Source organism: Rhodococcus sp. NBC_00294 (assembly GCF_036163995.1).
In the GTDB taxonomy this organism is placed as follows: domain Bacteria; phylum Actinomycetota; class Actinomycetes; order Mycobacteriales; family Mycobacteriaceae; genus Rhodococcoides.
In genome coordinates, this window is sequence record NZ_CP108043.1 from 3538015 (window position 1) to 3653357 (window position 115343).

The 115343-nt window shown below is 69.1% G+C and carries 103 protein-coding genes (1 of these 103 running past the window's edge); 46 read left to right on the forward strand and 57 right to left on the reverse strand.

Annotated elements, in window-relative coordinates:
• Positions 1–83 precede the first annotated feature (83 nt).
• Positions 84–635 (forward strand): Rv3235 family protein, encoded by a 552-nt coding sequence (locus OHB23_RS16515; protein WP_051613604.1) that lies wholly within the window; start codon positions 84–86, stop codon positions 633–635.
• 30 nt (positions 636–665) lie between these two features.
• On the opposite strand, the gene secA is transcribed toward OHB23_RS16515, so the two are convergent.
• From secA to OHB23_RS16585, 14 genes are all read right to left on the reverse strand, one after another.
• Positions 666–3578: a preprotein translocase subunit SecA gene (gene secA / locus OHB23_RS16520; protein ID WP_328809919.1), complete on the reverse strand. Its 2913-nt coding sequence runs from the start codon at positions 3576–3578 to the stop codon at positions 666–668.
• A gap of 218 nt (positions 3579–3796) precedes the next feature.
• Entirely contained in the window at positions 3797–4384 is a 588-nt protein-coding gene (gene hpf / locus OHB23_RS16525) for a ribosome hibernation-promoting factor, HPF/YfiA family (protein WP_027506865.1), read from the reverse strand.
• 446 nt (positions 4385–4830) lie between these two features.
• Entirely contained in the window at positions 4831–5499 is a 669-nt protein-coding gene (locus tag OHB23_RS16530; RefSeq protein ID WP_056447788.1) for a ComF family protein, read from the reverse strand.
• Positions 5500–5541: 42 nt separating this feature from the next.
• Complete coding sequence (lpqB, locus tag OHB23_RS16535) at positions 5542–7326, reverse strand: MtrAB system accessory lipoprotein LpqB (RefSeq protein ID WP_374197706.1); 1785 nt, start codon at positions 7324–7326, stop codon at positions 5542–5544.
• Complete coding sequence (gene mtrB / locus OHB23_RS16540) at positions 7323–9008, reverse strand: MtrAB system histidine kinase MtrB (protein ID WP_027506868.1); 1686 nt, start codon at positions 9006–9008, stop codon at positions 7323–7325. Before mtrB ends, lpqB begins: the two co-directional genes overlap by 4 nt.
• A 28-nt stretch (positions 9009–9036) precedes the next feature.
• On the reverse strand, positions 9037–9714 hold the full coding sequence (gene mtrA / locus OHB23_RS16545) for an MtrAB system response regulator MtrA (protein ID WP_027506869.1): 678 nt from the start codon (positions 9712–9714) through the stop codon (positions 9037–9039).
• 5 nt (positions 9715–9719) lie between these two features.
• Positions 9720–10403 (reverse strand): dTMP kinase, encoded by a 684-nt coding sequence (locus OHB23_RS16550; RefSeq protein WP_222638677.1) that lies wholly within the window; start codon positions 10401–10403, stop codon positions 9720–9722.
• 40 nt (positions 10404–10443) lie between these two features.
• On the reverse strand, positions 10444–11955 hold the full coding sequence (gene ahcY, locus OHB23_RS16555) for an adenosylhomocysteinase (RefSeq protein ID WP_037186733.1): 1512 nt from the start codon (positions 11953–11955) through the stop codon (positions 10444–10446).
• Between the two features lie 114 nt (positions 11956–12069).
• On the reverse strand, positions 12070–13230 hold the full coding sequence (locus OHB23_RS16560) for an alkane 1-monooxygenase (protein ID WP_222650418.1): 1161 nt from the start codon (positions 13228–13230) through the stop codon (positions 12070–12072).
• 155 nt (positions 13231–13385) lie between these two features.
• A complete protein-coding gene (locus OHB23_RS16565; protein WP_328811666.1) occupies positions 13386–14813 on the reverse strand; it encodes an amino acid permease in 1428 nt (475 codons plus the stop codon).
• 178 nt (positions 14814–14991) lie between these two features.
• The gene (gene manA / locus OHB23_RS16570; protein WP_285188831.1) at positions 14992–16239 is read right to left on the reverse strand and encodes a mannose-6-phosphate isomerase, class I; all 1248 of its coding nucleotides are present in this window, start codon (positions 16237–16239) and stop codon (positions 14992–14994) included.
• A gap of 49 nt (positions 16240–16288) precedes the next feature.
• Positions 16289–17443: a hypothetical protein gene (locus tag OHB23_RS16575; protein ID WP_027506874.1), complete on the reverse strand. Its 1155-nt coding sequence runs from the start codon at positions 17441–17443 to the stop codon at positions 16289–16291.
• A 56-nt stretch (positions 17444–17499) separates the two neighbouring features.
• On the reverse strand, positions 17500–18870 hold the full coding sequence (locus OHB23_RS16580; RefSeq protein WP_056448043.1) for a phosphomannomutase/phosphoglucomutase: 1371 nt from the start codon (positions 18868–18870) through the stop codon (positions 17500–17502).
• Positions 18871–19006: 136 nt separating this feature from the next.
• Positions 19007–19414 (reverse strand): DUF3499 domain-containing protein, encoded by a 408-nt coding sequence (locus tag OHB23_RS16585; RefSeq protein WP_200933827.1) that lies wholly within the window; start codon positions 19412–19414, stop codon positions 19007–19009.
• A gap of 167 nt (positions 19415–19581) precedes the next feature.
• On the opposite strand from OHB23_RS16585, the gene OHB23_RS16590 reads away from it, so the two are divergent.
• Positions 19582–20004, forward strand: a complete 423-nt coding sequence (locus tag OHB23_RS16590) for a metallopeptidase family protein (protein ID WP_051613606.1) — start codon at positions 19582–19584, stop codon at positions 20002–20004.
• Positions 20005–20054: 50 nt separating this feature from the next.
• Here OHB23_RS16590 and OHB23_RS16595 read toward each other — a convergent pair whose 3' ends face one another.
• A complete protein-coding gene (locus OHB23_RS16595) occupies positions 20055–20285 on the reverse strand; it encodes a WhiB family transcriptional regulator (RefSeq protein WP_197027846.1) in 231 nt (76 codons plus the stop codon).
• A 603-nt stretch (positions 20286–20888) separates the two neighbouring features.
• On the opposite strand from OHB23_RS16595, the gene cofD reads away from it, so the two are divergent.
• Genes cofD through OHB23_RS16610 form a run of 3 tightly spaced genes read left to right on the forward strand, consistent with a single transcriptional unit; the run spans position 20889 to position 23768 of the window.
• Complete coding sequence (gene cofD, locus OHB23_RS16600; RefSeq protein WP_027506879.1) at positions 20889–21845, forward strand: 2-phospho-L-lactate transferase; 957 nt, start codon at positions 20889–20891, stop codon at positions 21843–21845.
• Positions 21842–23200 (forward strand): coenzyme F420-0:L-glutamate ligase, encoded by a 1359-nt coding sequence (locus tag OHB23_RS16605; protein WP_328809920.1) that lies wholly within the window; start codon positions 21842–21844, stop codon positions 23198–23200. Before cofD ends, OHB23_RS16605 begins: the two co-directional genes overlap by 4 nt.
• A 10-nt stretch (positions 23201–23210) precedes the next feature.
• Positions 23211–23768 carry an NUDIX hydrolase gene (locus OHB23_RS16610; protein WP_328809921.1) on the forward strand — a complete coding sequence of 186 codons (558 nt, stop codon included), beginning with the start codon at positions 23211–23213 and terminating at the stop codon, positions 23766–23768.
• Positions 23769–23822: 54 nt separating this feature from the next.
• Here OHB23_RS16610 and OHB23_RS16615 read toward each other — a convergent pair whose 3' ends face one another.
• Genes OHB23_RS16615 through rfbD form a run of 3 tightly spaced genes read right to left on the reverse strand, consistent with a single transcriptional unit; the run spans position 23823 to position 26735 of the window.
• The gene (locus tag OHB23_RS16615; protein WP_027506882.1) at positions 23823–24899 is read right to left on the reverse strand and encodes a sugar phosphate nucleotidyltransferase; all 1077 of its coding nucleotides are present in this window, start codon (positions 24897–24899) and stop codon (positions 23823–23825) included.
• A 26-nt stretch (positions 24900–24925) separates the two neighbouring features.
• A complete protein-coding gene (locus OHB23_RS16620) occupies positions 24926–25816 on the reverse strand; it encodes a glycosyltransferase family 2 protein (RefSeq protein ID WP_222647020.1) in 891 nt (296 codons plus the stop codon).
• Between the two features lie 10 nt (positions 25817–25826).
• A complete protein-coding gene (gene rfbD, locus OHB23_RS16625; RefSeq protein WP_285188816.1) occupies positions 25827–26735 on the reverse strand; it encodes a dTDP-4-dehydrorhamnose reductase in 909 nt (302 codons plus the stop codon).
• Between the two features lie 267 nt (positions 26736–27002).
• Here rfbD and OHB23_RS16630 point away from each other — a divergent pair, with 267 nt between their 5' ends.
• Positions 27003–28439 (forward strand): LCP family protein, encoded by a 1437-nt coding sequence (locus tag OHB23_RS16630; RefSeq protein ID WP_328811667.1) that lies wholly within the window; start codon positions 27003–27005, stop codon positions 28437–28439.
• Positions 28440–28466: 27 nt separating this feature from the next.
• Positions 28467–29180, forward strand: a complete 714-nt coding sequence (locus OHB23_RS16635) for a TIGR03089 family protein (RefSeq protein WP_328809922.1) — start codon at positions 28467–28469, stop codon at positions 29178–29180.
• Here the strand turns inward: OHB23_RS16635 and OHB23_RS16640 are convergent.
• Genes OHB23_RS16640 through OHB23_RS16660 form a run of 5 tightly spaced genes read right to left on the reverse strand, consistent with a single transcriptional unit; the run spans position 29161 to position 32194 of the window.
• Positions 29161–29574: a hypothetical protein gene (locus OHB23_RS16640; RefSeq protein ID WP_231476447.1), complete on the reverse strand. Its 414-nt coding sequence runs from the start codon at positions 29572–29574 to the stop codon at positions 29161–29163. The genes OHB23_RS16635 and OHB23_RS16640 overlap by 20 nt on opposite strands.
• Complete coding sequence (crcB, locus tag OHB23_RS16645) at positions 29571–29957, reverse strand: fluoride efflux transporter CrcB (RefSeq protein ID WP_328809923.1); 387 nt, start codon at positions 29955–29957, stop codon at positions 29571–29573. The genes OHB23_RS16640 and crcB (OHB23_RS16645) overlap by 4 nt, the downstream gene beginning before the upstream one ends.
• Positions 29954–30394 carry a fluoride efflux transporter CrcB gene (gene crcB, locus OHB23_RS16650; protein ID WP_222650409.1) on the reverse strand — a complete coding sequence of 147 codons (441 nt, stop codon included), beginning with the start codon at positions 30392–30394 and terminating at the stop codon, positions 29954–29956. The genes crcB (OHB23_RS16645) and crcB (OHB23_RS16650) overlap by 4 nt, the downstream gene beginning before the upstream one ends.
• Entirely contained in the window at positions 30391–30909 is a 519-nt protein-coding gene (purE, locus tag OHB23_RS16655; protein WP_027506889.1) for a 5-(carboxyamino)imidazole ribonucleotide mutase, read from the reverse strand. The genes crcB (OHB23_RS16650) and purE overlap by 4 nt, the downstream gene beginning before the upstream one ends.
• Entirely contained in the window at positions 30902–32194 is a 1293-nt protein-coding gene (locus OHB23_RS16660) for a 5-(carboxyamino)imidazole ribonucleotide synthase (RefSeq protein ID WP_442972991.1), read from the reverse strand. The genes purE and OHB23_RS16660 overlap by 8 nt, the downstream gene beginning before the upstream one ends.
• Positions 32195–32248: 54 nt before the next feature.
• Here OHB23_RS16660 and OHB23_RS16665 point away from each other — a divergent pair, with 54 nt between their 5' ends.
• Together OHB23_RS16665 and OHB23_RS16670 are read left to right on the forward strand one after the other, a co-directional pair.
• The gene (locus OHB23_RS16665; protein ID WP_328809924.1) at positions 32249–32839 is read left to right on the forward strand and encodes a GtrA family protein; all 591 of its coding nucleotides are present in this window, start codon (positions 32249–32251) and stop codon (positions 32837–32839) included.
• A gap of 212 nt (positions 32840–33051) precedes the next feature.
• A complete protein-coding gene (locus OHB23_RS16670) occupies positions 33052–35445 on the forward strand; it encodes a cytochrome P450/oxidoreductase (protein ID WP_328809925.1) in 2394 nt (797 codons plus the stop codon).
• Between the two features lie 33 nt (positions 35446–35478).
• Here the strand turns inward: OHB23_RS16670 and OHB23_RS16675 are convergent, their stop codons facing one another.
• The 5 genes from OHB23_RS16675 to OHB23_RS16695 are packed head-to-tail and all read right to left on the reverse strand — an operon-like array spanning position 35479 to position 39518.
• The gene (locus OHB23_RS16675) at positions 35479–36036 is read right to left on the reverse strand and encodes a TetR family transcriptional regulator (protein ID WP_027506893.1); all 558 of its coding nucleotides are present in this window, start codon (positions 36034–36036) and stop codon (positions 35479–35481) included.
• A 27-nt stretch (positions 36037–36063) separates the two neighbouring features.
• A complete protein-coding gene (locus tag OHB23_RS16680; protein WP_222647012.1) occupies positions 36064–37389 on the reverse strand; it encodes an ATP-binding protein in 1326 nt (441 codons plus the stop codon).
• A 12-nt stretch (positions 37390–37401) separates the two neighbouring features.
• Positions 37402–38085, reverse strand: a complete 684-nt coding sequence (locus OHB23_RS16685; RefSeq protein ID WP_222638688.1) for a response regulator transcription factor — start codon at positions 38083–38085, stop codon at positions 37402–37404.
• 9 nt (positions 38086–38094) lie between these two features.
• Complete coding sequence (locus tag OHB23_RS16690; protein ID WP_027506896.1) at positions 38095–38637, reverse strand: PH domain-containing protein; 543 nt, start codon at positions 38635–38637, stop codon at positions 38095–38097.
• Positions 38638–38663: 26 nt separating this feature from the next.
• Positions 38664–39518: a biotin--[acetyl-CoA-carboxylase] ligase gene (locus tag OHB23_RS16695; protein ID WP_328809926.1), complete on the reverse strand. Its 855-nt coding sequence runs from the start codon at positions 39516–39518 to the stop codon at positions 38664–38666.
• 77 nt (positions 39519–39595) lie between these two features.
• Between OHB23_RS16695 and OHB23_RS16700 the strand changes: the two genes are divergently transcribed.
• Positions 39596–41257 carry an acyl-CoA carboxylase subunit beta gene (locus tag OHB23_RS16700; RefSeq protein WP_261769639.1) on the forward strand — a complete coding sequence of 554 codons (1662 nt, stop codon included), beginning with the start codon at positions 39596–39598 and terminating at the stop codon, positions 41255–41257.
• A 3-nt stretch (positions 41258–41260) separates the two neighbouring features.
• Here OHB23_RS16700 and OHB23_RS16705 read toward each other — a convergent pair whose 3' ends face one another.
• Genes OHB23_RS16705 through OHB23_RS16715 form a run of 3 tightly spaced genes read right to left on the reverse strand, consistent with a single transcriptional unit; the run spans position 41261 to position 45283 of the window.
• Complete coding sequence (locus tag OHB23_RS16705; RefSeq protein ID WP_328809927.1) at positions 41261–42658, reverse strand: hypothetical protein; 1398 nt, start codon at positions 42656–42658, stop codon at positions 41261–41263.
• On the reverse strand, positions 42645–43991 hold the full coding sequence (locus tag OHB23_RS16710) for a hypothetical protein (protein WP_328809928.1): 1347 nt from the start codon (positions 43989–43991) through the stop codon (positions 42645–42647). The genes OHB23_RS16705 and OHB23_RS16710 overlap by 14 nt, the downstream gene beginning before the upstream one ends.
• Positions 43988–45283 (reverse strand): glycosyltransferase, encoded by a 1296-nt coding sequence (locus OHB23_RS16715; protein WP_328809929.1) that lies wholly within the window; start codon positions 45281–45283, stop codon positions 43988–43990. The genes OHB23_RS16710 and OHB23_RS16715 overlap by 4 nt, the downstream gene beginning before the upstream one ends.
• A 441-nt stretch (positions 45284–45724) precedes the next feature.
• On the opposite strand from OHB23_RS16715, the gene OHB23_RS16720 reads away from it, so the two are divergent.
• From OHB23_RS16720 to OHB23_RS16775, 12 genes are all read left to right on the forward strand, one after another.
• Complete coding sequence (locus tag OHB23_RS16720) at positions 45725–47062, forward strand: glycosyltransferase (protein WP_328809930.1); 1338 nt, start codon at positions 45725–45727, stop codon at positions 47060–47062.
• A complete protein-coding gene (locus tag OHB23_RS16725) occupies positions 47059–47934 on the forward strand; it encodes a glycosyltransferase family 2 protein (protein ID WP_328809931.1) in 876 nt (291 codons plus the stop codon). Before OHB23_RS16720 ends, OHB23_RS16725 begins: the two co-directional genes overlap by 4 nt.
• 58 nt (positions 47935–47992) lie before the next feature.
• The gene (locus tag OHB23_RS16730) at positions 47993–49453 is read left to right on the forward strand and encodes a condensation domain-containing protein (RefSeq protein WP_328809932.1); all 1461 of its coding nucleotides are present in this window, start codon (positions 47993–47995) and stop codon (positions 49451–49453) included.
• Positions 49450–50880 carry a condensation domain-containing protein gene (locus OHB23_RS16735; protein WP_328809933.1) on the forward strand — a complete coding sequence of 477 codons (1431 nt, stop codon included), beginning with the start codon at positions 49450–49452 and terminating at the stop codon, positions 50878–50880. Before OHB23_RS16730 ends, OHB23_RS16735 begins: the two co-directional genes overlap by 4 nt.
• Positions 50871–52259, forward strand: a complete 1389-nt coding sequence (locus OHB23_RS16740; protein WP_328809934.1) for a condensation domain-containing protein — start codon at positions 50871–50873, stop codon at positions 52257–52259. Before OHB23_RS16735 ends, OHB23_RS16740 begins: the two co-directional genes overlap by 10 nt.
• 36 nt (positions 52260–52295) lie before the next feature.
• A complete protein-coding gene (locus tag OHB23_RS16745; protein WP_328809935.1) occupies positions 52296–52553 on the forward strand; it encodes an acyl-CoA carboxylase subunit epsilon in 258 nt (85 codons plus the stop codon).
• Positions 52550–53230: a Maf family protein gene (locus OHB23_RS16750; RefSeq protein ID WP_328809936.1), complete on the forward strand. Its 681-nt coding sequence runs from the start codon at positions 52550–52552 to the stop codon at positions 53228–53230. Before OHB23_RS16745 ends, OHB23_RS16750 begins: the two co-directional genes overlap by 4 nt.
• Positions 53231–53312: 82 nt before the next feature.
• Positions 53313–54200, forward strand: coding sequence for a sulfurtransferase (locus OHB23_RS16755; protein ID WP_222627152.1), 888 nt, complete (start codon positions 53313–53315; stop codon positions 54198–54200).
• Positions 54197–54616: a SufE family protein gene (locus tag OHB23_RS16760; RefSeq protein WP_037186768.1), complete on the forward strand. Its 420-nt coding sequence runs from the start codon at positions 54197–54199 to the stop codon at positions 54614–54616. The genes OHB23_RS16755 and OHB23_RS16760 overlap by 4 nt, the downstream gene beginning before the upstream one ends.
• 102 nt (positions 54617–54718) lie before the next feature.
• Entirely contained in the window at positions 54719–56176 is a 1458-nt protein-coding gene (locus tag OHB23_RS16765; protein ID WP_328809937.1) for a condensation domain-containing protein, read from the forward strand.
• A gap of 89 nt (positions 56177–56265) precedes the next feature.
• Positions 56266–58059: an acetyl/propionyl/methylcrotonyl-CoA carboxylase subunit alpha gene (locus OHB23_RS16770; protein ID WP_328809938.1), complete on the forward strand. Its 1794-nt coding sequence runs from the start codon at positions 56266–56268 to the stop codon at positions 58057–58059.
• A 115-nt stretch (positions 58060–58174) separates the two neighbouring features.
• Positions 58175–58900, forward strand: a complete 726-nt coding sequence (locus OHB23_RS16775; RefSeq protein ID WP_222627156.1) for a haloacid dehalogenase type II — start codon at positions 58175–58177, stop codon at positions 58898–58900.
• Here OHB23_RS16775 and OHB23_RS16780 read toward each other — a convergent pair.
• The 3 genes from OHB23_RS16780 to OHB23_RS16790 all read right to left on the reverse strand — a co-directional run bounded on the left by OHB23_RS16780 (position 58879) and on the right by OHB23_RS16790 (position 60902).
• The gene (locus OHB23_RS16780; protein WP_222646985.1) at positions 58879–59391 is read right to left on the reverse strand and encodes a class I SAM-dependent methyltransferase; all 513 of its coding nucleotides are present in this window, start codon (positions 59389–59391) and stop codon (positions 58879–58881) included. The two genes, OHB23_RS16775 and OHB23_RS16780, sit on opposite strands and share 22 nt — an antisense overlap.
• Before the next feature lie 42 nt (positions 59392–59433).
• A complete protein-coding gene (locus OHB23_RS16785) occupies positions 59434–59973 on the reverse strand; it encodes a nucleotidyltransferase family protein (RefSeq protein ID WP_328809940.1) in 540 nt (179 codons plus the stop codon).
• A 287-nt stretch (positions 59974–60260) separates the two neighbouring features.
• Entirely contained in the window at positions 60261–60902 is a 642-nt protein-coding gene (locus OHB23_RS16790; RefSeq protein WP_328809941.1) for a pyridoxamine 5'-phosphate oxidase family protein, read from the reverse strand.
• Positions 60903–61104: 202 nt separating this feature from the next.
• On the opposite strand from OHB23_RS16790, the gene OHB23_RS16795 reads away from it, so the two are divergent.
• Genes OHB23_RS16795 through pucL form a run of 4 tightly spaced genes read left to right on the forward strand, consistent with a single transcriptional unit; the run spans position 61105 to position 64794 of the window.
• Positions 61105–63009, forward strand: coding sequence for a solute carrier family 23 protein (locus OHB23_RS16795; RefSeq protein WP_328809942.1), 1905 nt, complete (start codon positions 61105–61107; stop codon positions 63007–63009).
• A gap of 30 nt (positions 63010–63039) precedes the next feature.
• On the forward strand, positions 63040–63549 hold the full coding sequence (uraD, locus tag OHB23_RS16800) for a 2-oxo-4-hydroxy-4-carboxy-5-ureidoimidazoline decarboxylase (protein ID WP_328811668.1): 510 nt from the start codon (positions 63040–63042) through the stop codon (positions 63547–63549).
• Positions 63546–63869, forward strand: coding sequence for a hydroxyisourate hydrolase (uraH, locus tag OHB23_RS16805; RefSeq protein WP_027503685.1), 324 nt, complete (start codon positions 63546–63548; stop codon positions 63867–63869). Before uraD ends, uraH begins: the two co-directional genes overlap by 4 nt.
• Positions 63870–63873: 4 nt before the next feature.
• Positions 63874–64794 carry a factor-independent urate hydroxylase gene (gene pucL, locus OHB23_RS16810; RefSeq protein WP_328809943.1) on the forward strand — a complete coding sequence of 307 codons (921 nt, stop codon included), beginning with the start codon at positions 63874–63876 and terminating at the stop codon, positions 64792–64794.
• Here pucL and OHB23_RS16815 read toward each other — a convergent pair.
• The gene (locus tag OHB23_RS16815; protein ID WP_328809944.1) at positions 64776–66329 is read right to left on the reverse strand and encodes a PucR family transcriptional regulator; all 1554 of its coding nucleotides are present in this window, start codon (positions 66327–66329) and stop codon (positions 64776–64778) included. The two genes, pucL and OHB23_RS16815, sit on opposite strands and share 19 nt — an antisense overlap.
• A 113-nt stretch (positions 66330–66442) precedes the next feature.
• Between OHB23_RS16815 and OHB23_RS16820 the strand changes: the two genes are divergently transcribed.
• From OHB23_RS16820 to OHB23_RS16830, 3 genes are read left to right on the forward strand one after another with little or no spacing between them, the layout of a single operon-like run.
• Positions 66443–67840 (forward strand): 8-oxoguanine deaminase, encoded by a 1398-nt coding sequence (locus OHB23_RS16820; RefSeq protein ID WP_231476080.1) that lies wholly within the window; start codon positions 66443–66445, stop codon positions 67838–67840.
• A gap of 4 nt (positions 67841–67844) precedes the next feature.
• Positions 67845–68657: an FAD binding domain-containing protein gene (locus OHB23_RS16825; RefSeq protein ID WP_328809945.1), complete on the forward strand. Its 813-nt coding sequence runs from the start codon at positions 67845–67847 to the stop codon at positions 68655–68657.
• Positions 68654–71356 carry a molybdopterin-dependent oxidoreductase gene (locus tag OHB23_RS16830; protein ID WP_328809946.1) on the forward strand — a complete coding sequence of 901 codons (2703 nt, stop codon included), beginning with the start codon at positions 68654–68656 and terminating at the stop codon, positions 71354–71356. The genes OHB23_RS16825 and OHB23_RS16830 overlap by 4 nt, the downstream gene beginning before the upstream one ends.
• Here OHB23_RS16830 and OHB23_RS16835 read toward each other — a convergent pair.
• From OHB23_RS16835 to OHB23_RS16845, 3 genes are all read right to left on the reverse strand, one after another.
• Complete coding sequence (locus tag OHB23_RS16835; protein ID WP_027503691.1) at positions 71344–71808, reverse strand: Lrp/AsnC family transcriptional regulator; 465 nt, start codon at positions 71806–71808, stop codon at positions 71344–71346. The two genes, OHB23_RS16830 and OHB23_RS16835, sit on opposite strands and share 13 nt — an antisense overlap.
• 34 nt (positions 71809–71842) lie before the next feature.
• Complete coding sequence (locus tag OHB23_RS16840; protein WP_056447710.1) at positions 71843–72553, reverse strand: CPBP family intramembrane glutamic endopeptidase; 711 nt, start codon at positions 72551–72553, stop codon at positions 71843–71845.
• Between the two features lie 69 nt (positions 72554–72622).
• Positions 72623–73777 carry an NAD(P)H-binding protein gene (locus OHB23_RS16845; RefSeq protein WP_056447708.1) on the reverse strand — a complete coding sequence of 385 codons (1155 nt, stop codon included), beginning with the start codon at positions 73775–73777 and terminating at the stop codon, positions 72623–72625.
• 71 nt (positions 73778–73848) lie between these two features.
• Here OHB23_RS16845 and OHB23_RS16850 point away from each other — a divergent pair, with 71 nt between their 5' ends.
• The 3 genes from OHB23_RS16850 (at position 73849) to OHB23_RS16860 (ending at position 79930) form a co-directional block, all read left to right on the forward strand.
• A complete protein-coding gene (locus tag OHB23_RS16850; RefSeq protein ID WP_082042889.1) occupies positions 73849–74451 on the forward strand; it encodes a hypothetical protein in 603 nt (200 codons plus the stop codon).
• 136 nt (positions 74452–74587) lie between these two features.
• Positions 74588–79147, forward strand: coding sequence for an ATP-dependent helicase (locus tag OHB23_RS16855; protein WP_328809947.1), 4560 nt, complete (start codon positions 74588–74590; stop codon positions 79145–79147).
• Between the two features lie 3 nt (positions 79148–79150).
• Positions 79151–79930 carry a DNA-formamidopyrimidine glycosylase family protein gene (locus OHB23_RS16860; RefSeq protein WP_328809948.1) on the forward strand — a complete coding sequence of 260 codons (780 nt, stop codon included), beginning with the start codon at positions 79151–79153 and terminating at the stop codon, positions 79928–79930.
• Positions 79931–79943: 13 nt separating this feature from the next.
• Here OHB23_RS16860 and OHB23_RS16865 read toward each other — a convergent pair whose 3' ends face one another.
• Genes OHB23_RS16865 through OHB23_RS16875 form a run of 3 tightly spaced genes read right to left on the reverse strand, consistent with a single transcriptional unit; the run spans position 79944 to position 83515 of the window.
• Positions 79944–80597 carry a PadR family transcriptional regulator gene (locus tag OHB23_RS16865; RefSeq protein ID WP_328809949.1) on the reverse strand — a complete coding sequence of 218 codons (654 nt, stop codon included), beginning with the start codon at positions 80595–80597 and terminating at the stop codon, positions 79944–79946.
• 36 nt (positions 80598–80633) lie between these two features.
• On the reverse strand, positions 80634–81941 hold the full coding sequence (locus OHB23_RS16870; protein ID WP_328809950.1) for a serine hydrolase domain-containing protein: 1308 nt from the start codon (positions 81939–81941) through the stop codon (positions 80634–80636).
• The gene (locus OHB23_RS16875) at positions 81938–83515 is read right to left on the reverse strand and encodes a serine hydrolase (RefSeq protein ID WP_328809951.1); all 1578 of its coding nucleotides are present in this window, start codon (positions 83513–83515) and stop codon (positions 81938–81940) included. Before OHB23_RS16875 ends, OHB23_RS16870 begins: the two co-directional genes overlap by 4 nt.
• A gap of 211 nt (positions 83516–83726) precedes the next feature.
• Between OHB23_RS16875 and OHB23_RS16880 the strand changes: the two genes are divergently transcribed.
• Positions 83727–83942 carry a DUF2945 domain-containing protein gene (locus OHB23_RS16880; RefSeq protein ID WP_027503699.1) on the forward strand — a complete coding sequence of 72 codons (216 nt, stop codon included), beginning with the start codon at positions 83727–83729 and terminating at the stop codon, positions 83940–83942.
• Positions 83943–84113: 171 nt separating this feature from the next.
• Here OHB23_RS16880 and OHB23_RS16885 read toward each other — a convergent pair whose 3' ends face one another.
• Together OHB23_RS16885 and OHB23_RS16890 are read right to left on the reverse strand one after the other, a co-directional pair.
• Positions 84114–85301 carry an aminotransferase-like domain-containing protein gene (locus OHB23_RS16885; RefSeq protein ID WP_328809952.1) on the reverse strand — a complete coding sequence of 396 codons (1188 nt, stop codon included), beginning with the start codon at positions 85299–85301 and terminating at the stop codon, positions 84114–84116.
• 176 nt (positions 85302–85477) lie between these two features.
• Positions 85478–86881, reverse strand: coding sequence for an NAD(P)H-quinone dehydrogenase (locus tag OHB23_RS16890; RefSeq protein ID WP_328809953.1), 1404 nt, complete (start codon positions 86879–86881; stop codon positions 85478–85480).
• A gap of 161 nt (positions 86882–87042) precedes the next feature.
• Between OHB23_RS16890 and OHB23_RS16895 the strand changes: the two genes are divergently transcribed.
• Positions 87043–87510 carry a gamma-glutamylcyclotransferase gene (locus tag OHB23_RS16895; RefSeq protein WP_027503702.1) on the forward strand — a complete coding sequence of 156 codons (468 nt, stop codon included), beginning with the start codon at positions 87043–87045 and terminating at the stop codon, positions 87508–87510.
• 20 nt (positions 87511–87530) lie between these two features.
• On the opposite strand, the gene OHB23_RS16900 is transcribed toward OHB23_RS16895, so the two are convergent.
• The 3 genes from OHB23_RS16900 to OHB23_RS16910 are packed head-to-tail and all read right to left on the reverse strand — an operon-like array spanning position 87531 to position 90581.
• Positions 87531–88697, reverse strand: a complete 1167-nt coding sequence (locus OHB23_RS16900; RefSeq protein ID WP_222647911.1) for a M20 family metallopeptidase — start codon at positions 88695–88697, stop codon at positions 87531–87533.
• Positions 88694–89866: a M20 family metallopeptidase gene (locus tag OHB23_RS16905; RefSeq protein WP_328809954.1), complete on the reverse strand. Its 1173-nt coding sequence runs from the start codon at positions 89864–89866 to the stop codon at positions 88694–88696. Before OHB23_RS16905 ends, OHB23_RS16900 begins: the two co-directional genes overlap by 4 nt.
• 13 nt (positions 89867–89879) lie before the next feature.
• Complete coding sequence (locus tag OHB23_RS16910) at positions 89880–90581, reverse strand: enoyl-CoA hydratase/isomerase family protein (RefSeq protein ID WP_027503705.1); 702 nt, start codon at positions 90579–90581, stop codon at positions 89880–89882.
• Positions 90582–90670: 89 nt separating this feature from the next.
• On the opposite strand from OHB23_RS16910, the gene OHB23_RS16915 reads away from it, so the two are divergent.
• From OHB23_RS16915 to OHB23_RS16925, 3 genes are read left to right on the forward strand one after another with little or no spacing between them, the layout of a single operon-like run.
• A complete protein-coding gene (locus OHB23_RS16915) occupies positions 90671–90823 on the forward strand; it encodes a hypothetical protein (RefSeq protein WP_197027699.1) in 153 nt (50 codons plus the stop codon).
• A gap of 16 nt (positions 90824–90839) precedes the next feature.
• Positions 90840–91727 carry a purine-nucleoside phosphorylase gene (locus OHB23_RS16920; protein ID WP_442973045.1) on the forward strand — a complete coding sequence of 296 codons (888 nt, stop codon included), beginning with the start codon at positions 90840–90842 and terminating at the stop codon, positions 91725–91727.
• Positions 91724–93328 (forward strand): phospho-sugar mutase, encoded by a 1605-nt coding sequence (locus tag OHB23_RS16925; RefSeq protein ID WP_328809956.1) that lies wholly within the window; start codon positions 91724–91726, stop codon positions 93326–93328. Before OHB23_RS16920 ends, OHB23_RS16925 begins: the two co-directional genes overlap by 4 nt.
• Here the strand turns inward: OHB23_RS16925 and upp are convergent.
• The gene (gene upp / locus OHB23_RS16930; protein WP_027503708.1) at positions 93325–93948 is read right to left on the reverse strand and encodes a uracil phosphoribosyltransferase; all 624 of its coding nucleotides are present in this window, start codon (positions 93946–93948) and stop codon (positions 93325–93327) included. The two genes, OHB23_RS16925 and upp, sit on opposite strands and share 4 nt — an antisense overlap.
• Before the next feature lie 148 nt (positions 93949–94096).
• On the opposite strand from upp, the gene OHB23_RS16935 reads away from it, so the two are divergent.
• The 4 genes from OHB23_RS16935 to OHB23_RS16950 are packed head-to-tail and all read left to right on the forward strand — an operon-like array spanning position 94097 to position 97215.
• Positions 94097–94420, forward strand: a complete 324-nt coding sequence (locus tag OHB23_RS16935; RefSeq protein ID WP_328809957.1) for a hypothetical protein — start codon at positions 94097–94099, stop codon at positions 94418–94420.
• Complete coding sequence (locus OHB23_RS16940; protein ID WP_328809958.1) at positions 94417–95412, forward strand: C40 family peptidase; 996 nt, start codon at positions 94417–94419, stop codon at positions 95410–95412. The genes OHB23_RS16935 and OHB23_RS16940 overlap by 4 nt, the downstream gene beginning before the upstream one ends.
• Complete coding sequence (locus OHB23_RS16945; RefSeq protein ID WP_328809959.1) at positions 95409–95924, forward strand: hypothetical protein; 516 nt, start codon at positions 95409–95411, stop codon at positions 95922–95924. The genes OHB23_RS16940 and OHB23_RS16945 overlap by 4 nt, the downstream gene beginning before the upstream one ends.
• A 10-nt stretch (positions 95925–95934) precedes the next feature.
• Positions 95935–97215, forward strand: a complete 1281-nt coding sequence (locus tag OHB23_RS16950) for a primosomal protein (protein ID WP_328809960.1) — start codon at positions 95935–95937, stop codon at positions 97213–97215.
• 15 nt (positions 97216–97230) lie between these two features.
• On the opposite strand, the gene OHB23_RS16955 is transcribed toward OHB23_RS16950, so the two are convergent.
• Positions 97231–97572 (reverse strand): DUF2200 domain-containing protein, encoded by a 342-nt coding sequence (locus tag OHB23_RS16955; RefSeq protein WP_027503713.1) that lies wholly within the window; start codon positions 97570–97572, stop codon positions 97231–97233.
• Positions 97573–97900: 328 nt separating this feature from the next.
• Here OHB23_RS16955 and OHB23_RS16960 point away from each other — a divergent pair, with 328 nt between their 5' ends.
• Positions 97901–99850: a DUF6924 domain-containing protein gene (locus OHB23_RS16960; RefSeq protein ID WP_328809961.1), complete on the forward strand. Its 1950-nt coding sequence runs from the start codon at positions 97901–97903 to the stop codon at positions 99848–99850.
• 367 nt (positions 99851–100217) lie between these two features.
• On the opposite strand, the gene OHB23_RS16965 is transcribed toward OHB23_RS16960, so the two are convergent.
• The 5 genes from OHB23_RS16965 to OHB23_RS16985 form a co-directional block, all read right to left on the reverse strand.
• Entirely contained in the window at positions 100218–100547 is a 330-nt protein-coding gene (locus OHB23_RS16965; RefSeq protein WP_328809962.1) for a hypothetical protein, read from the reverse strand.
• A gap of 453 nt (positions 100548–101000) precedes the next feature.
• Complete coding sequence (locus tag OHB23_RS16970; protein ID WP_328809963.1) at positions 101001–102188, reverse strand: TetR/AcrR family transcriptional regulator; 1188 nt, start codon at positions 102186–102188, stop codon at positions 101001–101003.
• Positions 102189–102283: 95 nt separating this feature from the next.
• On the reverse strand, positions 102284–103936 hold the full coding sequence (locus OHB23_RS16975) for an AMP-binding protein (protein WP_328809964.1): 1653 nt from the start codon (positions 103934–103936) through the stop codon (positions 102284–102286).
• A gap of 16 nt (positions 103937–103952) precedes the next feature.
• Positions 103953–105110 carry a CaiB/BaiF CoA transferase family protein gene (locus tag OHB23_RS16980; RefSeq protein WP_328809965.1) on the reverse strand — a complete coding sequence of 386 codons (1158 nt, stop codon included), beginning with the start codon at positions 105108–105110 and terminating at the stop codon, positions 103953–103955.
• Between the two features lie 47 nt (positions 105111–105157).
• Positions 105158–106417 carry an MFS transporter gene (locus tag OHB23_RS16985; protein ID WP_328809966.1) on the reverse strand — a complete coding sequence of 420 codons (1260 nt, stop codon included), beginning with the start codon at positions 106415–106417 and terminating at the stop codon, positions 105158–105160.
• Positions 106418–106704: 287 nt separating this feature from the next.
• Between OHB23_RS16985 and OHB23_RS16990 the strand changes: the two genes are divergently transcribed.
• From OHB23_RS16990 to OHB23_RS17005, 4 genes are all read left to right on the forward strand, one after another.
• Positions 106705–107850, forward strand: coding sequence for an acyl-CoA dehydrogenase family protein (locus tag OHB23_RS16990; protein ID WP_328809967.1), 1146 nt, complete (start codon positions 106705–106707; stop codon positions 107848–107850).
• On the forward strand, positions 107850–109370 hold the full coding sequence (locus tag OHB23_RS16995) for a class I adenylate-forming enzyme family protein (protein ID WP_328809968.1): 1521 nt from the start codon (positions 107850–107852) through the stop codon (positions 109368–109370). The genes OHB23_RS16990 and OHB23_RS16995 overlap by 1 nt, the downstream gene beginning before the upstream one ends.
• A gap of 1 nt (position 109371) precedes the next feature.
• A complete protein-coding gene (locus OHB23_RS17000) occupies positions 109372–110142 on the forward strand; it encodes an enoyl-CoA hydratase/isomerase family protein (protein ID WP_328809969.1) in 771 nt (256 codons plus the stop codon).
• A gap of 373 nt (positions 110143–110515) precedes the next feature.
• Positions 110516–110749, forward strand: coding sequence for a hypothetical protein (locus OHB23_RS17005; protein ID WP_328809970.1), 234 nt, complete (start codon positions 110516–110518; stop codon positions 110747–110749).
• A gap of 543 nt (positions 110750–111292) precedes the next feature.
• Here OHB23_RS17005 and OHB23_RS17010 read toward each other — a convergent pair.
• The 4 genes from OHB23_RS17010 to OHB23_RS17025 all read right to left on the reverse strand — a co-directional run.
• Positions 111293–112363, reverse strand: a complete 1071-nt coding sequence (locus tag OHB23_RS17010; protein WP_037184105.1) for an adenosine deaminase — start codon at positions 112361–112363, stop codon at positions 111293–111295.
• 108 nt (positions 112364–112471) lie between these two features.
• On the reverse strand, positions 112472–113248 hold the full coding sequence (locus OHB23_RS17015; RefSeq protein ID WP_056447689.1) for an amino acid ABC transporter ATP-binding protein: 777 nt from the start codon (positions 113246–113248) through the stop codon (positions 112472–112474).
• The gene (locus OHB23_RS17020) at positions 113245–114702 is read right to left on the reverse strand and encodes an ABC transporter permease subunit (RefSeq protein WP_328811670.1); all 1458 of its coding nucleotides are present in this window, start codon (positions 114700–114702) and stop codon (positions 113245–113247) included. Before OHB23_RS17020 ends, OHB23_RS17015 begins: the two co-directional genes overlap by 4 nt.
• A gap of 43 nt (positions 114703–114745) precedes the next feature.
• A protein-coding gene (locus tag OHB23_RS17025; RefSeq protein WP_328809971.1) for a thymidine phosphorylase crosses the window boundary here: on the reverse strand, positions 114746–115343 show its final stretch. It continues 686 nt past the right edge of the window; 598 of the gene's 1284 nt are visible here — the last part of the coding sequence; its start codon lies off the right edge, out of view; it ends in the stop codon at positions 114746–114748.

Below are 115343 nucleotides of genomic sequence, written 5' to 3' on the forward strand. Positions count from 1 at the left end.
GACGGGCCGGAACCGCGTCCGTGCGTGCGACACTCGCCGCACACCGGCCGTGGCCGCACAGGTACGAGCATGGAGGGGAACGCATGACATCGGAGGTCGTTCACGTGGCGCGGTTGCCGAGATCCGAGCCACCCGAGGTCGGCGCGACTCCCACGCGTGCACGCCCGACGACCCGGTCCGCGGGCCGAGCGCTCTCGTCGCCGCGCCCCGGCCCGCACTCGGGACGATCGACCTCGCGACCGACCCGGCCCGTCGTCGGACCGTCGGAGGCCGACGCGCGCACCGCCGCCGCGGCGCGGCACGTCGCCGATCGCGTCCTGCGTCTGACACTCGAGGTGGTGGACCGTCGCCGACCCGCGGCGTCCCTGCGCGCGGTGCTGTCACCGGCCATGGTCGGAATGGCGACGGCCCTGTCGACGGCGGCCGTGCCGGGCCGAACACTCGGTGTCGCCGTCGTCCGGACCGTGCACGTGCGCGCCGCCGGTCCGGTGCCAGACGGCGCCGGGCACGGCGACGTCGAGGTCTTCGGCACCTACTCGCGTGGTGACCGCGTGTTCGCCGTCGCGGCACGACTGACGGCACGGCGCAACACCACCGGTCCGGCCTGGGTGCTCACGAGCCTGCGCCTGTCCTGAGGCGGCGGTCGCCGCCCCCGGACGAGCAGATCACTTGCGCCGCTTGGCCTTCGGTGCGCGCTTGACCGGCTTGACCCCGGCCCGAGCCGCCTCGCGGCGCTCGCGTCGAGTGCCGGAGCTCGACTCGCCCGTCGGCGACCCCGACCCGGCGCGGCGGACCGAGGTGCCGCCCGTCTCGTCGGGACCGGAATAGGTCAGGCGACCGGTCGACTCGTCGTCCAACCCCTTGGCGCGCAGCGCGGCAGGTGCGGCGGGCCGCGGTTCGGGCGCCGATTCCGGCGTGGGTGCGGGTCGACGCTGCGCCGGCGCCGCGGGGGCGGCCTGCGCTGCGGGGGCGGCCTGCGCTGCCGGCGCCGGTCGGGCTGCGACGGGCGACTGCAGTCCCGCGCCCACCTGCAGGCCCGCGGAGGCCGCGGGGCTCGGCGCCGCCGCCTCGACCTGCAGGTTGAAGAGGAACCCGACGGACTCCTCCTTCAACCCGTCGAGCATGCCGGTGAACATGTCGTAGCCCTCGCGCTGGTACTCGACGAGGGGATCGCGCTGCGCCATCGCGCGCAGACCGATGCCCTCCTTGAGGTAGTCCATCTCGTAGAGGTGCTCACGCCACTTGCGGTCGAGCACGGACAGCAGCACCCGTCGTTCGAGCTCGCGCATACCGCCCTCGCCCGCGATCTCGTTGATCTCCGCCTCACGCGTGGCGTAGGCCGCGCGGGCGTCCTCGAGCAGCGCCTCGCGCAGGTCGTCCCGCGACAGGTCGCCCTTCTCGCCGAACTCGTTCTCCGCCGCGAGGTCGGTGTGCTGCACGCCCACCGGGTAGAGCGTCTTCAGCGCGGTCCACAGCTGTTCGAGGTCCCAGTCCTCGACGTAGCCCTCCGAGGTGGCGCCGTCGACGTACGCGGTGACCACGTCGGTGATCATCTGCTCGACCTGGCCCTCCATGTCCTCTCCGCGGAGGATGCGGCGACGCTCCTCGTAGATGACGGTGCGCTGCTGGTTCATCACCTCGTCGTACTTGAGGACGTTCTTGCGGATCTCGAAGTTCTGCTGCTCGACCTGCGTCTGCGCGCTCTTGATGGCCTTGGATACCATCTTGGCCTCGATCGGGACGTCGTCCGGGAGGTTGAGTCGCGTCATGATCGACTCGAGAGCGGCACCGTTGAATCGGCGCATCAGCTCGTCGCCGAGCGACAGGTAGAACCGGCTCTCCCCCGGGTCGCCCTGACGACCCGAGCGTCCTCGCAACTGGTTGTCGATACGGCGCGAGTCGTGCCGCTCGGTACCGAGGACGTAGAGACCGCCCGCGTCGCGGACCTTGTCCGCGTCCTCGCGGACCTGGTCCTTGACCTTCTCCAGCGTGGGCTCCCACGCCGCCTCGTACTCCTCCGGCGACTCGACGGGATCGAGCCCCTGCCCGCGCAGCGCGAGGTCCGCGATGATGTCCGGGTTGCCGCCGAGCACCACGTCGGTTCCTCGACCCGCCATGTTGGTGGCCACCGTCACCGCGCCGGACCGGCCGGCCTCGGCGATGATGGTCGCCTCCTGCTCGTGGAACTTGGCGTTGAGCACGTTGTGCGCGACACCGCGCTTGGTGAACTGCTTGGACAGGTACTCCGAGCGCTCGACACTGGTGGTACCGATCAGAACCGGCTGACCCTTCTCGTGCCGCTCGACGACGTCGTCGACGACGGCACTGAACTTGGCTTCCTCGCTCTTGTAGATGAGGTCGCCGTTGTCCACACGCACCATCGGGCGGTTGGTGGGAATGGGGATGACACCGAGCGAGTACGTCTGGTGCAGCTCGGCCGCCTCGGTCTCGGCGGTACCGGTCATGCCGGAGAGCTTGTCGTACAGACGGAAGTAGTTCTGCAGCGTGATCGTGGCGAGGGTCTGGTTCTCGGCCTTGATCTCCACCTTCTCCTTGGCCTCGATGGCCTGGTGCATGCCCTCGTTGTAGCGGCGCCCCACCAGGATGCGGCCGGTGAACTCGTCGACGATGATGACGTCGCCGTCTCGGACGATGTAGTCCTTGTCGCGCTGGTAGAGCTCCTTCGCCTTGATGGCGTTGTTCAGGTAGCTCACCAGCGGCGAGTTGGCGGCCTCGTACAGGTTGTCGATGCCCAGCTGGTCCTCGACGAACTCGACGCCCGCCTCGTGCACACCCACCGTGCGCTTCTTGATGTCCACCTCGTAGTGGACGTCCTTCTTCATCATGGGGGCGATGCGGGCGAACTCCGGGTACCACTTCGACGACGCGTCCGCGGGGCCCGAGATGATCAGCGGGGTACGGGCCTCGTCGATGAGGATCGAGTCCACCTCGTCCACCACGGCGAAGTTGTGTCCGCGCTGGACCAGGTCGTCCAGCGAGTGCGTCATGTTGTCGCGGAGGTAGTCGAAACCGAACTCGTTGTTGGTGCCGTACGTGATGTCGGCCGCGTAGGCGGCACGCCGCTCGGCGGGCGTCATGCCCGAGAGGATCACGTCCACGCTCAGTCCGAGGAAGCGGTGAACGCGGCCCATCCACTCCGAGTCACGCTTGGCCAGGTAGTCGTTGACCGTGACGACGTGGACGCCGTCACCGGACAGCGCGTTCAGGTACGCCGGGAGGACGCAGGTGAGGGTCTTGCCCTCACCGGTCTTCATCTCGGCGACGTTGCCGAAGTGCAGCGCGGCGCCGCCCATGACCTGGACGTCGAAGTGGCGCTGGGACAGCACCCGCTTGGACGCCTCGCGGGCGACCGCGAACGCCTCGGGCAGCAGTTCGTCGAGGCTCTCGCCGTCCTGGTGCCGCTTCGTGAACTCGTCGGTCTTCGCACGCAGTTCGGCGTCCGACAGGGACTCGACGTCCGGCGACAGGGACGACACGTGGTCGGCGATGTGCTTCAGCCGCTTGACCATGCGACCTTCACCGACACGGAGCAACTTGGACAACGACAACGTCGGCACGGGCTATTCGTCCTCAATATCGGGTACGTGGGGCGTGAACCGAGCCCGTCCACACGGGGGGCGCAGTTCGATGCGAAGAGACCTCGTCGGTCTCCCGGCGGAACCATCGTAGGCGTCGAGCCTGACAGCGCGCTGTGAGGCACACCGGATGTTCCGTGCACGACACCGGGCGCCCGCCGGAGCGGACGCCCGATGTGGTCGGCGCGGCGGTGCGAGCGTCAGGACAGACGCAGCAGTCCGTAGTCGAACGCGTGGCGGCGATAGACGACCGACGGCCGGTCGGACTCCTTGTCGTGGAACAGGAAGAAGTCGTGGCCCACGAGTTCCATCTCGTACAGGGCGTCGTCGACGGTCATCGGCACGGCCGGGTGTTCCTTGACGCGCACCACGGTGCCCGGGCCCTCGGTGGCGTGGTCGTCGACGGCGGGCGCCTCCTCGACGGGGGCAGTGACGGCCTCCTCGACGAGTGCGGCGGTCGCCTCGGCCACCGACACGGGCCGCTTCTCCCCGTAGTGGACCTTGCGGCGGTCCTTCGTCCGTCGGAGACGGCTCTCGAGCTTGGTGGTCGCCGACTCGAGGGCGGCGTAGAAACTGTCCGCGCAGGCCTCGGCACGCGCGACGGGCCCCTTGCCCCGCACGGTGATCTCGACTCGCTGGCAACTCTTGGACTGACGACGGTTGCGTTCGTGGAACAGCTCGACGTCGAACAGGTGGATGGTGGGATCGAAGCGCTCGAGGCGAGCGAGCTTCTCGGAGACGTACAGGCGGAAGTGGTCGGGTATCTCGACGTTGCGACCCTTGACCACGACCTCGGCGGCGGGTTCGGCGCTCGAGCTGTCGTCGGCCGGGACGGCACTGGGTGCATCGTCGAAGTAGACGGAATCCGCAGTGGTGTCGGTCGAGTCGAGGGCCGTGGAGTCGTTCTGCTCCGGACCATGGGCGTGAGCTTCGCGGGGATGCGCGTGCACCCGGTGGGTGCTCGTGTGTGCAGTCGTCACTGGTGACGTTGTCGTCATACGTACCTCCCGATAGAGGCCGCGCCGAGATCGCTTCTGGCGCAGCGGAAGAACGGTGACACCGGAGCGCGGACCGCCCGGCGCCTTCGGTGGTGAGGCATCACCTCCAGACCCGGTAGCGAGGATCGATCGTGGCCCTGACCGTAGTCGCTCCCCGGGTGGTCTGCCACTGTTCACGGGATATTCACGGGACCTTTTCAGGCTCCCTTTCCGGCACCGGGACAGGTACTGCGACGTCAGCGCACGGCGGCGAGAACGAGCACCGCGTCGACACCGACACCGGACCGTCGCAGTGCCGCCACCGACTCCGCGGCGGTGGTTCCGGTGGTCACCACGTCGTCGACGAGCAGCACCGGTCCGCGACCGATCGCGGCGATGCCCCCGCTCCGGACACGGACCCGCCCCCGCAGGTTGTCCGCACGCTCGTCGGCGGTGAGACCGACGGAGTCACGCACCTGCGCGTCCACCCGCAGCACCGACACGACGCGCACGTCCTCCGGTGCGAGCACCCGCGCGACACGGCGGCAGGTACGCAGGATCGGATCACCACCGCGCGCCCGTGCCGCGCGGCGTCGGGACGGGGCCGGGACCAGCACGAGGGGCGACAGCTCGGGTGGATCGATCTCCCCGGCGTCGCGCAGGCGCGTCACGGCGGCGGCGAGGGCGACCCCGAGCGGTGCCGCGAGATCCCGTCGACCGCGTTCCTTCATCGCCAGGATCGACGCACGGTGCGGGCCGGCGTACGGGCCGAGCGCCCAGCACGGCACCCCGGGATCGACACGCGGCCGCACCGACCCCGGCGCCGCGTCGAGCGCGCAGGCGCAGGCGGGGCACCACGAGGCGTCGACACGGGCGCAGCCGCCGCACTCGCGGGGCAGGATGAGGTCCAGCAGGGTCGTCGGCACCGGGACACTGTGTCGCGGGGCTCCGACAGAGTTCGCCGCTCGTCAGCCCGGTAGGACGGGCACGGACTTCGTGCCGGTCAGGCCGGGCACCTCGCGCCAGTAGCGGTCACTCGCCGGGTCGCTGTCGTCGATCTGGAACACGGCGCGCGAATCGGCCACGTAGGTGCTCGACGCGGAGGCGTCGACGGACACGACGGGAGCGGTGAGGTTGCGGCTGGGCAGCCCGTCGAGACGTGAGCCGTCGACCGCCACCTGCACGATCGGGATGTCGGTCGCCGCTCGGGCCACGACCACCGTGTCACCGGTGCTCCAGTCCAGGGACAGCGCCGCGCTCGCCAGACCGTTGGCCACCGCCTCGGGCTCGCGGAGTGCGTAGGTGCCGTCGGCGCGCCGCACCACCACCGCCACGTAGACGGCGCCGTCCACGATGAGAGCCGCTCGCACCCCGTCGCGGGAGAGCCGCAGTTCGGTGATCTGGCCGCCGAGCTCGGCGATGTCGGCGGAATCGACGTCCACCACCGACACCTGTCCGGTGGCCGGGTCGCGGACGGCGCGCTTGACCACGGTGCCGTCCACGACGGCCCACACGGCGTCGCGGTCGGGACCCCAGGTTGGCCGGGTGATCGAGCCACCCTCCGCGACCGGGAAGGCGTTGCCGCCGTAGGAGCCGATGAGCAGCGCGTCGGGCGGCTGCGGCGCCGCACGACCGGTGTCCGACACGGCCGCCACGAGCGTTCCGTCGCTGGACAACGAGATGGACCGCATGTTGTTGACGGTGCCGAAGTAGCCGGGAACCGGTGTCACGCCGTCGGTTCCGATGCGGACGAGCCCGCCGTTGCGCAGTGCGTGCAGGCCCACGTCGGCACCCGTCACCGCCAACGGATCGAATTCTGCGACCTCGGCGGTGGTCCAGCCGTCCGGATAGTTCGGGTCCAACGGCGCGCCGTCCGAGAGCAGGACGTAGGGACCCGACACCTCGGCCTCGGCCAGTGTCCAGATGATCTGCGCAGCAAGTAGTTCGCGGGTCGCGCGGTCCAGCGCACCGGCGCCCCGGAAGTCGATGCGGACACCGCCGAGACCGATGCCGACGGCCGAGGTACGCCCGTCGGCTTTCGTGATGGGACCGGCCGTGGTGACACCGTTGAACACGTTGCGCACCGCCGGCTCCAGCGACAGTCGCGGACCCGCCTGCAGCAGTGCTGTCAGGGTCTCTGTCATCCGGTCCTGCGTGGTGTTCACCCAACGCTGATCGGGCACCAGTTCGGTGCCGGTGGGATCGACGAAGTACAGCGACTTGCGCTGGTACGAGGTGAGGAACTGGGTGCGGTCCATGACGACTCCGGACGGCAGCTCGTCGATCCGCCACTCGCCGTCCTCGCGGGCCAGCGTCACCTGGGTCTCGAACGATCCCTGCTCGGCGCGGTACTGCCCACCCTGATCGAGCTGCCCCACCCGGTTGGCTCGGATCGTGTACTGCGCGGCGTCACTCGACCGGGAGTCCTCGAGGACGTCCACCTTGTCCACGACGATCGCGCTGGCGCCGTCGTTCCACTCCGAGGCGGCGTTCGCCGTCAGGAACTGACGTGCACCCGCGTGGTCGTCCGCCGGATCGGTGCTGGCCTTCACGAAGTCGCGGACCAGAAGATTGGGTTCACGACCGGCGGCGGGAACGGGGAGTTCCTGCTCGACGGGCCCGCGCGCGACGGTGCCGATGGCCTGCGGCGCTGACGACGCGGGCAACGACGCGCATCCGGACGCGACGAGCGCGAGCGCGGCCACGCACGCCACGAGGGCGGCTCGTCGCCGCGGCACGGTGCGGTCTCTCACGGTCGCTGCTCCCCCGCCGTGGCGCCGACACTCGTCGGGCGCGCCGCCGGAAGCGGCTGTCCCTGTGCGTACCTGCGGCCCGCGGGTCGCAGCGGCAGGGGACTGGACACGACCTTGCGACCACGCACGCGCGGCAGCGTGAAGCGGAACCAGGCGCCCTGGCCCGGTTCGCCCCAGGCCTCGAGCTTGCCGTCGTGCAGGCGGGCGTCCTCGAGACTGATGGCGAGCCCCAGGCCTGTACCGCCCGAACGTCGCACGCGGGACGGATCCGACCGCCAGAAGCGGTTGAACACGAGCTTCTCCTCACCGGGGCGCAGTCCCACACCCTGGTCCCGCACGACGAAGGCGGCGGCGTCGTCGTCCGCGCGCAGGCGCAGCAGGACGGGCTTGCCCTCCCCGTGGTCGAGAGCGTTCGCCAACAGGTTGCGCAGCACGCGTTCGACACGGCGCGGGTCCACCTCGGCGTTGACCGGCTCGTCGGGCATGTCGACGATCAGCTCGGTGCCCGTCTCGCGGGCGAGGTGCCGCACGGTGGACACCGCGGCGCGGGCGCACATACGGAGATCGAGTTGCTCCGACGCCAGTTCGGCGACGCCCGCGTCGTGGCGGGAGATCTCGAGCAGATCGTTGAGCAGTGTCTCGAAACGGTCCAGCTCGGCGACCAGCAACTCGGACGAGCGCTTGAGCAGCGGATCGAGACTCTCACTGGCGTCGTGGATGAGCTCGGCGGCCATGCGGACGGTGGTGAGCGGCGTTCGCAGCTCGTGCGAGACGTCGGACGTGAACTGGCGCTGCAGGTTTCCGAACTCCTCGAGCTGGGTGATCTGCTTCGACAGGCTCTCGGCCATCTCGTTGAACGACATGGCGAGCCGGGCGATGTCGTCCTCGCCGCGCACCGGCATCCGTTCCTTGAGCCGGCCGTCCGCGAAGCGCACCGCGATGCGCGACGCCGATCTGATGGGGACCACCACCTGCCGGGCGACCAGCATCGAGATGGCCGCGAGCAGCACCAGCAGGACCGCACCGCCGATGAGCAGGGTTCCGCGCACGAGGGCGAGGCTGCGATCCTCTCCCGCGAGGGGGAACACCAGGTACAGCTCGAGGGTGGAGAGGTCCGACGCGGTGGGACTGCCGACGATGAGGGCCGGACCCGAGTAGCCGTCCGGTTCCGACACGGTCGCGTACTGGTAGCTCACCTGGCCGGCCTGGACGAACGAGCGCAACGTCTGCGGGATCTGGTCGGCGGGACCGGTGAACAGCTCGTCGCGGGCTCCGTCGCCGGGGACGATGAGCACGGGGTCGAACGTGCCGGCGGACGTGCTGTCCGCGCCGCTCTCGGTGTCCCGGCTCGTCAGACCGGACCGAGCGAGCTCCAGACGGTTCGAGATCGACGTCGAGTCGTCGCCCGCCAATTGGCTCTCGACGGACGCACGCGCGCGATCGAGCTCCTTCGTGGCGGCGTCGATCTTGGTGTCGAGAAGTCGATCCGTGATCTGACTCGTGAGCACGACGCCGAGGATCGTGATGACGATGAGGGAGAGCGTCAGCGTCGACACGACGACGCGCAACTGCAGCGACCGACGCCATGCGTGACCGGCGGCAGCCCACATGGACCGGGACCATCGCACCAGAGGCGAGAAGGTTCCGTTGATGCGTCGACGGGAGCGGGACGTGAAGATCACCGACCGTCCCGCAGTCGATCGGCTCCGATCACGGCGGGCCGGCCTTGTACCCGACACCGCGCACGGTGAGAACCACCTCGGGGTTCTCCGGATCCGTCTCCACCTTGGCGCGCAGTCGCTGGACGTGCACGTTCACGAGGCGGGTGTCGGCGGCGTGCCGGTATCCCCACACCTGTTCGAGCAGCACCTCGCGGGTGAAGACCTGACGAGGCTTGCGGGCCAGCGCCACCAACAGGTCGAACTCGAGCGGCGTCAGCGAGATGAGCGAGCCGTCGCGGGTGACCTTGTGCGCCGGAACATCGATGACGACGTCGCCGATCGACAGGAGCTCGGCCGGCTCCTCCTCGGTGCGTCGCAGGCGCGCACGGACGCGCGCCACGAGCTCCTTCGGCTTGAAGGGCTTCATGATGTAGTCGTCGGCGCCGGACTCGAGTCCCAGCACGACGTCGACCGTGTCGGTCTTGGCGGTGAGCATCACGATCGGCACACCGGAGTCCGCCCGCAGCACGCGGCAGACGTCGATGCCGTTCATACCGGGGAGCATCAGGTCGAGCAGCACCAGATCCGGTCGGTTCTCCCGGACGGCGGACAGCGCCTGGGTGCCGTCTCCCACCACGAACGGCTCGAATCCCTCACCGCGCAACACGATGGTGAGCATCTCGGCAAGAGCCGTATCGTCGTCGACGACCAGAATTCGTGGCTTCATGACGACTATCGTGTCATCCCGTCGTACTCCGCAGTCTGATTGAGAAGTTCGGCGGCGAGTCTCGTCACGTCGACCTGCTCACCGTCCGCCTGCGCGCCGTTCACGACGAACCACGGCGACATCCACGACGAGGCCGCGAGTCCCGCGTAGACCGCCGCGGTACGGGCCTGGAGACCACCGTCGCGCTCGTACGCGTCGCGGGCCCGCGACGGATCCTCCTGCTCCCGACCACGCGCGCGATGCTCCGCGACCTCGACCGGAACGTCGAGGAGGATCTGGGCGGAGGGACGCGGCAGGACGAGGCGATCGAACTCGAGCGCGCGCACCCACTCGACCATCGCACCGTCCGCGTCCTGGTGGACCCGCGCGGCGGAGTACGCCGCGTTGGACGCGACGTAGCGATCGAGCAGAACGACGTCGTGCCGGTGCAGCATCCGACGGAGGTCGGACACCGCACCGGCACGATCGAGGGCGAACAGCACTGCCATCGAGTTCACCCCGGCGGCGAGATCGCCGTGCTCACCGGCCAGCGCCTCGGCGGCCAGGTCGGCGTGGATCGACTCCCCGTAGCGGGGGAAGCCGACGCGGACGGCGTCCACCCCGGCGGCCTCCCACGCGTGCGTGAGGCGGGACGAGAGCGTGAACTTGCCTGCTCCGTCGACGCCCTCGATCGCGATGAGAGTGCCCATCGACTCCACTCCTGCCTGTCGAGGCCTACGGGACCGAGTGTCAGTACCGGTAGTGCTCGGGCTTGTACGGGCCCTCGACGTCGACACCGATGTACTCGGCCTGCTCCTTGCTGAGCTTGGTCAGCGTGCCACCGAGAGCCTCGACGTGGATCTTGGCGACCTTCTCGTCGAGGTGCTTCGGCAGGCGGTAGACCTCGTTGTCGTACTCGTCGGGCTTCGTCCACAGCTCGATCTGCGCGATGACCTGGTTCGAGAAGCTGTTGCTCATGACGAACGACGGGTGACCGGTGGCGTTGCCGAGGTTCAGCAGACGACCCTCCGAGAGGACGACGATCGACTTGCCGCTGGAGAAGATCCACTGATCGACCTGCGGCTTGATGTTGATGCGTGTCGAACCGGACCGCTCGAGACCGGCCATGTCGATCTCGTTGTCGAAGTGGCCGATGTTGCCGAGGATGGCCTTGTCCTTCATCGACCGCATGTGGTCGAGCGTGATGATGTCCTTGTTGCCCGTCGCGGTGATGACGATGTCGGCCTTGCCGATCGCCTCGTCCACCGTGACGACGTCGAACCCGTCCATGAGCGCCTGGAGCGCGTTGATCGGGTCGACCTCGGTGACCTGGACGCGCGCGCCCTGGCCGGCCAACGACTCGGCACTGCCCTTGCCCACGTCGCCGTAGCCGCAGATCAGGACCTTCTTGCCACCGATCAGCACGTCGGTGCCGCGGTTGATGCCGTCGATCAGCGAGTGACGGGTGCCGTAGGTGTTGTCGAACTTGCTCTTGGTGACCGAGTCGTTGACGTTGATCGCCGGGAAGGTCAGCTCGCCGGCCGCGGCGAACTGGTACAGGCGCAGCACGCCGGTGGTGGTCTCCTCGGTGACACCCTTGACCGACTCGGCGATGCTCGTCCACTTGGTGGCGTCCTGCGCGAGCGACTCGCGGAGCAGTCCGAGGAAGACCTTGTACTCGTCGGAGTCGCGGTCCTCGTCGACGGGCGGCACGACGCCGGCCTTCTCGAACTGCGCACCGCGCAGCACCAGCATCGTGGCGTCTCCGCCGTCGTCGAGGATCATGTTGGCGTGGCGGGGAGTGCCGTCCTCGGCGACCGGCCAGGTCAGCATCTTCTCGGCGGCCCACCAGTACTCGGCCAGCGATTCGCCCTTCCAGGCGAACACCGGGATTCCCTGCGGATCCTCGGGCGTGCCGTGGGGTCCGACGACGATCGCGGCGGCGGCGTGATCCTGGGTGGAGAAGATGTTGCACGATGCCCACCGCACCTCGGCTCCGAGCGAGACCAGCGTCTCGATCAGGACGGCGGTCTGGACCGTCATGTGCAGCGACCCGGAGATCCGTGCACCCTTCAGCGGCTGCACGTCGGCGTACTCGCGACGCAGGGACATGAGGCCGGGCATCTCGTGCTCCGCGAGGCCGATCTCCTTGCGGCCGTACTCAGCCAGCGAGAGATCCGCGACCTTGAACTCGATGCCACCGCGGATGTCCGCCTGCAGCGCCTCGGTGCTCGAAATGTCGGGGGATGTCGATGTCGTCATTGTGTGATGCCACTCCTGTCGGCTGATGATCGGCTTCCAGGCTATCGGCTCACGGCTGCCCGCGGGTGGGTCGGGGCCACGACGTGTCCGGTTCCGTCGTCTCGCGCCGACGGGTCAGGCGGCGGCGGCGCGTTCGGGAACGGTCGCCCAGCGCCGTTCCAGTCGAGCGCGGGCGCTCGGCTGCAGGTTCGCGCGGGTGACGTCGCCGTCGTAGTGCGCGACGACCCTGGGGTCCATCACGCGACGCCACAGGGGCGGGACGGCCGCGAGGACGACCATCGTCGCGTAGCCGGCCGGCAGTTGCGGCGCCTCGTCGAAGGTGCGCAACGTCTGGAACCGGCGGCCCGGGTTCGCATGATGGTCGCTGTGCCGCTGCAGGTGGTACAGGAAGATGTTGGTGACGATCCGATCGCTGTTCCAGCTGTGCCGCGGCGCGCACCGCTCGTACCGGCCCGTGGGTGTCCGTCCCCGGAGCAGCCCGTAGTGCTCGATGTAGTTGACGGACTCGAGGGTCATCACGCCGACCACCGCCTGGAGCACGAGGAACGGCAGGATGCCGACGCCGAAGACGGCGACCAGGACACCGAAGAGTGCAGCGGACATCGCCCACGCGTTGAGCACGTTGTTGCGGATCGTCCACACGCCGCTGCCCTTGCGCTCGAGACGCTGCTTCTCCAGCTCCCAGGAGGACACGAGGCCGCCGCTGACACTGCGGGACAGGAACCGGTAGAGGGACTCGCCCATGCGCGCGCTGGCCGGGTCGGCGGGCGTCGCGACACGCGCATGGTGTCCGCGGTTGTGTTCGACGTGAAAATGGCCGTACAGGCTCTGCGCCAGAGCGATCTTGGCCAGCCAGCGCTCGGTGCTCTCCACCCGATGACCGAGCTCGTGCGCCGCGTTGATCCCGATGCCGGCGACGAGACCGACACTGACCGCGTACCCGATCTTGTCGACGGCGGACAGGGTGCCGAAGGTGACGAGGTAGCACGCGACACCGAGCCCCGCGTACTGCACCGGAAGGAACAGGAACGTGCACCACCGGTAGAAACGGTCGTGCTGCAGGTCCTGCACCTGCGCGTCGGACGGATTGTTGCCGTCCTCCCCCGCCAGCGCGTCGACCACGGGGATGACCAGGAAGAACAGCATCGCGCCGCTCCACCAGAAGGCCGACACCCCCGTGTGCAGAACCAGTTGGGACGGCAGCAGTGCCGAGGCGGGCGCCAAGATCCCCAGTAGCCAGAGCAGCTTCTTCGGGTCGTGCCACCGCCGCGCCATACGTCAACTCCTCGACATCGAGTGGACTCCGTGGCGGACTCGTGCCCACCGCAGAAACAAACTTCCGGTCTCGAATCCGAGTGTAGAGCAAGTAGCGCGACGGTCCGACGATCCGAATGGTGAGATCGGTCCGTTATCGGCGCGAAATATGGTGACTAGTGGGTGTCGTCCGCATGCTGCCGGGCTCCGAGCACCGAGTGGCGGCGGCTGTAGCCGAAGTACACCACGACTCCGAGCGCCATCCAGACGACGAACCGCAGCCACGTCTCCACCGACAGGTTCAGCATCAGCCACACGCAGGCCAGCACGGCGAGGATCGGCACCAGCGGAACCAGGGGGACGCGGAAGCCGCGCTTCAGGTCGGGACGGGTTCGACGCAGGACGACGACACCGATGGAGACCAGGACGAAGGCGAACAGGGTGCCGATGTTGACCATCTCCTCGAGCGTCCCGATGGGGAAGAACGCCGCGAGAAGGCCGACCACGATGCCGACGAGCACGGTGATGCGCACCGGGGTGCCACGGCTCCCCGTCTTCGCGAGACGACGCGGCATCAGACCGTCGCGCGACATCGCGAAGAGCACGCGCGACTGTCCCAGCATGAGCACCATGACCACGGTCGTGAGTCCGGCCAGCGCACCGAAGGAGATCACCTTCGACGCCCAGGTGATGCCGTTAAGTTCGAACGCCGTGGCCAGGGTCGCGCCCTCGCCACCGAGTTCGGTGTACTTCACCATTCCGGTCAGCACCAGGGTGACCGCGACGTACAGGATCGTGACGATCAGGAGCGAGCCCAGGATTCCGCGCGGCAGGGCCTTCTGCGGATCGGACGCCTCCTCGGCCGTGGTGGCCACCACGTCGAAGCCGATGAACGCGAAGAACACGAGACTCGCGGCGGCCAGGAGTCCGTACCAGCCGAAGTTGCTGCCCTCGGCGCCGGTGACGAAGGAGAACAGCGACTGGGTGAGGCCCGACTCCTTCTCGGCGGGGACGGCGGGCGGGATGTAGGGCGAGTAGTTCGCCGCTTTGATGTAGAACGCTCCGACCACGACGATGAGCAGCACGACGCCCACCTTGATCGCGGTGATGACGAGGGAGACGCGCGAGGAGATCTTCACACCCGTCGCGAGCAGGACGGTGAGCACCGCGACGATGACCAGGGCACCCCAGTCGACGTCGAGTCCGCCGATGGACACCACGGGCGACGACGTCCCGAGTACCTCACCGAGGTACAGGGACCAGCCCTTCGCCACGACGGCCGACGCGAGGGCGAACTCCAGGATCAGGTCCCAGCCGATGATCCACGCGACGAACTCTCCGAAAGTGGCGTACGAGAACGTGTACGCGCTGCCCGCGACCGGCACCGTCGAGGCGAACTCGGCGTAGCAGAGCGCGGCGAGTCCGCACGCGACCGCGGCGAACACGAAAGCGAGCGAGACGGACGGGCCCGCGACGTTCCCGGCGGTGCGCGCCGTCAGGGTGAAGATGCCCGCACCCACGGCGACCGCGACACCGAAGACGGTGAGATCCCACGATGACAGGCTCTTGCGAAGTTTCGTGTCCGGCTCGTCCGTGTCGCGCATCGACTGCTCGATGGACTTCGTTCTGCGCAGACCGGTGTTGCGCGAACCGGGTGCGTCCTTGCCGTCGATGGTCACCGTCGAAACTCCTCACGTCCTCCGGGCGGCCGTCGACCGCCCGAGGTCATCGTCACACGAACAGTGAACTAGGCGGGACGTATCCGCCAGCGTGTCGGGGCCGTCAGATCCCGCCGACGCCCGCCACGAACACGCGAGCCGAGTCGGTGAGAGCACACAGCTGCGGGTCCGGATCGGACGCGGCGATCCAGACGGCACTTCCCCGCTCCACGACCAGGGTGGACTCACCCGAGGAGACCTGTACCCGACCGTCGACACACAGGACGATGCGCGGCGCGGCGTCACCGTCGTGCGCGAGCGTCCACGGCTCACCGTCGCCGGACGCCGCGGACAATTCGACACCGACGAGTGCGAACTCCGGTGCCGGCGTGGGATAGCGCACCACGTGCGGACGGCTGGTGTCGGCGACGAGGACCGGTGAGTCGAGCGGCTCGAAGTCGAGCACCCGCAACAGTTCCGGGACGTCGACGTGCTTGGGTGTGAGTCCCCCACGCAACACGTTGTCCGAGTTGGCCATGATCTCCACCGCGGTTCCGCGCAGGTACGCGTGGAGGTTTCCGGCGTCCAGGTACAGAGCTTCGCCCGGCTGCAGCGTGACCCGGTTGAGCAGCAACGCCGCGAGCACGCCCGCATCGCCGGGGTAGTACTCCCCCAATTCCAGTGCGGTGCGCAGTTCCGGCACGAAGGTGCGGTCCCCGGTCTTCTCGGCACGTTCGAGAGCGCGGACGCACGCGTCCAGAACGGCCGGCAGCACGGAGTCCAACGCCCGCTGCGGCAGAGTGATCCACGAGGTGAAGAGGGTGCGCAGGCCGCTCGAATCCGGTTGCGCGGCAAGCATCTCGGTGTAGGGACGCAGCTCGTCCGCATCGAGCCGACCGAACAGCTCCACCGTCTCGGCGGGACTGCGGAACCCGGCGAGCGCGTCGAACTCCGTCAGGGCGACCACGAGCTCGGGCTTGTGGCTGGCGTCCTTGTAGTTCCGGACGGAGGCGTCGAGGGGCACGCCCGCGGCGTTCTCCCGTCGGAAACCCTCGCGCGCCTGGTCCGAGGAGGGGTGAGCCTGCAGCGACAGCGGCTCCTCGGCCGCCAGGAACTTCACGAGGAACGGCAGGCGCGGACCGTGCCGCTCCACCACACCGGTTCCGAGCAGTCCGGTCGGATCGGAGTCGATGGCCTCGAGCAGCGAGACCCGACCGCGCGGCGTGACGAGATGCGCCGGGTCGCCCGGATGAGCACCGAACCACAACTCCGCCTCGGGATGCCGGGTGGGTGCGGGCACGCCGCGCAGTTCGGCGAGAGCCGTGCGCGAACCCCACGCGTAGGACCGTGCTGTTCCGTCGAGGAGATTCACCGACCACCACCTGCCGTCGTCATCGCTGCGAACCCGGACACGGCTGGGGTCACTCCCTGCCTCCCGAGGCCTGAGAATTCGAGAGTTGGAGATAGGCCGCCGCGGCCTCGATCCGCACCGCCAGGACGAGCGCCCTGCGCAGCGACGCCCCGACCGGCGTCGTGGGACCGGGCACCGCGGCGGGCGCGGGCGCCTCCAGATCCGTGCGGGGACCACCGTCGTCGTCGGCGCGCACCACGTCGACCTCACCCAGGACGGCCACCCGCCGGCGGACCAGACTGTCGTCGGGGTCGGTCGACACGGTGAACACCCGAACGGGATCGGCCGGGGGCGGACCGTCGAGTTGGTCGTCGTGGAACAGCGGGTCGTAGTCGACACTGCCGCTCTCGGCGGAGTCCCCACCGATCGCGCCGAGGTCGTGGATCACACCGACGGCATCGGAGAGTTCGGTGGCCGCCGCCACGACGCCCGCGGCCCGCAGAAGGGACGCGGCTCCGTGCCGGGCCACCTCGGTCGCCACCACGCCGTCACCGGTCATGAGGACCCGACGACCCGCCATCCGGGACGCCAGACCTTTCGCGGGATTCTGGAACACCTCGACGGACGCGTGGTGCCGCATGGCCTCCGCGTCCACCGCGTCGGCCACCGCGTCGAGGTCACCGACCGACGACGCCGGGTCCACCGCAGCGAGTACCGCGGCCATCACCGCGACGTGCCGGGCGTAGGAGTTGCGATCGAGGACACGGACTCGCGGCGGGAAGGACACCACCCGGCCGGCACCGGCGTCCGCGACAGGACCCTCGTCCGGTACGGCCACCACGACCTCGGCGCGCCGACGTACCCCGGCGGCGACGGACTCCGCGATGGCCGGATCGCCGGCGTCGTCGCCGGCCACGACCACGACGTCCAGGGGTCCGACCCACGGCGGGGTCGCGGGGAGCGAGACGACCGGCACGCCGGCGGTCGGAGCGAGGACCGCGGCGACCAGCGCCGACGCCCTCCGGGCGGGACCGGACGCGGCGACGAGCACGACACTGCGGGGACGCAGACCGTCCAGCGGCGCCAGCAGGCCCTCGCGGACGGCGGACGCGGTGGCGCGGATCTGTGCGCCGGCCAGCGCGGCGGAGTGCAGTGCGCCCAACGAGTCCGCAGCCAGTATCGCGCTCGCGTCGTCGAGATCGACGTACGCCGAAGGAGCAGTCATGGGCACCTCACCCGCCTCTCTCGTTCCGTATCCCCCACTATGTCAGTCCGCAACCGTCACGCGCGGACGATGCTCAGGATCTCCGTCGTCAGGCGGTCCACGTCCTCGGGGGTGCGTGCCTCGACATTGAGTCGGAGCAGGGGCTCGGTGTTGGAGGCGCGGAGGTTGAACCACGCGCTGTCACCGAGATCGACCGTCACACCGTCCAGTTCGTCGGTGGAGACGGTGCGATCGGCGAACGCCGCGACCACCGCGGCGGTGCGCTCACGAGCGTCGGCCACCGTCGAGTTGATCTCGCCCGATGCCGCGTACACCTCGTACTTGCGCATCAGGGCGGACAACGGCTCGTCCTGTGTCCCGAGCGCGGCGAGCACGTGCAGCGCTGCGAGCATGCCCGAATCGGCGCCCCAGAAGTCGCGGAAGTAGTAGTGCGCCGAGTGCTCGCCGCCGAACACCGCGCCGGTCTCGGCCATCAGTGCCTTGATGAACGAGTGGCCGACCCGGGTGCGCACGGCGGTACCGCCGAGCAGCTCCACCAACTCGGGCACCGACCGTGAGGTGATGAGGTTGTGGATGATGGTCGAGGAGGGGTGCTTGCCCAGCTCCCGCTCGGCCACCAGCGCGGTGATCGCGGACGGTGAGACGGGCTCGCCGCGCTCGTCCACCACGAAGCAGCGGTCCGCGTCGCCGTCGAACGCGAGGCCGATGTCCGCGCCCGTCTCGGTGACGAACTTCTGCAGATCGACGAGGTTCGCCGGCTCCAGCGGGTTCGCCTCGTGGTTGGGGAACGTGCCGTCGAGTTCGAAGTACAGGGGGTGCACGGTCACCGACGTCGGGTCCAGGACCGCGGGCACCGTGTGCCCGCCCATGCCGTTGCCGGCGTCCACCGCGACCGACAGCGGACGGATGTCGCTGATGTCCACGAGGTCGCGCACGAACGTGGCGTAGTCCGCGAGCACGTCCTGCTCGCTGATCGTGCCCGGCGCACCGTCGAACGTCGGGACGCCGTCGATGATCTCGGCAGAGATGGTGGCGAGTCCCGAGTCCTGGCCGACGGGCTTCGCGCCGGCCCGGCACAGCTTGATCCCGTTGTACTTCGCCGGGTTGTGGCTGGCCGTGAACATCGCACCGGGGCAGTCGAGCCGACCGGAGGCGAAGTAGAGCTGGTCGGTCGACGCGAGGCCGATGAGAACGACGTCGAGACCCTGTGAGGTCACCCCTCGCGCGAAGGCGGCCGACAGTGCGGGAGACGAGTCGCGCATGTCGTGCCCGACCACGACGCGCTGCGAGACGCCCTCGCCGCGTACGAGTCTCGCGAAGGCGGCCCCCACGTCGGCGACGAAGTCCTCGTCGATCTGCTCTCCGACGACACCGCGCACGTCGTACGCCTTGATGACGCTGTGAACCAGGTCAGCTGGTCGGGCCACTGCACACTCCTGCATCTGGGACGAACCGGACGGATCACGCACGACGACGAGTCGGCGAGACCATGCTGGGAGCCTAGTGCCCGGGGGCGACGCGCGAGCAGTCCTGCAGCCCGACGCCGCGCGCAGGAACAGTCGTTCAGCTGGTGGGGTCGGGAAGAACGCGCAGATGTCCGCGTCGACCCGTGCGTGTCGGCGCGGCGGCCGGTACGTCGGCGGAGGTGCGCGTGTCGAACGACGAACCACGTCGACCGAGGGACGGAGCGGGACGCTCACGCGCACCGGCCTCGCGGACGGCCTCGGCGAGTGCGGTCAGATCGTCGTCGTCGGGGCTGGACGTGGAGAACCCACCCTCGTAGCGCACCATCTCCCACCCCTTGGGGGCGGTGATCGACGAACCGTGCACCTCGCACAGATCCCAGGAATGGGGCTCGTCCACGGTGGCGAGAGGTCCGACGACGGCGGTCGAGTCGGAGTACACGTACGTCAACGTCGCGACGGCCGGTCTCTTGCATCCCGGTCGGCAGCATCCCCGCACAGCTCTCACAGGTCGAACCCTAGCGCGTGTCCTCCGGCGTGCCTCGCAGGACACGGTCGTAGCATGGGCGCGTGTCGTTCACCGGATCCTCTCAACCCCGCGGCCGCGCCGGCGGCCGTCCCGGACGGGAACATCGGGCGTCCAGCTCCCGGTCCGCGGCGCGGCGGGGTCGCGGAATGCGCGGCACCCTGTTCCCCGACACGGTGCCCGCACGCAGGTCTCGCGCCGAGAAGTTCGATGCGGCGGTGCTGGACGCGTTCGCCGAGATCGACCGCAAGTGGCACGACCGGCTGACGAAACTGGACATCGCCGTCGACGACGTGCCGAAGATCCGTGCGGTGGACCCTGAATCGGTGAACTGGCCACCCGAGGTCGTGGCCGAGGGCCCGGTGCCGCTGTCGAGACTCGTTCCGGCGGGAGTGGACACGCGCGGAGCGACGACGCGGGCTCGGATCGTGCTGTTCCGTCGGCCCCTCGAGCGGAGAGCACACGACTCGCTGGAGCTGACGGACCTGGTGCACGACGTGTTGGTGGAGCAGGTGGCGACCTACCTGGGGGTCACGCCCGAGGTGGTCGACCCCGACACCGAGGACGACTGACACCCCGGCGCCTGCAGCGCGTCGTTCGGCGGCTGCGGTGACGCGACGCGTCAGATGATGCCGCGCTTGAGGCGGCGACGTTCGCGCTCGGACAGCCCACCCCAGATGCCGAACCGCTCGTCGTGCGCCAAGGCGTACTCGAGGCAGTCGTCCTTCACCTCGCACCCGAGGCAGATGCGCTTGGCCTCGCGCGTCGAGCCGCCCTTCTCCGGGAAGAACGCCTCGGGATCGGTCTGAGCGCACAGAGCGCGCTCCTGCCACTGATCCTCGAGCGGATCCATGTCGCCCGGCACCAGACTCAGATGCAGTGCGGGCGCAGGCATTCCGAGGCTCGTGAGCGGCGGGTCGACGTCGTCGACCGAGACGTCCTCCGGGTCGATCCCGTCCACGGGGTCCGCCGGGGCGTCCTCCGTCACGGCATCCACGTGCAGTACGTCGTCGAGTTCCCCGACGGGGGACTCCTGTCGACCGAGGTCGTGGTGTTGTTCCGGCATCACGTCCGCCTCCTCACCTGTTCGAGCGCAGTTGTTGTCGGTCACTTGTGTCGATGATCGACCGCGAAGCCGGATCGAAGAGCGAAGCCTCGTGTCACCATGGGACGTGACGCTGCGGAACGCAGCGCGCGAACTCGTGTCGACTCATGGGAACACGTGTTCGAACGGTGGTTCGCTACAAGCGATTCCGCTGTTCGAACCGTTAATGACATGACTGTGATTAGACACGCCGCGGTGTGTCGCGGTCAAGCGGACCGCTCGATTTGCAATACCATCCGATCTCCGGTTTTCCCGGAAGGCGAGACTTCCCCGGTGTTTCGCGTCGGACACGCCGTGGTTCGCGCCCACCGGCCCGATCGCGCCGACGGCGACCGCCTAGGGTCGAGGGTCATGAAGGTGACTGTGGTGGTGGGCGGCGTCGGTGGCGCGCGGTTCCTCCAGGGGGTTCGAGAACTGCTGGGGCCGGACGGCGACGTCACGGCCGTGGTGAACGTCGGTGACGACGTCTGGATGCACGGCCTGCGCATCACACCCGACCTCGACACCTGCATGTACACGCTCGGCGACGGCATCGACACCGAGCGCGGCTGGGGTCGACGCGACGAGACGTGGAGCGTCAAGGAGGAACTCGCGGCGTACGGAGCCCACCCGGACTGGTTCGGGCTCGGGGACCGCGACATCGCGACGCATCTGATCCGGACGCGCATGCTCCGCACCGGGTACCCGCTGTCCGCAGTCGTGGAGGCCCTGTGCGACAGGTGGTCTCCGGGTGTCCGCCTGCTGCCCGTCACGGACGACCGCAGCGAGACCCACGTGGTGATCACCGATCCCGACGACGGCACCGACAAGGCCGTTCATTTCCAGGAGTGGTGGGTGCGCTACCGCGCTGCTGTGACGACTCACAGTTTCGCGTACGTCGGAGCGGACAAGGCGACCCCGGCGGACGGCGTCGTCGAGGCGATCGAGACCGCGGACGCGGTACTGCTCGCACCGTCCAACCCGGTGGTCAGCATCGGCGCCGTCCTGGCGGTGCCCGGCATCCGCTCCGCACTGCGCACCACACCCGCGAAGGTCGTCGGGCTCTCCCCCGTCATCGACGGCAAGCCGTTGCGCGGCATGGCCGACGAGTGCCTGTCCGTCATCGGTGTGGAGACGACGGCCGAGGCCATCGGCCGCCACTACGGCGCCCGCTCGGCGGCGGGCATCCTCGACGCCTGGCTGATCCACGAGACCGACACCGCCGACGTTCCCGGCGTGGACGTGCGCGCGGTACCTCTGCTCATGACCGAGCCCGCGGTGACCGCACGGATGGCGCGCGCCGCGCTCGAGGCAGCGGGCGTCCTGTGACCCGATCCGACGGTCCCGGCGATCATGCACCGGGCGGTTCGATCGAGGTGATTCCCGTCGCGGGACTCCCCGAGTTCCGGCCGGGCGACGACCTGGTGGCAGCAGTCGCCACGGCAGCACCGTGGCTCGCCGACGGCGATGTCCTGGTGGTCACGAGCAAGATCGTCTCCAAGGTCGAGGGACGCCTGGTGCCCGCGCCGACCGACCCGGAGGCGCGGGACGCACTGCGCCGCATCCTCGTCGAGCAGGAGGCCGTGCGCGTCCTCGCCCAGCGCGGTCGCACGCTCATCACCGAGAACCGCCTCGGCATCGTGCAGGCCGCGTCCGGCATCGACGGATCCAACGTGTCGACGGACGAGTTGGCCCTGCTCCCCGAGGATCCCGACGCGTCCGCCCGGGCATTGCGCGACGGTGTACGCCGTTCGCTGGGCGTGGCCGTCGCCGTCGTCGTCACCGACACGATGGGCCGCGCGTGGCGGAACGGCCAGACGGACAACGCGATCGGATCGGCCGGGTTGCCCGTCCTGCACGCGTACGCCGGTGGTCGCGACGCGCAGGGCAACGAACTGATGGTCACCGAGGTCGCGCTCGCGGACGAGCTGGCGTCCGCTGGGGATCTGGTGAAGGGCAAGCTCGGCTCGGTTCCCGTCGCCGTGGTCCGGGGTCTGCACTACGCCGACGACGGCTCCTCCGCCCGCGATCTGGTGCGTCCGGGCGAGGACGACCTCTTCTGGTTGGGAACGCAGGAGGCGCTGCGACGAGGTGCACTCGGCGCGGTACCCGCCCGTCGCTCGGTACGCGAGTTCGACTCGGCCCCGGTCGATCCCGCCGTCGTCGAGGCCGCCGTGGCGGACGCCGTCACCGCGCCGGCTCCCCATCACTCTCACCCGGTGCGCTATGTCGCCGTCCGGACGCCGGCGGTGCGCACCGCACTGCTCGATGCGATGGCAACGCGGTGGCGCGCCGATCTCGAACGAGACGGACGGACCGCGGACTCGATCGAGGCCCGTCTGGCACGCGGTGATCTGCTGCGCACCGCGCCGGAACTGATTCTGGCGTTCGCGGTGCTCGACGAGGCGCACGACTATCCGGACGCGGAACGGCAGTCCGCGGAGACCGTCATGTTCACGGTGGCGGCGGGCGCGTCGGTACAGGCGTTCCTGGTGTCCCTCGCGGCGCGCGGCCTCGGCAGTTGCTGGGTCGGGTCGACCATCTTCGCCGCCGACACCGTGCGCGAGACGCTCGATCTACCCGCCGACTGGCATCCCGTCGGGGCCGTCGCCGTCGGGCACCCGCTCGCTCCCCCGTCGCCCCGCGCGCCGACGCCGCCCGGCTCCGCGTTCCGAGAACTGTGAGGAACCGTCCGTGAGCGCCGAGAGCCTCCACGAATCCGCGAGAGAACTGCTCCGTTCCTGGTCGACCACCGAGCCGCACGACGACTCGATGCGCCACACGATGCTGGCGTTCCTCGACAGTGCGCCGCGTGGCTGTCTCCGCGAGAACGTGGCCGGTCACGTCACCGCGTCGGCGCTGGTGCTCGATCGGAGTGGGTGCCACGTACTCCTGACGCTGCACCCGCGGGTCGGACGATGGCTCCAACTGGGCGGACACTGCGAGGTCGACGACGAGACCGTCCGGGACGCGGCACTCCGCGAGGCGCGTGAGGAGAGCGGCATCGACGACCTGGTTCTCGAGCCGGAGCTGCTCTCCATTCACACGCACCCGATCACGTGTTCGCTCGGCGAGCCGACGCGCCATCTCGACCTGCGCTTCGTCGTACGCGCTGCGGACGGTGCACACATCGTCCGCAGCGCGGAGTCGAACGACCTGCGGTGGTGGCCCGTCGACGACCTCCCCGACGGGGAGGCGGGCGCCGAACGAGACGCGTTGCAGGACATGATCTCCCGCGCGGCGGCTCGCTGAGCCTCGGGCGCCCTGGATTCTCGGAAGCCCTGGATTCTCGGACGCCCTGGATCCTCAGACGTCGGTCGAGAAGCGCACTCCACCGTCGGGCAGCGTCACTCCGGGCCACACCCGGGCGCCGCGGAGCAGCTCGCACCGCGCGCCGATGTTGGCTCCGTCGCCGATGACGGCGTCGCGCACGAGTGCCCGCGGTCCGATGCGCGCACCGAATCCGAGGATCGATCGTTCGACCACCGCGCCGGCCTCGACCACAGCACCGTCGAAGAGGACGGCACCGTCGAGACGGGCGCCCGCTCCCACCTCGGCGCCGCGTCCGACGACCGTGCCGCCGATCAGCAGCGCACCGGGAGCGACGCCCGCGCCGGGATGGACCAGCGACTCGCCCCGCGTCCCCGTCAGCGCAGGCGACGGTGCGATTCCGCGCACGAGGTCGGCGGAGCCCTTCACGAAGTCCTCCGGCGTACCCATGTCGCGCCAGTAGGCGGCGTCGACGTGTCCGAAGACTCGCTTGTCCTCGGCCAGCAGTGCGGGGAACACCTCACGCTCGACGGACACCGGACGATCGGACGGGATCTTCTCGATGATCTCCCGCTTGAACACGTAGCAGCCGGCGTTGATCTGGTCCGTCGGCGGATCCTGGGTCTTCTCGAGAAACGCGGTGACGCGGCCGGACTCGTCGGTGGGCACGCAGCCGAACGCACGCGGGTCACCGACGCGGACGAGGTGCAGGGTGACGTCCGCCTCGGTGGTGCGGTGGGTGTCGAGCACGCCGCGCAGATCGGTACCGCCCAGCACGTCACCGTTGAAGACCATGACGTTGTCGGCGCGGAGCCGGGGCAGGACGTTGCGGATGCCGCCGCCGGTGCCCATCGGCTCCTCCTCGAACACGTACTCGAGCTCGAGGCCGAGTGCGCTGCCGTCACCGAAGTGCTGCTCGAACACCTCCGACTTGAAGGACGTGCCGAGCACCACGTGGTCGATCCCGGCGTCCTTGATGCGCGCCAGGAGATGGGTGAGGAACGGCAGACCTGCCGTGGGCAGCATCGGCTTGGGGGCGGAGAGCGTGAGCGGACGCAGTCGCGTGCCCTTTCCTCCGACCAGAACTACGGCATCGGTCGCCGGAGCAGTCATCGCGTATCGCCTTTCTCAGAAACTTCTCACGAGCTCGAACCTGACCCGACCGTGTCGTCGCGTTGCCGCAGTGCAGCAGTCACGACCACCCTGGACCGCAACGCCAGTCCGGCGCGCAACGTCCACCGGAGAGGAGCTTGCCATCTCCGCGGGTGTCTATCAGCTTGGAAGCGGTAGGCGCTGCGGTGGTGCGCCGGCAGCATCGACTCCGGATGACGCCCCGCGGCATGACCTTTGGCGTGCGTCACGACGGCCGTGGGCACGTAGATGTTGGTCCAGCCCGCTCGTCCGAGGCGATCTCCGAGATCGACGTCCTCCATGTACATGAAATACCGGGAATCGAACCCGTCCACCGAGTCGAACGCGGCACGGCGCAGCAACAGACACGAGCCGGACAGCCACCCGACCGACCGCTCGCTGACCTCGTCGTTGTCCTGCCGGTAGCGCTGCGTCCACGGATTCGACGGCCACACCGAACCGAGCAGTGCGTGCAGCGACCCGGACGTGAGATCGGGAACGCGGCGGGCTGACGGGTAGCGCGAACCGTCCGGCTCGAGGATGAGGGGCCCGAGCGACCCGGCCCGCGGATGCCGTTCGGCGGCCGCCAGCAGCTCGTCGATCGACCCGGGGCCGAACTGGACGTCGGGATTGACGACCATGACGAACTCGGTGGCCGGATCCACCTCGGCGACAGCGCGATTGGCGGCGCCGCCGTAGCCGATGTTCGCTCCGGTGCGCAGCAATCGGACGTTGTCGTACGCGGCCTCGGCCGCCTCGGGCGCGCCGTCGGTGGACCCGTTGTCCGCGAGAATCACCGACACCGGCCGCGTCGTCGCATCCCGCAGGGACTCGAGGAATGCGTCGAGGTGCTCGCCGGGCGAATAGGTCACCGTCACGACGGCCAGGGGGGCACTCACGCCGGTCACCCTACTGGGCGGCTCCGGGCGGGTCCGCGACCGCCCGAGCCGCCAGCGCGGCCGTCAGGGCGTCGCGCCAGGGCCGCAGCGGGGTCAGCCCGGCACCCTTCCAGGCCGCGGGCGAGAGCACCGAGTAGGCGGGACGCGGCGCCGGCCGCACGTAGCGATCACTGCCGCACGGGTGAACACGGTCGGGATCGGCGCCCACGGTCTCGAAGGTCGCCCGAGCGAGGTCGAACCAGGACGCCGTCCCGGCGTTGGTGGCGTGCAGGATCTGCGGCAGCGCTCGCGGCGACGTCGCCGCCTCGAGGAGCGCGTCCGCGAGATCACCCGAGTACGTCGGCGAACCCACCTGGTCGTTCACGACGTCGAGGGTCTCCCGCTCGGCCTCGAGCCGGAGCATCGTGGCGACGAAGTCGGAGCCGGTGCCGGTGTAGACCCACGCGGTCCGCACGATCGTCGCGGACGGCAACGCCTCCAGGACGGCCCGTTCCCCCGCCAGCTTGGTGCGCCCGTAGGCGGTCGCCGGCGCGGTGGGATCGTCGGGTTCGTACGGGGTCCGCGCGTCTCCGGCGAACACGTAGTCGGTCGAGACGTGCACGAGACCTGCACCGACCTCGGCGCACCGCTCGGCGAGCAGGCGCGGTCCCACCTCGTTCAGCAGTGCGGCGCGGTCCTCCTCGGTCTCCGCCGCGTCGACCGCCGTGTGCGCTGCGCAGTTGATCACCACGGTGCCCGGCACCACGGCGGCGGCGATCGACTCCGGATCCGTGATGTCGAGGTCGGCCGATCCGAAGCCGAGCACGCGGGCCCCGCGGTACCCGTCCCGCGCGCGGTCGACGAGTCGGCGACCGAGCTGACCTCCGGCTCCGGTCACCACGATCGTCCTGTCCGAACTCTGCTCTGCGTCGGTGGTCACAGCGACAGAGTGTGGCACGCCGTGGCGGGTTGCGCGGAGCACGGCGACCCTGCCGTTAGCCTGGGGATCGTGACGGATTCTGTGACGGGCCCCGGGACACCGCGCGATCCGTACAGACCTCGGACACAGCGCGGTGCGCAGCGGCGACCCGATTCTCGCGAGTCGGAACCGGGTGCGCGGCGCTCCTCCACCCGCTCCGACCGGGGGCGTCGACCTCCGACCAGCCACCGCCCCTCGCGGACACCGGGGCACTCCAACGCCGGCCGGATCGCCGTCGCACTGTTCTCCGCCGGCGCGTTTCTGGTGACGGGTGTGGCATGGCAGAGCATCGACTCGCTGCGCAGCAACCTCGCGACGGTGTCGAACCTCGATCTCGGCGACGGGGCCGACGGTGCGGTCGACATCCTGCTCGTGGGCACCGACAGCAGGACCGACGCGCACGGCAACGCGCTCTCGCAGAACGAGCTCGACTCGCTCCGCGCCGGCGACGAGGTGGCCAACAACACCGACACCATCATTCTGATCCGCGTTCCCAACGACGGATCGTCCGCGTCGGCGATCTCCATCCCGCGCGACGCGTACGTGAACGTGCCCGGCATCGGCGACAGCAAGATCAACGCCGCGTACGGAGCCACCAAGGAGGAGAAGCGCCTCGAACTCGTCGAGAGCGGGGTGCCCGACGCCGAAGCCGACAGCGAATCGACGCTCGCGGGCCGCAAGGCGCTCATCGACTCCGTCGCGGGCCTCACCGGCGTGACGGTCGATCACTACGCCGAGGTCGGGCTGCTCGGCTTCGTCCTGCTCACCGATGCCGTCGGCGGCGTCGACGTGTGTCTGAACGCGCCGGTCGACGAGCCCCTCTCCGGCGCGCGCTTCGCGGCCGGGCAGCAGACGCTCTCGGGTGCCGACGCCCTCAGCTTCGTGCGCCAGCGCCACGATCTCCCCCGTGGCGATCTCGACCGCATCGTCCGTCAGCAGGTGTTCATGGCGTCGCTGGTCCGCAAGGTGCTCAGCGCCCGCACGCTCAGCAACCCCGGCACGTTGGGGCAGCTCGGGTCGGCCGTGCAGCGCTCCGTCACCATCGACGACGACTGGGACGTCCTCGATTTCGCCACGAAGTTGCAGGACGTCGCCGGCGGCGCGGTCACCTTCGACACCATTCCCGTCGCGGACATCAACGGCGTCACCGACTACGGCGAGTCGATCGTCGCGGTCGACCCCGTCGAGGTGCAGACGTGGGTGCGAGGCCTCATCGGCGACGCGGCGCCGTCCGAGAGCGTGACGCCGACGCCCACCGTTCCCGACATCGACGCCTCGAGTGTCACGGTGGACGTCGCGAACGACAGCGGCGTCGACGGTCTGGCGTCCTCGGTCTCCGACACTCTGTCGGGCGAGGGCTTCGTTCCGGGCGAGGTCGGCAACAACGAGGGTGCGAGCGTCGACCGGACCACCGTGTACGCCGCGTCGTCGGACGGTGATGCCGCGGCGGCCGTCGCCGCGCGGGTCGGCACCGACCGGACCGAGACCGACGACTCGCTGCCGTCCGGGACCGTGCGCGTCGTGCTGGCCTCCGACTACTCCGCTCCCGCAGCGGCGGGATCGCTTCCGGCCGGTGTCTCGCCCGCAGGCGACACCGCCACCCCGGCTCCTGCGGCCGCGGACCCGATCGACGCCGGGTCCACGGGCCCCCAGTGCGTCAACTGATCGGGCCCGTTCGGAAGAATGTCGTCGATGACCTCAGGTGGCACGACGCTCACGGACGCGCTTCTCGGACCCATCCTCGCGGCGGACGCGGCGGGACCGCGCATCACCTACTACGACGACTCGACCGGTGAGCGCATCGAGTTGTCCGCGCTGACTCTGGCCAACTGGGCCGCGAAGACGGCCAACTTCCTCAGAGACGAGCTCGGTGTGTCGCCCGGCGACGTCGTCAGCGTCGTGCTCCCCGCGCACTGGCAGACCGCCTCGGTGCTGCTCGGCGCGTGGTGGGCCGGCGCCGAGGTGACTCTCCGGCCCGATCCGGACGCGGCGGTCGCCCTGGTGACCGCCGCGGGTGTGGAGACCGCCGACGCCGGTGAGGTGGCCGCACTGTCGCTCGACCCGTTCGGTCGGCCCGTCGACGACCTCCCCCTCGGAGTCACCGACTACGCGACGTCGGTTCGCGTGCACGGCGATCAGTTCGTTCCCGTCGGCGCCGGTCCGGCCCTGGAGGGTCGCTCCGTCCAGGACGTCCTGACCGATGCACAGGGCCGCGCCGCAGCGCGCGGACTGTCGGCGACGGACCGGGTTCTCGCGACCGGGTCTTGGGACGACGCCGACGGAATGCTCGACGGTCTCGTCGCGGTGCTCGCGGCCGGCGCGTCACTGGTTCAGGTGACCGCGCTGGACCCGGCGGCACTCGATCGCCGCGTCGCCACGGAGAAGGTCACGACGGTCCTCGAGTGAGATAGCCCCCGTCGCCGAGTCCGGCCTCCACCTCGAAGCGGTTGGCGGCGCCCGGCCGGCGCATCTCCTCCACCAGGTACCGGATCGCGAACGAGAACCCGTGGCGGGCCCACTGGTCGGCGTGCACGGACTCGTGGCGCAGCATCGCCCGCCGTCGACGGGGATCGACGAGCGCGTGTCCGGTGAGGAACGCTCCGCCGAAACACGTTCCGCCGCGGGCGTATCCGCCTCGCATCGCCTCGCACACGATCAGGTTCGACGACGCGTCGTACGAGATCCGCGAGCGCCACAGACGAGCCCAGGTGAGCGCCGTGGCCGTGACGACGAGCGACTGGATGCTGCCGCGCGACACCCGTCGCAGCGGGCTCGACCCCCGCGGACCGGAGGACGTCACACCGAGCTCCCACCCGACGCCGCCCACACGAGAGCCAGTCCACCGGCGCAGGCCAGGACGGAGGCGATCACGGTGGTCCCCGCGTTCGCCGCGGCCGCCCGGTGCCGACCCTCCTGCACGAGTCGGACCGTCTGCACGCTCGCGTTGCTGAACGTGGTGTACCCGCCGCAGAACCCGGTGCCGGCGACGGCCTGCCACTCGGCGGGCCGGCCGGCGAACAGCACGAGCCCGGCCAGGATGCCGAGAAGGAACGACCCACTGACGTTGACGATCAGAGTCCCCAGGGGGAACGGCCGACCGAAACGAGCCGTCACCTCGCCGTCGACGACGAAGCGGACCACCGCCCCGAGCGCACCCGCGAGCAGCACCGCGGCGACCGTCATGTGCGTGGCCTCCGATGGAGGGTGCCACCGGTCACGATGCCCGCCCAGGCACAGATCAGTCCCGCCACGACTCCGACGGCGGCGTAGGTCAGTGCAGTCGTCGGTGCGCCGTCCCGGACGAGCTCGACCGTCTCGAGGGCGAACGTGCTGTAGGTCGTGAACGCGCCACAGAAGCCGGTGCCCGCCACCAGGCGCACCCACCGACGCCGCCCGACGTCCGGTCCCGAGCGCGCCAACGCTTCCAGCAGCAGACCGAGGACGAACGCACCGCTCAGGTTGATCAGGAACGTGGCCCACGGCCATCCCGTTCCGGAGTGCGGCACCCAGGACTCCCCCGCGTAGCGGGCACCCGTCCCCGCGGCACCGCCGACGACGACCGCGGCCAGGGCAGCGGGCGTGCGGTGCAGAGGACGGACCGAGTCCGCGGACGCGGTCATTCCAGCAGACTGCGACGCAGCGCCTCGTCCTTGTCCAGCACCATCTGCTCGAGTCCGCGCTGGAACTCGGCCATCCGTCCACGCAGCTGCGGATCGGCGGCACCGAGAATACGCACGGCGAGCAGACCGGCGTTGCGTGCGCCGCCGATGGAGACCGTCGCGACGGGCACCCCCGCCGGCATCTGGACGATCGACAGGAGCGAGTCCATCCCGTCGAGGTACTTCAGGGGAACCGGGACACCGATGACGGGGAGCGGCGTCGCGGAGGCCACCATGCCCGGCAGGTGAGCGGCACCGCCGGCGCCGGCGATGATCACCTCGATTCCGCGGTCCGCCGCGTCCCGCGCGTAGTCGAGCATGCGCTGCGGCGTCCGGTGCGCGGAGACCACGCCCACCTCGAAGCGGACGCCGAACTCGGCGACCGCCAGGGCGGCGGCCTCCATCACCGGCCAGTCCGAGTCGCTGCCCATGATGATGCCGACCCGGACGGCCGTGCTGTTGCTGTTCTCATCCATGATGCGGATCCCATCCGTCGGTCCAGACGCCGTGCGAGAGCCAGTGCGCGGCACGCTCGGCACGCTCCCGGACCTCGGCGACGTGCTCGGCATCGGACGCGGAGCCGTTCCGCGGGCCCACGATGTTGACGTGGCCGATCTTGCGGTCCTTGCGCTCACCCTTGTCGTAGAGGTGCACCTTGGCGTCGGGCATCCGCGCGAACAGGTGATGCACCCGCTCGTCCATGGTCGAGGACGGCTGCTCCTCGGCGCCGAGGACGTTGGCCATGACGGACACCGGCGCGAGAGGCGCGCAGTCACCGAGGGGATAGTCGAGCACCGCGCGCAGGTGCTGCTCGAACTGCGAGGTCCGGGCACCGTCCTGCGTCCAGTGGCCCGAGTTGTGCGGGCGCATGGCGAGTTCGTTGATCGACAGGGTGCCGTCGACCTTCTCGAACAGCTCCACGGCCATGACTCCCACCACACCCAGCTCGGACGCGATGCGGAGCGCGATGTGCTCGGCGTCCGCAGCCAGGTCCTCGGACAGGCCGGGGGCGGGTGCGATGACGACGGCGCACTGTCCGGACCGCTGCACGGTCTCGACGACGGGCCAGGTCGCTCCCTGCCCGAACGGGGACCGCGCGACCATCGCCGAGAGTTCGCGCGCCATGTCGACACGCTGTTCCGCCATCAGCGGCACTCCGGCGGCGAGCTGGTCGGACACCACGGTGCGCGCCTCGTCGGCGTCGTCGGGCATCCAGACGCCGCGACCGTCGTAGCCGCCGCGCACGGCCTTGATCACGATGCGCCAGTCGTGGGCGTCACCGAAGGCGACGACGTCCTCGACGGACGCCACCTCCGTGAAATCCGGTACCGGTAGTCCCAGTTCCCGCAGGCGAACGCGCATCCGCAGCTTGTCCTGCGCGAAGATCAGCGCCTCGGGAGGCGGCTGGACGTTGACGCCCTCGGCGACGAGGACGTCGAGATGCTCGGTGGGGACGTGTTCGTGATCGAACGTCAGCGCGTCGGCACCGGCGGCGACCGCACGCAGTGCCGCGAGATCGGTGTGCTCGCCGAGCACCACGTCGGCGCTCACCCGAGCCGCCGGATCGTTCTCCCCGGCCGCGAGCACGCGCAGGGTCTGACCCAGCTCGATCGCGGCCTGGTGGGTCATCCGTGCGAGCTGTCCTCCGCCGACCATCGCGACGACGGGCAGGGACGAGGTGCGCTGCCGCGGCGGGTCGGTGCGCGGGGTCTGCTGGGGGATGTCCGAATTCACGGTGTCTCCTGCTGTCACGTCGCTCATCGTGTCACGAGTCCGATTAGTGTTTGGTCACTGCTCTTCGTAAAGTGGGTCACCGTGCCTCTGATCGACCGTGTGGTTGCCGGTATCCCGCAGCCGTTCCGAAGCATCGCCCTCCGCCACTCCGAACTGATCAAGTTCGCGATCGTCGGCGCGACCACGATGGTGTTCGACCTCGCGATCTTCTACTCACTGAGCCTCACCGTGCTCGAGTCGAAGCCCGTCGTCGCCAAGATCTTCTCCGGCGTGATGGCGACGATTCTCAGCTACATCCTCAACCGCGAGTGGTCGTTCAAGAACCGTGGTGGCCGCGAGCGTCATCACGAGGCACTGTTGTTCTTCACCATCAGTGGCATCGGCGTCATCCTCGCCGCCGCTCCGCTCTGGATCGCGAACAACGTCTTCGACATCCGCGAGGGACAGACAACCCTCACCGCGTTGATCATCATCGACTTCGTCCTCAACTACGTCATCGGCAATCTGCTGCAGATGGTCTTCCGATTCTGGGCACTGCGTCGCTTCGCGTTCCCGGACGAGAACGGCCGCGGGATCATCGCGACTTCGCTGATCGAGGACGAGCCGGACCCCGATCTCGATCCCGACGTCGACCCGGACGACGAGCAGACGCAGTTCATGGGTCACAGCTGACGCGACGCGTCAGGCCCCCTCTCCTCACTCACCCGGCGACGGGCCGCTGGTGCGCTGCCGCTCAGCGGCGACAATACGTCGACTATTGTCATCTTCGGATACACATGGTTTAGTTCTGTCATCCCACTCGTCAGAACCATCCCAGCACCGAGGCGGTAGTCGTCATTAGCGTTCGCGACACGATCATCACGAGAACACAGGCACTGGTCCCGATGGAGCGTCAGATCCAGGGACTGCATCTGTGGCAGCGCGCGAAGAGGCTCGTGGTGAGCGACGGGCAGCCACACTTCCGTGAGTCCGCGATCCCCGACGTGGCGGAGCTGGATCTGACCGAGATCGATGTCAGCAACCCGTTCCTGTGGCGGCAGGGATCGTGGGAGGCCTATTTCCGGAGACTGCGAGACGAGTCGCCCGTGCACTTCCGGGCCGACAGCGCGTTCGGGCCGTTCTGGTCCGTCACGCGCTACGACGACATCGTCGCAGTCGACCGGGATTTCGAGACGTTCTCGGCGGAACCGCAGATCATCCTGGGCACACCGCCGGAGGGTCTCGACATCGAAATGTTCATCGCGATGGACCCGCCGCGCCACGATCAGCAGCGCGCCGCGGTGCAAGGCGTCGTCGCACCTCGGAATCTGGAGGAGATGGAGGGTCTCATCCGCTCGCGGGTCGCGGAGGTCCTCGACGAGCTCCCGGTGGGCGAGCCCTTCGACTGGGTCGACCGGGTCAGCATCGAGTTGACCTCGCGGATGCTCGCGACGCTGCTCGACTTCCCGTACGAGGAACGTCGGAAGTTGGTCGAGTGGACCGATCTGGTGGCCGCGAGCGCGTCGGCCACCGGCGGGTCCACCGACACGGACGCGGCGTATCGGGCCGCGGCGGAAGCAGCGCGCAGTTTCAGTGCGCTGTGGCACGACAAGGCGGCGCGCCTCGCAGCCGGCGAGAAGCCCGGGTACGACCTCATCACCCTCATGCAGCTCTCCGAGGACACGAAGGACCTGATCGACTGCCCGATGGAGTTCCTGGGCAACATCGTCCTGCTCGTCGTGGGCGGAAACGACACCACCCGCAATTCGATGACGGGCGGACTGCTGGCCCTGAACCAGTTCCCGGAGCAGTTCGATCGCCTGCGCGCCGATCCGGGCCTGGTACCGAAGATGGTCCACGAGATCCTGCGGTGGCAGACGCCCCTCGCCTACATGCGCCGCATCGCGACTCGAGACACCGTCCTGAACGGTCAGTTCGTCCGCGAGGGCGACAAGGTCGTCATGTGGTACGCCTCGGCCAACCGCGACGAGCGCACGTTCGACGACCCGGACAGCTTCGTGATCGACCGGCGCAACGCACGGCATCACCTCGCGTTCGGCATCGGCACCCACCGCTGCATGGGCAGTCGGCTCGCGGAGATGCAGCTGCGGATCCTCTGGGAGGAGCTGCTGACGCGCTTCGACGACATCGAGGTCCTCGCGGAGCCGACGCGCGTGCAGTCCAACTTCGTTCGTGGCTACAGCTCCATGATGGTGACGACGACACCGAAGGGCGGGGAGCGTCGACGGCACGGCACCTACCGCACCGACCGGAAGGCCGCCGGCGCCGCTCCCGTGGTGGACACGTCCACCGTCACGCCCCCTCGGCAGCGCCGCGACGGCGACGGAGCAGAGCGGACGCAGCTCGATGTGCGGGTCGCACACCGGCGTACCGCGGCGGAGGGCGTCGTCGAACTCGTCCTCACCGATGCCGCCGGCGGGTCGCTGCCGTCCTGGACGCCCGGCGCGCACGTCGAACTGATGCTGCGCCCCGACCTGGTCAGGCACTACTCACTCTGTGGAGACACCGCCGACGAGTCCTCGTGGACGATCGCTGTCCTGCGTGAGCCGGACGGCCGCGGCGGCTCGGCGCACGTGCACGACCACCTGCCGGAGGGAGCCACTCTGCGAGCACGAGGGCCGCTCAACCACTTCGCACTCGATCCCGCACCGAGCTATCTCTTCATCGCCGGCGGGATCGGCATCACACCGATCCGCGCCATGATCGCCGCTGCCCGAGCCGACGGCGCCGAGTGGAACCTGTTGTACGCCGGTCGATCTCGTTCGTCGATGGCGTTCCTCGACGAGTTCGACGGCGACGACCGCGTGACGGTCTGGGCCAAGGACGAACGCGGCGAGCGTGTCGATCTCGACACCGTGCTGGGTGAGCCCCGGCCCGAGACCCTGGTCTACTGCTGCGGGCCCGGCCCACTCCTCGATGCCGTGGAGAACGCGTGCGCGGCGTGGCCGGACGGGGGCCTGCGCCTGGAGCGTTTCGCGGCCGAGACCGTCGAGGCACCCGACGACGCGCTCGACTCGTTCGAGGTCGAGTGCGCGCGCTCGGGGGTGACCGTCACCGTCCCCGACGGCACGTCGATCTTCGACGCCGTCGAGAAGGCCGGTGCCGACGTCATCGGGTCGTGCATGGAAGGCATCTGCGGGACGTGCGAGGCCGACGTCCTGAGCGGCACTCCCGACCACCGCGACTCCGTGCTGTCCCGTCGCGAACGCGAACGCGGGGACACGGTCATGATGTGTGTCTCGCGATCGCTGTCGTCGAAGCTGGTGCTCGACCTGTAGTGCGCCGGGCCGGTGGGACCGAGCCGAGTCCGCTCAGGCGAACCCGCGGACCACCCGGTCGATGCGATCCACCGCCTCGTCCACGTCCACGGACGGTTGCACCAGATGGCTCAGCGTCAGTCGAACCACGCAGTCCACCAACGCGTCCGGCGCTCTCTCGCCCACCAACGCACCGACGGCACTGTTCGCGTGGCCCAACACGGCGTCGGGGTGGACCGTGACCAGGGCGAGCAGACCCGAATCGTGCCCCGGCCGCAGAACGGCTGCGAGAGCGACATTGGCCCGACCGTGTTCGAGCACGCCCCGAACGGCAGCGGAGATGCCGTCCTCGAAGCTGTCGGGATGCGCTGCCAGCCCGGTGCGCACCTGCTCCAGGAATCGCTCGACCTCGCGGTCCACGACGGCGCGACCGAGGTCGTCCTTGGTACCCACCTCCTTGTAGAGGCTCTGCCGGGGCACCCCGGAACGCTTCGCGACCTCGGTCATGCTCAAGCCGTCCCACCCGCGGTCGGCGATGATCTCCACCCCGGCGTCGAGCACCCGCTCGAGTCGCAGAGTCCGCAGTTCGGAATAGAAGTCGGGCGCAGTCACGTCGCGAGCCTAGGTGAGTCGAGCCGGTCAGCGCGGTTCGGACATCCCGGCCGGGATCACCTGGTCCACGCGTGCCGCGGGCAGGAACACCGCGAAGAGCGCCGGACGTCGGCGCTGCAGTTCGAGTCGTCCCCCGTCCGCCTCGACCAGCGCGCGGGCGAGGGCGAGGCCCACCCCGGTGGATCCGGCGCCGGAGAAGCCACGGTCGAAGATGTGCGGCGCGAGTTCGTCTTTGACACCGGTTCCCTCGTCGGAGACCTCCACGACCACGGGCGGCCGTGGTCCGTCCTGCGCGGGTGCACGCGACTCCCCCACGAGGCGCACCGTGACGACGCAGCGCCCGCCGCCGTGGTCCAGCGCGTTGTGCAGCAGCACCGACACCGCCTCGCGGAGCCGGGAACCCGTGACCAGGGCGGTGACCGACGAGTCGCCGCGCAGCTCGAGGTCGCGCCCGGCATCGGCGAACGGCCCGCGCCAGTCGTCGATGACGGGTTCGAGTTCGCCGCGTACGCGCACGGTCGAGGCGTCGGCCGCGCCGTCACTGCGGGACGATCGCACGAGGTCGTCGATCGCGGTGGTGAGCCGGTCCACCTGGGCCATCGCCTCGTTGGCCTCGGTGACCACCTCGGGATCGGGGTGGCCGGACAGCTCGTCGAGACGCAGGCGCACCGCGGTGAGACGGCTGCGCAACTGGTGGGAGACGTCCGCGACGAGGGAGTGTTCGCGTTGCAGGCGCCCCACGATCTCCACCGATGCGGAGTCCAGCACGTCGGACACCCGGTCGAGTTCGGGAATGCCGTGGCGGGTGGGGTCCTTCCGGAAATCGCCCTCGGCCAGCCGGGCGGCCCGCCCCGCGACGTGCTGCAGGGGCGTGGAGAGTCGACGGGACGTGAGGACGGCGACGACGGTGCCGGCCGCGATCGAGGCCAGGACGACGAGCGCCACCGCGCCGACGGCCTGCTTCTGGGCGGTGCGCATCTCGTCGGACGGCACTTCGAGGAGCAGCGACCCGGAGGTGCCCATCGAGAGGGACTCCTCGATCGGATCCTCGACGGACGGTGCGCCGATGTCCATGCGGGACGCCGGGTTCTCGGGGGTGGGGTAGACGACGACGAGGCGCCCGCCCATGGGCACGACGAGACGCAGCGAGGCGGTGTCGAGGCCGCCGTCCACGCGGCCGTCCCCGCCCTCCTGATCGATGATCTCGGACGCCATGCGCTCGAGCCGGGTGCGCAGGTCGCCGCGAGTGAAGTCCTCGACCCACAGCCAGGCGGTGTAGGTCAACGGGATGCCGAGCAGCATGCCGGTGAGGATGACGACCGCGAGGATCGACTGCAGGATCCGACGCCTCATGCGGTGGCCCGGTCAGTCCGTGTTGATCCGGAAGCCGACGCCGCGCACGGTCGCGATGCGTCGTTCGGCCACCGAGCCCTCGTCGCCGATCTTGCGGCGCAGCCAGGACATGTGCATGTCCAGCGTCTTCGAGCCGCGCAGCTCGGCGTCGCCCCACACCTCGCGCAGAATGGTCTCGCGCGAGACCACCTGACCGGCATGGTCGAGCAGGATCTTGAGAAGTTCGTACTCCTTGTTGGCCAGGGGGATCTCGTGGCCGTCGAGCAGGACGCGCCGTGCGGCGGGTTCGAGGCGCAGGCCGCCCACCTCGATGGTGCCGTCCTCGGAGGCCGCGCCGCGGCGCCGGAGCAGGGCCCGGACCCGCGCCATGAGCTCGGCGACGCGGAAGGGCTTGCTCACGTAGTCGTCGGCTCCCGCGTCGAGACCGACGACGAAGTCGACCTCGTCGGTGCGTGCGGTGAGCATCAGGACGGCGAGGTCGGACCTGGTGGCGCGGATCTGCCGGCACACCTCGAGGCCGTCCATCCCGGGGAGCCCGAGATCGAGGATCAGGAGATCGAACGAGCCTTCCAGGGCGCGCGCGAGCGCTGCCGGACCGGTCTGCTCGACCGTCACCGTGTACCCCTCTCGTCCGAGTGCGCGGGACAGCGGGGTCGCGATGGCTTCATCGTCTTCGGCGAGCAGGACTTCGGTCACCGGACCACCCTACGTAGTGCGCGCGGGACCGAGATCGTCTCCGTCGTCCCAGCCGTGATTCTGGGAGTCGAAGACCTGGTGGTACAGCAGGGAGTGGACCCGCTCGACGTCGGGGATGTCGTCGAACTCGAGGGGGTCGTCGGAGCTCGCCACAATCACCAGGGTGCCGGTCTTCAGGAGCCGGTCGAGAAGACCGTGACGGAACTGCACGTTGGACACCCGGCGTACCGGGATGTCGATGCCCGAGTGCGACAGCACACCCTGGCGGACGAGGACGCGTCGGTCGGTCACGACGAAATGTGTGGATCGCCAACGCAGTACGGGGACAGCGGTGCGCCAGGCGATCAGCCCGACCCACACCACCGCGACGGCGATCAGCGCGGCGGACCGCGCCGTGGACTCCAGCGACCGTCCGATCAGACCCACGAGGAAGCCCGCGAGAAGCGTCGCGACGAGGAACGTCAGCACCGGCAGCACGAGCATCTTCCAGTGCGGGTGCCGATGCAGGATCAGGTCCTCCTCGTGCCCCAGTGCGTCCTGCGGAAACGACATGCGATTCTCCTGTGGGGAAGGGGCGGTCAGGCGTCGAGCGCGCGGAGGTGAGTGACGTCGCCCGCCGAGACGGCGACCGGCGTGGTGTCCCCCGACTCGGGCACGATCACCACCCGACCGTGCTCGTCGATGTCGGTCGCGACGCCCACCAGCTCGGTGTCGCCCGGCATCGTGACCCGCACGCGGCGGCCGAGAGTATCGCACCGGGAGCGGTACAGCTCCGCGATCGGCGCGGTGTCCCACCCCGACTCCCGCCACTCGTCCAGTGCCGAACCCACGGCCCGCAGGAAGGCGCGCACCACGGTGCCGCGATCGATCACCGCCGCGCCGGCCAGTTGCAGGGACGTCGCCGTCGGGACGGGCAGCTCCGCCTCGGTGAGGCTGACGTTGATGCCGACTCCGGACACCGCCGTCACGACGGGATGGGTCGAGGCCACCTCCACCAGGATGCCCGCCACCTTGCCTCCGGCGTAGCCGGACGACTCGTCGCCGCGGATGAGGACGTCGTTGGGCCACTTGAGCACCGCGTCGACCTCGGTGACGGTGCGCAGCACGTCGACCACCGCGACACCGGTGAGCAGCGGGAGCCACCCCACCGATCCGGGCGGCACGCCGGGCAGCTTGACCAGCGCCGACACGATGACCTGCGACCGCGCGGGAGCGGTGAACGACCGCGAGTGCCGTCCGCGGCCCGCGTCCTGGACGTCGGCGATCAGCGCAGTGCGGTCACCGGCGGTGTCGGCGACGGCCAACAGGTCCGCGTTGGTCGATCCGGTCCGCGCCACGACGTCGACACGCGACCACGATCCGCGGGGTCCCTCGACGAGTGCGCGGGTGAGCGCACGCCCGTCGAGCGGCGGTCTGTCCAGGTTCTCCCACATGGGGCCGAGCATAGAGACGCGGCCGACGCACCACCCCTGCCACGTCCGGCGGCGCGGCGTCGATACAGTGCTGGTCTATGACGAGTGTTCAGGATGCGTCCGCGCAGGAATCAGTGGCTCGAGAAGAGACGGGGGCTGCCGCACCCGACATCCACACCACTGCCGGAAAGCTGGCCGAGCTCGCCGCCCGCCAGGCCCAGGCCGAGAAGCCCATGGGCGAGGCGGCTGTGGAGAAGGTGCACGCCAAGGGCAAGCTCACCGCCCGCGAACGCATCACCGCGCTCCTCGACGAGGGCTCGTTCGTCGAACTCGACGCCCTCGCCCGCCACCGCTCCGTCAACTTCGGCCTCGCCGACAACCGCCCCTTCGGCGACGGCGTCGTCACCGGCTACGGCACCGTCGACGGCCGCGACGTGTGCGTGTTCTCCCAGGACGCCACCGTCTTCGGCGGCAGCCTCGGCGAGATCTACGGCGAGAAGATCGTCAAGGTCATGGACCTCGCCCTCAAGACCGGACGTCCCCTCGTCGGCATCAACGAGGGCGCCGGCGCCCGTATCCAGGAAGGCGTCGTCTCCCTCGGCCTCTACGGCGAGATCTTCCACCGCAACGTCCGCATGTCCGGCGTCGTCCCCCAGATCTCGCTGATTATGGGACCGGCCGCGGGCGGGCACGTCTACTCCCCCGCCCTCACCGACTTCGTCGTCATGGTCGACAAGACCTCCCAGATGTTCGTCACCGGACCCGACGTCATCAAGACCGTCACCGGCGAGAACGTCACCATGGAGGACCTCGGCGGCGCCCACACCCACATGGAGAAGTCCGGCGTCGCCCACTACGTCGCCTCCGGCGAGCAGGACGCCCTCGACTACGTCCGCGAACTCCTGGGCTACCTCCCCTCGAACAACCAGGCCACCGCGCCCCGCCTTGCCCCCTCGGACCCCATCGACGGGGCCATCGCCGACTCCCTCACCGCCGAGGATCTGGAACTCGACACCCTGATCCCGGACTCGCCGAACACCCCGTACGACATGCACGAGGTCATCCGCCGCATCCTCGACGACGACGAGTTCCTCGAGGTGCAGGAAGGGCGGGCCCGCAACATCATCGTCGGGTTCGGCCGCGTCGACGGGCGCAGCGTCGGCATCGTCGCCAACCAGCCCACCGCGTTCGCCGGCACCCTCGACATCGACGCCTCCGAGAAGGCCGCCCGGTTCGTGCGCACCTGCGACTGCTTCAACATCCCGATCATCACCCTCGTCGACGTCCCCGGCTTCCTGCCGGGCACCGATCAGGAGTTCAACGGCATCATCCGCCGCGGCGCGAAACTGCTCTACGCCTACGGCGAGGCCACCGTCGGCAAGATCACCGTCATCACCCGCAAGGCCTACGGCGGCGCGTACGACGTGATGGGGTCCAAGCACATGGGCGCCGATCTCAACCTCGCGTGGCCCACCGCGCAGATCGCCGTCATGGGCGCATCCGGCGCCGTCGGCTTCGTCTACCGCAAACGCCTCCTCGAGGCCGCCAAGAACGGTGACGACGTCGACGCACTGCGCCTCGAGCTGCAGAACGAGTACGAGGACACCCTCGTCAACCCGTACGTCGCCGCCGAACGCGGCTACGTCGACGCGGTGATCCCCCCGAGCCACACCCGCGGACAGATCGTCACCGCACTGCGCCTGCTCGAACGCAAGATGGTCACCCTGCCTCCGAAGAAGCACGGCAACATCCCGCTCTAGACCTCACCAGAACGAGTGCTCGAGTGACCACCGGTCGAGCTCCGCGGACACCGTCTCGCGGAGCCGGCCGGTGTCTCCCGCGTACTCGGGGTGGATGCCGAACACGGTGACCGTCACCTTGTCGCCGTACTCCACCGCCCACGCGGCGATCGCCGGTCCCTGTCGACGCCGGGCGGCCGCGTCGCGGCCCTGCATGATCGCGCGGATACCGAACGACTCCGCGACCTGATCACCGAGTTCGAGGGCGCTCTGCGGCGCGGCGCCCAGGTTCGACACCGTGGTGTCCGGCCCGGCGATGGACGTCATCATCCGCCCGAGCACCCGGTCCGGAAGCAACCTGGCCACCGCCTGCAGGTGGTCGGTGACCGCGTCGTCCGTGGTCGCGTACTTCGCGAACGCCGCCTTGCTCAGCGCGCGGATCTCGCCGAGCCCCACCTCGGGTCCGATCGGCCCGGGCACCCGGATCCACACGCCCCCGGACGCATTCGCTCTGTCGTCGCCGTCGGCGCGGTTGCTCACCGCGATGCAGATGCGCGTGCCCTCGGGACCCGTCGGATGGCCGGACGCACGCAGAACCCCGCCCATGACGGCCGTGAAGAGGCTGTTCGGCGTACCACCGTGCTCGGCCGCGCGGTCGACCCACTCGCGGCGATCGAGATCCACCACGGCGAGAGTGGTGTCGGACTCGGTCGGAGTGGGTTCGTCCGCGCGAGCCGCGACCGGCGCGGCAGTCGGGGCAGTCTCGTCGGATCGCGTGATCGCCGTCCGCAGCGCCGTCGCGCCGGCCGTCGCCGCCGCCTTCCCGATCACCGCGAGAGCCCGCGCCACCGCCGGAATCTGCGCCCCCGCGTCACGGAGATCGCCCCGCACGCCGGCCCACCCGGCGACGTCACGCCCGGTGGGCAGTGCCGAGCGCGTCGGCCCCCGGCGAGCCGCATCGAGCGCCGCGTACACGGCCTGGCCATCGGCGATCATGTGCGAGACCAGCAGTGCCAGAACGGTTCTCCCGGTATCGGTGTGCGCGCACTCGAGCGTGAAACCGCGTCCGGCAGACGGGTCGAGATCGGCCGCACGGAGCCGCGCATCGACCCAGTCCCCCACGGCGTCGTCCGCGATGGTTCCGGGTTCGGTGTACACCGTGGCGGGGCGCTCGGCCCGCACCCATCGGTCGTGGCCGAACGGCACGGAGGTGGGGACCACCCGGCGGTCGAACGATCCCGACGCGAGCCGGTCGGCGAGCGTCGCGACGGCGTCCGCACCCGGGTCGGCCGGGAAGATCCACAGGTACTGGATCGGCGCCGTCCATCCGAAGAGTCGCTCCGCCAACGCGTACGACTCGTCGGCACCCGCCACGCGGTCTGCCGGGCGGACCTGAGCAGTGGTCACGTCACCAGAACTCATGCGGCACATCCCATCCGGTGAGCTCCGCGGACAGGGCTGCCGTCAGCGCCTCCGCGGAACCCACGCGTGTCTCGTCGAACCCGGCCACGGCGAAGGTCGCCGCACCGTCCGTCTCCAGGTACCAGGACTGCACGCCCTCGCCGAAGCGTTGCGTGCCGGCGGGGTCGACGTGGTGCGCTGTTCCCCGGAAGGCGACGTCCGTGGCGGTACGGCCGCCGACCCGGCGGAGACCGTCGAAGGACCCGAGATTCGACGCGACCACGTCGGGCATACCGGACCCGCCGCCCGTCACCACGGACGTCACGACGGACAGCGGGAGTACCTGGAGCAGTGGCTGCAGATGAATCATCGCCGGCCGGCGTCCGGCGGACAGCGCCGTGAACGCGTCCCGGCACAGCGCGCGGACACCGCCCAGATCGGAGCCCGGAACCACGCGCTCGGCGAGTGAGATCGACACGCCCCCGGTGGCGTTGCTGCGCTGATCGTCGTCACCCCGGCGCAGACTCATCGGGATGCCGACCTTCACGGGCAGCCCGTCGTCTGCGTAGCCGGTGGCGACGAGCGCACCGGCGAGTACCGCGACGAACAACGAGTTCCGTGTCCCGCCGTGACGCTGCGCGACGGCGTCCCACTCCGCCACCGGCACCGTGACCGTCGCCCAGGACGGACGAGCCAGCGGCGCACGGGTGTGTGCGGGGGTGCGCGGGGTGACGGAGGCCGGACGTGCGACGCCGGAGTCGGTCGAGCGGAGATCGGACACCACCGCGACGGCGGTCCGTGCCACGCCGGCCACGGCTCCGACCACCTGACGTGCTGCGTCGCCGACGTCCCCGACGAGTGCGGACGGCCCGGTCGGCGCGGCGCCGATGTCGTCGCGCACCCCGGCCGTGTCGGCGACGGCGGCCACAGCGGCCGCCGTCATCGCTCGGCCGTCCGCGACGAGGTGCAGGCAGGTGAGAGACAGCGCCGATCCACCGGTGGTCGTCCGGGTGGACCGCAGCGCCCAGCAGCGACCCTCGTCGGCGTCGAGGTCGACGGTCTCGAGATCGCGCGTCGCCCAGTCGAGGACCTCGTCCGGTGTCACAGACTCGTCGTCGAGCCGAACGGCGGGATCCCGGTCGGACCGGACCCAGCCCGGGCGGGCGACGGGAATCGACGGTCGCACGATGCGTCGATGCAGTGCTCCGCGCGCGAGTCCCACCGCCATCGCCGTCACGTCGGCGTCCGGCACCGCGTCGTCGAAGCGCCACACGAGTTGCAGGACCACGTCCCACCCGAACGCCTCGGAGAGGAACCAGTAGGTGAAGTCCTGATCCTGAAGCCGCGCCGTCATGCGACCACCGCGTCCGTCGGTGCGGGGCGGGCCGACTCCACGAGGTCGGACGCGCGGCGGACCGCCTCCGCGGGACTCGTCATGGCGGCGGCCACGGCGGCTGCGCCCGCGGCCGCCTCGGGCGTCAGAGCGAGGCGCAACGCCTTCTCCAACGACTGCGCCGTGATGTCGGAGGCGGACATCGCGGCGCCGCACGACAGGGCGACGACCCGCCGACCCCAGAAGGGCTGATCGGACGACACCGAGCACACCACCGTCGGCCGTCCGGCCCGCAGTCCCGCCGCGGTGGTCCCCGCGCCGCCGTGGTGCACGACGGCGCGGCACCGGGGGAAGACCGCGGCGTGGTCGACGGCGCCGGTCACACGGACGTGATCACCGAGCGCGTCGGCGGAGTCGACGTCGTTCCAGCCGGCGCACAGCAGAACCCGTTCGCCCACGCGCGCCGCGGCATCTGCGACGGCGGCCAGGACGGCCGCCGGGTTCGTCACCGGCATGGATCCGAAGCCGACGTAGACGGGCGGGGGGCCGTCGTCGATCCACTCGTCCAGGGACGGGTCGGACGGCTGCGGATCCATCCGTGCCCGCAGCTCCGGGGACACCTCGAGGAAACCTGTGAGGGGACGCGTGCCGTCCCAGTCGACGGCGAGTTCGGGGCAGAACACCCGGTCGTAGGCCTGGATCTCGACGGTCCGGCGACGGGCCATGCGACCGGGAAGCGGTGACGACACCGTGGGGATGCCCAGGGAGCGGCGCAGCGTGTTCTCGCGCCGCCGGGTCGCCGTCCACAGGACATGGTCCAGCACGGTCCAGGCAAGTCCGACGACCGCAGCCGGCGCACCGTCGATGCCGGGCACAGGTGAGTACCGCGGGTTGGCGCGCACCGGCGCGTGATGCAGTGCGACGAGACCGATCCCGCGCGCCTCGGCGAGGGGCAGCGCGATCTGTTCGGTGGTGATGCCGGTGAGCAGCACGTCCGGCGCCGTGGTGTCGACGACGTCGCGCAATTCCGTCACCATCTGGTCCCACCCGAAGTTCCACAGTGCGGCGAGCGCCCGCGCACGGTCGGCGACCGACCCGCGGGACAGGCCGTGACGGACCAGGTCCGAGTTCATGTGCTCGCGGGTGTCGTACCCGAACGGCACCGTCTCGAGTCCGACCCCGCGGGCCAGGTGCACGAGGTTGGGCGGAACTGCCATGACCACGTGGTGGCCCCGGCCCGCCAGATCCGAACCCAGGACGACGGCAGGTTGTACGTCGCCTCGCGTTCCGCTGACGGCCATGACGATGCGCACGACTCGATTCCCCCTCGGACATACCTGATGTGGAGCGCGCCGGAAATGGCGTCTCGTCCGCTTGTGTCACTTGTTCGTACCATTCGACGCACGGGACGGCATGTCGTGTGCCGATCCGAGAACTGGACCACGGACAGACCTCGAGGTCGGGAACGCACGCTGGTCACAAGCAGTGCCGCAGTCGACTTGTCAAGGCTGACAGCAGAATACGCCGAACAAGGAGGTCGGGTCGGCGCAGCGGCGTGGGATGTCACGACGGGCCCGATCGCAACTCGGACAGCGAGACACTCGTCACCCTGGCGTGTCGGTGTGGCGTAGGACGTCACGATTGGCGGAGTCCCACCATGTCTGCAATGGTCGTTCCGGAACAGTTCGCGGAGGTCATCAGTTGCGGACGCTCGGCGCGCGGGGGTCGCGGAGCAACGCTCGAGGGGGTGAGACATGCAGGTCACGTTGGCATTTCAGGGAAGTAGAGGCGACGTGCAGCCCGGCGTCGTCCTGGCCACCGAGCTGGAACGACGTGGACACCGTGTGGTGCTCGCCGTTCCGCCGAACCTCGTCGCCTTCGCCGCGTCCGCCGGACTCGATGCTCGCCCGTGCGGTGTGGACACCGCGGAGCTGCTCACCTCGCCCCTCGTGACCCGAGACATGGCCTCGCGCAACCCGCGCCGCCGGCTGGCAGCCGTCACAGCCGTCACCGTCGCGGGAGGTCGCGCCGCGCGAGCCGCGCTGACCGACCTGGCCGCCGGCAGCGATGTCCTCGTGGGGTCGTCCGTCGGTCAGGAGAGCGCGTACGACGTGGCCGAGGTGCACTCGATCCCCTACGTACCCCTGCACTTCTGCCCGGTTCGCAGCAACGGCGTCGCCTCCGTCGTCCCGGTACCGTCGGCCCTGCCGGGGTTCGTGCACCGCGCGGCGTGGTGGGCGCTCGACACCACACTGTGGCGCGCCTCCCGCGGTGCGCACACCACCCTCCGAGCAGAACTCGGACTTCCGCCCATGACATCCAGTGTCGCTGGGGCGCTGGCGCGTTCCGGCGTCACCGAAATCCAGGCGTACGACGCGGCGCTGTTCCCCGGGCTCACGGAGGAATGGGGCCCGGCGCGACCTCTCACCGGTTTCCTGCATCCCGACGCCCGCACTCGCGCCGCGGTGCAGCGAGCTGCCCCGGTCACCGACGGTCTCGATTCCTGGCTCCGCGCGGGCACACCACCGGTGTACATCGGGTTCGGCAGCATGACGGTCCCCGGCGGCGCGGCTCTTCTCGACGAACTCGTCGCTGCCGTTCGGCGTGCCGGGAGACGCGTTCTGCTCGTCGGCGGCTGGGACGACCGGCTGCTGCGCGAGAACGCCCCCGGTTCCAGCGAGTTCGGGCACGATGTCCTCTCGGTGTCGGCCGTCGACCACACCGCGGTGCTCCCGCAGTGCGAGGCCGTCGTCCACCACGGCGGCGCCGGGTCCACCGCCGCCGGTCTGCGCGCCGGTCGACCCACCCTCGTGTGTCACGTCGGTGCCGATCAACCCCTGTGGGGACGACGCGTCGTCGCCTCGCGAGTCGGCGCGAGCGTCGCCGCACGATCGGCGTCCTCCGCCTCGCTCGATGCCGCTCTGGCCCGGGTGCTCCACCCACGGACACGTTCTGCTGCAGAGCGTCTCGCGGATTCCCTCGTCTCGCCCACCGGTGCGGTCCGGCGGTGCGCCGACCTCGTCGAGGCGGCAGCGCAGCGCCGCACGGCCCCGCTGCACCCGACCGCCTCGCGAACGGAGACCTCCCGATGAACCGACTGTCCCTGTCCGTCGTCGTCCCGGCATTCGACGAGGAGGAGTGCATCGGCGCGTGCCTGGACCTGCTGTGCACCCAGCTCGACTGCATCACCGAGATCATCGTCGTGGACAACAACTCCGCGGACGGCACCCGTGACATCGTGCGACGACATGCCACGGACCACCCCGAGATCCGCGTGGTGACCGAGAAGCAGCAGGGTCTCGTCTTCGCCCGGAACGCCGGTATGGATGCGGCGTCCGGGGATCTCGTCGCCCGGATCGATGCCGACACCCGCGTGCCCGATGACTGGGCGGCAACGATTCTCGACTTCTTCGCCGCCGACGTCGATCAGCACTGGGCCGCCGCGTGCGGACGCGGTGAGGCGTACGAGCTGCCCTACGGCGACGCGGCCGCCCGCATCAAGGCGCGGTGGTCACCGCTCGCCCGGCGGTCGCCGTCCACGCCGGAGGTCCGCGACGTTCCGGTCCTGTACGGCTCCAACATGATCCTGCGCCGCGAGACGTGGAAGCTGATCCGCGAGGACGTCTCGCTGCGCCGCGACGTCTTCGAGGACGTCGACATGGGACTCTGCGTCCAGGAGTCGGGTGGGCGCAACGCCTTTCTGCCCTCCCTCACCGTGGGAGTGTCGCCGCGCCGAATGGAATCGGGAATGCGGTCCTTCGTCCGCTACATGGCGTGCCTCCCCCGAACCCTACGACTGCATCGACGCCACGCGCTCGCGGCGGCAGCGCTCGTGCTGTACGTGCCGGGGGTGTCCGTGCTCCACGCCTGCCGACTCGTGATGATCCGCGCCTACGACAGCGACAGCGGATCCATCTCCGCGCGACATCTCCTGCGCCCCCGCACCGATCGCGGAATGCCCTGAGCGCACCGCTCCACTTCCCGACCCTGCGATCTCGACCCGAACGGACGTGAGACCGAAGATGGAATTCACCGAGCTCGCCGATCACCCGCTCCCCCGGGGCGTGGTGACCGAGTGGATCCCCACCGTCACCGCGACCGACCGCTGGTATCGGGACGACCGACCACTGGCCTACACGCACGAGGAACATTGCCGTCACAGCCTCGCCAAGGCTGCCACGGGATCCTCGGACGAGATCGGCGCCGCCTGGATCGGGGCGGTGTTCGAGATCCACGACCGGTACGACGCCGAGGCGCTGCGTCGTGCTCTGCGCGCGTGGACCTCTCGCCACGAGACCTTCCGCTCGACGGTCACGACGGACGGCGTCGACGCCGACGGCGGCGCCCGTCTCGCCCGCTCCACCGTCCCGGAAGATGCGGTGGACGTGGTTCCGCGTGTACTCGGGCGTCGGCGCACGGGATCCGACGTGCACGCCGACGTCTCGGACTTCTTCGCCCGCACCCTGTCGCCGTTCCGGTGGCCGCACTGCGTGGTCGCCACGGTCGAGGACATCGCCCCGAGTTCGTCGACCGAGGAGGACGACGAGACGGACCGGTTCCTGCTCATCTTCGGAGCCGATCACTCCGTCATGGACGCCTACTCGATGCTGTTGGCCGTCAGCGAACTCCGCCGGCTGTACGAGTTCGAGATCCACGCGCGCGATCCACGGCTGGCGGCGATCGGCAGTCATCTCGACTTCAGCGTCGTCGACCGGGAGACCGGTGACTGCCTGACCCCCGACCACGAGGTGGTCCGCACCTGGTCGTCCTTCCTCTCCGACGGCAGCTTCCCCCCGTTCCCCCTCCCGGTCGGCGCCGACGACGAGCACGGTCCCGAGCGGCAGAGCAGTCTCTCCCGCTACCTGTTGAGTGCGGCGGACACCGACGCGCTCGCCGCACACACCCGCGCGCGGGGTGCGTCCATGACCGCGGCCGTGGTCGGTGCGCTGGCACTGACCTCCCGCGACCTCGCTGGTGAACGCCGACTGCGTGTGACCATGCCCATGCACACGCGCTTCGAGCCCCAGTACGCCGAATCGGTCGGCTGGTACGTGGGAGTGGTGCCGGTCGACGTCCACGTCGACCCCGGCTCGGACGTGGACGACGCCGTGCGCCGCGCCGCCGCCGGCCTGGACGCCGTCAAGGGCTATGCACGCCAGCCGTACTCCCGTGTCGCGCGGCTGCTGAACGTGGACTCGGTGCCGCAGTTCGTGGTGTCCTATCTCGATCTGCGGCACACCCCCGATGCCGAGTCGTGGCCGCTGTGGAACACGCGCACACTCCGCAGTGCCACCGCCTCCCGCGACGAGGTCTACTTCTGGATTCTCCGCACGCCGCTCGGCCTCAGCATCGCTGCCCGGTTCCCCGGCCACGAGGAGGCGGTCCGCAACGTGCACGCCTACCTCGCCCGATTCCAGGAGGTGTTGCGCGAGTCCGCCGGCGCCGTCGTCGAGAGCGGGGCGGACAGGACGGTGCACGCATGATCATCACGGCGATGCGCAACTGGAAACCCGCACCCGGCCAACTGCTCGAGTGGCATCCGGTCGACGACGCACGGCCGCTCGTCGAGTCCGCACCGGTCGATCCCACCCCGCCGTCGTTTCTGCAGGAGAACCATGTTCGCGGTGTGCGCGCGGTGGCGGACCGGGGAGGCACGCACACCGCGTACCTCGGCTCCGCGACCGAGGTCGCCGGAGATCTCGACGTCGCCGCGTTGACCCTCGCCTTCGAGCAGTTCCTCCTGCGCCACGAGGGACTGCAGACGTGGTTCGAGACGGACGGCGGCGCGGTCGTGCGGCGCCGCGTTCCCCCGGCGGCCGCGCGCCTGCGGGCCGTCTCCGCGGGCGAGTGCTCGGCGCCCGACCAGTTCCTCGACTACGTGCGCGATCGGCTCTCGCGGGACGCCACACCCCTGAGTTGGCCCGCCGTGGCGTTCGGGACGGTGGCGCGACCGGGGGGATTCACGCTCTATTACGGTGCGGACCACGCGTTCTCCGACGGCGCCTCTCAGGTCCTGGTCCTGGCGGAGCTGATCGATCTCTATCGCGCGGCGCAGTCGAACCGTGCACCCACCGACATCTCGGCGTGGACCGGAAGCTTCCTCGAGCACGTCGCGATCGAGAACGAGAGGGCCGAGGCCGTCGACGCCGACTCCCCCGAGCTGGCCGAGTGGATCGACGTCGTGCGAGCCCACGGCGGCGCGATGCCGTCCTTCCCGCTCGACCTCGGACTCGCACCGGGTGAGACCGCTCCCGTCGAACCGATCGAGATGGACCTGCTGGGCGCGGACGACACCGCGGCCTTCGACGCCGCGTGCCGGGAGGCGGGTGGGAAGTTCGTCACGGGCCTGTTCGCCGCGGTCGCGATCACCGATCACGAGCTCGCGGGCCGAGACGACTACGCCGGCATCACCGTGCTCGGTACCCGCCACCTCGGGGACTTCGCCCTGTCCCAGGGCTGGTTCTGCAATTTCGCGCCCGTGACGTTCCCCGTGGCGGGCGCCGGCGACTTCCGCACCCTCGTCGGTCGGGCGAGCGAGGCCTACGCCCGCACGAAGGCCACCGCGGCAGCGCCGATCGGGAAGGTGCTGCAGCTGCTCTTCGAGTCCGGTGTCGGCGGCGCCGGACTGGCATCGAGCCCGCACCTTTTGTCCTACATCGATTTCCGCTGGTTCCCCGGCCACGGCTCCGAGGCCGACGACGACGCGATCCTGTTCACCGGGGAGGGCCGCACCGCGAACGCGTCCATGTGGTTCAACCGGGACGATCGCCACTTCTATCTCGGGTCGCAGACTCCCGCGACGCCCGAGGCGCAGCGGCAGGTGGCGCGATACCACCAGCACCTGCGGGAGGTCCTGCAGACGGTCGCGCGGGACGGGAACCGCGTCGTCGGTGGTGGCGCGTGCACGTGATCGGAGTGGACGCCTGGGCCCCGCGCCCCGGCGTCGTCCTGCAGTGGCTCGTGCGTTCCGACGCCGAACCCGTCCCGTCGACGGTCCCGCCGTCGTTCAACCAGAGTGCGCACCTCGCCGACGTCGACGACGGCAGCACGTGGCTCGCAGCATCGTTCGACGTCCCGGGGCCGCTGGACACCGATGCCCTGGAGCGTTCTCTCGAGCGGTTGGTCGCACGCCACGGTTCGCTCCGGACCGGGTTCGTGCGGTCCGACTCCGGTCCGTCACGCGTGAACCATCCGCAGGGTGCGCTCACCCTCCGACGACGACCGGACATCGCGGTCCCCTCCGTCCCGGAGGCCCACCGCGTCGTGCGCGGCGCGCTCGACGCCGCGTGCGCTCCCTTCTCCGCACCGGCCTACACCTTCCTCGCCATCGATCGTCCGGACGTCTCCACGGTGGTGTGCGGGTTCGATCACGCGCACGTCGACGCGTATTCGCTGGCGGTCGTCATCGACGACGTCCGTCGGGGCTATCTCGGCGAGCCGGAGACCGCGCCGGATCCGGGTGACTTCGTCGACTACTGCGCAGCCGAGTCCGCGGGCACGCCGATCGACCTCGAGGACGACCGGCTCCGCACGTGGGTCGACTTCCTGCACGCGGGCGCCGGCGCTCCGCCGCAGTTCCCTCTCGATCTCGGAGTCCCGCACGGGCGCACGGACCGCTGTGCGGTCCGCGTCGACACCCTGCTCACCGCACCGGAGGCCGACGCGGCCGAGACCGGGTGCCGGGCCGACGGGGCCAGCCTCTACGCCGGTGTGCTCGCGGCCATGGCGCACGCGGTACGCGACCTCGGTGGTGGCGCCACGGTTCCCCTGCTGTTCCCGCTGCACACCCGTCGATCCGCGGCGTGGCGGTCGTCCGTCGGCTGGTTCGTCACCAACGCGCCGCTCGAGGTCGTCACCGAGAGCGACCTGAGGGCCACGATCCGCTCGACCGGTCCGGCAGTGCGACGCGCGGTCGCGCTGGGCGAGGTGCCCATCGCCCGCGTGGTCGAGGCCGCGGGCGGACTCCGGCGCCCGCGCAAGGACGTCTTCATGGTGTCCTACGTCGACTACCGGTCGGCCCCCGGACACGACCTGCTGCGCAGCATCGACGCCCACCACATCTCCAACGTCACCGTCTCCGACGACGCGCAGTTCTGGATCTCCCGCACCGCGGACGGTCTCGCACTGCGGAGCCGGTTCCCCGACAACCCGACCGCCCGCACCACGATCGAGGCCTTCGTGGCCGCCGTCACGGACCACCTCGCACTCGTCGCCCAGCCGTGCGAGGCCGCCCTACGGTTCGCGGTGGACACCCGGACCGCGGCCGACGCGCCGGTCACCGTCCCCTAGAGTTCGGGGAACACCTGCACCTGGAGGAGACGCTTCGTGACATCAGCCGACGACCGGACCGAGTCCGGTACGGACGAGACCGCTCCCTCGGCGCCCTTCCTGCGCGTCGAGTCGGGCAACCCGACCGACGAGGAGATCGCCGCCCTCGTGGCCGTCCTGTCCGCCGCCACGGCCGACGCCGGGCCGACCGAGATCCCCGTGCTCGATCACTGGGGTCGCCCGTCCACCATGCACCGCGCGGGCATGGCCTTCTCGCCCTACTCGTTCACCACCGGGGTCACCGGACCGCGGTGACGGTCCGGTTCGTACTCGCGTCCCGCTCGCCCGCCCGCCTGGCCGTGTTGCGGGCAGCCGGGGTGGATCCGATCGTCCGGGTCTCGGACGTCGACGAGGACGCGGTCGCCGCAGCACTGCCCTCCGACTCCCCGCACGAGGTGGTGGTCACCGAGCTGGCCGCGGCCAAGGCGGCCGTGATCGCAGAGGCTTGCGCCCACGATCCGGAGCTGTCGACCGGCACCGTCGTCGTCGTGGGCTGCGACTCCATGCTGTCGATCGGCGGCGACCTCGTGGGCAAACCACGAGACGTCGCCGTCGCTCGCGAACGATGGGCGGCGATGGCCGGTGCGAGCGGTGACCTGCTCACCGGTCACTGCGTCCTACGGCTCGACGACGGCCGGGTGACCGCACGCGGCGTTGCCCACTGCGGGACCACGGTGCACTTCTCCTCACCGACCGAGCGGGACCTCGAGGCCTACCTTCGCTCGGGCGAGCCACTCGCCGTCGCGGGCGCGTTCACCCTCGACGGTCTCGGTGGCTGGTTCGTCGACGGCATCGAGGGTGACCCGTCGTCCGTCATCGGCATCGGGCTGCCGCTGGTACGCCGGTTGCTCGCCGAGGTGGGTGTCGGCATCGCCGACCTCTGGGAGAGCGCCGCGGCGCATCGTGACGGGATCGACGACACCAGCGTCTGACGCCGTCCCGACGCGCGCCCTAGGATCGTGTGGTCACGCACAATCAGTTCGACCCCCCGTCTGACAACCTCAGGAGACGCACGTGTCCGTCGCGCCAGATCCCCACCCCGCCTTCGCGTCGTTCGCGCACCCCGAACGACTCGTCACGACGCAGTGGCTCTCCGCCAACATCGGCACACCCGGACTCAAGGTCGTCGAGTCCGACGAGGACGTGCTCCTCTACGACGTCGGCCACATCCCCGGCGCGGTCAAGATCGACTGGCATCTCGACCTGAACGACCCCGTCACGCGCGACTACGTCGACGGCGAGAAGTTCGCCGACCTGATGAACCGCAAGGGCATCTCGCGCGACGACACCGTCGTCATCTACGGCGACAAGAGCAACTGGTGGGCCGCCTACGCGCTGTGGGTCTTCACCCTGTTCGGCCACGAGGACGTGCGCCTGCTGGACGGTGGACGCGACGCCTGGCTCGCCGAGAACCGCGACACCACACTCGACGTCCCCGACATCTCCGGGGCGGACTACCCCGTCGTCGAGCGCGACGACGCCGCAATCCGTGCGTTCAAGGACGACGTCCTCGCACACCTCGGATCCGGCCCGCTGGTCGATGTGCGGTCCCCCGCCGAGTACACCGGCGAGCGCACCCACATGCCCGACTACCCCGACGAGGGCGCGCTGCGCGGTGGACACATCCCGACAGCGCTGAGCATCCCGTGGGCGAAGGCCGCGGCACCCGACGGCCGGTTCAAGTCCCGCACCGAGCTCGACGAGGTCTACGGGGACGTGTCCTCCGACGCCGACGTCATCGCGTACTGCCGCATCGGCGAGCGGTCGTCGCACACGTGGTTCGTGCTGACGCATCTGCTCGGCTACGAGAACGTCCGGAACTACGACGGTTCCTGGACCGAGTGGGGCAACGCCGTGCGCACACCGATCGCGCGCGGCGAGGAGCCCGGAGCCCTGCAATGAGCGGAACACTGCCCGCGCCGCTGGCCGAGATCGTCGACGACTTCGCGGCCGTCGAGGGCCAGGACAAGATCACGATGCTGCTCGAGTTCAGCAAGGAGCTGCCGGCCTTGCCCGCAGGTCTCGAGCAGGCCGCGATGGAGCCCGTCCCGGAGTGCCAGTCACCGCTGTTCCTGTCGGTGGACTCGTCCGACCGGTCTGCGGTGCGCCTGTACTTCAGCGCCCCGCCGGAGGCACCGACCACGCGCGGCTTCGCGTCGATCCTGGCGCAGGGGCTCGACGGTCTTCCCGCCGACGACATCCTCGACGTCCCGGACGACTTCTACACCGAGCTGGGACTCGCGGCGGCCGTGAGTCCGCTACGGCTGCGCGGGATGTCGGCGATGCTCAGCCGCGTCAAACAGCACCTGCGGTCCTGACTCGCCGCTTTGTTCGGACAATGTCGCTCTCAGCGGTAGACTGAGGTACCGAGAGCGGCGTCCGGACGGGGCGTCGCGCCGGTGTGGAAGGACAGCCGAATCGTGGAGTTCACCGAACTGGTCGACTACCCGATTCCGGCAGGCACCCTCACCGAATGGATCCCGAGTGTCGGTCCGCACGCATCGACGCCGGAGGACGCGGGGTGGCTGCCCGACGATCGGCCCACCTCCTACGTGCACGAGGCGCACCTGCGTCGCACCCTGGCCAGGCCGTCCGCAGGTCGCGAGTCGTGGCTCGGCACCGCGTTCGACATCGCGGGCCCGCTCGACACCGCCGCGTTCCGGCGCGCGGTGCTGGCGTGGATCGACCGGCACGAGGGCATGCGGTCCAACGCCACCGTCGACCCCGACACGGGCCTGCTCTCGCGCGTGACGGCCCCGGTCGGTGCCACCGACATCTGGGTCATCCAGCAGGACGCGTGCACGCAGGCCGGCGAGGTGTACCAGCATCTTCAGCACCTGTTCGACGAGTACACGTCGCCGCTGGTGTGGCCGTCGTACGCGTTCGTCACTCTCGAACCCACCGGACACTCCGGCGGCGACGCAGCGCCGGACCACTTCACCGTGTTCTTCGCCGCCGATCACTCGATCATCGACGGGCTGTCCATCGTGCTCATCGCGCACGAACTCACCCGCCTCTACGAGCAGGAGACCACCGGCGCCCCGGCAGGTCTCTTCCCCACCGGCAGTTACCTCGATTTCGGCGAACTCGAGCGCACCCTCTGCAGCGGGGTCGACCGGACGCACGACGCCGCCGTGGAGTGGGCGAACTTCCTCGCCGAGGACGGGGGACGATTCCCGTCCTTCCCGCTCGACATAGGACCTGTCCCGGAGGTGCCGATCCCGCAGGCCGGACTGTCCGCGTGGGTCCTCTCGCCCGAGGAGGCGGACGCGTTCACCGTGGCGTGCCGCCGCGCCGGTCCGGGCTTCTCCGCCGGCCTCATGGCCTCGATGGGCGCTGCGGCGGCTGCCGTGTCCGGTGCCGGGCGCTTCCGCGCGGTCACCCCGATGCACACCCGTCACGACCCGTCGTGGGCCGCGTCCCTCGGCTGGTTCGTCGGCGTGGCTCCCCTCGCGTTCGACGTCGCGGACGGCGAGTCGTTCGGAGACGTCGTCGTGCGCGCCGGAGCCGAGATCGCACGCACTCGTCCGATCTCGCGCGTCCCCCTCGATCTCGTCGCCGAGGCGATCGACCTGCACGACACCCCGCGTTTCGTCGTCTCCTTCATGGACGTGCGCTTCGCACCCGACGCGCGGACGTGGCCCGACGTCAACGCGCGCGCACTGCGGAGCAGGAAGTACGACCACGACGTCTACCTGTGGGTGCATCGCACTCCGCAGGGCGTCAACATCTCGGCCCGGTTCCCCAGCAGCGAGGTCGCCACCGCTGCCGTCCACCGGTTCGTGGCAGAACTGCGGACCGTGCTCAGCGACGTCGTGACCACCGGGACACACCTCGTGCGGGCCCGGAGTGAGCTCACCCCTACACTCCGAAACTAGGATGACCAACCGATGGCGCGGGCGAAGGCCCGTGCTCGTCCGCCGGAGCGACACCACGCGACGGCCCACCCGACCTCACAGGAGGCTTCGTGCCCAGCCACGCCACTGCCCGCATCAGCAAGGTTCTCGTCGCGAACCGCGGTGAGATAGCGGTACGTGTGATCCGCGCAGCGGCCGACGCCGGCTACACCTCCGTCGCGGTCTACGCCGAACCCGACGCCGACGCGCCCTTCGTCCGCCTCGCCGACGAAGCCTTCACCCTCGGCGGTCAGACCTCCGCCGAGTCCTACCTCGCGATCGACAAGATCATCGACGCCGCCGCCAAGTCCGGCGCCGACGCGATCCACCCCGGCTACGGCTTCCTCTCCGAGAACGCCGACTTCGCCCAGGCCGTCCTCGACGCCGGCCTGATCTGGATCGGACCGTCCCCGCAGTCCATCCGCGACCTCGGCGACAAGGTCACCGCCCGCCACATCGCCACCCGCGCGAAGGCCCCCTCCGTGCCCGGCACGTCCGAACCAGTCAAGGACGCCGACGAGATCCTCGCCTTCGCCGACGAGCACGGCCTCCCCATCGCCATCAAGGCCGCCTTCGGCGGCGGCGGACGCGGCATGAAGGTCGCCCGCACCCGCGAGGAGATCCCCGAGCTCTTCGACTCCGCCACCCGCGAGGCCGTCTCCGCCTTCGGCCGCGGCGAGTGCTTCGTCGAGCGCTACCTCGACAAGCCCCGCCACGTCGAAGCGCAGGTCATCGCCGACCAACACGGCAACGTCGTCGTCGCCGGCACCCGCGACTGCTCCCTGCAGCGCCGCTTCCAGAAGCTCGTCGAAGAAGCCCCCGCACCGTTCCTCACCGACGACCAGCGCGCCGAGATCCACGCCTCCGCCAAGGCCATCTGCAAGGAAGCCGGCTACTACGGCGCCGGCACCGTCGAGTACCTCGTCGGACAGGACGGACTCGTCTCCTTCCTCGAGGTCAACACCCGCCTGCAGGTCGAACACCCCGTCACCGAGGAGACCTCCGGCATCGACCTGGTGCTGCAGCAGTTCCGCATCGCCAACGGCGACGAACTCTCCATCACCGAGGACCCGGCACCGCGCGGACACTCCTTCGAGTTCCGCATCAACGGTGAGGACGCCGGCCGCGGCTTCCTCCCCGCCCCCGGACCGGTCACCACCTTCGTCGCCCCCGAGGGCCCCGGCGTGCGCGTCGACTCCGGTGTCGAGTCCGGCTCCGTCATCGGCGGCCAGTTCGACTCCATGCTCGCCAAGCTCATCGTCACCGGCGCCACCCGCGAGGAAGCCCTCGCCCGCTCCCGCCGCGCCCTCGCCGAGTTCCGCGTCGAGGGCCTCGCCACCGTCATCCCGTTCCACCGCGCCGTCGTCTCCGACCCCGCCTTCATCGGCGACGGTCAGTCCTTCGACGTCCACACACGGTGGATCGAGACCGAGTGGGACAACACCGTCGAACCGTTCACCGCCGGCGCCCCCATCGAGGACGACGAGAACGGACCTCGACAGAACGTCGTCGTCGAGGTCGGTGGGCGCCGTGTCGAGGTGTCCCTGCCCGGCCAGTTCTCGCTCGGCGGCAACGCTGCTGCCGGTGGCAACGTCATTCGTCGCAAGCCCAAGGCGCGCACCCGCGGCGGCGCCGGCGGCGCAGCCGCGTCAGGTGACGCCGTCACCGCACCCATGCAGGGCACCGTCGTCAAGGTCGCCGTCACCGAGGGCCAGGAAGTCGTCGCCGGCGACCTCATCGCCGTCCTCGAGGCCATGAAGATGGAAAACCCCGTCACCGCCCACAAGGACGGCGTCGTCACCGGACTCGCCGTCGAGCCCGGCTCCGCCATCACCCAGGGAACCGTTCTCGCAGAACTGAAGTGAGCCGGCCGGACGCCCGCCCCCGTTACGCTCCTCTCATGGCCGACGACAGTCCGCACGTGAGAACCGATCGACGAGGGCGGGCGTTCCCGTCTCCCGGCTCGTACGGGCACGCGTCGTGACAGAAGTCCGGGCCGCTCTCTTCGACGTGTTCGGCACCGTCGTCGACTGGCGCGGGGGTATCGCCGAGGAGGTGCGGCGCTGGCTGGAGGAGTACGCCCCGGAACGCGACGACATCGATCCGGGCGACTTCGCGGACCGGTGGCGTGCGAGGTACCAGCCCTCGATGCAACCGATCCGGACCGGTGAGCGCCCCTTCACCAAGCTCGACGCGCTGCACCGCGAGAGTCTCGTGGAACTGCTGGCGGAGTACGTGCTCCCCACCGAGGCGGTCGACGATCTGACTCTGGCGTGGCACCGGTTGCCGCCGTGGCCGGACTCGGTCGCCGGTATCGCAGCCGTCCGCGAGTCCGTCATCGTGGCACCCCTGTCCAACGGCAACGTGTCGTTGCTCCTCGACATGGCCAAGCGTGCCGGCATCCCCTGGGACGCGGTGCTCGGCGCGGAGGTGGTGCAGGCCTACAAGCCGACTCCCGAGTCGTATCTGCGGACGGCGGAGTTGCTCGATCTCGCTCCCGGCCAGTGCCTGATGGTCGCGACACACAACGATGATCTCGCCGCCGCCCGTGGGTGCGGACTACAGACCGCCTTCGTGCGCCGCCCGCACGAGCACGGACCGCAGCAGACCGAGTCCGAACCCACCGACGACTGGGAGTTCGTCGTCGACGACCTCGAGGAACTGGGCAGGCTTCTCCGGTCCGGTCAGGCGAGCAGTCGTTCGTAGACGCCGACCTCGGACCCGAGTTCCCAGGCGCCGATGCCCTCGAAGGAGGACAGCACGCGCTCGTGATTCCAGTCCTCGTCGACGTGGATCTCGTGCGGATTGCCCTCGATCTCGTGCTGCGGGTAGTGGACGATCGGGATCGACAGGTACGCCGCCCGCGTCGCGGCCGCACAGCACTTGGCCCACAGCGCCACCGCGTCGGCCTCGGTCATGTGCTCTGCCACGTCGCCGATGATCACCACGTCCGCCGTCGGCAGGTCCACCGTGCGCGCGTCACCGAGGATGATCTCGTCGTAGTACTCGTGGAGGCGGTAGGTCTCCACGTACGGCTCCCAGATCTCGACACCGGTGATGCGGGAGAGCTGCGGCCCTGCAAGCAGTTTCGCGTAGGTCCCCACCCCCGGTCCGATGTCGAGCACGGAGACGGGTCGCTCGGACCCCAGGGCGTGGACACGGTCGCGGGTCCAGGACTTACCTTCGGACGAACTCATCGGCATGACTGTCCTGTGCCCAGCCGGGCCTCGGCGTAATCGTCAGGGGCTCGGGCGGTCGTGATCGCGACCCGTCGCGAGGTCCCCGCACTCGACGGTGATCACGTCGGGGTTGCCGCGGAGGAAGGTGCGGGCGCCCTGATCCCCCGTCGCCGCCTCCGCGACCTCCGCCCACCACCGGCGCGCGAGCACCACGGGGTGACCGGGAGTGTCATCGAAGGTGGCCCGCGCGATTCCAGTGCTCGCGGCGTGGTCGAGAACCCGCCCCACCACCTCGGCGCCGATGTCGGGGGTGTCCACCAGGTGCAGCACCGCGAGGTCGGCGTCGGTCGTCTCACATGCCTGCAGGCCCACCCGCACCGAGCTGCCCATGCCGGTGCGCCACTCGTCGTTCACCACGGCCTGCGCGCCGGGAGGCATCTCCGGCGCCGCGGCACCCACGACGACCAGGACCTCGTCGCACCCGCCCTCGCGCAGCGCCCGCACCGCCAGGTCCAACCAGAGCCCGTCGTGCGCCAGGATCTTGGGGGCGCCGTACCGGGTGCCCGCACCCGCCGCGAGCACCACGCCGACCGTCGTCATGCGACCACCCTGCACGGGCTGCGTCCCCGGCGCCAGTGCGCGTCGAGCACCTCCCGGGCGCCACGTCCCACTTTTCGCACCCACTCGCGGGAACCCGCCCCCAGCGCCCGCGAGTGGAACACCCCACGCACGTGACGCTCCGCTCGACGCGGAATGGCGCGGGATCCCGCCCCATCCGCCGCCGAGGGGACCAGAAACTCCACCTCCCGGGCGCCACGTCCCACTTTTCGCACCCACGCGCGGGAACCCGCCCCCACTGGCCGCGAGTGGAACACCCCGCCCCACGCCTACTCCAGCCGCGCCTCGAGCTCCGCGATGCGGTCGAGCAGCACCTTCTCCCGCGCCGCAGCGTCACGCTCGTAGAGCGCCCCCATCCGGCTCACGTAGTCCTGGTCGTAGCGCGGGATGATGCTGCGGGTGCAGTTCCAGTCGATCGCCTCGACGGAGATCACGACGCTGCGCTCGCACCGCGACTCGACGGTGCCGCCGGGCACCTGCCGAAGTCGCTCGAGCAACGCCGGGTCCGCACTTCCCTCGACCACCGTCGCGCGCCCGTAGATCTTCACGCGCTGGCGGCGCGGGTAGTCCACGACGATCAGCGCCACGCGGTCGTTCGCGTCGAGATTGCCGGCCGTCACGTACTGGTTGTTCCCGGCGAAGTCGGCGAACGCCAGTGTGTGGTCGTCGAGCACCTGCAGGAACCCGGCCGGCCCGCTGCGGTACTGGACGTAGGGCCATCCGGTCTCGGTGACCGTCGACAGGTAGAACTGGTCCGCGGCGCGGATGATCACCTTCTCGCGGCCGTCGAGTTCCTCGGGTCCGTCGTCGCCGCGTTCCGTCTGCGCACCGTAGGCCGTGTAGCTGCCCTTCGCGCGCTGCCGCGCCAGCGCCGAGGGTCCGAACACCAGGTGGTGATAGTGGTTGCTCATCGCCCCTCACTCTTCACCACCTGTTGGCGGATCACCCAACGACCAGCGCGGACCGGTGCCCCGACTTTGTGCGGTCTCGACTGGCGGGGTGGCCCCGCATGGCGGAGTCTGATCGCACCGCACTCCGGTCACTCGCCGCCCTGCACCGTCGCAGGGCACCGCCTCAGGCCTTTTCGGCCCTCGCCTGGAACCAGGTCCACTCATGACTGTTCGCTCCGCCGTCACGCGGCGTCACCCCGTCGACGAGGTTCTCCCCGCCCACAAGCTGGCGGCCTACGGGTTCCAGCACGTCGTCGCCTTCTACGCCGGGGCGGTGCTGGTCCCGATCATCATCGGTGGGGCCATCGGCCTCACCAACGAGCAGTTGATCCACCTGATCAACGCCGACCTCTTCACGTGTGGCATCGCCTCGATCATCCAGGCGGTCGGCTTCCGGAAGATCGGTGTGAAGCTGCCGCTCCTGCAGGGCGTCACCTTCGCCGGTGTCAGCCCGGTCATCGCGATCGCGATGGCGAACGGCGGCGGGACCGAGGGCCTGCTGTACGTGTACGGCGCCGTCATCGTGGCGGGCCTCTTCACGTTTCTCATCGCCCCCTGGTTCAGCAGGCTGCTGAGGTTCTTCCCGCCGGTGGTGACCGGAACGGTCATCGCCATCATCGGTATCGCGCTGCTGCCGGTGGCCGTCAACGACGCCGTCACCAATCCTGCGACGCACGAGCAGGATCCGACGAACGGTCGCTGGATGGCCTACGCGATCGGCACCCTGGTGATCATCGTGCTGATCCAACGATTCTTCCGCGGCTTCACCGCCACCATCGCCGTGCTGCTGGGACTCGTCATCGGCAGCACCACCGCGTACGTGTTGGGCGACATGACGTTCGACGGTGTCTCCGAGGCGTCGTGGGTAGGGTTCACGCAGCCGTTCCTGTTCGGCGCGCCCAAGTTCAGTGTCATCGCCATCATCTCGATGATCGTGGTCCTGATGATCACGGCGGTCGAGTCGACGGGCAGCGTCTTCGCGACGGGTGAGATCGTCGGCAAGCGGATCACGAAGGACGACATCGCCGCCACCCTGCGTGCCGACGGCGTGGCCACCGTGATCGGCGGCTCCTTCAACTCGTTCCCGTACACGGCGTTCTCGGAGAACGTGGGCCTGGTGCGCCTGACTCGCGTGCGCAGCCGGTGGGTGGTCGCCGCCGCCGGTGCCATCATGATCGTCCTGGGCCTGCTGCCGAAGACGGCGGCGGTGGTCGCGTCCATTCCGTCACCCGTCCTGGGCGGCGCCGCGTTGGCGCTCTTCGCCACCGTGGCGGTCGTGGGCATCCAGACCCTGTCCAAGGTGGACTTCACCGACCACCGCAACCTCATCATCGTCGCGACGAGTCTCGGTCTGGCCCTGCTGGTCACGATCCAGCCGACCGTCTCGGAGGGTGTCCCGAGCTGGCTCGAGCTGCTGTTCTCGAGCGGCATCGTGCTGGGTGCGTTCACCGCGATCGTCCTCAACATCCTGTTCTTCCACGTGGGCGGCTCGCGCGGGGCGACGGTGGCGGGCTCCCCCGGCGACTCGATCACCCTCGACGCCGTCAACGAGATGAGCCTCGACGAGTTCTCGACGACGTTCGGCGACGTGGTGCAGGGATCGGACTGGGTGGTGCGTCGCGCGTACGAGCAGCGGCCCTACGCGGATGCTCATGCACTGCGGGAGGCATTCCAGGATTCCCTGCTCGCAGGCACCACGGAGGAGCAGGTCGAGCTGATCAGCGCCTTCCCCGATCTGGGCAGCGAGGACGACACCGGCACCGCGTTCGCCAAGGACCACGTCTCGCTCGCGCACCTCGGCGACGAGGAGCATCGCTCGGTTGTCGACCTCGCTACCGCCTACCGCGATCACTTCGGCTTCCCCCTCGTCATCTGCGCGGCCGAGACCAAGCACTACGACCGGGTGCTCGCCAACGGGTGGTCGCGGATGGAGAACTCACCGGGTGCGGAGCGGTCGTTCGCCATGATCGAGGTCGCGAAGATCGCGAACCACCGGTTCGACCACCTGGTCGCCGATGCGAATCCCATCGCCGCGGCGCGTTTCGGCAGACTGAACGACCTGTCCTGATCCCCACCACAGAAGGGAACGCTCGTGTTCCTGCACGAAGCACTCGGGCTCGACGGATTCAATCGGCTGTCCGATCGCGCCGCGATGCACGCCTTGTTCGAGTGCTGCTCGTCGTCCATCTGGGCGCGCCGGGTGGCCGTCGGTCGCCCCTTCGACAGCGCCGAGGCCCTCCTGGAACGCGCCGACAGCGAGTTGGCGGAACTGTCCGAGACGGAGATCGACCGCGCACTCGACGGTCATCCACGTATCGGTGCCTCGGTGACCGCCGGCTCGTCGTCACAGCGCGAGCAAGCGGCCGTGAGCGCGGCGGACCAGGGCGTCAAGGACGCGCTCGCGACTGGGAATCGGACCTACGAGGAGAAGTTCGGCCACGTCTACCTGGTGTGTGCGACGGGCCGCCCTGCGACGGAGCTTCTCGCTATCCTCACCGAGAGGCTCGACAACGATCGGGAGACGGAGAGGCGCGTGATGAGAACCGAACTGGCGAAGATCAATCGAATCAGGTTGACCCGCATGCTGACCGAGCGGACCGAACAGTGAGCGTCAGCACCCACGTCCTCGACGCGGTGCACGGGACACCGGCGACAGGGGTGGGTCTCGCGGTGGTCGACGAGCACGGCGACGTGGTCACCACCGGCATCACCGACGAGGAGGGACGCGCCAAGGAACTGCTCCCGGACGACGCCGTTGCCGGTGTCTACACTCTCGTGTTCGACACCGCCGCGTACTTCGAGCAGTCCGGGACGCAGACCTTCTACCCCGAGGTGTCCATCACCTTCACCGTCCTCGATGTCGATGCGCACCACCATGTTCCGCTGCTGCTGTCCCCGTTCGCGTACTCCACCTATCGAGGAAGCTGACCCCATGACCGATCTGACCGGGAACATCGTCCTGGGAGCCAACCAGTACGGCAAGGCCGAGAACCGAGTGGTGCGCATCTACCGCGACACCGCCCGCCACGAGATCCGGGACATCTCCGTGTCCTCGGCACTGCGGGGCGACTTCTCCGCCGCCCATCTCGTCGGTGACCAGGGCGCGGTCCTGCCGACGGACACCCAGAAGCAGACCGCGTACGCCTACGCGAAGGAGAAGGGCCTGCTGCATCTCGAGTCGTACGGCCTGGATCTGGCACGGCATTTCGTCGACGACGTCGAGCCGGTGACGGAGGCGCGGATCGAACTCGAGGAGTACGCGTGGGAGCGCGTCACCGTGGACGGCCGCCCCCACGATCACACGTGGGTGCGCAAGGGCCAGGAGACGCGGGTCGCCTCGGTCACCGTGGGCGGCTCCGGAGCGGAGCAGAAGACCTGGGTCACCGCGGGTTTCACGGATCTGATCATCCTGAAGTCGACGGGCTCCGAGTTCGCCGGCTTCCTCGAGGACTCCTACACCGTGCTCGCCCCGACTCATGACCGCGTCATGGCCACCTCGCTCGAGGCCCGGTGGCGCTACACCACCACCGACGTCGACTGGGACGAGGTGTACGCCGGCGTCAAGGCAGTGATGATCGAGCAGTTCGCCACACTCCAGTCGCTCGCGTTGCAACAGACACTGTTCGCGATGGGACGCGCTGCGCTGGAGGCATTCCCGTTCATCGCGGAGCTCCGGATGAGTGCACCGAACAAGCACCACTTCCTGTACGACCTCGACCGGTTCGGTGTCGAGAACAACGGCGAGGTGTTCCACGCCGACGACCGTCCCTACGGGCTCATCCAGGCGACCGTCGAACGCGAGGACGCCCCCGACGCGGGATCCGCCTGGCGGGGTTACAGCGTCGTCGGCTGAGGCCCGAGCACGGCCAACGCGACGAAGACGTCGGTGCGGTCCTCCGTCGTCCCCAGGTCTCGGTCCGTCAGCGCCTCCACCCGACCGATGCGGTACCGCACCGTGTTGACATGCACGTGCAGCGCGTCGGCCGTGCGACTCCATGAACCGTCGTGGTCGAGGTAGGCCCGCAGCGTGTCCAGAAGGCCTGCGTCCGTCCGGGTATCGTGGTCGATCACCGCGCCGAGCACCCGCCGGGCGTAGGCGGCGCGCAGTCCGTCCGGGACCACCGAGAGCAGGACGGCGGCCGATCCGGTGTCCGCGCTGGTCCGCACGGCGATCCGGTCGGCCGATGCCGCCGCCACCTCACGCGCATGCTGTGCCGACCGCACACATCCGACGAGGGCCGCGGCCTCCACCGCCGTACCCACGCCCACGGCGATCCGTCCGGTCACGGTGTCCTCGAGTCGACGCAGCGCAAGGGCGAGATCGGCGGCCATGCGGGTGGACGTCCGACCGGAAGGTAGCCCGACGACGCCGATCACGAGGTCCCCGCCGGTGACTCCCACACTCACCGCACCGTCGACCGATTCCCGCACCGCGTCGGTGAGCACCGCGGCCAGGACCTCGACAGGCATATCCGCGGTGGCGGCCAGCGCGACGACGTCTCCTGTCACGTCGACGCCGATCTGTCGAATGCGTTCCAGCGCCTGCTCTCCGGATCCGTCGACGAGGAGTTCGGCCGCGCGGTCGGCCATGGTGCGCAGCACCCGCGCGCCGTCGTCCACGCGCACGCGATCGAGGGCCGCGATGCTCGCCAGCTGACCGAGCGCATCGAGAACCTGCCCGTCCAGGCACTCGTGGTCACCGTCCACGACGAGGTACCACGCAGTCGCACGGTGACCGAAACTCGATCCGACGGGCAGCACGGACCGCACCGTGTTCTCGGTGAGCACGCGGCACGGAAGACTCTGCGCCGCAGTGCGGACGAGAGCGTCCACCACCTCCGTGGCCAACGGCTCGGCGGACACCACGGGCCGGCCCACCGCGGTGATGATCCGGCAGGTCACGCCCGTGTCCCGCGCCGTCTCGTGCGTGAGGTCCGCGAGCGCGCGTCCGTCGGTGACCGCGGTGAGCAATCGGTGCTGGCGGGCCAGACTGGCGGAGAGCCGCGCCACCCGATCGCCGGTCACCCGGCTGGTGACGGCCGCGATGACGTCCGCGAACGCGACCGCCGAGGGCACCGCGAGCAGCGGTAGCGAGTACTTCTCGCACGCATTCACCACGTCGTCGGGGACGGAACCGAACACTTCGTCGCCCGCCGCGAGCGCCACAGCGCCCGCCGCGACGACCGACGCCACGAAGGCATCGCTGTCCTCCGGCGCGCGGCGCCACACCATGCCGGTGACGACCAGCTCGCCGCCCACGATGTAGCGCGACGGGTCCGGCAGATCGGTCGCGAAGGCCCACCGCACGGTCCGACCGAGTTGGTCGTCGGTGCCGACGAGGCGCCGCAGCGCGAGTTCCGGTACGTCGAGCACGTCCTGGATCAGCACACCCGTTCACCCGCCCGCATCGTCGTTGGAGGATCCGACAGTAGGCGGCGCTCGTTTCGGACACGTTTCGTCGGCGCGCGCCCTGCGCGGGTGGCCGACACGGTGTTGACTCGGTGACACAGCGAGGACAGGAGTACGACGTGCCGGACCGCATTCTCATCACGGGCGCCCACGTGATCACCGTGGATCCCGCCCGCTCCGAGTGGGCGGCGGGCTGGGTCCTGATCGAGGACGGGCTCATCGCGGCGCTCGGCGACGGGACACCGCCGCCGCGTCCCGACGGTCCGGAGGTCACCGTCATCGACGGCCGCGGTTGCGTCCTGACTCCCGGCCTCGTGAACACGCACCACCATCTCTATCAGTGGATCACCCGCGGTCTGGCCGCGGACTCGACGCTCTTCGAGTGGTTGACGACGCTGTATCCCGTGTGGGCCGGCATCGACGCCGACTCGGTCCGCGTCGCAGCGACGGGTGGGCTCGCTCGGTTGGCCGCGACCGGATGCACCACCACCACCGACCACCTCTACGTCTTCCCCCACGACGGCGGCGACGTGTTGGGCGCAGAGATCGACGCCGCGAGGACGGTCGGTCTGCGGTTCCACCCGACGCGGGGATCGATGGACCTGGGACACAGTCAGGGTGGTCTGCCGCCGGACAGCGTCGTGGAGTCGCTCGATGCGATCCTGGCCGCGAGCAGCGCCGCGGTCGACCGCTGGCACGACCCGTCCTTCGGATCGATGCTGCGCATCGCTCTCGCACCGTGCTCGCCGTTCTCCGTCACCGGTGACCTCCTTCGCGAATCGGCGACGCTGGCGCGCGAGCTGGGCGTCCGGTTGCACACACACCTCGCCGAGACCCTGGACGAGGAGGAGTTCTGCCGCAGCAACTTCGGCATGACTCCCGTGCAGTACATGGAATCGGTCGGCTGGGTCGGCGACGACGTCTGGTACGCGCACGCCGTGCATCTCGACGACGCCGCGATCGCGACCATGGCGGCCACCGGAACCGGGGCGGCCCACTGCCCCACGTCCAACGCGCGGCTGGGCGCCGGTATCGCCCGAGCGCGCGATCTGATCGACGCGCGGGTTCCCCTGGGGCTCGGCGTCGACGGTGCCGCCAGCAACGAGTCCTGCAGCATGCTCGAGGAGGCGCACCACGCGGCACTGTTCGCACGGGCCCGCGGCGGACCCCGCGCCATGACCGTGCGCGAGAGCCTCGACCTCGCGACACTCGGCGGTGCCCGAGTCCTCGGGCGCGAGAACGAGATCGGCTCGCTGGAGGTGGGCAAGCTCGCCGATCTGGCGCTGTGGCGCATCGACGGCGCCGCCCACGCCGGCATCACCGACCCCGTCGCCGCGTTGGTACTGGGCGACCGGCCGCCCCTCGAACGGCTCCTCGTGCACGGGCGGGTGGTGGTCGAGAACGGGGTGGTCATGACCGTCGACGAGGAGACGGTGGCCCGGGACGTGGCGGCGGCGCACACGGCGCTGCTCACGAAGGCCGGGCGGTGATTCCGTGGACCTGAACACCGTGCGCGAGGTCGTCCGGGCTCGTACGCGGGGCGATCTCTCGGTCATCGACGGCGGCACCGCCGTGGTGGCAGGTGGGACGTGGGTCTTCTCGGAACCGCAGGTGGGGGTGCACCGACTGGTCGATCTGACGGACCTCGGCTGGGAACCCGTCGTCGTCGGTGAGGGGCTGGAGATCGCCGCGACGTGCACCGTGGACACGCTGCGTCGGATGTCGTGGCCGCCGCGGTGGCCGGACCTCGAGTCGGTGGTGGCCCTCTGCTCCGACGCGTTGCTCGCGTCGTTCAAGGTGCAGCAGTTCGCCACGGTCGGTGGGAACATCGCCCTCGGACTTCCCGCGGGATCCATGACCTCGCTCTGTTCGGCGCTCGACGGCGTCGCGGTGATCTGGACCCCCGACGGTCACGAACGGCGCATGCCCGTCGCGGCGCTGGTCACCGGACCCCAGCGCACGTCGCTCGCACCGGGCGAGGTGATACGCAGCATCGAGATCGACGACGCCGTTCTGCGCTCCCGATTCGCCTGCCGCAGAATGTCCTTGGCACCTCGCGGGCGCTCCGGCGCCGTCGTGATCGGTCGCCGGGACGCCGACGGATCGTGCGTCCTCACCGTCACCGCATCGACGTGCCGCCCACACCAGCTGCGACTCGAGGCAGTGCCGCACGCCGAGGACGTGGCCGCGCTGCTGGACGCCGCGATACCCGCCGACCAGTGGTACGACGACGTGCACGGGGCGCCGGACTGGCGACGCCACGTGAGCGGCGTTCTGGCACAGCAGATCTGCGAGGAGCTGGCATGAGAGTGGGAGTCAACGGGGAGACCGTGGAGATGTCGCCGCGACCGGGCCAGTGCCTGCGCACGGCCCTGCGCGACATCGGACGGTTCGAGGTGAAAAAGGGGTGCGACGCGGGCGACTGCGGCGCGTGCTCGGTGCTGCTGGACGGTGCCGCCGTCCAGTCGTGCATCGTTCCGGCCTACCGCGCCGAAGGTCGGGAGGTCACCACGGTGGCCGGGCTGGGCACGCCGGACGACCTGCATCCGATGCAGCAGCGATTCGTCGACGCCGCCGGATTCCAGTGCGGCTTCTGCACGGCCGGCATGATCGTCACCGCCGCCGCCCTCACCGACGAGCAGACCGAGGATCTGGACACCTCGCTCAAGGGAAACCTGTGTCGCTGCACCGGGTATCGGGCGATCACCGACGCGGTCACGGGTGTGCGCACCATCGAGAAGTCCACCGAGGGACCGGCGTGCGGATGCTCCGTCGCCGCGCCGGCCAGCGCTCGCGTCGTCACGGGAACGGAGCCCTACACGCTCGACGTCGCGATGCCGGGTCTACTGCATCTGTCGGTGCTGGGGAGCCCCCACGCCCGTGCGCGCATCGTCTCGATCGACACGTCGGCCGCGCTGGCCGTCGAGGGCGTGGTCGCGGTGCTCACCCACGAGGACGCGCCGCCCGTCGCCTTCTCCACCGCACGCCACGAGTTACGGGACGACGATCCCGACGACACACTCGTTCTGGATCGCGAGCTCCGCTACGTCGGGCAGCGGGTGGCGGCCGTGATCGCCGAGTCGGTGGCCGCCGCGGAGGAGGGCAGACGGCGCCTCCTCGTCGAGTACGAGGTGCTGCCCGCCGTGCTGCATCCCGCGGACGCGCTCGCACCGGGAGCCCCGATCGTCCACGCCGGCAAGGGTCCCGAGGCCAGGATCGCGGACGTCGAGCGCAATGTCGTGGCCGAGGTGAGCGGTACGACCGGCGACGTCCAGGCGGGCCTGGCGGCCGCGGACGCCGTGGTGACCGGAACGTGGCGCACCGCCCGCGTGCAGCACACTCACCTCGAGACGCACGGTGCGATCGCCTGGTTCGCCGAGGACGGGCGCCTGACCGTCCGCACGAGCTCGCAGGTCCCGTTCCTCGTACGGGACGAGCTGTGTCACATCTTCGACCTCGATCCGGACACCGTGCGGGTGTTCACGACGCGGGTCGGTGGCGGGTTCGGCGCCAAACAGGAGATGCTCACCGAGGATCTCGTGACGCTCGCCGCTCTGACGGTGCGTCGACCGGTACAGCTCGAGTTCTCCCGTGCCGACCAGTTCACCGTCGCGCCCTGTCGGCATCCCATGGAGGTGTCGGTCACCGCAGCCGCCACGGCCGACGGCACGCTCACCGCGCTGACCCTCGACGTGCTGAGCGATGCCGGCGCCTACGGCAACCACAGTCCCGGTGTGCTGCACCATTCCACCGACTCGATCGCCCTCTACCGCTGCGCGGCCAAGCGCGTCGAGGCGAGAGCGGTGTACACGAACACGATTCCGTCCGGCGCGTTCCGCGGATACGGCGTCGGGCAGACCGGTTTCGCCGTCGAGTCGGCGCTCGACGAGTTGGCGCACCGATTGCACATCGATCCGATCGAGTTCCGGCGTCGCAACGTCGTCGTGCCGGGTGATCCGTTCGTCGCCGCGCACGTCCTCGACGGCGACCTCCTGTTCGGCAGTTACGGACTCGACCAGTGCCTAGATCTCGTGGACGAGGCACTCGCCGAGTCCGGATCGCCGGCGCCCGACGGATGGCAGGTGGGCGTCGGCGTGGCCATCGGCATGAATGCCACCGTGCCGCCGCGCGGCCACGTCTCCGACGCGTCGATCACCGCTCTGCCCGGAGCGCGCTACCTGGTGCGCGTCGGCACCGCCGAGTTCGGTAACGGCACCACGACGGTGCACGGTCAGATCGCGGCGTCGATCCTGAACACGACCGTCGACCGCATCGAGATCGCACAGTCGGACACCGACGTCACCTCCCACGACACGGGCGCCTTCGGGTCGGCGGGCACGGTGGTCGCCGGCAAGGCTGTCGCACTCGCCGCGGAGTCGTTGCGCGAAAGAATCATCGGTGCCGCATCGAGCCTGACCGGATCGCTGCCGGCGCAGGGCGTGCTCGGTCCGGAGGGCGTCACGGTGGACGGCGCACTGTGCTCCCTCGACGAGATCGTCGCGGCCCACGACGGACCGTTGGCGGCGGACGGGTACCACGGCGGATCGCCTCGCTCGGTGGTGTTCAACGTCCACGGGTTTCGGGTCGCGGTCGACCCCGGGAGCGGCCGCGTCGCGATCCTGGACTCCGTGCAGGCCGTCGACGCCGGCACGGTCATGAATCCGGTGCAGTGCCGTGGGCAAGTGGAAGGTGGTGTGGCGCAAGCGCTGGGCGCAGCGCTCTACGAGGAGATGCGGCTCGACGAGACGGGGCACGTGACCACAGCGTCGCTACGGAACTACCACATCCCGCAACTCGCCGACGTTCCGACGACCCGAGTGTTGTTCGCGGACACCTATGACGCGCTCGGGCCGCTGGGTGCCAAGTCGATGAGCGAGTCTCCGTACAACCCCGTCGCACCGGCGTTGGCCAATGCCGTCACGGACGCCGTCGGCGTACGGCCGCACGCACTGCCGATGTCGGCGGACCGCGTCTGGAGAATGCTGCAGCGCGATCAGGAGTCGTAGAAGGTCTGCAGAATGATGGTACTGCGGGTCTGCACGTTGGCAGTGGTCCGGATCTGCTGCAGGAGTCGCTCGAGATCCCGCGGTGACGCGACGCGGACCAGCAGCACATAGCTGTCCTCCCCCGCCACGGAATGGCACGCCTGCACCTCGGGCAGTGGCCGCAGACGCGCGGGCGCGTCGTCGGGCGCCGTCGGATCCAAGGGGGTGATGGCCACGAACGCCGACAGTGGCTGGCCGATGGCCTCCCGATCGACGCGCGCGGTGTATCCGAGGATCACCCCGGACGACTCGAGCCTGCGCACTCGTGACTGCACGGCCGAGACCGAGAGACCCGCCCGCTCCGCGAGGTGAGCGAGAGTCGCGCGGCCGTCGGTGATCAGTTCCTCCACCAGCACGCGATCGGTGGCGTCCAGATCGTCCGAGCGGACGGACTTGCCTCGTGCACCGGTCATGGGCGCTACCCTGCCACGTCCCGATCGGGGAGCGTCAGGCGAACAGTGGTGGCATGGCGAAGACCATGACCGTCGACCACGCGACGTGCGTCAGGATCGGCGCGAGAATGCCGCCGGACGCCCGGCGTTCGAGTCCCAGCACGAAACCGAGGGTGATGGCGGCGAAGCCGAGCATCGGGTTGCCCGTGGCCAGAGTGGCGATGGTGTAGACGATCGTCGAGATGACGACCGGCCGCTTCACGCCGATGGCCGAGAACAGAGCGCCGCGGAAGAAGATCTCCTCGGCGACCCCGTTGAACAACGTGATGAAGACGATGAGCGCGAGCGGTCCGACGCGCGCGTGATCGAGGACGTTGGCCGTGAAGTCCCGCAGCGGCGGGATCTCCCGCACGACGAGTGCGCCGAGGATGAACACGCCACCTGCGGCCAGACCGATCGCGATCGGCGTGATGATCGGTCGCCGCAGGGTCCCGCGGAAGTTGATGCGACCGAGGTGCAGTGGCCCGGACAGGAACCCGCCGACGATCCACACCAATGCCAGCGCGATGGTCAGCGTGTAGAACATGGGGTCGCCGGGCTCGGTCGACAGCGACACTCCCAGCAGCGTCGCGCCCACGACGAGCACGACCGCCACGATGATGCGCCGCCGTAGGAAGGCGCGATCGGTCTCGTGATGGTCGCGGTCGACCTTGTCCACCAGCGCGTTGCGCACGATGGATTCGGCCCTCATCTGCCAGGACACCATGAAGTACTCCTCCGGCTCGTCGAACCTGTCGGTCGTGTCGGAACTTGCGGTCTGTGAACGAGAGACCGACTAGAACTTCAGAAGAGACCGTACCCGGGACGAGACCGCGGCAACCACGTCCAGATTGGTCCGGACGACCGGAGCGACGGGCCACGAGTAGAGCACCGCGCCGATGCCGAGTGCCTCGGCGAGCTTCCACCCGTCCTCGCTCAGCAGTTCGGCGCCGCGGCGGCGAATGCTGCGGACGTCGCCGCCGGTCCACTCCGCGTCCGAGGACACCAGGCGCAGCGAGTCGGGCGTCGTGGCCAGGCCGCGGGTGGCGCTCGCGCCGAGCAGGCTTCGGCGCATGGCGTCGTCGACGTCGGTGAGACCGCCCTCGGGCTCGGGGACGAACTCCGAGATGCGGTTCTCCGAGGCGGTCATCGAGTTCACGAGAGACTGCACCAGGTCGTCGGCGAGCAGTCCCGGAACCGGGATCAGTCGGCCGATCACGAGAGCCGCGAGCTTGGTCGGGATGCCCGGGGTGGGCACACCCAAACGATGCAGCTCGGCGGCGCGGACGTAGGCGAAGACGAGGTCCTTGTACGGAAGGATCTCGGGGCCCGCGATGTCGTACGCGTCGGCGGGCACGTCGGGTGACGCGCACGCGAGGAGATAGTGCACGACGTCGTCGACGGCGATCGGCTGAACCGGCTTGCTCAACCAGCTCGGGAGCGGCAGCACAGGCAGCCGGTCCGCGAGGTACCGGATCATCTCGAAGGACGTCGATCCGGCGCCGATGACGATGGCGGCGCGCAGCCACACCACCTCGATGCCGTCGATGGTGAGCGCCTCGCCCACCTCGGCGCGGCTCGCGAGGTGCTCGGACAGCTTCTCGCCCTCGGGGACGAAGCCACCGAGGTAGACGATGCGGCGGACACCCGCGGCGCGTGCCGCCTCGGCGAAGTGCCGCGCGGACGCGAGGTCGGTGGCCCGGTAGCCGGATTCCCCGATGGCGTGCACCAGGTAGTACGCGACGTCGATGTCCTCCGCGGACAGCGCCTCGGCGCACGAGTCGGCGTCGGTCACATCGAGTCGCACCGCCCGCACGTCGTCGTGCCAGTCGAAGGCGGTCAGCCTCTCCGGCGTGCGCGAGCCCACGACGACGCTCTCGTCGGCCGACACGAGCGCGTCGACGAGGCGAGAACCGATGTAGCCGCTGGCCCCGGTCACGAAAGCAGTCATGTTCTCGACATTACGGGTGCGGTGCGCTCGCATACCGCCGCGTGAGGGGCGTCACCGTGCACACTGTGCTCATGGCCGACGTGGATCGACACCGAGCACCCGACAACGATCTGTCGGTGCGCACCGTCCGGCTGCCCGTACCGTCACTCGGCAACATGCTCGGACTCGCACGCGGCACCGTGCTCTGGTCGCTCGACACCGTCGCGTTCGTCGCCCAGCTGCCCCGGCGCATCGACGACCTGTTCGTGCGTGTCGACGAGGTGATCGCCGCCATCGAGCGCATCACCGACCAAGCTCAGACCGTCATCGGCAAGGTCTCGGCCACCACCGAGGACGCGCAGGGCGTCATCGTCGGGGCGGAGTCGGCCTCGTCCAAGGCGCTGGCGATGATCTCGGAGCTCGAACCGATCACCGAGCGCGCGATTCCGCTGGGCCGCACCTTCGTGGACAACTTCTCCGAGGCCGAGGTTCAGGCGGCCGTGAAGCTCGTGGACCAGCTGCCGGAGCTGGTGCAGCGGATGGAGGGCATCATGCCGATCCTCGCGACGCTCGACACGGTCTCCCCCGAGATCCACGAACTGCTCGAGGTGACCAAGGACGTGCGCAAGGCCGTCATCGGAATCCCGGGGTTCAAGTTCTTCCGCAATCGCGGCGAGGAACGCCTGCACGACTGATCGTCGCGCCGCCACACCTCGCGAGTACGTCCAGAGTGCTGTGATCCCGGCCTTCTCAGCGACGTTATCGACGTACTCGCGGCGGGGTGGGACCACGCACGGCGACCGTGTCGGTGGGTCCGTGCACTATGGAGAGGTGAAGAACCCCACCGCTCCGTCGCCCGAGGACGTGCTCACGCGGTTCACGGCTCCGACGCGGGCGTGGTTCGACGGCGCCTTCCCCGCGCCCACCGCCGCTCAGCTCGGTGCGTGGGACTCCATCTCGAGCGGCGCGCACACCCTCGTCGTCGCCCCGACCGGCTCCGGCAAGACCCTGTCCGCATTCCTGTGGGCGCTGGACAAGCTGGTGAGCCGTGATCCCGAGGACACGGCACCCGGCACCCGCGTGTTGTACGTCTCTCCGCTCAAGGCGCTCGCGGTGGACGTCGAGCGCAACCTCCGCGCACCGTTGGTCGGCATCACCCAGACGGCCAAGTTGCAGGGGGTCGCGCCGCCGGAGATCTCGGTGGGCGTGCGGTCCGGCGACACCAGCCCCGCCGATCGTCGTCTGATGCTCAAGACGCCGCCGGACATCCTCATCACGACACCCGAGTCGTTGTTCCTGATGCTGACGTCTGCAGCGCGAGAGTCACTCGAGCGCGTCGACACCGTCATCGTCGACGAGGTGCATGCCGTCGCCGGCACCAAGCGCGGCGCGCACCTGGCGCTGTCGCTGGAGCGTCTCGACGCGAGGTTGGACAAGCCCGCTCAGCGCATCGGTCTGTCCGCCACCGTCCGTCCGCACGAGGAGGTGGGACGCTTTCTCACCGGGTCCGCACCCATCAGCATCGTGTGCCCGCCGTCGCCGAAGACGTTCGACCTCTCGGTGCGCGTTCCGGTGGAGGACATGACGGAACTCGGCACCACCGAGCCGCAGGAGGGGTCGGCCTCCGCCGCTCCGCAGCAGGGGTCCATCTGGCCGCATGTCGAGGCGCAGATCGTCGACCTCGTCCTGGAGCACCGGTCGTCCATCGTCTTCGCCAATTCTCGACGGCTCTCGGAGCGACTCACCGCGCGGCTCAACGAGATCTATGCCGAACGCCTCGGTGACGGTGCCCCCGTCGATCACGCGCCGCCGTCCCAGATCGGCGCGTCCGGGGACGTCGTCCACGGCGCCGAGCCGCTGCTGGCCCGGGCGCACCACGGCAGCGTGAGCAAGGATCAGCGCGCGCTCATCGAGGACGATCTCAAGTCCGGCCGCCTCCGCTGCGTCGTGGCCACCAGCAGCCTCGAACTCGGGATCGACATGGGCGCAGTCGATCTGGTGGTGCAGGTCGAGGCGCCGCCATCCGTTGCCAGTGGTCTGCAGCGCGTCGGTCGCGCCGGCCACCAGGTCGGCGAGATCTCCCGCGGCGTGCTGTTCCCGAAGCACCGCACCGACCTGATCCACTGTGCTGTCACCGTGCAGCGCATGACAGACGGGCACATCGAGGCGCTGAAGGTGCCGGCCAATCCGCTCGACATCCTGGCCCAGCACACCGTGGCGGCGTGCGCGCTCGAACCCATCGACGCCGACGAGTGGTTCGACATGGTCAGGCGCACCGGCAATTTCGGGTCGCTCCCCCGGTCCGCCTACGAGTCCACGCTGGACCTGCTGTCGGGAAAGTACCCGTCCGACGAGTTCGCCGAGCTGCGGCCGCGTTTGGTCTGGGACCGCGACGGCGGGTCGCTCACCGGTCGCCCCGGCGCTCAGCGCCTTGCGGTCACCTCGGGCGGCGCCATTCCCGACCGCGGATTGTTCGGCGTCTTCATGGTCGGCGAGAAGGCCAGCCGCGTCGGCGAACTGGACGAGGAGATGGTCTACGAATCCCGCGTCGGCGACGTCTTCGCCCTCGGCGCCACCAGCTGGCGCATCGAGGAAATCACCCACGACCGTGTCCTGGTCAGCCCGGCCTACGGGCAGCCCGGCCGACTGCCGTTCTGGCACGGTGACGGACTCGGTCGCCCGGCCGAACTGGGCGAGGCACTGGGCGCGTTCCTGCGCGAGTCGTCGGACGACGACGCCCTGCGCGGCCGGCTGCAGGAGAGCGGGCTCGACGTCAACGCGGTGAACAACCTGTCCGCTCTGCTCACCGAGCAGCGCACGGCGACGGGCCACATGCCCACCGATCGCACGTTGGTCGTCGAACGGTTCCGCGACGAGCTGGGCGACTGGCGTCTGGTGCTGCACTCCCCGTACGGCCAGCAGGTGCACGCACCGTGGGCCCTGGCCATCGGCGCCCGCCTCATCGAGCGGTACGGCATCGACTCCCAACCGACGGCATCCGACGACGGCATCATCGTGCGCCTCCCGGACACCGACGACGAGCCGCCGGGCCCGGACCTGTTCGTCTTCGAGAAGGACGAGATCACCGACATCGTCACCGAGCAGGTCGGTGGCTCCGCCCTGTTCGCGTCGCGGTTCCGTGAATGTGCCGCGCGCGCACTGCTTCTGCCCCGCCGCAATCCGGGCAAGCGAGCGCCGCTCTGGCAGCAGCGTCAACGCGCCGCGCAGCTTCTCGACGTGGCCAAGAAGTACCCCACGTTCCCCATCCTGCTCGAGACGGTGCGCGAGTGCCTGCAGGACGTGTACGACCTGCCCGCACTCGAGGACCTGTGTGTGCGGATCGCGCGCCGCCAGATCCGCATCGTCGACGTCGAGACCGACTCCCCGTCACCGTTCGCCACCTCGCTGCTCTTCAGCTACGTCGGCCAGTTCATGTACGAGGGCGACTCACCGCTCGCCGAGCGTCGAGCTGCTGCACTGTCTCTCGACGCCTCGCTGCTGGCGGAGCTGCTCGGACGCGTCGAACTGCGCGACCTGCTCGACGGCGACGTCGTCACCGACACCGAGCTCGAACTGCAGCGCCTCGTCGACGACCGCAAGGCACGTGACGCGGAGGGCGTGGCCGATCTGCTGCGCCTGCTCGGCCCGCTCACGACGGCGGAGATAGAGGCACGCATCGAGTCGCCCGGCTCCGCAGCGCAGTGGGCGGGCGAGCTCACCGCGGCGCGCCGCGCCCTCGAGGTCTCGTTCGCCGGGTCGCAGTGGTGGGTCGCCATCGAGGACGCCAGCAGACTCCGTGATGCGCTGGGTGTCCCGTTGCCCATCGGCACCCCGGCGGCGTTCATCGAGCCGGTCGAGGATCCGCTCGGGGATCTCGTGAGCCGCTACGCGCGCACCCACGGTCCGTTCTCGGTCGCGGACGTCGCCGGCCGCTTCGGCATCGGGTCGGCGGTCGCCCGCGACGTGCTGCTACGCCTCGTCGCCCAGAAGCGGGTGGTGGAAGGTGAATTCCGGCCCGGCGGTTCGGGCAGTGAGTGGTGTGACGCCGAGGTGCTGCGCAGGCTCCGCCGGCGTTCGCTCGCCGCCGCACGCCAGGACGTCGAACCCGTGTCCACCGGCGTCCTCGGCCGCTTCCTTCCGCGCTGGCAGCACGTCGGTGGCACCCTGCGCGGACTCGACGGTGTGGCCACGGTCATCGACCAGCTCGCCGGCGTCCCCGCGCCCGCCTCGGCCTGGGAATCGCTGATCCTGCCCCAGCGCGTCCGGGACTACTCCCCCGCGATGCTCGACGAGTTGACCGCTACCGGCGAAGTCGTGTGGTCCGGCCACGGCGCGATCTCCTCGAAGGACGGGTGGATCTGCCTCCATCCCGCCGACGCCGCCCCGGTGACGCTGCCGCCCGCCAAGGACGACGAACTGACGGACCTGCAGCAGACCGTGCTGCAAGTGCTCTCGGGCGGCGGCGCGTACTTCTTCCGACAGCTGTCCGACACTGTCGGGCAACTGCATCAGACCGAGTCCGGCGCCCCGGCCGACGACACGACTCTGGTTGCGGCACTGTGGGATCTGGTGTGGACCGGGCACCTCACCAACGACACGTTCGCCCCGCTGCGAGCGCTGCTGCACGGCACCACCCGTTCGGCGCCGAGCCACCGCCCCGCGCGGCGCTCGCCGCGGGCGCGGTCCTACCAGCGGTTCGCGCGGCCCTCATTACCGACGCGCACGGGACCACCCTCCGCGGGTGGCCGGTGGGCCCTACTTCCGGAGGCCGAGTCGGACCCCACCATCCGGGCACATGCAACCTCGGACATCCTGCTCGAGCGCTACGGCGTCGTCACCCGAGGGTCCGTCATGAACGAGGGCGTCCCCGGCGGCTTCGGCGGGGTCTACAAAGTCCTGACCGGCTTCGAGGACAGCGGCCGCGCCCGACGCGGGTACTTCGTCGACTCGCTCGGCGGCGCCCAGTTCTCCACCTCGGACGTCGTCGACCGACTGCGAAGCGAGTCCGAACGGCCCGTCGGGGCGGTGGCCCTCGCCGCCACCGACCCCGCCAATCCGTACGGCGCGGCGCTGCCCTGGCCGAAGAGTCCCGTGGATGCAGCGTCGGGCCACCGCCCCGGGCGCAAGGCCGGCGCTCTCGTCGTCATGGTGGACGGCGAACTCGTGCTCTACGTCGAGCGCGGCGGCAAGACGGTGCTCACCTTCACCGAGGAGCGCGACGTGCTTGTCACCGCGGCGTCGGCTCTCGTGTCGTTGGTGACCACCAGGTCCGTCGACAAGCTGGTGATCGAACGCACCGACGGGAGCGACATTCACGGCTCCGTCTTCGCGACGATCCTCACCGAGGCGGGCTTTTCGGCGACGCCACGTGGCCTCCGGATCAGGGCCTGATCCATGCCCGAAGGCGACACCGTCTGGCGCACGGCCAACAGTCTGCGCGACGCACTCGACGGCAAGGTTCTCACCACATGTGATGTGCGCGTGCCGCGCTACGCCACGGTCGACTTCACCGGCGAGACAGTGGAATCGGTTCTGTCGGCGGGAAAGCACCTCGTCATCGAGGTCGGCGGCAAGGTCATCCACTCGCACCTGAAGATGGAGGGTGCGTGGCACGTCTATCAGCCGGACACACCGTGGCGGCGGCCCGCCTACCAAGCGCGCATCGTGCTCGGGACGACTGACCGGGTGGCGGTCGGATTCGAACTCGGTGTCGTCGAGATACTCGATACCGTCGAGGAGGCCGTGGGATACCTCGGTCCGGATCTGCTCGGGCCCCTGTGGGATCCGGCGGTGGCCCTCGCGAATCTGGAAGCGGAGCCCGACAGGCCGATCGGTCTGGCTCTGCTCGACCAACGCGTCATCGCCGGTCTGGGGAACGTCTACCGCAACGAGATCCTGTTCCTGCGCGGCGTCGATCCCCACACTCCCGTTGCCGAGGCGGGCAATCTGGCCAAGATGATCGATCTGTCACACCGGACGATCACGGCCAACAAGAACCGCAACGCGCGCACCTTCACCGGTGATCTCCGTGCGGGCCGGCACTTCTGGGTCTACGGCCGGGAGAACAAGCCGTGTCGTCGCTGCGGAACGCGCATTCGCGAGGGGCTTCTCGGGGACAACCCCCTCGAGGAGCGGCAGATCTACTGGTGCCCGAGGTGCCAACCCGCTCCGTGAACCGACTGTCCGGTCACGGCTCGTGGGACACCTCCGGTGCACCCAGCCGCGCCGAGGCGTCGAGCATCGTCTCGGTCCGATCCCGGTGCGAGGTGGCCGGTGTCGTGGTGTCCGGCCAGTCCTCGATCTCGGCCAACGCCCAGTCGCTCCACTCGACGATGTGCGAGAAATGTCCGACCATGAAGCGATTGGCGAGAGCCATCAGGTGCTGACGCTCGGGAAACGTCGCGACGGTGGTGTCTCGCAGCGTAACGGCGTGCCGCCCGAAGAGTCGGCGGGTGGCGTCGGCCTGCTCCCGCATCGTCCGTAGGTTGCCGCGCAGGTCCTCGATGGAACCCTGCTCGGCGAACAGCACCCGCATCATGCCCTCGAACTCGAGAGCCGACGGGCGAGACTTCTCCGCCAACCATGCCGTCAGGGCTGCGCGCCCCTCGTCGGTGATCGAGTAGACGGTGCGGGGACGCGCGCCCACCGCATCGGCCCTCGCTGTCACGAGCCCACGCTCGAGCAACTTCTTCGGCGCGTTGTAATGCTGCCGTCCCGCCCGAGGCCACAGTTCGCCGACACCACGACCGAACAGTTCCGAGATGTCGTACGCGGTGAGGTCCCGCGACACCAACATGCCGAGCACGACGTAGGACGTCGTGGTGAGGTCGCCCTGAGCCACCGGTTCCACCTCTGGATTTCTCCCCCGGTAGCGAGCCTACTTGCCGGTGTCCTCCGCCACCTCGTCGATGTCGTCGGCTGTGTCCTCGGGGCCGGAAGACGGCCCGGACTGCTGCGGGTACAGGGCTTTGGCCAGCGACCCGGCCAGCGCCGCCGCCGGCGCACTCCCGTCCGTCCCGGGCGCCATGTTCGCCCAGACCACCATGGTCATGTCGTTGACCGGGTCGTACCCCATGAAGGAGTTGTACCCGGGCATCTCGCCGATGTGGCCGAACATCGGTCCCATCTGCGCGAGCCCGTAGCCGTACCCGGCAGAGGACGGGTTGTCGGGGTCGGTCGGCTGCACACTGTCCATCCGCAACGTCTGGGTGTCCGCGTCGAGCAGGTCGCCCTTGACCAGCGCCCGGACCCACGTGGCCAGATCGTTCGCCGTCGAGATGCCCTGACCGGCCGAGCTCGTCCACGACGGGTTGTCGTTCGTGGTGTCCCTCGGCTGGACCGAGCCGGCGTCGATCGCAGCGATCCGGTCCGGTGACAGCGCTTCCTTGCCCTCCCCGAGCGTCTCGACGTTGCCGCTGTAGCTGTAGCCGCGGGTGAACGGCGCCGGAATGCTCGTGTCGGTGGTGGCGGGATACGACGTCCCCGCCAGCGCCAGCGGACCGAAGAGCCTGTCCTGGAAGATCTGAGCGATGGGCTTGCCGTCGAGCTTCTCGGCGATCAGTCCGAGCAGCACCGTGTTGGTGTTGGAGTAGCTGTAGCCCTCTCCCGGTGGGAAGTTCGGCGGGTTGCTCAGCCCCAGTGCGACAAGCTCCTCGGCGGTCCACACCCGGCCGGGATCGGTGTCGAGTGCCTCGTTGAGCTCCACGGTCTGGGTGTAGCTGTAGAGCCCACTGCGCATGTCGAGCAAGTGCCCGATCGTGATGGCATCGCCGTTCGGCACATCGGGTCGGAACGTGCTCACCGGATCGTCGACGGACAGCAACCCCTCCTGGACCATCTGCAGGATGACCGTGCCCGTCCACGTCTTCGTGTTCGACCCGATCCGCACCTTGGTGTCGAGCGTCGGGGCCTCCGACCGATCGGCCGCCACCGAACCCCAGGTCTTGACGTACTCACCGTCCGGCGTGGTGATCAGCACGACCATGCCGATCTCCCGCGACGTCGTGGCGACGTCCTCGACCATCGCGTCGAGAGCTGCGGGATCGAGTGGCAGGAGAGCCGATTCGGTCGCTGACGACGTGACCGGTGCCGGCGCCTCACCGCTGCCGGACGAGCAACCCGCGACGAAGATCAAGGCAGAGGCCGTCGCGATACCGACGGAACGGGAGACAGTGCGAACAGTCATGAGCGTGTGAACCTTCCGAGTCCCTGCTTGTCGAGGTATTCGACCGCGAACGAGGCGGGAGCACCGTTCACGATCTCGAACGTGACTCCTGTCGGTCCGACCGCGTTCTCGCCGGACGTCTCGAACCAGTAGGTGTCACCGTCGTAGTGGGTCAGGGGGTACGTCAGCCGGCCGTCTTTCCCGACGGTGAGCGTGAGCCGATCACCGTCCGCCGAGACCCGAGCCGGACCGTGGAACGGGCTGTCGAACGTTCCGACGTACTCGGTCGCGGGACGAGCAGGGGTCACCGAGGCCGGCGGTGTCGCGTAGTCGATCGGCGACGCCTCCTCCTCTGCGATCCCGTCGAAGATCCCGGCGATCAACGGTGCCCAGTCGACGGTCTGCCGACCGTTCCTCACCTGGTCCATGAACTGCGCGGCAACAGTTTCCGAGCCCCCGACCGGTGCCGAGTTGGACAGGACGACGATGCCCAGCTGTTCACTCGGCAACATGAACACGGTGGTGCTCGCCCCGAGGGCGAACGCTCCGGAATGCGACAGCTCGACGCGCCCCTTGTCGTCCGTGCCCACGTTGAATCCCAACCCGTAGAACGAGTCTCGCGCGCCCTCCGTCCCGGACGCGCCCGACAGGGAGTGCGAGGTGTGCGTGTACTGCAATGCGTCCGCGTCGACGATGCGACGACCCTCGAACTCTCCCCCGCCGAGTTCCATGCGGATCCACTTCGTCATGTCGTCGACGGACGAACTTGCTCCGCCGGCAGGTGACTGGTTGTCGGGCTCGCGGACGTACTTCGCTTCCCACTCGGTGGTCGAACCCTCGGCGAGCACGTGGTTCACCGCATGGTTGGGCGAGTTCGCCCAGTCCTCGAATCGTGACGAGGTGTCGGCCATGCCGAGGGGCTCGTAGATGCGACGACGAGACAGCTCGGGCCAGTCGGTGCCCTGCGCCTTGGCCGCGGCGTTGCCGGCGGCGGTGAACCCGAAGTTCGTGTACGCGTAGCTGTCCCGGAACGACGCCAGCGGGAGCTGGTCGAGGCGGCCCATGATGTCGTCGTAGTCGTAGCCGAAGTCCTCGAGCACGTCACCGGCGTGATCGGGCAGACCCGATCGGTGCGAGAGCAGATCGACGAACGTCGCGTGCTCGCTCACATACGGATCCGCCACCGCGAACTCCGGCTCGTACCGTCGGACGGGATCGGCCCAGTCGACCGCTCCGTCTCCGACCGAGGCAGCGATGACGCTCGACGCGACCGGCTTGGACACCGACGCGAGCTGGAACCGGGTGTGGGTGTCGACGGGCTCGTCGGTGCCGACCTTCCGGACTCCGAAACCCCGCGAGTACAGCACCTCGTCCTGGTACACGACGGCAGCCGCGACTCCCGGCGTCCCGGTCCGCGCCATCATCGCCTCGACGTACCCGTCGAGATCGCCGACGGCCGCGTCGACGTCCGCGCGGTCGATCTGGGCGGCAGGGACGGCCGGCGGGCTGTCCGCGAGTGGCTCCGGCGACGCCTCCTCCGAGCTGCATCCCGCTGCCACCAAGGCCAGCGTCAGTACCGTCGCAGCGATTCTCACGGCCATCTCGTCTTCCCCGTTCGACGTGCCGAGTCCCCGTCCCACGAACATGGGCTGGAGACCGATCGGTTCGAGACCCTACGCCGACTGTGTACTTTGCACCATGCAAGTTGCACCATCGACCACCGGACGGTCGTGTGTGCCGACAGCACTTCTCGGGTATGAGCCCCACACCGGACAAGAGGAATCGGCAGACGGAAGGAACCGACACGTGTCGAAGGACGAGTTCAGCAAGGGCGACAAGGTCGAGTGGAAGACGCACGGCACCACGACCGAAGGCGAGGTGGTCGAGAAGATCACCTCCGAGACCGAAGCCGGTGGGCGCACGGTCAAGGCGTCGAAGGACGACCCGCAGTACCGAGTGGAGAGTGACAAGTCCGGCAAGGACGCGGTGCACAAGCCCTCCGCGCTCGATCCGAAGGACTGACCCACTCACGCCTGCTCGTCGACGCCGGCTCTCCTCCGCTTCACCTGGTAGAGGTCGGCGTCGACGCGTGCGAGAACGCTTTCGTGCCGAACACCAGGTGGCTGGACGCCGTCGACGGACCGCATGCCGACACGATGCCAGGTTCGGCGGGAGTCGGAGAATCGGAGGCGACTACCGCGCGCTGTGCGCAGTGGCGAGACGTCGCACGGCCTCCCGCAGCTCGTCGTCGGTCGACGTCGCGAAGCAGACGCGCAACGCGGTACCGAGTTCGTCGCCACCGGCCGGATCGAAGGCGCGACCGGGAACGTACGCGACGCCGCGGTCCAGCGCTGCCGGCAGCAGCGCCGACGTGTCCGTGCCGTCGGTGAACTGCACCCACAGGAACATCCCGCCACGGGCCGCATCGACCTCGATCGCCGAACCGAGTTCGCTCCGCAGTGCTCCGACCAACACCTCCGCCCGTGCCGAGTAGACCGCACGCACGTCGTCCAGATGCTGTCGCAACCATGGCTCGTCGGCGATCAGGTCCGCCGCGACCAGCTGCGTCAACGACGACCCGCACAGATCGGCGCTCTGCTTGATCCGCTCCACGGCGTCGCACACCGGTCGGGCCGCAGTGAGCCACCCGACGCGCAACGACGGTGCGAGGATCTTGGACGCCGAGCCCAGACGGATCACCCGATCGGACGCGATGAGGCCCGGCGGGGGTGCGTCGAACCACACGTCGCCGTAGGGATCGTCGTCGACGACCCAGAAGCCGTACCGTTCCGCGAGGTCGACGAGGGCGCGGCGACGCCCGACCGACAGCACTCCCCCGCGAGGATTGTGGAAGTTGCTGACGGTGTGCACGGCGCGAGGGCGCACTCCTGACTCGAGCAGCCGCGCGAGGGCATCGGTGTCGGTGCCGTCCGCATCGACCGGGACCGACTCGATGCGGGCACCGACGGCCTGGAACGCTTGCAGCGCACCGGGATACACCGGTCGATCGACCACGACGACGTCGCCGGGATCGACCAGCACGGACGCGAGCAGGCTGAGCGCCTGCTGGGAGCCGTGCGTCACCACCACCGAGGTGGACGGCACCTCGTCCCGGACGAGCGCCGACTCCCGCGCCGCGATGACGTCTCGGAGCCGCCGCACCCCCGTGGTCTCCGCGTACTGCAGGGCCGCGGTGTCGCCGCTCAGTATTCGATGCGTGACCTCGCGAATGACGCTGTGCGGCATGACGTCCGACGAGGGCAGACCGCCCGCGAGGGACAGGATGTCAGGCCGCGCGGTCAGCGTGAGCAGGTCACGAATCGCCGATCCGGTGATCGCCGAGGCGCGGACGGACAGGGGTGGCAGAACAGAGGACGACATGGATTCTCCGAGCATCGTGGGACACGAGGCGTCGCGGCGCGCTCACCGGGGTGGGCTCGGAGTCGGTCGTGACGAGAACGGTGCCGCGGGTGGGGCACCGTTCTCGTAGCGTAGCGCGGTGACTCACACAGTGGAACCACTGTCTCACAGTGTGGGAACACGGTCGAGCGGGGGTGTCAGTCCAGATCGTCGTGGCGCATGAGCTGGCGCGCCGCCTCGGTGATCGACCCGGTGAGAGAGGGGTAGACCGAGAAGGTGGCGGCGAGATCGTTCACCGTCAGGTTGTTCTGCACAGCGATGGCGATGGGGAGAATCAGCTCGGACGCGGTGGGAGCGACGACCACTCCGCCGATGACCACACCCGTCGCGGGACGGCAGAAGATCTTGACGAAGCCGCGACGCAGGCCGGACATCTTGGCGCGGGGGTTCGTGTTCAGCGGCAGCATGACCGTGCGCGCGGGGACGTCCCCGTTGTCGATGGCGGACTGGCCGACACCCACCGTGGCGATCTCCGGTCGCGTGAACACGGCGGAGGCGACCGTCTTGAGCTTGATGGGGCTGACGCCCTCGCCCAGCGCGTGGTACATCGCGATGCGGCCCTGCATGGCGGCGACGGAGGCCAGTGGCAGCAGGCCCGTGCAGTCGCCCGCCGCGTAGATGCCGGGCACGCGGGTACGCGAGACCCGGTCCACGCGAAGGTAACCGCCGCGGTCGAGCTCGATGCCGACGCTCTCGAGGCCGAGGTTCTGCGTGTTCGGGACGGAGCCGACCGTCATCAGCGCATGCGAACCCTCGACGGTCTTGCCGTCGGACATCGTCACGACGATGCCGTCGGCGGTGCGGGTCACCGAGTCCGCGCGTGCGTTCTTGATCAACGTGACACCACGCTCGGACAGGACGTCCTCGAGCACGAGTGCCGCGTCGGCGTCCTCACCGGGAAGGACGCGGTCGCGACTGGACACGACGGTGACCTTGACGCCCATCTCGGTGTACGCGGAGACGAACTCGGCTCCGGTCACGCCGGACCCGACCACGATGAGGTGGGTGGGCAGGGAGTCGAGGTCGTAGAGCTGACGCCAGGTCAGAATGCGCTCACCGTCGGGCTCGGCACCGGGCAGAATGCGCGGGCTCGCACCGGTCGCGATGAGCACGACCTCGGCGTCGATCTCCTGGGTCGACCCGTCCGCCAGGGTGGCCTCCACCTGGTGGGCGGCCAGGCCGGGCTGCGTGTCCACCACCTTCGCCGTTCCCGACAGCACGGCCACGCCGACCGTCTGCAGACGGGCGCGGATATCGGAGGATTGAGCCTGCGCAAGGGATTTCACGCGGTTGTGGATCTGCGGCAGGTCGATGGTGGCCGAGGTCGGGTCGAGCTCGATACCGAGGTCGGACGCGCGACGCATGTCGGTGCGGATGCCGGTCGAGGCGATGAAGGTCTTGGACGGAACACAGTCCCAGAGGACGCAGGCGCCGCCCACTCCGTCGGAGTCGATGAGCGTCACCGTCCCGCCGTGCTGGGAGGCGACCAGAGCGGCCTCGTATCCGGCCGGTCCGCCTCCGATGATCACGATGCGGGTCATTCGTCCTCCGTTGCGGGTTTTCGGGAGAGTCCTGGCGAGTGAGGGTTGCTCACAGCATCAAACCTATTCCACGGGGTGCCGCGGCTGCACGTCAGGCCGAGCCCATATCGGTGGGCACCTCGATCCGCGCGAATCGGGTACGACGGTTTAGGCTGACCGCCGTGCCGATCTATGCCGCTTACGGCTCCAACATGCACCCCGAGCAGATGCTCGAGCGGTGCCCCCACTCCCCTGCGGCCGGAACCGGGTGGTTGCCGGGGTGGCGTCTGACCTTCGGCGGCGGCGACATCGGCTGGGAGGGCGCGCTCGCGACCGTCGTGGAGGACCCCGACTCGAAGGTGTTCGTCGTGCTCTACGACGTCTCACCGGAGGACGAGGAGAGCCTCGACCGGTGGGAGGGTTCCGAGCTCGGCATCCACCGCAAGATCCGCCTCCGCGTCGAGACGGACGACGAACCCGTCCTGGCGTGGCTCTACGTGCTCGACGCCTACGAGGGTGGGCTGCCCTCGGCGCGCTATCTCGGCGTCATGGCCGAGGCTGCGGAGATCGCCGGCGCCCCGGCCGACTACGTACGCGACCTGCGCACCCGCAACAGCCGCAACGTCGGCCCCGGGACCTCGTCGCTCTGATCCTCGGGCAGCTCTGATTCTCAGGCGACGGGGTCGTCTCCCAGTCCCAGCGCCAGTGCCGTCATCGTGCGGACACCGACGGCCAGCGCACGCTCGTCCAGGTCGAACGTCGGCTGATGGATGTCGAGCTGGGGTCCGACGCCCGACCACACGCCGAGACGCGCCATCGCGCCCGGCACGTGCTCGAGGTACCACGAGAAGTCCTCGCCGCCGCCGGACTGTGCGGTGTCGGCCAGTGCATCCGGGCCCAGCGAGCGGATGGCCGCCTCGAAGCGCCGGGTGGCGTGTTCGTCGTTGACCACCGGCGGCACGCCGCGGCGGTAGTGCACCTCGTACTTCACACCGGTGGGCGCGAGCACGCCGGCGACGATCTCCTGCACCAGCGGCTCGAGCAGTGCCCACGTCTCGTGGTCGCCCGTCCGGACCGTGCCCGTGAGCATCCCCTTCTGCGGGATGGCGTTCGGGGCCTGACCTGCGACGACTGCGCCCCACACCATGACGGTGCTGGTGCGCGGGTCGACGCGGCGGCTCAGCAGTCCCGGCAGACCGGTGATGACCGTGCCCAGCGCGTACACCAGGTCGGACGTCAGGTGCGGACGGGACGTGTGTCCGCCGGCCGAGTCCAACCGCAGTTCCACGGTGTCCGCCGCGGAGGTGATCGCGCCCACGCGGATGCCGACGCGTCCGACCTCGAGACGGGGATCGCAGTGCAGCGCGTAGATCTGCGACACGCTCTCCAGCGCGCCCGCGGCCACCATGTCGAGAGCGCCCCCGGGCATGACTTCCTCGGCGGGCTGGAAGATCAGCCGGACGCCGTGCGGCAGCGAGTCGAGTGAGGCCAGCGCCAGCCCGGTCGCCAGCAGAACCGTCGTGTGGGCGTCGTGTCCGCACGCATGGGACACGCCCGGGACCGTCGACGAGTACTCGGCGCCGGTGAACTCCGTCAGGGGCAGCGCGTCCATGTCGGCCCGGAGAGCGACGCGCGGACCGCCGGGGCCGATGTCGCAGATGACGCCGCTGCCACTGGGAAGCACCACCGGGGACAGTCCCGCGGCGGTGAGGGTCTCGGCGACGAACTTGGTCGTCTCGAATTCCTGCCTGGCCAGCTCGGGATGCATGTGGATCCGTCGACGCCAGGTCACGAGATCCGCCCCGTGTGCTGCGATCCAGGCGTCGGCCGGATTCATCGTCGTACCGTCCTCTCGTGTGTGCCCTCGACGAGTCGAGAGCGTTGCTGTGGGTCGGTGGCCGCCGCGACGGCCACCCGAGCGAGGGCGCGGGCCCCGTCGGCGACGGCGCGGTCGGCCGACTCGGTGATGCACGCCGTGGTGAAACCCGGCTGGTGAGTGACCGCGCCGCCGGAATCGAGACCGATCACCGGATGGATGCCCGGGATCCGCGCGGTGACGTTGCCCATGTCCGTGCTGCCGAACGGGCGCGAGGTCTCGAACTCCTCGGGAACCAGGGCGCGACCGAGAGTGGCTGCGACACGACGGTATTCGGCCACCAGCCAGGGATCGGGGGTGAGTTCGGTGTAGGTCGGGGACACGGTGACGATCTCGTGGGTGCACCCGGTGGCCACCGCACCGGCCTCGAAACATCCCCGCGCGCGGCGATCGAGATCGGCGAGTGCCTCGGCAGTGTCCGCGCGCAGGTAGTAGAACATCTCCGCCGATCCGGGGACGATGTTCGGGGCGGTGCCGGCGTGACCGACGATGCCGTGGATCTGCTGACCCGGACGCAGATGCTGGCGCAGCAGGCCGACACCGACCTGCGCGACGGTGACGGCGTCGCCCGCGTTGATGCCCCACTCGGGCGCCGCGGAGGCGTGCGCTTCACGCCCTGCGTATCGAACGGCGATGTCCGACAGCGCGAGTGAGCGCGCGGCGGCGATGTCGAGCGGACCGGGGTGCACCATCATCGCCAGCGAGACGTCGTCGAACACCCCGGCGTCGAGCATGAGGACCTTGCCGCCGCCGGACTCCTCGGCCGGGGTGCCGAGCACCCGGACGGTCAGCCCCAGCTCGTCGGCGACCGACGCGAGGGCCAGCCCCGCACCGACCGCCGACGCCGCGATGATGTTGTGTCCACAGGCGTGGCCGATCTCCGGCAGTGCGTCGTACTCGGCGCACACGGCGACCACCAGCTCGCCCGAACCGTAGGTCGCGTCGAATGCCGTCGGCAGGCCCGCGACGCCCCGCCGCACCTCGAATCCGCCACCTGCGAGCAGATCGGCCGTCGCCGCCGACGCGAAGTGCTCCTCGAAGGCCAGTTCCGGACGCGCGTGTACGGCGTGCGACAGGGCGACGAGATCGCCGGTCGCGGCGTCGAGAACGGAATCGAGGGTCGAGGACACGGGACTCAGTGTGTCACTGCCCCAGTGAGAAGGTGCTCTCCGCCGTGGGGACGGACAGCGCGGCGAGGGTGCGCACGTGGATGCTGTCCTTGATGGACGTGAGGTTGGCGCCGCGGGTGGACACCCGTTCGGCCGCCTGCGCCACCGCGGTGGTCAGCAGCTCGTCCTCGCCGGCGACGGCCTGCACGATGCCGAACTCGAGAGCGTCCGCGCCGCCGTAGCGACGGCCGGTGGTCATCGCGTCGATCATGGTCCGACTCGGCAGGCGCTCGGCCAGCAGCGTCGACATGCCCTCGGTGAACGGCATGCCGAGGTTCACCTCGGGAAGGCAGAAGAAGCCCCGGTCCGCGCGCATGACGGACGTGTCGTGGCACAGGGCGAGCATCGCGCCGGCGCCGAAGGCATGGCCCTGTACGGCGGCGACCGTGGCCATCGGGAAGCGCAGCAGCCGGGTGTAGACGGTGTGCACCAGGTCGAGGTACTCCGGAATGGAGTCCGCGTGGCTGAACAGGTAGTCGGTGTCCAGGCCGTTCGAGTAGAACTTGCCGCCGCCGACGGTCACCAACGCGGCCGGACCCTCCGACGCCTCGGCCTCGTCGAGGAGCGTGTGCACCTGCTCGATCCACTCCGGGTGGAAGCGGTTCTCCGGGTTGACGCCGTCGGCGTGGGCGAGGCTGAGGACGAAGACGTCTCCGTGGCGATCGAGTGAAGGCATGGACGGATGGTACTCGTCGGTAACCAGACCCCGATCGACGCCGGCGACGCTCGGTTGCGCGGGACCGATTTCCGGAGGACCGTGCAGTCATGGCTCTCGCGGCGATCCTCCAGCTCGGTGTGATCGTGCTGCTCGCGGCCCTCTCCGCGATGCTGTTGTTCGTCGGCGCGTTCGGATCGGGCGCCGTGATCGCCTCGGCCGCGTCGGTGTGGTTCTGGCGTCTCTACCGAGCCCACACCTGACACTCCGCCGTCTCGCCTGCCGCAGCGAACACCCGCCCGCGGCGATAGGGTCGGACGTGTGAACACTCCCCCCGTACCGGCCGACTCGGAGAACGCACTCGTCGATCCCGAGACCGATCCCACCGGAGCCGCGGAGGCGGCCGCCGCCGCCCTGGCCCGGATCACCGGCATCGCCGAGCATCCCGTGGCAGTGGTCCTCGGATCCGGGTGGCAGAAGGCCGCGGAGCAGTTCGGCACACCCCAGCACATCGTTCCCATGTCCTCGCTGCCCGGCTTCGCCGCACCCAAGGCGCTGGGCCACTCCAACGCCATGTGGTCCGTGGACGTCGAGGGCACACAGGTCCTGATCCTGCTCGGGCGCACCCACGCGTACGAGGGACATCATCTCGGCCGCGTGGTCCATCCCGTCCGCACGGCGGCCGCCGCCGGCGCTCGCACCATCGTCCTGACCAACGCGGCGGGCGGCATCCGTGAGGGCATGGCCGTCGGTGATCCCGTGCTGATCTCAGACCACCTCAACCTGACGGCGCGGTCACCGCTGATCGGCGCCCAGTTCGTCGATCTGGTCGACGCGTACTCGGCGGACCTGCGCGAGGTGGCCCGAGGAATCGACCCGAGCCTGACCGACGGGGTCTACGCCGGACTGCCCGGCCCGCACTACGAGACGCCCGCCGAGATCCGCATGCTCCGCACGCTGGGCTCCGACCTCGTCGGCATGTCCACGGTGCACGAGACCATCGCGGCTCGAGGTGCGGGTGCCCGTGTCCTCGGTATCTCGCTGGTGACCAACCTCGCGGCCGGGATGACCGGAGAGCATCTGGACGGCGACGAGGTGATCGCCGCCGGCGCCGCCTCGGCCGAGCGGATGGGAACTCTGCTGCGACGGCTGGTCCCGCAACTGTGACAGAACTCGACGCCGTCGTCCGGCAGTGGATCGAGGACGATCCGGACCCCGCGACGCAGGCGGAACTGCGCGATCTCGACGCGAGTGATCTGGCCTCGCGGTTCGCCGGTGCGCTCACGTTCGGCACCGCGGGTCTGCGCGGACCCGTGCAGGCCGGGCCCGGTGGCATGAATGTCGCCGTCGTCACGAGGGCCACACACGGTGTGGCGCAGTATCTCTCGCGTCATCACGCGGCCGGCTCCGAGGTGGTGGTGGGCCGGGACGCCCGGCACGGCTCCGCGGAGTTCGCCGTCGCCGCGGCCGAGGTCCTGGCCGCGGCGGGCTTCCGCGTCACCCTGCTCCCGGACCCGGCGCCGACCCCGGTGCTCGCATTCGCCACGAGGTCACGCGGCGCCGTCGCCGGCATTCAGATCACCGCTTCGCACAATCCCGCGGCAGACAACGGCTACAAGGTCTACCTCGACGGCGGCGCCCAGTTGGTGTCGCCCGCCGACCGGGAGATCGAGGAGTTCATCCGGCAGGCGCCGGGTGCGTCCTCGATCGCACGCACCGCCGTCACGCCCACCGCGGACCCCGTGATCGAGCAGTACCTCGACCGGGTGGCACAGCGCGTTCCCGAGCGGCCGTCGCACTCCACCCTCCGTGTGGCACTCACTCCGATGCACGGGGTCGGCGGGCCCGTGGCCGTGGAGGCGTTGCGCCGCAGCGGTGTCACCGACGTCCACATCGTGACGTCGCAGTTCGACGCCGACCCGGACTTTCCCACCGTCACCTTTCCCAACCCCGAGGAGCCGGGCGCGGCGGACCAGGTGCTGGCGCTCGCCGCCGAGGTCGACGCGGCACTGGCCATCGCTCTGGACCCGGACGCGGACCGGTGCGCGATCGGCGTGCGCGGGCCGAACGGTGTCCGCATGCTCACCGGCGACGAGACGGGAGCGGTGATCGCGGACCACATCCTGCGGTCGGCGCCGCCGGGATCACTCGTGGCCAGCACCATCGTGTCGTCGAGCCTGCTCTCAGCGCTCGCGCCGGCCCGCGGCGCCCGCTACCGGCGCACGCTCACCGGCTTCAAGTGGCTCGTGCGCGCCGGCGACGGCCTGGTGTACGCCTACGAGGAGGCGATCGGACACTGCGTCGACCCGGACGCGGTGCGAGACAAGGACGGCATCTCGGCTGCCGTGCTGCTCGCACACATCGCGGCCGACCTGGCCGAGGAGGGACGCACGATTCTCGACGTCCTCGACGATCTCGACCGCGAGTTCGGAGCGCGCGTGGGCACCCAGGTGTCGCGGCGCGTCACCGACCTCTCGGAGATCGGCGACATGATGACGCGCCTGCGTTCCGCCCCACCGACGACGTTGGCGGGTGCGACGGTGACCGTACGCGACCTGAACACCCCCGACGCCGAACTCCGCACCGATGCAGTGGAACTGACCAGCGAACGGTTCCGCGTCATCGTTCGGCCGTCGGGAACCGAACCGAAGCTGAAGGCCTACCTCGAAGTGGTCGAGCCGGTGGCGACGGCGGAGGATCTGGCTCCGGCCAGGACTCGCGCGGCCGACACGCTCGAGTCCCTGGCCGACTTCGCCCGCTCGCTCTAGCGAGGACCGAACTGGCGGTCCCCGGCGTCACCGAGGCCCGGCACGATGTATGCGTTCTCGTTCAGCCCCTCGTCGATGCTCGCGGCGACGAGGCGCACGGGCAGTCCCGACGACGCGAGTGCCTGCACTCCCTCGGGGGCCGCCACGACGCAGATGCACGTGACGTCGTCCGCGCCGCGCTGCACCAGCAGCTCGATGGTGTGGACCATCGACCCGCCCGTGGCGAGCATCGGGTCGAGGACGTACACCGGGTAACCGGCCAGGTCGTCGGGTAGCGATTCCATGTACGGCACCGGCTGATGTGTCTTCTCGTCGCGCGCGATGCCGACGAAGCCCATCCGCGACTGCGGGATCAGCGAACTGGCCTTCTCCACCATGCCCAGGCCCGCGCGCAACACCGGCACCAGCAGCGGCGGCGACTTCAGGCGCGTCCCGGTGGTCACCGCGACCGGCGTCGTGACGTCGAACTCGACCACGGGCGCGTCGCGCAGCGCCTCGTAGACCAGCATCTGCGTCAGCTGGCGCAGTGCGGATCGGAACGCGGGGTTGTCCGTCGACTGGTCGCGCATCTGGGTCAGCAGCGCGGACGCGAGGGGGTGGTCGAGTACGCGGGTGTCCATGTCGGGCGTGGTGTTCACCGGGATCACCCTAGTCGGCGATCGGCGCCCACTCCCGGTCGAACGGATCCGCGTGATCGGGGAACCGCGAGCCGCTCCGCACCGTCTGACTTCGAGACGGTGCGAGCACGCGAGTGAACGGTGGACTGCAGTGGCCGAGAGCGGTACGACATTCGACGTCCGAGTGGACGGTCTGCACGACGGTGCCGGTCGTCTGACCGATGCCGCACTCCTCGTGCGGGACGCGTCCACGGTGGCACGGGGTGCAACGGGCTCCGCGGCGACGCTCGGCCTCGTCGGAGCCGACTTCGGAGCCGCGTTCGCCGGTGCCGCGGCGCGCTACGCCGACGGCCTCGGTGCCTTGTCCGACCTGTTCGAGCACCTCGGGGCGTCCGTCCAGTCCGCGGCGCGGTCCTACGGCGACGGCGACACCGCGCTGTCCGACGCGCTCGCCGGCACCGGTGCACCGCGATGATCGATCTGCTGGCCGCGCCCCTCGAGACTCTGATCCGCTCTCTCGGCACCGGCTGTCCGTCCCCCGACACCGATTCCCTCGACTCGGGCATCGCGTCACTGTCCGACGCCTCGCGACAGGTGACCGAGGGAGTCACCGCTCTCACGGACGCGTGGTCCGGACCCGCGTCCGAAGCCGCTCTCGACCTCACCGTGCGCGGCGCCGCCGCTGCCGGGTCGATGATCGAGCACGCCGGCGCGCTGCAGTCACTCGCTGCGGAGGCGCAGGCGAGCGTCGCGCGTGGGGTCGCCGAGCTGCAGACCATCATGGCCGCTTTCCTCACGGGCGCAGCGGCACTCGCGCCCGCGGCCTTCACTCCCCCGGGACAGAGCGCACTCATCGCCCACGCGACGCACCACCTCGACAGTGCTCTCGCCGTCCACGCTCGGGTGCGAGCAGAACTCGATGCCCTGGCCGCCCGCGTCGGTGCACTCGTCGTGCCGGAGGTTCCCGCACTCCCGTCCCTGCCCGCGTCGCCGGACGCGGCTCTCCGCGGGCTGTTCACGCCGACGACTCCGGAGCAGCTGGTCGATCCGGCGTCGCCCGGTACCGACGGGACCGGCACGCTCGTGACGCTTCCCGACGGCAGCACCGCCATGGCGCCCAACGAGCGCGCGGCCGGTGCCGTTCGCTTCGCGCTGGCCCAGCAGGGCACGCCGTACGTGTGGGGCGGCACCACCCCCGGCCAGGGCCTGGACTGCAGCGGGCTCACGCAGAGCGCGTACGGCACCGCCGGAGTGGACCTGCCGCGGCTGGCTGCCGACCAGGCTGTGGGCAGCCCGGTGAGCGCCGAGGACCTGATGCCGGGCGACCTCGCCGTGTGGGACGGTCACGTCGCGATGGTGGTGGGGAACGGTCAGATGGTGGAGGCGGGCGACCCGGTCAGCGTCAGTGCCGTCCGGACGTCGAACGTCGGCATGAGCTTCCACGGCTTCTACCGGCCGACCGCATGACCGGCGGACACGCCACCTCGCGCGCCGGACGCATCCTGGTGCTGCCGTCCGGCGAGATCGTGGACCTGGAGCTCGAACGCAAGGAGCTCGCTTTCGGGGGTTCCGCGGTGGCTGCCGCGGTGCGGATGCTGCACGGGCTCGCGCATCCGGTGGCGCCGGTGCCCACGGCGGGCCCTGCCGACGACGAGCTCGTCGAGATCGACTCGTCCGGTTCGGCACGACGCGTGTCCGCCCTGCTGCACCGGACTCTCGACGACCTGGCCCGCGTGCGCGGTCGCAACGACAGGGACGACGCGCTCGTCCGGGCCGAGGTGGACGCGCACGGACGTCTGGTCGGCCTCACCGTCGAGGACGACGTCCGAGAGATGCGCTGTCATCGGGTCGAGGCGGCGATCGTCCACGCGGTGAACACAGCCGTTCTGGCCGTCGTTCTCGAGCGTGCCGACATCCACGCCGCCCTGCGTCTGGGGCTCGACACGGCGTCCAGTGAGGACGCCCGGCGGCTGGGATAGGCTCGCGGCCATGGCTGGAGACATCGTCCCGATCGAACTCGGTGTGACTGCCGGCGACCTCGTCACCCTGTGGGCGCCCGAGTGGCGTGAGGACGGCGAGGAGTGGGAGGCCTTCCTCGGTCGCGAGGACGATCTCTACGCGTTCCCGTCGGTGGCCGAGATGGCGGCGTTCATCCGCACCGACACCGACAACGACCTCGTCGACCATCCGCAGTGGCGCACCGTCGTCGCGCTCTCCGCAGCGCACATCGAGCCGGACGACGACCACGTCTACGACCTCGTGGGCGTTCCGGAGCTCGCCGCGGGGGATCCGGACGAGGACTCCATCATCGAGCTGGCCCGCTCCCTCGAGATGGCACGCACCCTCGGCGAGGTCTGCGAACTGGATGCCGTCACTCGCTTCTTCTCTGCCAATGCGCTTCTCGGAGTGCTGTCCCGCGGCGCCGACGCCTTCGTCGGGCGTGAGGGCTCGCAGCTCTGGAACCGTATCGGTGCCGTCGTGGCGAAGGGGTGGGACGCCGTCCTCGACGCCATCGACACCGTCCTGACCACTCCCGACGTCGATGCCGAGGCGACCGCCGTGGCCGATGCGGAGATCACGGCCGCAGCCGAGAACATCGTGGACGCAGAGGATCTGGACGACGAGGACATCGACACGGACGACGACACCTCCTCGGACGACTCCGACGTAGTCGTGGTCCCTGTCGACACCGAGGACGAGGACGAGGACGAGGAGGACGAGACCTTCTGGGGCTCGGTGGGTATCGATCCGGTGCGGATCATCACCTCCGAGGACACCTACTACACACTGCGCTGCTACCTCGACGACGAGCCGCTGTTCCTGGGACGTTCGGGCGCGATCTTCGTGTTCGGCAGCGAGCGCGCGCTCGCCCGCTACCTGGCCGACGATCACGACCACGACCTCACGACGGTCAGCACGTACGACGACGTGCGCACCGCGGCCGTTGACGGTTCGCTCGACGTGCAGGTGACCGACGAGAACGTGTACGTGCTGCCCGGGCTCGCCGACGACCTGGCCCGCGGACCGGAATCCGTCGACGCCGATCAGCTCGATCTCGCCGTCGAACTGTTCACCGACGCAGCCGACTACGCCAAGGACGCGTCCGTCGAGGAGGCACTGGCGTCGGCCACTCCCCTCGGCTGGCTCATCTCCTACATCCTCGAGCCGGTGGACGGACGCATGGCCCCGAGCGCCCCGTTCGACGCGGAGGCGGAGTCGTGGCGCGCCCTGGAGCGCGAGTTCGAGACCCGGTTGCGTCCGACCACCTGACGGTCGGCGCGCGGATCAGGCGCGGAGGATCTTCGCCATCGGTCGCCCCTTGGCGAGCTCGTCGACGAGCTTGTCGAGGCGACGGATGTTCTGCATCAGCGGGTCCTCCACCGACTCCACCCGCACCCCACACACCGACCCCGTGATGAGCGGCGCGTTCGGGTTCAGCTGCGCGGCCTCGAAGAAATCGAGGAACGTCGTGTCCGCCGAGAGGTGCTGCGCCAACTCGGCGTCGTCGAAGCCCGTGAGCCAGCGGACGACCTCGTCGAGCTCGTCCTTCGTCCGACCCTTGCGCTCCACCTTGGTGACGTAGTGCGGGTAGACGGACGAGACGGGGGTGGTGAAGATGCGGTGCACGAGTGGGAGTGTATTCGGCTCGTCGGCCACGTGGTGCGATCCCATCGACTGACCGGTTCGACCCGAGCGCACTCACCTGCTTCACATCACCATTCATGATCGAACCGTCGGGTACGTTCCAGGAATGGCGCCGACATGGGAGCAGTTGCGAGGTTCCAACTACGGGACGATGGGCCGGTCCGTTCGAGGAGTCGTCCACCGACCGGACGGATCGTCGCAACTCGTGCGCCATGCACCTGAGTCCAGCTGGCGTTACGAGAATGAACTCGGCGAGCCCACGTACGTGGAAAATGCGACCGATCGGTGGTCACGCGATCAAGACGCGGTGATGGTTCATACCGTCAAGCACCCCGGAACCGTGTACGTCGTCATGGGTCTCGGCTCGCCGTCGCTGCTACTTCGCGCGTACGACCTCTTCCCTCCGAACCCCACGCCCGGCTATCACGACCAGCTGTTCGGCGAGCCGAGCACACCGCGGGCAGCCCGAGTGCGGGGCCGCGACGGTTGGGAAGTGAGCGGTCAGGACAGCCAGATGAACCTGACCGTGACGTACGTCTTCGATGCGGAACTCGGCGTCGCCATTCGATGGCAGCGCGGCGACGAGTGGATGGAACTGACCGACCCTCACCTTGACGATGCTTTTGATCGAGAGCTGTTCACGTGGTCCGGACCGTCACGACCGTTCGAGGAAGCCGTATCGCGGGCGCAGCGCGAATACGACGAACGCCAACGTGCGCTGGCCTTGATCCCGCAGGCAGTCCCAACGTGGCTTCCGTTGACGTCGAATGTGCATCCACAGTCCGGCGATGCCCGTACAGGCGAGCTGAGCCTGGACATCAGCGGTCACGCCCCCCAATTCACGCTGCGGCGGTGGGTGACATCGATCGGTGAGCCGGCTCTGGCGTGGCCGAACGACAACACGCCGGAACGCTACCGGCGGACCATCGGCGACTGGACGTACGAGATCCGCAGCTACAACGACTTCTCGGAAACCGACTGCGCTCGCATCATCGAGTCCATCGTTCCGGTCGCTCCACCCGATCGCGATTCAGCAGACATCCTGGCCGAGCTCGCCGACGAGGAGTCCGACCGACGCGAGGCGGAGGTGTCCGAAAGTCTCGGGACCGGGCGCGTGATCACCGACCGTCTCGGCGGCGAGTCTCTCCTCATCCGAACGGATTTCACCGACGACGCACGATGGCGCGACGTCGCGGTAGCGGCGATGGCGCCTGTACCGAGCGGCGGCGAAGGGGAGTTCGCGGCGTACCTCACCTGCATCGACAACCGACAGTACGACGGTCTGACCGTCGACGGACTGATCGACATCATCGGGGATGAACCTGTTCAGTACGCCTTCCTTGCCGATTCGGTCACCCTGGGGGACTCCGAGATGCCCATAGTGGTCGCACACACCGGTCCCGATCGACCCGAAAGTCCGCGCGGCAGAACGTTTCGCGTCATTCCCACGGAGATGTGGGGCGTGGAGAACAATCTGTCGATCTCCAACATGGACTTCGAGTCCTTCGCCGACAGCGTCGACGAGGACGGCGTGTTCCGCGGGTTTCCCCAGCCTCCCCAGCCCGTCGAACAGGTGACCACACGTGACGTCGCGCAGTGGATCGCCGACGACCTCACCACGGACCCACTCCGTGACTTCCACGCCGAGATTTCCGGGTGGAAATACCGCTACCCCGTCCAGCTGTTCGACATCGACCTGAGCGAGATGCACGCCCAGTTCCGAGACAGCGAGGTGTCGCCACCGGGCGCACCCTCGGGGTACGAAGAGTTCGTGGCCGCGACAGCCGAAGGCGGCACCGCACTGCGCGGGTCCGTCTGGACACACGACGGGCACTGGACATTTCTCGTGCATCACGACTCTCAGCGCCCGATCGCCGCGTACCGCGTCACGCTCGCTCCCTACGCTCCCCCGCCGCCGCAGGAAGGCGTACAGCAGACCCAGAGATACGAAGTGCCGTTCGTGTGCACCGAGCCGAGATCACCGATCCTCACCGACGAGGACGACCTGGTCGACCGCGATCTCGTACAACGGGCCGTCCTCGCAGAAGCTGCACGGCTGCACCCCGATGCCGACATCACCGGGGGAATGCCGCTGATGAACCGGATCCCTCGCCTCGTCGGCGTACAGATCGGCAGCCACGTCCAGATCGACCGTCAGCCGGTCTTCTACGTAGCCATCGTGACCGATGTCCAGGACGAGTTCCTGATCATCGAGGTGCCACAGGAGGGACTGAGAATTGTCGGACCCGGCGAAGCCTGATTGTGCACCGAGATACCCCGGTGGGTGGTTCGGTCGATCGCCGCATCCCACTGGGACCAGCGGACGGTCCATCTCCCACTGGTCGCCGACCTGACGGCGCCTGACGATCCACCGTCAGCACAAGCTTCACCCGAAGCCCAAGGTGTTGCGGTGACGTCTCTGCGTACGCGGGGCGCCGGTCCTATGCCTCACGACTTCGAGGTGCCCGCGCTCGTGCGCCTGCTGTTCCCTCAGAAGCGGGACGGTGAACGAGATCTATCAATGAGTCGAACGCAGTGGATCATCAGCTTGCGGGGAAACTGACACCGACTCGTTGCGGAGTCTAAAACAACCAGGTCAGAGGCAGTCTCGACGGTTGCCACAGCGGTCATCCGCGCGTCGTATACGCGTAGTACAGGCCGTCCCTCCAGCGCAGAAAAACTGATGGCCCAGCGCCATCTCGTGGGGTGAAGATGTCGTACCAGAGTGGCCACATGTGGTGGTCAGCGATCCACGCCACGGTCGGCGGCAGGCTCGTGGCGGCTGGCGAGGACGATACCAACGCGTACCCAGTGCCCGCGATGTAGAGCTTGGGCGGTGGATCGATGAACCAGGTCACTGTCCCGTAAAAGGGATACAGGGCCATGAGCAGGGCAACGACCAGTGCAACGAGCAACATCACGGAAGTAAGTAGCCGGCTGCGCATCCCCTCGCTCATCGCACCTACCTGCTTCCGTCGGATCCACAGCCACCGTGCGCACAACTTATCTACTGTTAACGCACCGTCGCTGTCGAAGCACTGTCAGCGCGCTTAGCCTCCGCGGTGTGTTCGACCGACGCCGTCGACCGGCCTCTGCCCCACGGAACCGATCGGACGAAACAGCTCGAATTGGACCATCTAAGTTGTTAGCCTGCGTCTTCGGACGAGCGGAGCCTGTCTTGATTCGAATCCCGATCGCCACCCGCCTGACCCGGTTGGCGGCGCTCCCGGCGTCCGCCTAACCAGATCCACCTCCACCCACAACCTGAGAGACCACTGAATCGGACCGTGGATCCGAGCGCTCACCGATCGACATCGGCCGATTCGAAGTGCGCGTTCGGTGAGATCACGACCAGAAGTCCCGATCTCGAAACGCTCAGGCCACCACGCCAGCCCGACGAAACATCGAGGTTAAACGTCGCTCATCAGGGCGGCGAGGGCGATGCCGGTCAAGGCTTCTTCGATGTCCGGTGTCGCTCCGTACCGCTTCGACCGCGCCACGGCCATCACCATCTCGAGTGTCGCAAGGACGAGAATCTTGGCGATCGCGTCCGGGACGTTCGGGCGTACCCCGCGCAACTCGGACACCCACTCCGAAATTCTTTGTTGTCGACGATGTTCTATGATCTTGCGCTGATCGGGGGGGAGGTGCTGTCGCTCCACCGCATGTACCGCAATGTCGTCCCGGTTCTGCATCGCGAGTGCGACGTACCGCGTCATGAGGGTCTGGAGCCGCTCCTTTCCGACACCGTCGGTGGGGGCGTGCACGGAGTCGAACTTGTCGGCCACACGCTCGAGAATCTCGAACAACAGGTCCGACTTCTTCGGGAACCACAGATAGAAAGACGGGCCCCGGATTCCCAGAGCTTCGCCCAACTCATCCACTCCCACTTGGGAATAGCCGCGTTCGCGGAAGAGTCGAGCTCCGTGCTGCAAGAGTTGTTCGCGCCTAGATTCGAGCTCCGGAACGGGTTCGAACGGCACGGGTGATCTCGGCATCGTCTTCACGAGACCGGGGCCGAGGGTCACTGCCCGTACAACGCTTACGAGGGTGTCGACCAGGCGCACGCGCAACACAGTTCCGTGCACCAGCGGCGTGCAGTTGAGCAACCCCCACGACGCGCGAACACGGAATTCAGCCGCGTCAGCCGTCAGGCCGGGTTCACACGCCACCACCACGTCCACCCAATACTGCACGGTCCGCGACCGGAGTCCGATCAGGTCGTTTCGCAGGTCGCGATTGACCCGTCGTGCCTCCCGATGCCACAGCAGCACTTCCTTGGGGTGGTCCACCGCGACCGTGACCATGCTCGAGATCAGCTCGGCGACGGTGAGATCGGGCGACCTTCCGCGCTCGACTGCGAGCAGGGACGTCGTGAAGCCGGCTATCACGATCTCCCGGATCGGGTAGTCGAGAAGCTCCTGCTTGCTCGAAATGTGCCGGTAGACAGCGCCGGCCGAGACACCGGCGGACTCGCCGATATCGGTGATGGTCACCTGGTCGAATCCCCGCTCGGCGAACAGATCGAGTGCCCCCGACAGGACGGCAGCGCGACGGTCTTTGGGACGAACCGAGGCCGCCTTCGCACCAGCACCCACGTGCGGTCCCCTTCCTCCCCGGTCAGTCTCCGTACACCGACATCGCAATCGCGCCGCCCCGAGTGTGCACTATTGCAGCACGGACGTTCCGGCGCTCACGGGATCGCCGCGGCCACGGTCTCCCGTAAGGTCGTTTTGAGGACCTTTCCTGTGGATGTCATCGGGAGATTCCCGACGATCTGGAGAAACTCGGGCCACTTCTGCGTGGTCACGCCGCGCATCTCAAGGTGCAGACGGAGGTCGTCGAGTGTGAGGTCGTCGCCGTTCCTGGTCACGACGAACGCGTACGCGCGCTCACCGAGGGTGTCGTCGGGCACGGCGATCACCGCGGCGTCGCTGACCGCTGGGTGTGTGAGCAGTTCGGTCTCGACCTCCGCCGCGCTGATCTTGATACCGCCGCGATTGATGATGTCCTTGGTTCGGTCGACGTAGAGCACGAATCCGTCGTCGTCGATGGTGCACAGGTCGTTGCTGTAGAACCATCCGTCCTCGTCGCGAGACTCGCGCGTTCGCTCCGGATCGCCCAGGTATCCCAGGAACACGTGGGCGCCCCATGTCGAGTATTCGCCCAGGTCGCCGCGCGGCAACTCGTGTGATCGGTCCGCGGGATCGACTATGCGACTTCTTAACGGCGAGAAAGTCTTCCCGTCCCGACTCGTGAGGATCGACCAGTCCGCATCGGTGGGGTTCATCGCGTGAAGCGGGGCCTCCGCACCGCCGAACACACGAAGCACAGTGATGCCAAGTTCGTCCCGCGCCCTCTCGACGATGCCGGGAGACACCCGGGCGCCGCCGCTGAGGAAGTACTCGAACGACGTGAGGTCGTACTTGTCGCGATCGGGCACGTCGAGCATCGCAGCGATGAACGGTGTGGCGGACACCGTGAGAACAGCGCGTTCTCGGGCAATGAGTTCGAGGGCGGCGGCGGGGTCCCACCGATCCTGCAAGACGAACGGGGCACCCGCCACCAAAGCGGGGTAGAGGCCGAGGACCAGTCCGGTCACGTGCGATACCGGACTCGGCATCCACAGCGGGGTGTCCGCGCTCATGTGCGTTGCGTCGACCAGGAGTCGCGGTATCACCAGGTCCGTGTTGTGCGTGTGGACCACGCCCTTCGGTTTACCTGTGGTTCCCGACGTGAAGCTGACCTTGGACAGTCCGTCCGGGTCCGGGCGCACGCGGTCGTAGTCGACTTCGTTCAGCGGATCGGCTGTCTTGAGGTCGTTGAACGCAATGGTGTCCGTGCCCGTCGTGGTCCCGACCTCGATGATGTACTCGAGGGACGGAAGTGCTGATCGGACCGATCGTGCCATGCCCACGTGGTCGAAGCCTCGATAGGCGCTCATGGTGACGAATGCCTTTGCCTGGCATCGCCCCAGCATGAACCGCACGTCTTGCTCGCGATAGATCGGCATCAGGGTCACCGCGCGAAGTCCGGCACGCTGGATCGCGAGGTAGACCTGAACGAATTCGGCAATGTTGGGCAGCTGCACAGCAACGAAGTCACCCGACGCGAGCCCGAGCCGAACCAGACCCGCAGCGATGCGGTCCACCGAGTCCGCGAGCTCGAAAAATGTCATTCTGTCCGAACCGGCGACCACTGCGGTCGACGACCCCCGCTCTCGGGCGTGAGTGGCGAGGTAGTCGGTCAGCAAACGGTCCTGCCACAGTCCTTGCTGCTTGAAGCCGGCGATCTGGGTAGGGGAGTACGCGTCGCTCGCGTGAGCGGGGTGTGGGGTTGTCGACATCGGAAGTCCTCGACTATCAGTAGGGGGGCCACTCGGCGAGGCCGTCGGAAAGTGCACCGGCCCCTGCGGAGACGGCACGTTCGACGACGGCGTCGTCGACGCCGCAGTCCCGGAGGACCGTCGCGGTGTCACTGTGATCGGGCCGTGCGGACGATGCGCCCGAGGGCGTGCGCGAGAACCGCGGGATCGGAGCCGGCGACCCCACCTCGTCGAACGCTTCGCGAAAGACGTTCTGCGGATGGGCACGTGCTTCCTCGGGGTCGAGAACTGGTGTCACGCACGCGTCGACAGTGTCGAAGATCGATGCCCACTCGTCGCGTGTGCGGGTCGCGAACACGTCGGTGAACATCTCCGTGAGCGGAGGCCAGTGGATCGGATCCATGTGCTCGGGGGCGGGTCCTTCCAGCTCCAGACCTGACCAGAGGTTTTGGAAAAAGCGGTCCTCGATGGCTCCGACGGCCACGAACTTGCCGTCCTTGGTCTCGTAGCAGCGGTAATAGGGAGCGCCCCCGTCCATCAGGCCGTCACCGCCCCTCGGCACGTGCCGCATGCCGTAGTCGCGGTGCACCATCACGGCGAGGGAGTTGACGCCTTCCACCATCCCGACGTCGACCATCTGTCCCACACCAGATGTGGATCGTTCCACCAACGCAGCCGCAATGCCGAACGCGGCGACGAGCCCGCCCCCGGCAAGGTCGGCCAAAGTGTTGAACGGCGGTCGTGGTGCGCCGGTGGACGTACCCGTTGCGCCCAACACACCGGATAATGCCAGGTAGTTGATGTCGTGCCCCGCAGCATGCGCCAGCGGGCCGGTGGAGCCGTATCCGGTCACCGAGCAGTAGATCAAGCCGGAATTGATCGCCGCCAGTTCCTCGTATCCCGCGCCCATTCGGTCGGCCACGCCGGGGCGAAACCCTTCCAGCAGCACGTCGGCCGTCCGAACCAGTTCGTGGAGCGCCGCTCGGCCTGAGTCGCTCTTGAGGTCCAGCACCACTTCCCGCTTTCCGCGTCGCAGCGACGGGTTGGGAACGCCCGCCCGGCCTCCCAGGACCGTGACGACGTCGGCCCCGAGATCAGCCAGGAGCATCGAGGCGTACGGGCCGGGGACCAACCGGCTCAGGTCGATTACGCGGATGCCGGCCAGTGGACCGGTTGTGTTGTTGTCGTTCGTCATTTCGTGCTCCCGTGATGTCGTTGTTCGATCGGGCGGGCTGATGGTCATCAGTGGACAGCGGTTATTTCACGGCCCTTCTGGTCCTTGAGGAAGAAGGAGAAGACGATCATGACGACGATGGCGATGGCTCCGGTCGAGATACCGCCGGCAAGACCGTAATTGGCGGCAAGAATTCCGACGATGAGCGGGCCTGTCGATGCGATGCCACGACCGACGGAGTACGAGAACGAGGCACCCGATGCCCGGATGGCCGTCGGGAACAGTTCGCCGAGCCAGGCGCCGAAGATGCCGAAGTACCCGAGCCCGAACGAGATGACGAAGTAGGAGAAGACGGTCAGCGACACACTGCTGTCGTTCGCGTTGAAGTAAGTGAACAACCCGAACCCGATGAGCTGAATGATTGCGAACGAGACCAGGCTCGATCGCCGTCCGATCTTGTCGCTGAGGCCACCGCTGGCGAGGTAGGACACCAGGGCGATTCCTGCACTGACGTACAGGATGGTGTTCGCGTCGGTTGCGGATACGCCGAGCTCCTCTTTGAGGTAGGTCGGCATCCACGACGAATACACGTAGTACGAGTACTGGCCGCCCATCACGACCAGGGTTGCGAGAACAACGATGCGCAACCATTGTGGGCGGGCCAGCATCGTCAGTCCGTTTCCCTGCTCCGGGATAGCTCCGCTCTCGACGCCGGCACGCATCGCGAGCCACTGCTTGGATTCGGGGCAGCGCCGCCGAACCCAGATGGCGGCGAGAACGGGTAGGCCCCCCATCACGAACGCCCAGCGCCAGTTCTCACCGGCAAAGATGGACGTCACCAAAATGGCTGCCGCATAGCCGAACCAGAGGGACGATTGCACGGCACCGCCCGCCAATCCCCGGCGTTTCGGCGTCCAGGCTTCGTTGAGAAGGGAGAAGCCGACCGCCCATTCGCCGCCGGTTCCGAAGCCGGTGACGACTCGTAAGAGAAGAAAAACCCAGAAGGTTGGCGCAAAGGCCGACAACACCGTGGACAGGCCGAACACCCAAATTGTCCAGGACAGGACTCGTTTGCGTCCGTAGATGTCGGCGAGGCGGCCGAAGACGATCCCGCCGAGGGCGGTGGCGATCAGCTGCGCGGTGAAGATCGCGCCGATCTGACCCCGCGTGATCCCGAACGAATCCATGATCGGTGTGGCTAACAGTGACACCAGCTGGAGATCGAAGAACTCCAACCCCCACCCCAGTGACGCTGCCGCCATGATGCGTCGTCGATCTACCCGAGTGTACGAAACATTCGTGTCGTGAGTCACCTTGGTGGTGGCCATGTGTACCTCATCTCAGTTGTGAATAGTTTGAAAGTAAACCCGCGTTAGGTGTTCGTCAAGCCCATCCGTACTGCAAAAACGCCTGTTTGGATCCGATCCTGTAGCCGGTGCGGACGCGGTTGCGAATGGTCGTGTGGCGTCGTGAGGACCCAAGGTCGACTGTCGGCACACTTGGTTCTCATCGCCGTGTCTCGGCGGTGTGATCTTGACACGCGAACCTAACGAGCATTTACTTATATTTCAGACGCGCAGCCACAGGGCAGCGCGGAACGGCCCGGGAGGACCTGATGGATCTGTGGAGAAACCTGGCGAGCGACGACACCATCGCGCGGGCGAAGCAATTCGCTCGGGAACACGTGGCTCCCGTCGCGACGACCCTCGACCGTGACGACGTGTATCCCCTCGATCTGGTGCGAATGACGGCCGAACTCGGCTGGAACTCCATGACGCTCGACACGAAGTACTCCGGCGGCGGGCGGTCCATGACAGAGCTCACCGCCGTGATGGAGGAGGTGTCGGTGTACAGCCCGATTCTCGGAATTTCGTTGATCACGATCTTCCAGAGCCAGAAGTGCATCGAGATGTTCGGCCAGGAATCGTTGAAGGAGAGGTACTTGCCCCAGTACTCGGCCGGGCTGACCGCGTCGTTCGCCTTGACCGAGGACGGACACGGAAGCGACATCCGGTTTTTGGATACCAAAGCGTCGAAAACCGAGAACGGTTGGCGCATCAACGGCGAGAAGGCCTTCATCACATCGGGGTCGGCCGCCGAACTCTTTCTGGTCCTCGCCGAGACCGAGAACGGCGTCTCCACTTTCGTCATCACTCGGGATATGCCCGGAGTCTCGACGTATCAGGGTGAACACGCCCAGACATTCGGTCTGCGGAACGGTCCGCACGTGAACCTCGTGCTCAATGACGTCGAGGTGCCCGACGACCACTTGGTCGGAACCGAGGGCCGTGGCCTGAAGCAGGTCATGGTCACCTTGGCCAACTCGCGCACGCTGGCGGCGGGGATCAGTTTGGGTATCGCGCGCGCCGCGGTGGAGGACGCTCTGCGATACGTCGACAAGCGAGAAGCATTCGGCTCGGTGGTTCTCGAATTCCAAGGTATCCAATGGTATTTCGCTCAGCTGGTGGCCGAAATCGACGCAGCGCGATTCGTGACCTACGCGGCGGGGCAGGACCTGGACGCCGGTCGAGACATCGCTCGGTCGTCGTCGGAAGCCAAGATGTTGGCAGGAGCGCTAGCGACGAAGGCCGCGGACATCGCCGTGCAGGTCTGTGGCGCACACGGGACGCGCGAAACCCAGCCGTTCGGTCGGTACCTGCGCGATGCGAAAGCGTACGAAGTGGCGGGCGGATCGGCCGAGGTCCTGAAGAATACGGTCGCGAAATCTCTGATCAAGGCGGTCAGGAGCGGGCACGCCTGATGTTCGCCGCGACCGTGCTCCGCCGATGCCAGACGTCGCCGGACCGCACATTTCTCCGAGTCGACGACCGGGCCATCACCTACGGTGAGCTTCTCGACACGGTCAGGCGAACCGCGTCGCTTCTCGACAGCAGGGGCGTGGGACCTGGAGATCACGTGCTACTCACCGCGCGCAACAGCCCGACGTTCATCTACCTGTGGTTTGCCATCCGATGGGTGGGCGCTGTCTGCGTCCCACTTCACAATCAGGCGACGGCGGAACACGTCCGCGGCATCGTCACCGATGCGGATATCTCCTTCGTGGCCGGTGACGATGACGGCATCGTCGAACTGTCTCGTGCCGGCTTGTGGAACGGCCCGGCGGCGGGGTTCGCGGATTACACCGAGCTCGAGCGGTGCGTCGCGAGGATGGCGGGCCTCGGTCCTGTGTCTGCCCGACAGGGCGACACGTGCAGTCTGCTCTATACGTCCGGGACCACAGGAGCGCCCAAAGGCGTTGTGCTCTCGGACGCTTCGTTCGTCGCGGGTGGCGAGCAACTTGCCGAGGCGCTCGCCGTCGGTCCCAACGACCGAATCCTGCTCGCGCTGCCGCTGTTTCACACCAACCCTCAGGTCTACGGCGTCATGACGGCACTCGCGACGGGCTGCTCGCTCGCGTTGGTCGACAAGTTCCGCCCGACCGAGTTCCTCGACGACGCAATCCGGTTGAAAGCGACCGCGTTCACCTACGTCGGCACAGTCCTCACCGCACTCCTGCGAGCACTGCCTGAGAACATCCCGCCGCACAGACTGCGCTTCTGCACGGGAGGGGGTGCGCCGTCGGAGGTATGGACCGGCATCGAAGAACGGCTCGGGGTGTCCGTTCACGAGCTGTACGGAATGACCGAGCTCGGTGGATGGGTAACTGCAAATCACGCCGGTGACATCCGACCGGGGACCTGTGGAACACCTCGCCCCGATGTGACGGTTGCCGTGCTGGACGATGAAGACGTAGCTTCGCCCACCGGCGAGCCTGGTGAAATTTGTATCCGCCCTCTACGCCCCCACGTCATCTTCGACGGGTACCGCAACCGAAGCGATGCCACGCTCGCGAAGATGCGCAACCTGTGGTTCCACACCGGAGATGTCGGCGTACTGGACGCAGATGGCCGTCTGAGCTTCCTAGGTCGCACAGACGATCTGATTCGGCGTAACGGCGAGAACGTGAACCCCGCCGACGTCGAATGGGTGTTGGCGAGCCATCCAGAGATTGCCGAAGTCGCGGTGGTCGGGATACCCGACGAACTGGCCGGGCAAGAGATCCGCGCAGTGGTCGTGGCGTCCGGTCCGCTCGACCCCCTGTCGATTCCGGAGTTCCTGCACTCTCGGCTACCCAGGTTGGCGTGGCCCCGCTACGTCGCGGTGGTCGATGCTTTGCCGAAAACGGCAACACAGAAGATCAGGTCGACGTTGCTGCGTAGCCGCGGTGATGCCGATATCGACCTGCGCGCCGAGCGCGTACACAACAACGGGAGGACGTGAGATGGCGTCGTCGGTCAACGTCAGCATTGCCGATGGGGCGGCGGAGATCACGATCGCTAACCCCGGAGCACGAAACGCCATCGACGCCACCATGGCGCGGGATCTCGTCGACGCCTGCGACAGGATTGACGCGGACGCGTCGGTCGGCGTGGCCATCGTGCGCGGCGACGACGGCTACTTCTGTTCCGGCGGGTCCCGTTCGGAACTGGCCGCGATTTCGAGCGCTCCTGTGTCGGACGAGGGCGTCGCATTGATTCAGACCATCTACGATGCGTTTCTTCGGGTCGGTCGGCTCCGGGTGCCGACCATCGCAGCGATTCGCGGTGGCGCAGTAGGTGCCGGTGTCAACCTGGCGATGGCGACCGATGTCCGAATCATCTCGTGCACAGCGCGTTTCACATCGGGCTTCGTCAACATTGGCATTCATCCCGGCGGTGGCCACTACACCTTGCTCGGTCGTTCGGCCAACCCGGAAGCTGCCACTGCACTCGGTGTCCTCGGTGACAGCGTCGACGGTGCACGAGCGGTCGAACTCGGCCTCGCCTACCTCGCCGTCGCCGACGAGTCAGTAGAGCCGGAGGCCTGGCGGCTGACCGAGACCTCCCGGCGCGACCCGGCGCTGGCTCGCGCTGCGATCGCCAGTCTCCGCGCCGAGGTGCACGCGCCGGGTGTGAGCTGGGATGCGGCGGTGGCGATGGAACGGGGCGTTCAGGCGTGGTCCTTCGCACGTAAGGGCGCGGCGCGGTGGGCGGAGCGGAAGCGGGCGGACTGAGCTTCAAGAAGCCCGAGGTTCGTAGCCGGCGCGTTCGGCGCGTCGTCGGATGGTCTTGTGGATCGCGGCCCCCGACAGAGGTGTGGTGCTGAGGTTGCCGCTCTTGGTAATGGCCTTGAACGGCGGGGCACGTGCGGCAGTGCGGGGCACTCCCCCGCGGCACACATGCTCGTCTAATGGGGCTCGGGCGCGGAGCAGTCGGATGACGGAGGGACGGCCACCGGCGTCTAACGCTGACACGACCTGCACCCACCGCACGTACGCACAGTGCGGGCAGGTGGCATTGGAGTCGGTGGTCGGAAGTGCCCGGACGATGCACCGGCCTTCCTGGTCTGACTTCGTTTGCGGAGTCGATGTACAGCCCGTACTCAGGGTGCAGGCGGACGTCGCGGCACTTGGAGTCTGCGAGTTCGGAGCGGCGGAGCGCGCCGGCGGAACCGAGCAGAAGCAGCGCGGTGCCGCGGCGCTCGCATACCTCGTCTGCCCAACCCTCGCACTGGACGCGTGCGGTGTCGACGAGGTGCAGGATGTCGGACACCAGCAACGGCGCTCGTTGGGTGCGGGGTCGGTCGACGGCGGGGGCGTACTGCCGGCAAATGCCCGTTAACGCTGCCGTCACTAGTTTTTGCTTCATGGGCGAGGTGTGCCCGGTGGTCTGATGAAAGTGGTTTATCGCTGATGCCCACGCCGACAGAGTGCTGGCGGCGTAGGTCCTCTCCCCTGCCGCGGTGACGGCGTCGGCGGAGTCGGCGGTATCGACCAGATACGCCGCGACGGTGACGAGGTGTGCCGGCAACGCGACGTGCCCGTTGCGGATGCACCAGTCGGTCAACCGGCGCCACCCGGATCCGTAGGCGCGGCGGGTACCGGCTGACCGGGACGACTCCACCGCAGCGGCGATGCGTGCGGCCACCGCCGCGGGGATCGCCGGCGCTGCGCCCTCGGATGGGCCCGAGACGGCCGTCAGAGAGTGCACGGGGGCCGTTTCAGCAGGTTTGGACTCCTTCGCTGCCTAGACCCCTCGTCGGACACGGCCACAAGCCAAAACTGTGCTGAACTGGCTTTTCAGGGGCGATGGTGCGTTAACTGAAATTATCGACGCCGATGCCCCACGGGCGGCGTGGAGATCCCCTTCCGCCCCAATGAGCCCCTACCCCAACAACACCCGGTACCCCGGCTTCACGACGTCGTCGATCAACGCCAACCTCTGATCGAACGGCAGGAACGACGACTTCAGCGCATTGATGGTGAAGCGCTCGAGGTCGGACCACCCGTAGCCGAAGGCCGTGGCGAGCCGGTACATCTCCTTGCTCATCGAGGTGTCGCTCATCAGCCGGTTGTCCGTGTTCACGGTGACGCGGAACCGTAAGCGGGCCAGAATGTCGAAGGGGTGCTCCTCGATGCTGGCCACGGCGCCCGTCTGGACGTTGGAGCTGGGGCACAGTTCCAGCGGAATCCGCTTGTCCCGCACATAGTTCGCGAGCTGGCCGAGTTCGCGGGCGCCGTCGGCGTTCGTGGTGATGTCGTCGACGATGCGCACACCGTGGCCCAACCGGTCCGTGCCACAGAACGCGATCGCTTCGTGGATGGAAGGCAGGCCGAACGCCTCGCCGGCGTGAATGGTGAAGTGCGCGTTATTCGCCCGCATGTACTCGAACGCGTCGAGGTGCCGGCTCGGGGGGAAGCCCGCTTCCTTGCCTGCGATGTCGAAGCCCGCGACACCCTGGTCGCGGTACCGGACCGCCAGTTCGGCGATCTCGCGGGAACGGGCGGCGTGCCGCATCGCGGTGAGGAGGCATCCGATGACGATGGGTCGACCGGCCGCACGGGCGGCGCTCTCGCCCTGGCGGAACCCTTCCAGGGTGTGCTCGACCACCTCGTCCAGTGTCAGCCCCTTCTCCAGGTGCTGCTCGGGCGCGTAGCGCACCTCGGCGTAGACGACACCGTCGGCGGCCAGATCCTCGGCGCACTCGCGCGCCACGCGCTGCAGGCCCTCGGCCGTCTGCATGACGGCGACGGTGTGCGCGAACGTCTCGAGATACAGCTCCAGGGAGCCGCTGTCGGCGGCGTCGCGGAACCACCGGCCGAGGCTCTCCGCGTCAGACGCGGGAAGCCCGTCGTACCCGCACTCGCTCGCCAGTTCCAGCACGGTCGACGGCCGGAGCCCGCCGTCGAGATGGTCGTGCAACAACGCCTTCGGCGCGCGGGCGATGTTCTGCATGTCCAGGGGTGCCGGACCGCTCAGTCGTGCCGCGCTGTCCGGAGCAACCGTCAGATCGTCATCCATGTCCCGACTGTAGTGTTCGCGGCCGCGCCTCGCGCCCTTCGCCTACAGCGGGTCGAGGATGCGTTTGAGGAACTGTTGCGTCCTCTCCTGCGCCGGGTGCGTCAGCACATCGGTGGGGGTGCCTCGCTCGACCACGACTCCCCCGTCGACGAACAGCACCTGGTCGGCCACCTGCTGCGCGAACCGGATCTCGTGAGTGACCACGACCATGGTCCAGCCCTCGCTCGCGAGGTTCTTCATGACCGACAGCACCTCGCCGACGAGCTCGGGATCGAGCGCCGAGGTGGGCTCGTCGAACAGCATGAGCTCGGGCGCCAGGGCGAGTGCGCGGGCGATCCCGACGCGTTGCTGCTGCCCACCCGACAGCTGGAACGGGTACTGGTCCTCCTTGCCGGTGAGACCGACCTGCGCGAGCAGTTCCCTGCCCGCCGCCTCGGCCTCCGCCCGCGGGTGCTTCTGCACGATCACGGGACCCTCGACGACGTTCTGCAGCACCGTCTTGTGCGGGAACAGGTTGTGGCTCTGGAACACCATGCCGCTCTGTGCGCGCAGCGCTGCCGTCGCCGACCGGACGCGGCCACGCGGAGCCGACGCCAGCTCACCGAAGTCCGCGGACACGTCGCCGATGCGCACGGTGCCGGAGTCCACCGGGTCGAGCGCGTTGAGCCCGCGCAGCAGCGTGGTCTTGCCGGAGCCCGACGGACCCACGACGACGGTGACCGTGCCGCGGTCGGCGGTGAAGTCGACTCCCTGCAGAACGTGGTTGTCGCCGAACGACTTCCGCAGTCCCGTCGCCTCGATCAAGGGCTTCTCGGTCATCGCGCCACGTACCTGTCCAGTCGGGTCTCGAGTCTGCCCTGCACGGAGGACAGGACGATGCAGATGATCCAGTAGTACACCGCGGCCACCGAGTAGAGCGCGAAGAAGTCGAAGGTGGGGGCCGCCGCGAGCTGCGCCACTCGGAGCAGCTCGGTGACCAGGATCGTGGACGCCAGCGATGTGTCCTTCACCAACGAGATCAACGTGTTGGACAACGGCGGCACCGCGGTGCGCAGCGCCTGCGGCAGGACGATGCGCTGCAGCGTGGTGCGGTACCCCATGCCGATGGTCTCGGCCGCCTCCCACTGGCCCTTGGGCACGCCGAGAATGGCCGCCCGCACGATCTCGGCCGCGTACCCACCGACGTTGATGCTGAACGCCACCACCGCCGCCGGGAACGGCGAGATGACCACCCCGAACTGCGGCAACGCGTAGAACACGATGAACAGCTGCAGCAGCAACGGCGTGCCGCGGACGATCGAGACGTAGAAGCGCGCGATCAGCGACAGGGGTCGGATCGAGGAGATTCGGGCCAGTGCCACGGCCAGCGCGATCGCGAGACCGATGACGAAGCTGATCGCGGTGAGCGGCAACGTCGTGGTGACGGTGGCCTTCAGCATCGGCACCAGGTTGCGGGTGATCAGTTCCTGAGTCGACTCGGTGGCCCCTGCCTCGGCGGTGGGGGCGGTGGCCGCGGCCGTCTGCGGATCCGGCACCGCGACGTCGGACCCGAAGTAGCGCTCCGAGGCCGCCGCCAGCGTGCCGTCGTCCTGCAGTTCCGCCAGCGCGGTGTTCACCTGCTCCATCAGGCCGCTGTCCTTGCGGGCGGCGAAGGCCTGCAGGCTGGTGTCCCCGGTCTGGGCGGCGACGGCGACACCCGTGTCCCCGGTCTGTGCGAAGTACTCGGCGATGGCGAGCGAGTCGTTGACGGTGGCGTCGACACGGCCGTCCTTGACCAGCGTCACCGCCTGGACGAATCCCTCGACGGCCTGCACCTGAGCGCCTGCGTCGGTGGCCACCTCGGCCCAGTTGCTCGTCGACGACTGCGCCGTGGTCCGGCCGGCCAGATCCGCCAGCGAGGTGATCGACGTGTCCCCGGCCCGCGCGACGATCTCGCCCTCGGAGACGGTGTACGGCCGCGAGAGGTCGTACTTGGCCTGCCGTTCGTCGTTGACGGTTACTTGGTTGGCGATGAGGTCGAACCGGCCGGACTCGAGACCGGCGAAGATCGAGTCGAACGGCGTCTGGACGAACTCGACGCGTACGCCGAGTTTCTCCCCGACCGCGCGGACGACGTCGATGTCGTACCCCGTCAGGTCACCGTCGGACCCCTGAAAACTGAAGGGGCTGTACGTGCCCTCCGTGCCGACCACGAGCACACCGTTGTCGGTGACCGTGTCGATCAACGGCTCGTCCGAGGACGACCCGCACGCGCCCAGCAGGATCGGGAGCATCACCCCCACCAGCGTGACGAGGGACCACCGAGCGCGCGTCACGCTACGTACCGATCCGATCCAGGATCAGCGGCGAGACGGCAGGAGCGTCGTCGCCGACGGCCCATCCGTCCGTCAGCGCCTCGAGCGCACCGTCGAACCGTTCCGGGGTGTCCGTGTGCAGCGTGAACACCGAACTCCCGGCGGACACCCGCTCTCCCGGTCTGACATGCATGCGCACCCCTGCTCCTGCCTGGACCTGCTGGCCCTGCCGCTCGCGCCCGGCACCCAGCCGCCAGGCGGCGATACCCACCGCCATGGCGTCCACACGGGTGACCACGCCGTCGCGGTCGGCCACGACGTCGTGAGTATGTCGTGCCACGGGCAGCGGCGCATCGGGATCGCCGCCCTGTCCGGCGATCATCGCCCGCCACCGGTCCATGGCCGTGCCGTCGCGCAGTTTGTCGGCCGGATCGACACCGTCGAGTCCGGCGGCCGCGACCATCTCGCGCGCCAGCGCGAGAGTCAGCTCGACGACGTCCGCGGGGCCGCCGCCGGCCAGGACGTCGAGGGATTCCTGCACCTCGAGAGCGTTGCCGGCGGTGAGGCCGAGCGGGGTGGACATGTCGGTGACCAGGGCGACCGTGTTGACGCCCGAATCG

What these genes read in the sequence shown, in the direction of transcription:
- OHB23_RS16515 (WP_051613604.1), top strand. Translation starts at nt 84, where the DNA reads ATGACATCGGAGGTCGTTCACGTGGCGCGGTTGCCGAGATCCGAGCCA.
- mtrA (WP_027506869.1), bottom strand. Translation starts at nt 9,714, where the DNA reads ATGAAGCCACGAATTCTGGTCGTCGACGACGATACGGCTCTTGCCGAG.
- OHB23_RS16550 (WP_222638677.1), bottom strand. Translation starts at nt 10,403, where the DNA reads ATGGGCACTCTCATCGCGATCGAGGGCGTCGACGGAGCAGGCAAGTTC.
- ahcY (WP_037186733.1), bottom strand. Translation starts at nt 11,955, where the DNA reads ATGACGACATCGACATCCCCCGACATTTCGAGCACCGAGGCGCTGCAG.
- OHB23_RS16560 (WP_222650418.1), bottom strand. Translation starts at nt 13,230, where the DNA reads ATGGCGCGGCGGTGGCACGACCCGAAGAAGCTGCTCTGGCTACTGGGG.
- OHB23_RS16565 (WP_328811666.1), bottom strand. Translation starts at nt 14,813, where the DNA reads ATGCGCGACACGGACGAGCCGGACACGAAACTTCGCAAGAGCCTGTCA.
- OHB23_RS16575 (WP_027506874.1), bottom strand. Translation starts at nt 17,443, where the DNA reads ATGACTGCTCCTTCGGCGTACGTCGATCTCGACGACGCGAGCGCGATA.
- OHB23_RS16590 (WP_051613606.1), top strand. Translation starts at nt 19,582, where the DNA reads ATGCGCGGCACCCTGTTCCCCGACACGGTGCCCGCACGCAGGTCTCGC.
- OHB23_RS16595 (WP_197027846.1), bottom strand. Translation starts at nt 20,285, where the DNA reads ATGGATCCGCTCGAGGATCAGTGGCAGGAGCGCGCTCTGTGCGCTCAG.
- cofD (WP_027506879.1), top strand. Translation starts at nt 20,889, where the DNA reads ATGAAGGTGACTGTGGTGGTGGGCGGCGTCGGTGGCGCGCGGTTCCTC.
- OHB23_RS16615 (WP_027506882.1), bottom strand. Translation starts at nt 24,899, where the DNA reads ATGACTGCTCCGGCGACCGATGCCGTAGTTCTGGTCGGAGGAAAGGGC.
- OHB23_RS16635 (WP_328809922.1), top strand. Translation starts at nt 28,467, where the DNA reads ATGACCTCAGGTGGCACGACGCTCACGGACGCGCTTCTCGGACCCATC.
- crcB (WP_328809923.1), bottom strand. Translation starts at nt 29,957, where the DNA reads ATGACGGTCGCCGCGGTGCTGCTCGCGGGTGCGCTCGGGGCGGTGGTC.
- crcB (WP_222650409.1), bottom strand. Translation starts at nt 30,394, where the DNA reads ATGACCGCGTCCGCGGACTCGGTCCGTCCTCTGCACCGCACGCCCGCT.
- purE (WP_027506889.1), bottom strand. Translation starts at nt 30,909, where the DNA reads ATGGATGAGAACAGCAACAGCACGGCCGTCCGGGTCGGCATCATCATG.
- OHB23_RS16660 (WP_442972991.1), bottom strand. Translation starts at nt 32,194, where the DNA reads ATGAGCGACGTGACAGCAGGAGACACCGTGAATTCGGACATCCCCCAG.
- OHB23_RS16670 (WP_328809925.1), top strand. Translation starts at nt 33,052, where the DNA reads ATGGAGCGTCAGATCCAGGGACTGCATCTGTGGCAGCGCGCGAAGAGG.
- OHB23_RS16680 (WP_222647012.1), bottom strand. Translation starts at nt 37,389, where the DNA reads ATGAGGCGTCGGATCCTGCAGTCGATCCTCGCGGTCGTCATCCTCACC.
- OHB23_RS16690 (WP_027506896.1), bottom strand. Translation starts at nt 38,637, where the DNA reads ATGTCGTTTCCGCAGGACGCACTGGGGCACGAGGAGGACCTGATCCTG.
- OHB23_RS16695 (WP_328809926.1), bottom strand. Translation starts at nt 39,518, where the DNA reads ATGTGGGAGAACCTGGACAGACCGCCGCTCGACGGGCGTGCGCTCACC.
- OHB23_RS16700 (WP_261769639.1), top strand. Translation starts at nt 39,596, where the DNA reads ATGACGAGTGTTCAGGATGCGTCCGCGCAGGAATCAGTGGCTCGAGAA.
- OHB23_RS16705 (WP_328809927.1), bottom strand. Translation starts at nt 42,658, where the DNA reads ATGAGTTCTGGTGACGTGACCACTGCTCAGGTCCGCCCGGCAGACCGC.
- OHB23_RS16710 (WP_328809928.1), bottom strand. Translation starts at nt 43,991, where the DNA reads ATGACGGCGCGGCTTCAGGATCAGGACTTCACCTACTGGTTCCTCTCC.
- OHB23_RS16720 (WP_328809930.1), top strand. Translation starts at nt 45,725, where the DNA reads ATGCAGGTCACGTTGGCATTTCAGGGAAGTAGAGGCGACGTGCAGCCC.
- OHB23_RS16725 (WP_328809931.1), top strand. Translation starts at nt 47,059, where the DNA reads ATGAACCGACTGTCCCTGTCCGTCGTCGTCCCGGCATTCGACGAGGAG.
- OHB23_RS16730 (WP_328809932.1), top strand. Translation starts at nt 47,993, where the DNA reads ATGGAATTCACCGAGCTCGCCGATCACCCGCTCCCCCGGGGCGTGGTG.
- OHB23_RS16735 (WP_328809933.1), top strand. Translation starts at nt 49,450, where the DNA reads ATGATCATCACGGCGATGCGCAACTGGAAACCCGCACCCGGCCAACTG.
- OHB23_RS16760 (WP_037186768.1), top strand. Translation starts at nt 54,197, where the DNA reads ATGAGCGGAACACTGCCCGCGCCGCTGGCCGAGATCGTCGACGACTTC.
- OHB23_RS16780 (WP_222646985.1), bottom strand. Translation starts at nt 59,391, where the DNA reads ATGAGTTCGTCCGAAGGTAAGTCCTGGACCCGCGACCGTGTCCACGCC.
- OHB23_RS16785 (WP_328809940.1), bottom strand. Translation starts at nt 59,973, where the DNA reads ATGACGACGGTCGGCGTGGTGCTCGCGGCGGGTGCGGGCACCCGGTAC.
- OHB23_RS16790 (WP_328809941.1), bottom strand. Translation starts at nt 60,902, where the DNA reads ATGAGCAACCACTATCACCACCTGGTGTTCGGACCCTCGGCGCTGGCG.
- OHB23_RS16795 (WP_328809942.1), top strand. Translation starts at nt 61,105, where the DNA reads ATGACTGTTCGCTCCGCCGTCACGCGGCGTCACCCCGTCGACGAGGTT.
- pucL (WP_328809943.1), top strand. Translation starts at nt 63,874, where the DNA reads ATGACCGATCTGACCGGGAACATCGTCCTGGGAGCCAACCAGTACGGC.
- OHB23_RS16830 (WP_328809946.1), top strand. Translation starts at nt 68,654, where the DNA reads ATGAGAGTGGGAGTCAACGGGGAGACCGTGGAGATGTCGCCGCGACCG.
- OHB23_RS16835 (WP_027503691.1), bottom strand. Translation starts at nt 71,808, where the DNA reads ATGACCGGTGCACGAGGCAAGTCCGTCCGCTCGGACGATCTGGACGCC.
- OHB23_RS16840 (WP_056447710.1), bottom strand. Translation starts at nt 72,553, where the DNA reads ATGGTGTCCTGGCAGATGAGGGCCGAATCCATCGTGCGCAACGCGCTG.
- OHB23_RS16845 (WP_056447708.1), bottom strand. Translation starts at nt 73,777, where the DNA reads ATGACTGCTTTCGTGACCGGGGCCAGCGGCTACATCGGTTCTCGCCTC.
- OHB23_RS16850 (WP_082042889.1), top strand. Translation starts at nt 73,849, where the DNA reads ATGGCCGACGTGGATCGACACCGAGCACCCGACAACGATCTGTCGGTG.
- OHB23_RS16860 (WP_328809948.1), top strand. Translation starts at nt 79,151, where the DNA reads ATGCCCGAAGGCGACACCGTCTGGCGCACGGCCAACAGTCTGCGCGAC.
- OHB23_RS16870 (WP_328809950.1), bottom strand. Translation starts at nt 81,941, where the DNA reads ATGACTGTTCGCACTGTCTCCCGTTCCGTCGGTATCGCGACGGCCTCT.
- OHB23_RS16885 (WP_328809952.1), bottom strand. Translation starts at nt 85,301, where the DNA reads ATGTCGTCCTCTGTTCTGCCACCCCTGTCCGTCCGCGCCTCGGCGATC.
- OHB23_RS16890 (WP_328809953.1), bottom strand. Translation starts at nt 86,881, where the DNA reads ATGACCCGCATCGTGATCATCGGAGGCGGACCGGCCGGATACGAGGCC.
- OHB23_RS16900 (WP_222647911.1), bottom strand. Translation starts at nt 88,697, where the DNA reads ATGAATCCGGCCGACGCCTGGATCGCAGCACACGGGGCGGATCTCGTG.
- OHB23_RS16910 (WP_027503705.1), bottom strand. Translation starts at nt 90,581, where the DNA reads ATGCCTTCACTCGATCGCCACGGAGACGTCTTCGTCCTCAGCCTCGCC.
- OHB23_RS16915 (WP_197027699.1), top strand. Translation starts at nt 90,671, where the DNA reads ATGGCTCTCGCGGCGATCCTCCAGCTCGGTGTGATCGTGCTGCTCGCG.
- upp (WP_027503708.1), bottom strand. Translation starts at nt 93,948, where the DNA reads ATGGACACCCGCGTACTCGACCACCCCCTCGCGTCCGCGCTGCTGACC.
- OHB23_RS16940 (WP_328809958.1), top strand. Translation starts at nt 94,417, where the DNA reads ATGATCGATCTGCTGGCCGCGCCCCTCGAGACTCTGATCCGCTCTCTC.
- OHB23_RS16945 (WP_328809959.1), top strand. Translation starts at nt 95,409, where the DNA reads ATGACCGGCGGACACGCCACCTCGCGCGCCGGACGCATCCTGGTGCTG.
- OHB23_RS16950 (WP_328809960.1), top strand. Translation starts at nt 95,935, where the DNA reads ATGGCTGGAGACATCGTCCCGATCGAACTCGGTGTGACTGCCGGCGAC.
- OHB23_RS16960 (WP_328809961.1), top strand. Translation starts at nt 97,901, where the DNA reads ATGGTTCATACCGTCAAGCACCCCGGAACCGTGTACGTCGTCATGGGT.
- OHB23_RS16965 (WP_328809962.1), bottom strand. Translation starts at nt 100,547, where the DNA reads ATGAGCGAGGGGATGCGCAGCCGGCTACTTACTTCCGTGATGTTGCTC.
- OHB23_RS16975 (WP_328809964.1), bottom strand. Translation starts at nt 103,936, where the DNA reads ATGTCGACAACCCCACACCCCGCTCACGCGAGCGACGCGTACTCCCCT.
- OHB23_RS16980 (WP_328809965.1), bottom strand. Translation starts at nt 105,110, where the DNA reads ATGACGAACGACAACAACACAACCGGTCCACTGGCCGGCATCCGCGTA.
- OHB23_RS16985 (WP_328809966.1), bottom strand. Translation starts at nt 106,417, where the DNA reads ATGGCCACCACCAAGGTGACTCACGACACGAATGTTTCGTACACTCGG.
- OHB23_RS16990 (WP_328809967.1), top strand. Translation starts at nt 106,705, where the DNA reads ATGGATCTGTGGAGAAACCTGGCGAGCGACGACACCATCGCGCGGGCG.
- OHB23_RS16995 (WP_328809968.1), top strand. Translation starts at nt 107,850, where the DNA reads ATGTTCGCCGCGACCGTGCTCCGCCGATGCCAGACGTCGCCGGACCGC.
- OHB23_RS17000 (WP_328809969.1), top strand. Translation starts at nt 109,372, where the DNA reads ATGGCGTCGTCGGTCAACGTCAGCATTGCCGATGGGGCGGCGGAGATC.
- OHB23_RS17010 (WP_037184105.1), bottom strand. Translation starts at nt 112,363, where the DNA reads ATGCAGAACATCGCCCGCGCGCCGAAGGCGTTGTTGCACGACCATCTC.
- OHB23_RS17015 (WP_056447689.1), bottom strand. Translation starts at nt 113,248, where the DNA reads ATGACCGAGAAGCCCTTGATCGAGGCGACGGGACTGCGGAAGTCGTTC.
- OHB23_RS17020 (WP_328811670.1), bottom strand. Translation starts at nt 114,702, where the DNA reads ATGCTCCCGATCCTGCTGGGCGCGTGCGGGTCGTCCTCGGACGAGCCG.